93 protein-coding genes (2 of these 93 running past the window's edge) are annotated in these 115,343 nt (G+C 42.7%); 52 read left to right on the top strand and 41 right to left on the bottom strand.

Annotation, left to right across the window (positions count from 1 at the left end; translation table 11 throughout):
* The 6 genes from G457_RS0117790 to G457_RS0117765 all read left to right on the top strand — a co-directional run.
* Positions 1-1,872: the 3' portion of an ABC transporter permease/M1 family aminopeptidase gene (locus G457_RS0117790; protein WP_026947657.1), read on the top strand. It extends 1,773 nt beyond the left edge of the window; 1,872 of the gene's 3,645 nt are visible here — the last part of the coding sequence; the start codon falls outside the window, past its left edge; its stop codon occupies positions 1,870-1,872.
* Between the two features lie 188 nt (positions 1,873-2,060).
* Positions 2,061-3,836, top strand: coding sequence for a glycoside hydrolase family 9 protein (locus G457_RS0117785; RefSeq protein WP_035484249.1), 1,776 nt, complete (start codon positions 2,061-2,063; stop codon positions 3,834-3,836).
* Positions 3,829-4,554 carry a polysaccharide deacetylase family protein gene (locus G457_RS21905; protein WP_051260906.1) on the top strand — a complete coding sequence of 242 codons (726 nt, stop codon included), beginning with the start codon at positions 3,829-3,831 and terminating at the stop codon, positions 4,552-4,554. The genes G457_RS0117785 and G457_RS21905 overlap by 8 nt, the downstream gene beginning before the upstream one ends.
* A gap of 135 nt (positions 4,555-4,689) precedes the next feature.
* Entirely contained in the window at positions 4,690-5,427 is a 738-nt protein-coding gene (locus G457_RS0117775; protein ID WP_051260905.1) for a DUF5715 family protein, read from the top strand.
* 196 nt (positions 5,428-5,623) lie between these two features.
* Entirely contained in the window at positions 5,624-7,051 is a 1,428-nt protein-coding gene (locus G457_RS0117770) for a M20 family peptidase (protein WP_026947654.1), read from the top strand.
* 30 nt (positions 7,052-7,081) lie between these two features.
* Positions 7,082-7,384, top strand: coding sequence for a DUF6922 domain-containing protein (locus G457_RS0117765; protein WP_026947653.1), 303 nt, complete (start codon positions 7,082-7,084; stop codon positions 7,382-7,384).
* Between the two features lie 5 nt (positions 7,385-7,389).
* On the opposite strand, the gene G457_RS0117760 is transcribed toward G457_RS0117765, so the two are convergent.
* Positions 7,390-8,256 (bottom strand): helix-turn-helix domain-containing protein, encoded by an 867-nt coding sequence (locus G457_RS0117760; RefSeq protein ID WP_026947652.1) that lies wholly within the window; start codon positions 8,254-8,256, stop codon positions 7,390-7,392.
* Between the two features lie 160 nt (positions 8,257-8,416).
* On the opposite strand from G457_RS0117760, the gene G457_RS0117755 reads away from it, so the two are divergent.
* The 3 genes from G457_RS0117755 to G457_RS0117745 all read left to right on the top strand — a co-directional run bounded on the left by G457_RS0117755 (position 8,417) and on the right by G457_RS0117745 (position 12,016).
* Complete coding sequence (locus G457_RS0117755) at positions 8,417-9,307, top strand: dihydrodipicolinate synthase family protein (RefSeq protein WP_026947651.1); 891 nt, start codon at positions 8,417-8,419, stop codon at positions 9,305-9,307.
* Between the two features lie 78 nt (positions 9,308-9,385).
* Positions 9,386-10,831, top strand: a complete 1,446-nt coding sequence (locus G457_RS0117750) for an aldehyde dehydrogenase (NADP(+)) (protein WP_026947650.1) — start codon at positions 9,386-9,388, stop codon at positions 10,829-10,831.
* A gap of 180 nt (positions 10,832-11,011) precedes the next feature.
* The gene (locus tag G457_RS0117745) at positions 11,012-12,016 is read left to right on the top strand and encodes a 4-hydroxyproline epimerase (protein ID WP_026947649.1); all 1,005 of its coding nucleotides are present in this window, start codon (positions 11,012-11,014) and stop codon (positions 12,014-12,016) included.
* Between the two features lie 623 nt (positions 12,017-12,639).
* Here the strand turns inward: G457_RS0117745 and G457_RS0117740 are convergent.
* From G457_RS0117740 to G457_RS0117730, 3 genes are all read right to left on the bottom strand, one after another.
* Positions 12,640-13,398 carry an SUMF1/EgtB/PvdO family nonheme iron enzyme gene (locus G457_RS0117740; RefSeq protein WP_051260904.1) on the bottom strand — a complete coding sequence of 253 codons (759 nt, stop codon included), beginning with the start codon at positions 13,396-13,398 and terminating at the stop codon, positions 12,640-12,642.
* Positions 13,388-14,551, bottom strand: a complete 1,164-nt coding sequence (locus G457_RS0117735; protein WP_026947647.1) for a 6-bladed beta-propeller — start codon at positions 14,549-14,551, stop codon at positions 13,388-13,390. Before G457_RS0117735 ends, G457_RS0117740 begins: the two co-directional genes overlap by 11 nt.
* Positions 14,552-14,633: 82 nt before the next feature.
* Entirely contained in the window at positions 14,634-14,930 is a 297-nt protein-coding gene (locus G457_RS0117730) for a hypothetical protein (protein WP_026947646.1), read from the bottom strand.
* 590 nt (positions 14,931-15,520) lie between these two features.
* Between G457_RS0117730 and G457_RS0117725 the strand changes: the two genes are divergently transcribed.
* Both G457_RS0117725 and G457_RS0117720 read left to right on the top strand, forming a co-directional pair.
* Complete coding sequence (locus G457_RS0117725) at positions 15,521-16,768, top strand: NAD(P)/FAD-dependent oxidoreductase (protein ID WP_026947645.1); 1,248 nt, start codon at positions 15,521-15,523, stop codon at positions 16,766-16,768.
* Positions 16,769-17,026: 258 nt separating this feature from the next.
* Positions 17,027-17,443 (top strand): DoxX family protein, encoded by a 417-nt coding sequence (locus G457_RS0117720; protein ID WP_026947644.1) that lies wholly within the window; start codon positions 17,027-17,029, stop codon positions 17,441-17,443.
* Positions 17,444-17,455: 12 nt separating this feature from the next.
* Here G457_RS0117720 and G457_RS0117715 read toward each other — a convergent pair whose 3' ends face one another.
* The 10 genes from G457_RS0117715 to G457_RS0117665 form a co-directional block, all read right to left on the bottom strand.
* Positions 17,456-19,021 carry a sulfatase family protein gene (locus G457_RS0117715; protein WP_026947643.1) on the bottom strand — a complete coding sequence of 522 codons (1,566 nt, stop codon included), beginning with the start codon at positions 19,019-19,021 and terminating at the stop codon, positions 17,456-17,458.
* Between the two features lie 144 nt (positions 19,022-19,165).
* Positions 19,166-20,041: an HIT family protein gene (locus G457_RS0117710; protein WP_248602878.1), complete on the bottom strand. Its 876-nt coding sequence runs from the start codon at positions 20,039-20,041 to the stop codon at positions 19,166-19,168.
* The gene (locus G457_RS0117705) at positions 20,007-21,059 is read right to left on the bottom strand and encodes an HNH endonuclease domain-containing protein (RefSeq protein ID WP_162142720.1); all 1,053 of its coding nucleotides are present in this window, start codon (positions 21,057-21,059) and stop codon (positions 20,007-20,009) included. The genes G457_RS0117710 and G457_RS0117705 overlap by 35 nt, the downstream gene beginning before the upstream one ends.
* Positions 21,060-21,163: 104 nt before the next feature.
* Positions 21,164-22,039 carry an ATP synthase F1 subunit gamma gene (atpG, locus tag G457_RS0117700; protein WP_026947640.1) on the bottom strand — a complete coding sequence of 292 codons (876 nt, stop codon included), beginning with the start codon at positions 22,037-22,039 and terminating at the stop codon, positions 21,164-21,166.
* 59 nt (positions 22,040-22,098) lie between these two features.
* Positions 22,099-23,676 (bottom strand): F0F1 ATP synthase subunit alpha, encoded by a 1,578-nt coding sequence (gene atpA, locus G457_RS0117695; RefSeq protein ID WP_026947639.1) that lies wholly within the window; start codon positions 23,674-23,676, stop codon positions 22,099-22,101.
* Between the two features lie 27 nt (positions 23,677-23,703).
* Positions 23,704-24,264, bottom strand: coding sequence for an ATP synthase F1 subunit delta (gene atpH / locus G457_RS0117690; RefSeq protein WP_026947638.1), 561 nt, complete (start codon positions 24,262-24,264; stop codon positions 23,704-23,706).
* A 10-nt stretch (positions 24,265-24,274) separates the two neighbouring features.
* Complete coding sequence (locus G457_RS0117685; protein ID WP_026947637.1) at positions 24,275-24,769, bottom strand: F0F1 ATP synthase subunit B; 495 nt, start codon at positions 24,767-24,769, stop codon at positions 24,275-24,277.
* A 74-nt stretch (positions 24,770-24,843) separates the two neighbouring features.
* Positions 24,844-25,101: an ATP synthase F0 subunit C gene (gene atpE, locus G457_RS0117680; RefSeq protein ID WP_026947636.1), complete on the bottom strand. Its 258-nt coding sequence runs from the start codon at positions 25,099-25,101 to the stop codon at positions 24,844-24,846.
* Positions 25,102-25,138: 37 nt separating this feature from the next.
* Positions 25,139-26,167, bottom strand: a complete 1,029-nt coding sequence (gene atpB, locus G457_RS0117675) for a F0F1 ATP synthase subunit A (RefSeq protein WP_026947635.1) — start codon at positions 26,165-26,167, stop codon at positions 25,139-25,141.
* Between the two features lie 444 nt (positions 26,168-26,611).
* On the bottom strand, positions 26,612-26,857 hold the full coding sequence (locus G457_RS0117665) for an AtpZ/AtpI family protein (RefSeq protein WP_026947633.1): 246 nt from the start codon (positions 26,855-26,857) through the stop codon (positions 26,612-26,614).
* Positions 26,858-26,987: 130 nt separating this feature from the next.
* Here G457_RS0117665 and porW point away from each other — a divergent pair, with 130 nt between their 5' ends.
* From porW to uvrC, 3 genes are all read left to right on the top strand, one after another.
* The gene (porW, locus tag G457_RS0117660; RefSeq protein ID WP_026947632.1) at positions 26,988-29,609 is read left to right on the top strand and encodes a type IX secretion system periplasmic lipoprotein PorW/SprE; all 2,622 of its coding nucleotides are present in this window, start codon (positions 26,988-26,990) and stop codon (positions 29,607-29,609) included.
* 3 nt (positions 29,610-29,612) lie between these two features.
* Positions 29,613-31,916 carry a penicillin-binding protein 1A gene (locus tag G457_RS0117655; RefSeq protein ID WP_026947631.1) on the top strand — a complete coding sequence of 768 codons (2,304 nt, stop codon included), beginning with the start codon at positions 29,613-29,615 and terminating at the stop codon, positions 31,914-31,916.
* 68 nt (positions 31,917-31,984) lie between these two features.
* Positions 31,985-33,793: an excinuclease ABC subunit UvrC gene (uvrC, locus tag G457_RS0117650; RefSeq protein WP_026947630.1), complete on the top strand. Its 1,809-nt coding sequence runs from the start codon at positions 31,985-31,987 to the stop codon at positions 33,791-33,793.
* A 14-nt stretch (positions 33,794-33,807) separates the two neighbouring features.
* On the opposite strand, the gene porN is transcribed toward uvrC, so the two are convergent.
* The 8 genes from porN to G457_RS0117610 all read right to left on the bottom strand — a co-directional run bounded on the left by porN (position 33,808) and on the right by G457_RS0117610 (position 43,122).
* Positions 33,808-34,584 carry a type IX secretion system ring subunit PorN/GldN gene (porN, locus tag G457_RS0117645; RefSeq protein ID WP_051260916.1) on the bottom strand — a complete coding sequence of 259 codons (777 nt, stop codon included), beginning with the start codon at positions 34,582-34,584 and terminating at the stop codon, positions 33,808-33,810.
* 69 nt (positions 34,585-34,653) lie between these two features.
* Complete coding sequence (gene porM / locus G457_RS0117640; RefSeq protein WP_026947628.1) at positions 34,654-36,264, bottom strand: type IX secretion system motor protein PorM/GldM; 1,611 nt, start codon at positions 36,262-36,264, stop codon at positions 34,654-34,656.
* A gap of 33 nt (positions 36,265-36,297) precedes the next feature.
* A complete protein-coding gene (gene porL / locus G457_RS0117635) occupies positions 36,298-37,095 on the bottom strand; it encodes a type IX secretion system motor protein PorL/GldL (protein WP_026947627.1) in 798 nt (265 codons plus the stop codon).
* A 50-nt stretch (positions 37,096-37,145) separates the two neighbouring features.
* Positions 37,146-38,240 (bottom strand): T9SS ring complex lipoprotein PorK/GldK, encoded by a 1,095-nt coding sequence (porK, locus tag G457_RS0117630; protein ID WP_026947626.1) that lies wholly within the window; start codon positions 38,238-38,240, stop codon positions 37,146-37,148.
* A 156-nt stretch (positions 38,241-38,396) separates the two neighbouring features.
* Entirely contained in the window at positions 38,397-39,374 is a 978-nt protein-coding gene (locus tag G457_RS0117625) for a PorP/SprF family type IX secretion system membrane protein (RefSeq protein WP_051260903.1), read from the bottom strand.
* Positions 39,375-39,450: 76 nt separating this feature from the next.
* The gene (locus G457_RS0117620) at positions 39,451-40,224 is read right to left on the bottom strand and encodes a uroporphyrinogen-III synthase (protein ID WP_024283734.1); all 774 of its coding nucleotides are present in this window, start codon (positions 40,222-40,224) and stop codon (positions 39,451-39,453) included.
* Positions 40,225-40,248: 24 nt separating this feature from the next.
* Positions 40,249-41,367 (bottom strand): DUF4271 domain-containing protein, encoded by a 1,119-nt coding sequence (locus G457_RS0117615; protein ID WP_026947624.1) that lies wholly within the window; start codon positions 41,365-41,367, stop codon positions 40,249-40,251.
* Positions 41,368-41,370: 3 nt separating this feature from the next.
* Positions 41,371-43,122 (bottom strand): POTRA domain-containing protein, encoded by a 1,752-nt coding sequence (locus G457_RS0117610; protein ID WP_162142719.1) that lies wholly within the window; start codon positions 43,120-43,122, stop codon positions 41,371-41,373.
* 1 nt (position 43,123) lies between these two features.
* On the opposite strand from G457_RS0117610, the gene hemW reads away from it, so the two are divergent.
* The 7 genes from hemW (at position 43,124) to G457_RS0117575 (ending at position 50,963) form a co-directional block, all read left to right on the top strand.
* Entirely contained in the window at positions 43,124-44,245 is a 1,122-nt protein-coding gene (hemW, locus tag G457_RS0117605; RefSeq protein ID WP_026947622.1) for a radical SAM family heme chaperone HemW, read from the top strand.
* Positions 44,246-44,248: 3 nt separating this feature from the next.
* The gene (locus G457_RS0117600; RefSeq protein WP_026947621.1) at positions 44,249-44,554 is read left to right on the top strand and encodes a DUF721 domain-containing protein; all 306 of its coding nucleotides are present in this window, start codon (positions 44,249-44,251) and stop codon (positions 44,552-44,554) included.
* A gap of 105 nt (positions 44,555-44,659) precedes the next feature.
* Positions 44,660-46,723, top strand: coding sequence for a GAF domain-containing SpoIIE family protein phosphatase (locus G457_RS0117595; RefSeq protein ID WP_026947620.1), 2,064 nt, complete (start codon positions 44,660-44,662; stop codon positions 46,721-46,723).
* A 10-nt stretch (positions 46,724-46,733) separates the two neighbouring features.
* Positions 46,734-47,066: an STAS domain-containing protein gene (locus G457_RS0117590; RefSeq protein ID WP_026947619.1), complete on the top strand. Its 333-nt coding sequence runs from the start codon at positions 46,734-46,736 to the stop codon at positions 47,064-47,066.
* 7 nt (positions 47,067-47,073) lie between these two features.
* Positions 47,074-47,487 (top strand): ATP-binding protein, encoded by a 414-nt coding sequence (locus G457_RS0117585; RefSeq protein WP_026947618.1) that lies wholly within the window; start codon positions 47,074-47,076, stop codon positions 47,485-47,487.
* An 89-nt stretch (positions 47,488-47,576) separates the two neighbouring features.
* Entirely contained in the window at positions 47,577-49,571 is a 1,995-nt protein-coding gene (locus tag G457_RS0117580) for a peptidylprolyl isomerase (RefSeq protein WP_035484246.1), read from the top strand.
* A 27-nt stretch (positions 49,572-49,598) separates the two neighbouring features.
* Entirely contained in the window at positions 49,599-50,963 is a 1,365-nt protein-coding gene (locus G457_RS0117575) for a peptidylprolyl isomerase (protein WP_035484245.1), read from the top strand.
* 31 nt (positions 50,964-50,994) lie between these two features.
* Here the strand turns inward: G457_RS0117575 and G457_RS0117570 are convergent, their stop codons facing one another.
* Positions 50,995-51,312: a hypothetical protein gene (locus G457_RS0117570; protein ID WP_024283744.1), complete on the bottom strand. Its 318-nt coding sequence runs from the start codon at positions 51,310-51,312 to the stop codon at positions 50,995-50,997.
* A 289-nt stretch (positions 51,313-51,601) separates the two neighbouring features.
* Positions 51,602-53,398, bottom strand: a complete 1,797-nt coding sequence (locus G457_RS0117565; RefSeq protein WP_026947615.1) for an ABC transporter ATP-binding protein — start codon at positions 53,396-53,398, stop codon at positions 51,602-51,604.
* A gap of 153 nt (positions 53,399-53,551) precedes the next feature.
* Between G457_RS0117565 and G457_RS0117560 the strand changes: the two genes are divergently transcribed.
* The 7 genes from G457_RS0117560 to coaE all read left to right on the top strand — a co-directional run bounded on the left by G457_RS0117560 (position 53,552) and on the right by coaE (position 58,675).
* On the top strand, positions 53,552-54,652 hold the full coding sequence (locus G457_RS0117560; protein WP_026947614.1) for a Glu/Leu/Phe/Val dehydrogenase dimerization domain-containing protein: 1,101 nt from the start codon (positions 53,552-53,554) through the stop codon (positions 54,650-54,652).
* Between the two features lie 118 nt (positions 54,653-54,770).
* Positions 54,771-55,946 carry a transcription antitermination factor NusB gene (nusB, locus tag G457_RS0117555; protein WP_026947613.1) on the top strand — a complete coding sequence of 392 codons (1,176 nt, stop codon included), beginning with the start codon at positions 54,771-54,773 and terminating at the stop codon, positions 55,944-55,946.
* An 8-nt stretch (positions 55,947-55,954) separates the two neighbouring features.
* Positions 55,955-56,254: a YtxH domain-containing protein gene (locus G457_RS0117550; protein ID WP_026947612.1), complete on the top strand. Its 300-nt coding sequence runs from the start codon at positions 55,955-55,957 to the stop codon at positions 56,252-56,254.
* Positions 56,255-56,256: 2 nt separating this feature from the next.
* Positions 56,257-56,793 (top strand): DUF1573 domain-containing protein, encoded by a 537-nt coding sequence (locus G457_RS0117545; protein WP_026947611.1) that lies wholly within the window; start codon positions 56,257-56,259, stop codon positions 56,791-56,793.
* A gap of 7 nt (positions 56,794-56,800) precedes the next feature.
* A complete protein-coding gene (yajC, locus tag G457_RS0117540) occupies positions 56,801-57,112 on the top strand; it encodes a preprotein translocase subunit YajC (protein WP_026947610.1) in 312 nt (103 codons plus the stop codon).
* Positions 57,113-57,120: 8 nt separating this feature from the next.
* Positions 57,121-58,089 carry a YbbR-like domain-containing protein gene (locus tag G457_RS0117535; protein WP_026947609.1) on the top strand — a complete coding sequence of 323 codons (969 nt, stop codon included), beginning with the start codon at positions 57,121-57,123 and terminating at the stop codon, positions 58,087-58,089.
* Complete coding sequence (gene coaE / locus G457_RS0117530; RefSeq protein ID WP_026947608.1) at positions 58,079-58,675, top strand: dephospho-CoA kinase; 597 nt, start codon at positions 58,079-58,081, stop codon at positions 58,673-58,675. The genes G457_RS0117535 and coaE overlap by 11 nt, the downstream gene beginning before the upstream one ends.
* Here coaE and G457_RS0117525 read toward each other — a convergent pair.
* The 3 genes from G457_RS0117525 to G457_RS0117515 are packed head-to-tail and all read right to left on the bottom strand — an operon-like array spanning position 58,670 to position 61,233.
* The gene (locus G457_RS0117525) at positions 58,670-59,092 is read right to left on the bottom strand and encodes a nuclear transport factor 2 family protein (protein WP_026947607.1); all 423 of its coding nucleotides are present in this window, start codon (positions 59,090-59,092) and stop codon (positions 58,670-58,672) included. The two genes, coaE and G457_RS0117525, sit on opposite strands and share 6 nt — an antisense overlap.
* A 55-nt stretch (positions 59,093-59,147) precedes the next feature.
* Entirely contained in the window at positions 59,148-60,419 is a 1,272-nt protein-coding gene (serS, locus tag G457_RS0117520; RefSeq protein WP_026947606.1) for a serine--tRNA ligase, read from the bottom strand.
* Positions 60,420-60,459: 40 nt separating this feature from the next.
* Positions 60,460-61,233: a hypothetical protein gene (locus G457_RS0117515; RefSeq protein WP_026947605.1), complete on the bottom strand. Its 774-nt coding sequence runs from the start codon at positions 61,231-61,233 to the stop codon at positions 60,460-60,462.
* 72 nt (positions 61,234-61,305) lie between these two features.
* Between G457_RS0117515 and G457_RS0117510 the strand changes: the two genes are divergently transcribed.
* The 11 genes from G457_RS0117510 to G457_RS0117460 all read left to right on the top strand — a co-directional run bounded on the left by G457_RS0117510 (position 61,306) and on the right by G457_RS0117460 (position 71,498).
* Positions 61,306-62,283 carry an isopenicillin N synthase family dioxygenase gene (locus G457_RS0117510; RefSeq protein ID WP_026947604.1) on the top strand — a complete coding sequence of 326 codons (978 nt, stop codon included), beginning with the start codon at positions 61,306-61,308 and terminating at the stop codon, positions 62,281-62,283.
* Between the two features lie 3 nt (positions 62,284-62,286).
* Complete coding sequence (chrA, locus tag G457_RS0117505; protein WP_026947603.1) at positions 62,287-63,483, top strand: chromate efflux transporter; 1,197 nt, start codon at positions 62,287-62,289, stop codon at positions 63,481-63,483.
* Between the two features lie 76 nt (positions 63,484-63,559).
* A complete protein-coding gene (locus G457_RS0117500; RefSeq protein ID WP_026947602.1) occupies positions 63,560-64,225 on the top strand; it encodes a CBS domain-containing protein in 666 nt (221 codons plus the stop codon).
* Between the two features lie 94 nt (positions 64,226-64,319).
* Positions 64,320-65,195, top strand: a complete 876-nt coding sequence (locus G457_RS0117495) for an NAD kinase (RefSeq protein ID WP_026947601.1) — start codon at positions 64,320-64,322, stop codon at positions 65,193-65,195.
* A gap of 94 nt (positions 65,196-65,289) precedes the next feature.
* Positions 65,290-66,039, top strand: coding sequence for a type IX secretion system protein PorG (gene porG, locus G457_RS0117490; protein ID WP_026947600.1), 750 nt, complete (start codon positions 65,290-65,292; stop codon positions 66,037-66,039).
* An 82-nt stretch (positions 66,040-66,121) separates the two neighbouring features.
* Positions 66,122-66,859, top strand: coding sequence for an isoprenyl transferase (locus tag G457_RS0117485; RefSeq protein WP_026947599.1), 738 nt, complete (start codon positions 66,122-66,124; stop codon positions 66,857-66,859).
* A gap of 7 nt (positions 66,860-66,866) precedes the next feature.
* Positions 66,867-69,563: a BamA/OMP85 family outer membrane protein gene (locus G457_RS0117480; RefSeq protein WP_026947598.1), complete on the top strand. Its 2,697-nt coding sequence runs from the start codon at positions 66,867-66,869 to the stop codon at positions 69,561-69,563.
* Positions 69,564-69,653: 90 nt separating this feature from the next.
* On the top strand, positions 69,654-70,184 hold the full coding sequence (locus tag G457_RS0117475; RefSeq protein ID WP_026947597.1) for an OmpH family outer membrane protein: 531 nt from the start codon (positions 69,654-69,656) through the stop codon (positions 70,182-70,184).
* Between the two features lie 17 nt (positions 70,185-70,201).
* Positions 70,202-70,750, top strand: a complete 549-nt coding sequence (locus G457_RS0117470; RefSeq protein ID WP_026947596.1) for an OmpH family outer membrane protein — start codon at positions 70,202-70,204, stop codon at positions 70,748-70,750.
* A 58-nt stretch (positions 70,751-70,808) separates the two neighbouring features.
* Complete coding sequence (gene trxA / locus G457_RS0117465) at positions 70,809-71,114, top strand: thioredoxin (protein WP_026947595.1); 306 nt, start codon at positions 70,809-70,811, stop codon at positions 71,112-71,114.
* A gap of 114 nt (positions 71,115-71,228) precedes the next feature.
* Positions 71,229-71,498, top strand: a complete 270-nt coding sequence (locus tag G457_RS0117460; RefSeq protein WP_026947594.1) for a hypothetical protein — start codon at positions 71,229-71,231, stop codon at positions 71,496-71,498.
* 102 nt (positions 71,499-71,600) lie between these two features.
* On the opposite strand, the gene G457_RS0117455 is transcribed toward G457_RS0117460, so the two are convergent.
* From G457_RS0117455 to accD, 7 genes are all read right to left on the bottom strand, one after another.
* Positions 71,601-72,779, bottom strand: a complete 1,179-nt coding sequence (locus tag G457_RS0117455) for a pseudouridine synthase (RefSeq protein WP_035484243.1) — start codon at positions 72,777-72,779, stop codon at positions 71,601-71,603.
* A 99-nt stretch (positions 72,780-72,878) separates the two neighbouring features.
* The gene (murQ, locus tag G457_RS0117450) at positions 72,879-73,700 is read right to left on the bottom strand and encodes an N-acetylmuramic acid 6-phosphate etherase (protein WP_026947592.1); all 822 of its coding nucleotides are present in this window, start codon (positions 73,698-73,700) and stop codon (positions 72,879-72,881) included.
* The gene (locus G457_RS0117445) at positions 73,697-74,539 is read right to left on the bottom strand and encodes an N-acetylglucosamine kinase (RefSeq protein WP_026947591.1); all 843 of its coding nucleotides are present in this window, start codon (positions 74,537-74,539) and stop codon (positions 73,697-73,699) included. The genes murQ and G457_RS0117445 overlap by 4 nt, the downstream gene beginning before the upstream one ends.
* Entirely contained in the window at positions 74,536-74,763 is a 228-nt protein-coding gene (locus tag G457_RS0117440; protein ID WP_026947590.1) for a cytochrome b5 domain-containing protein, read from the bottom strand. The genes G457_RS0117445 and G457_RS0117440 overlap by 4 nt, the downstream gene beginning before the upstream one ends.
* Positions 74,763-75,917 carry a formimidoylglutamase gene (locus G457_RS0117435; RefSeq protein WP_026947589.1) on the bottom strand — a complete coding sequence of 385 codons (1,155 nt, stop codon included), beginning with the start codon at positions 75,915-75,917 and terminating at the stop codon, positions 74,763-74,765. The genes G457_RS0117440 and G457_RS0117435 overlap by 1 nt, the downstream gene beginning before the upstream one ends.
* A gap of 76 nt (positions 75,918-75,993) precedes the next feature.
* Entirely contained in the window at positions 75,994-77,295 is a 1,302-nt protein-coding gene (gene nqrF, locus G457_RS0117430) for an NADH:ubiquinone reductase (Na(+)-transporting) subunit F (RefSeq protein WP_026947588.1), read from the bottom strand.
* A 137-nt stretch (positions 77,296-77,432) separates the two neighbouring features.
* Complete coding sequence (gene accD / locus G457_RS0117425; RefSeq protein ID WP_026947587.1) at positions 77,433-78,275, bottom strand: acetyl-CoA carboxylase, carboxyltransferase subunit beta; 843 nt, start codon at positions 78,273-78,275, stop codon at positions 77,433-77,435.
* A gap of 203 nt (positions 78,276-78,478) precedes the next feature.
* Between accD and G457_RS0117420 the strand changes: the two genes are divergently transcribed.
* Complete coding sequence (locus G457_RS0117420; protein ID WP_026947586.1) at positions 78,479-80,113, top strand: carbon starvation CstA family protein; 1,635 nt, start codon at positions 78,479-78,481, stop codon at positions 80,111-80,113.
* A gap of 22 nt (positions 80,114-80,135) precedes the next feature.
* Here G457_RS0117420 and G457_RS0117415 read toward each other — a convergent pair whose 3' ends face one another.
* The 6 genes from G457_RS0117415 to G457_RS0117390 form a co-directional block, all read right to left on the bottom strand.
* Positions 80,136-81,674, bottom strand: a complete 1,539-nt coding sequence (locus tag G457_RS0117415) for a phosphatase PAP2 family protein (RefSeq protein WP_026947585.1) — start codon at positions 81,672-81,674, stop codon at positions 80,136-80,138.
* A gap of 11 nt (positions 81,675-81,685) precedes the next feature.
* Positions 81,686-82,600 (bottom strand): transporter, encoded by a 915-nt coding sequence (locus G457_RS0117410; RefSeq protein WP_211230242.1) that lies wholly within the window; start codon positions 82,598-82,600, stop codon positions 81,686-81,688.
* Between the two features lie 125 nt (positions 82,601-82,725).
* Positions 82,726-83,274: a hypothetical protein gene (locus tag G457_RS0117405; protein ID WP_026947583.1), complete on the bottom strand. Its 549-nt coding sequence runs from the start codon at positions 83,272-83,274 to the stop codon at positions 82,726-82,728.
* A 239-nt stretch (positions 83,275-83,513) separates the two neighbouring features.
* The gene (gene infB / locus G457_RS0117400) at positions 83,514-86,303 is read right to left on the bottom strand and encodes a translation initiation factor IF-2 (RefSeq protein WP_026947582.1); all 2,790 of its coding nucleotides are present in this window, start codon (positions 86,301-86,303) and stop codon (positions 83,514-83,516) included.
* Between the two features lie 65 nt (positions 86,304-86,368).
* Positions 86,369-87,610, bottom strand: a complete 1,242-nt coding sequence (gene nusA, locus G457_RS0117395; RefSeq protein ID WP_026947581.1) for a transcription termination factor NusA — start codon at positions 87,608-87,610, stop codon at positions 86,369-86,371.
* A gap of 5 nt (positions 87,611-87,615) precedes the next feature.
* Positions 87,616-88,089, bottom strand: a complete 474-nt coding sequence (locus G457_RS0117390; protein ID WP_026947580.1) for a ribosome maturation factor RimP — start codon at positions 88,087-88,089, stop codon at positions 87,616-87,618.
* Between the two features lie 328 nt (positions 88,090-88,417).
* On the opposite strand from G457_RS0117390, the gene G457_RS0117385 reads away from it, so the two are divergent.
* Genes G457_RS0117385 through rodA form a run of 5 tightly spaced genes read left to right on the top strand, consistent with a single transcriptional unit; the run spans position 88,418 to position 93,877 of the window.
* A complete protein-coding gene (locus G457_RS0117385) occupies positions 88,418-89,446 on the top strand; it encodes a rod shape-determining protein (protein WP_024283781.1) in 1,029 nt (342 codons plus the stop codon).
* Between the two features lie 7 nt (positions 89,447-89,453).
* Positions 89,454-90,290, top strand: a complete 837-nt coding sequence (gene mreC, locus G457_RS0117380) for a rod shape-determining protein MreC (RefSeq protein ID WP_026947579.1) — start codon at positions 89,454-89,456, stop codon at positions 90,288-90,290.
* Entirely contained in the window at positions 90,280-90,804 is a 525-nt protein-coding gene (locus G457_RS0117375) for a hypothetical protein (RefSeq protein WP_026947578.1), read from the top strand. Before mreC ends, G457_RS0117375 begins: the two co-directional genes overlap by 11 nt.
* Complete coding sequence (gene mrdA, locus G457_RS0117370; RefSeq protein ID WP_026947577.1) at positions 90,801-92,603, top strand: penicillin-binding protein 2; 1,803 nt, start codon at positions 90,801-90,803, stop codon at positions 92,601-92,603. The genes G457_RS0117375 and mrdA overlap by 4 nt, the downstream gene beginning before the upstream one ends.
* The gene (gene rodA / locus G457_RS0117365; protein ID WP_026947576.1) at positions 92,603-93,877 is read left to right on the top strand and encodes a rod shape-determining protein RodA; all 1,275 of its coding nucleotides are present in this window, start codon (positions 92,603-92,605) and stop codon (positions 93,875-93,877) included. The genes mrdA and rodA overlap by 1 nt, the downstream gene beginning before the upstream one ends.
* Here rodA and G457_RS0117360 read toward each other — a convergent pair.
* Entirely contained in the window at positions 93,874-94,971 is a 1,098-nt protein-coding gene (locus G457_RS0117360; protein WP_026947575.1) for a hypothetical protein, read from the bottom strand. The genes rodA and G457_RS0117360 overlap by 4 nt on opposite strands.
* A gap of 32 nt (positions 94,972-95,003) precedes the next feature.
* Here G457_RS0117360 and G457_RS0117355 point away from each other — a divergent pair, with 32 nt between their 5' ends.
* The 7 genes from G457_RS0117355 to G457_RS22400 form a co-directional block, all read left to right on the top strand.
* On the top strand, positions 95,004-95,330 hold the full coding sequence (locus G457_RS0117355; protein WP_026947574.1) for a 2Fe-2S iron-sulfur cluster-binding protein: 327 nt from the start codon (positions 95,004-95,006) through the stop codon (positions 95,328-95,330).
* Between the two features lie 3 nt (positions 95,331-95,333).
* Positions 95,334-95,918: a thymidine kinase gene (locus G457_RS0117350; protein ID WP_026947573.1), complete on the top strand. Its 585-nt coding sequence runs from the start codon at positions 95,334-95,336 to the stop codon at positions 95,916-95,918.
* Positions 95,918-96,610 carry a DNA repair protein RecO gene (gene recO / locus G457_RS0117345; RefSeq protein WP_026947572.1) on the top strand — a complete coding sequence of 231 codons (693 nt, stop codon included), beginning with the start codon at positions 95,918-95,920 and terminating at the stop codon, positions 96,608-96,610. The genes G457_RS0117350 and recO overlap by 1 nt, the downstream gene beginning before the upstream one ends.
* Positions 96,611-96,797: 187 nt before the next feature.
* A complete protein-coding gene (gene rho / locus G457_RS0117340) occupies positions 96,798-98,534 on the top strand; it encodes a transcription termination factor Rho (protein ID WP_026947571.1) in 1,737 nt (578 codons plus the stop codon).
* 705 nt (positions 98,535-99,239) lie between these two features.
* Positions 99,240-112,010 carry a beta strand repeat-containing protein gene (locus tag G457_RS21895; protein WP_211230241.1) on the top strand — a complete coding sequence of 4,257 codons (12,771 nt, stop codon included), beginning with the start codon at positions 99,240-99,242 and terminating at the stop codon, positions 112,008-112,010.
* Positions 112,011-112,512: 502 nt separating this feature from the next.
* Positions 112,513-114,693 (top strand): autotransporter outer membrane beta-barrel domain-containing protein, encoded by a 2,181-nt coding sequence (locus G457_RS22405; protein ID WP_155847189.1) that lies wholly within the window; start codon positions 112,513-112,515, stop codon positions 114,691-114,693.
* A 323-nt stretch (positions 114,694-115,016) separates the two neighbouring features.
* Positions 115,017-115,343, top strand: the start of a protein-coding gene (locus G457_RS22400; protein ID WP_051260900.1) for a glycine-rich domain-containing protein. The gene runs 1,899 nt beyond the window's last position; the window shows 327 of its 2,226 coding nt (coding positions 1-327); it begins with the start codon at positions 115,017-115,019; its stop codon lies beyond the right edge, outside the window.

The raw sequence follows: 115,343 nt of genomic DNA, 5'->3' as shown, positions 1-115,343 counted from the left end.
AACTACCGAACCTCAGACGAGAATACAATACGATCTGTCGCCTATGAGAAGCAATTGAAAAAATATGAAGGAATTCCTCAGCCTAAATACACAAAAATCAATATTCAGGCAGATCTATTTCCGATGGAACGCAGAGCCGATTTCCTAGCCGAAGTAGAGTTAGTCAACAAAACCGACAGCCCGATTGATTCGATTCACTTCAATTCTGCCTCCCTAAGTGATTTCAAGGTGATTTTGGATGGGGATACCCTTAATCATCGATTCCCATTAGAGTATGAGCCTAACAAGTTTCAAATATTTGGGAAAAAGCCAGAGCGGGAATGGTATAAAATCACTGCATTACCCAAACCCATGATGCCGGGTGACACCTTGCAATTCACCATCGTCAGTAAAGCAGGATATAGTGGATTTCCTAATTCGGGGTATCAGCGTGAAATCGTCTACAACGGTACCTTCTTCTCCGGAGGAGTCCCTGAGATTGGATATAATGCTCAAGCAGAAATATCATCAGATGAGGATCGAAAGAAGTATGATTTACCGCCCAAACCAGAAGACCTCCCTCCTCATGATGATCCAATGGGAAGGGCTACGCTGTTATTTGCTGATGATGCGGATTTCATACAATTTGAAGCAGTAGTCAGTACTGTTCCTTCACAAATAGCAGTAGCTCCGGGATATTTGCAGCGGGAATGGGAGGAAAATGGGCGACGTTACTTCCATTATATTCAAGACACCCCTATTCAAGCCTTTTTCACCTTTGTGTCTGCCGAATATGAAGTGCTTCGGGATGAAGCAAAATTACCTGACGGACAAAAAGTTGCTATTGAGATTTTCTACGACAAGCAGCATACTTATAACCTCGATCGCTTTCTAGAATCCTACAAGGATGGATTGACTTACTTCTCAGAGACTTATGGCAACTTTCAGTTCCGCCAAATGCGATTGTTGGAATTTCCACGATATGCAGGATTTGCTCAGTCTTTCCCGAATACAGTCCCTTTCTCGGAAAACTTCGGGTGGGTAGCCAACTTCTCAGATCCTAATGATTTTGATTATGTCTACTATGTTACTGCCCATGAACTGGCACATCAATGGTGGGGACATCAGATCACTCCAAACTATACCCGCGGATCCAATTTGATCTCAGAAGCCTTGGCCGAATTTTCAGCATTGATCTTGACAGAAAGAGAGTATGGAAAGGATAATATGAAGCGATTCTTAAAAAGTGAATTGGATAATTACCTCCGAGGAAGATCCAATGAAAGCAAAAAGGAAAATGTCTTCATCAATTGCAATCGAGCCTATCAGTGGTATTATAAGGGATCATTGATTCTTTACGGCTTACGAGATCTGATAGGTCCTGAAGCTATGGACTCGGCCTTGTATAATTTCAATCAAGATTTTGGATTGAGGCTAGAACCCCCATTCCCCGGAAGCTCAGATCTATATAATTATTTAGCAGATGTAACTCCTGATAGCCTGATGTATTACCTGGATGATACTTGGAATAAAATCACCCTTTATGACAATCGTACCGAGGAGGCAAAAGCCACCAAAGTAGCTGAGGGTGAATATGACATCACTTTGAATATCCGCTCTCAGAAGCTGTATGCCGATGAAACAGGAAGGGAATCAGATGCTGAATACGACGCTGATTACATCGACATCGGGGTTTTTGCCGAAGATGATACCGATGAAAATGGACGAACTCGAGTGAACCCCTTGTACATTCAAAAGCATAAGATCAAACCCGGGCAAAGTACCATCACAGTACGGGTGAAAGGCGAACCTGCCAAAGCAGGTATCGACCCTTACAATAAATTGATCGACCGAATTCCTGATGACAATACGGTCACGGTAGAAACCGAATAATGACGAACAGCTTTTCCATATTTGCCCCCAATAAGTCGGATGCTTCTTGGGGGCATTTTTTTATAATTACTTCAGTACTATTTTGAGGGTGAATAAAACCCGTTTATGGATAGTACTGGCCGACAGCCTCGGAACAAGCATTTATAATTGGGAAAGTTATACATCATTAAGAAGCAAAAACCCTCATTATGAAACGAATCTTCATCCTTTGGATCTTCACTTTTCTATGTTTTTCCCGCAGCATTGCACAGGAAAACCCCACCATTCGAATCAACCTGGGAGGCTATCCCTCAGACATGCCCAAAAAGGCCTTGCTTCTAAGTGACCAAAAATTGCGAAAGCCTATTTTGGTCTTAAAAAACTCATCTGGAGATTCTATCAAGGAATTCCAAGGCGATCTTCATGAACAGGCCTGGCATCCTTTCTCCCATTACTACAGTCTTGACTTTTCAGAGGTAAGCACTGCCGGAAGCTATTATTTCGAGTCCAAAGATGGCAAAATCAAAAGCCAAACTTTTCAAATAGGTCCCTATCCCGCCTGGCAGGAGGATGTGGTCAGTTTTATTCGTACCCAACGCTGTGGATTCAATCCTTTTACCGGAGAATTTTGTCATCAATTGGATGGATTGAGCTTTTTTGGAATCCGACCAGATTCTACTCGAATCGACGCTACAGGTGGCTGGCATGATGCTGGGGATCAATTGAAATACCTAATCACGAGTAGTAATACCACGGCAAGGCTACTGATGGCCTATCAGATGGACCCTGATGGATATATGGATCAGGTCAATGCAAGAGGATTACCGGGACAAAACCAAATCCCTGATATTCTCGATGAAGCAAAATGGGGACTGGAGTGGATTTTGAAACTTCATCCGAGTCCAAATGAACTCTACCATCAGGTGGCCGATGATCGGGATCATCGAGGCTTCAAGCTCCCTCATGAGGAAAATGCAGATTACGGTTGGGGGCCAAATAGCTTTCGGCCTGCCTATTTTGCTACAGGGGAGCCGCAAGGACTTTCCCAATACCAAAGCCAAGCCACAGGAATCGCCAACCTTGCCGGAAGATCGACTGCTACCTTGGCCTTAGGATATGAAGTATTTAGTCAAATCGAAGGATATGAAGTATTTGCTCAGAGCTGTCTGAAATCTGCTCATACACTTTATAGGATGGGTAAAAAGCAGGAAGGATATCAGCAGGGCAATAGTTTTGGTGCGCCCTATCGCTATGAGGAAAATACTTGGGCCGATGATATGGAATGGGCTGCTGCCAAATTGTATAAAGTGACCAAAAAACCTGAATTCCTAGAGGACGCACGTCGATATGGAGATCTGATTGCTGCTTGGTCTTGGATGGAAAGGGACAGTGCCAGTCACTACGAAATGTACCCCTATGTCAATATGGGGCACTATGCACTTTGGCAGGTGGGCAATGAAGAAGACAAGCAGAAAATGGTGAATTATTACGAACAAAATCTGGAGAAAATTCAAGCCCGAGCCAATCAAAACCCCTACGGAGTCGGACATTTGTTCATTTGGTGTTCCAATAATTTGGCTGCAGCTGTGGCGACACAAGCGATGCTTTACGAAGAAATGACCGGATCAAGAAAGTATCGACCGCTTTTGCAAAACCATGTTAATTGGCTCCTAGGACTCAATCCCTGGTCTAGTAGTATGATTACCGAAATACCCGAAAAAGCCGACACTCCCGTGGACGTGCATATGCCCTTTTGGAAGATTCTTAACAAATCAGTTAAGGGCAGTTTGGTCGATGGACCGCTTTGGTCTACCATTCATCAGCAGATGCTTGGAATCACCCCCTCCAAGCCGGATGAGTATGCGCACCTCCAGCCTTTGCACATCAAATATCTGGATGATTGGGCGGACTACAGCACCAATGAGCCCACATTGGATGGTTCGGCCGAATTACTCCTCATTTTAAAATACCTAAGCCTTGAGTAAACTTGGTCTATATTTTTTATTGTTTTTCTTTCAGCAAATTGCGCTTAGCCAAAGCCTTTTTGACAAAGAAGGAGCGCTGATTCGGTCTGACAGTTCCAAAAAAGAAATCTATCTCTGCTTTACCGGACATGATTTCTTCGAAGGATTTGAGGAGGTACTGGATGTACTCGCCCAAAATAAGGTAAAAGGCTCCTTTTTTCTGACAGGTGATTTTATACGAGCTCACCGGGAACTAACTCGGGAAATAGCTCAGCAAGGACACTTTGTAGGAGCTCATTCGGATAAGCATTTACTCTATTGCGACTGGAGTAAAAAGGATAGTTTGCTTCATTCGAATGCGGAAATCAAAAAGGATATCGAGGATAACCTTACCGAACTGAATGCTTTGGATATTTTTCCCGACTATTTTATGCCTCCCTATGAATGGCACAATCAAGAGGTGGTAGAAATAGCCAAGGAATTGGATCAAATCACGGTCAATTTCACACCCGGTACCCGCAGCAATGCGGACTATACCACTCCAGATATGCCAAATTATCTGAGCAGTGAGGCTATTTTAAATAGTATTTATGAAAAAGAGAAAGACTCCGGATTACATGGCTTTCACCTTTTAATTCATCCGGGCACAAGCCCAAAGCGCACCGACAAATTGTATCATCAACTCGGGGATTTGATCCAAGAACTGAAGCGAAGAGGTTATTCATTTCAAAGATTGTAATATTTCCATAAGGGATTGTGGCCTAGCCTTTGCAATAAAAAAAGGATCTGAACCGTTAAAAAATAAAGGTTTGGCACAGTTTCATCCATTTCTTATCTTCCAGCGTCATCCCAAAAAAATACAATTCTCTTCTAGATGAAGAAAACCACCCTATTCTTCGTAATTCCCTTTTTCACACTTTTCTCCCTTGGTACACTTGCCATGGTCAGTTACCGACCGGCAATCAAAAAACAACTTTCTGAAACCTACGCCATTCTCTTGGGTGAACCGGTTCCAAGGCTCGAGGATCAACCCTTGGAGCTTCCCGAACTGATGCCTAAACCGGAGGATATTTTCATTGTCCCGGATTTAAATTCTTTCAAAGCGAGATTACGCAAAGATGCCTACTCCAATCACCTTTCTGCAGCAGAAAAAAACGGTACTGAACTGATACTTGACGAAAAGCGCCTTTTTCAACTAGTCGAGAAAGGGACGCTCGTAGAGGTAAACTCCGGAAAGGGCTATGAAGTAGAAAAGCTCACGCACAGTCACCCTTACCTTACTCCTGAAGCAAAAAAAATACTAGAGCAAATCGGTCTGACCTATCAGGCACTCGCAGGAGAAGAAGATTTTTTTACGGTCACTTCCGGCACCCGCACGATCGATCAGCAAAAGAAATTGGGTCGTAGAAACCGAAATGCCACCAAAGGAAACAGCTCTCATTCCTACGGACTTTCTTTCGATATTTCCTACATCCGATTTAATGGAGAGAAATCCTGGGATTGGAAAAAGCAAAAGCAATTGGAAAAGGTCTTAAGTCACTTCCAAAAGCAAGGCAAAATCTATGTGATCAAGGAAAGAAAGCAAAATTGCTTTCATGTCACCGTTCGGTAAACCCTCTCTTCTCAACTTTACCCCAGCAAACAGAGACAATCTGAACTTTTTCCAAATTTTTTTTGACTATTTTCATGTGTTTATAATTTGATTTTCAAAGGCCACATGGAATCTCACAATCATAATCATCCCTCTGTGTGTCGCTCTCGTCATGCTCGATTTCAACTTCTCGATCTTCCCGGTAAATACTACTTCTATGAAAAAATTCCTTTTTGGCCTATTGGGTGCATTAGTCCTTTTAGTAGTCGTTATTTTATTCAATACCCTAAGAATGCGGTCTAAGCAGGTAGATGTAGACCCACTACCTAAAGTAACAATTTCGGACAAGGTTTATGACAACCTCTCCAAAGCCATCCAATTCAAAACCATCTCCTTCAATGAAAATACGCCTCCGGACTCGGCCGAATTTTTAGGGTTTCATCGTTTTTTGGAAGAAACTTTCCCTTTGACTCATGCCAATTTGAGTTTAGAGAAAATCAGTGATTACACCCTGCTCTACAAATGGGAAGGAAGTGACCCGGACAAAAAGCCGCTGATTCTTATGTCACATCAGGATGTAGTCCCCGTGGATGAGCCCACTCTGATGAATTGGGAAGCACCACCATTTTCCGGTCAAATCACCGATTCACATATTATTGGTCGAGGAACTATGGATGATAAGGGAACCCTAATTGGAGTATTGGAAGCGGTGGAAATGCTACTCGGGGAGTCTTTTCAACCTACCCGAACGCTCTACATTGCATCCGGACATGATGAGGAAATAGGAGGAGTAAACGGAGCCGCGAAAGTGGCTGAATACCTGAAGTCGAAAGGAGTCCAAGCAGCAATGACCATAGACGAAGGAGGATTTATCACAGAAGGCCTAATTCCGGGCATCGAAAAACCAGTAGCTGTCATCAACCTCTCAGAAAAAGGATATGCTACTTTCAAATTAACGGTTGAAACAAAGGGTGGTCATAGCTCAGCGCCTCCACGGGAAAACACCATCGGGATTTTAGCCCAAGCCATCGTGGACTTGGAAAACAATCAATTGCCCTATAAAATGGTAACTCCGCTTGATTATCAGGTTGAATATTTGGGACCCGAGTTACCATTTTCCTTACGAATGGCATTTGCTAATTCCTGGCTACTCAAAGGGCCAATTCTTGAAGGTCTCAATGCTCATACCACCACCGCTCCGACTATCATCTCCGGAGGAGTCAAAGACAATGTCATCCCTACCGTGGCTGAGGCACGGGTAAACTTCCGAATCCTCCCAAGTGAGAATATCGAATCGGTCAAGGCTCATATTGAAAACACCGTATCGGATCTCGTCAAGGTAGAGCTTGAAGGGTTTGCCACCAATCCTTCTCCGGTATCTGGTATCGACTCAGAGGAATACAAAACGCTGGAAAGAACCATCCGAGGAATGTTTCCAGAGACGATTGTGATTCCAAGTATGATAGGAGGAGGTACGGATGCCCGCTATTTCTATGAGATTTCGGATGAGGTCTATCGCTTTTATCCACTTCGAATGGACTCCACGAGTCTTAGCAGGTTTCATGGAATCGATGAAAAAATCGGGAAGGAGAATTACAAGGAGATCATCGCCTTTTCCTATCATTTGATCAAGGAAATGCAATAGGCTTAGCCAATTTTGATTAATTTGAAGGGTATGAACGAAAAAGAAAAACCGGTTTTTGATAAACGTATTTTCTGGGATGTCAACTTTGAAAACCTGGATTATGACAAAAAGTACAAGTTTGTCATCGAACGGGTTTTCGAACGGGGCGACGTACCCGATATCCGCAACTGTCGTAGGTACTATGGAGACGATATGATTCGGGAGGTACTTTTAAATGCTAAGTTTTTGTCAAAAACAACCCTCTATTTAGCAGCTGCAATAGTTGAGAGACCCATTGAAGAATTTAGATGCTACAAACTCAGACAGTTGAATCCCGAACTCTATCCTTTCTAACTTGCTTAGTTAAGCATTTTAAAATCCCTTGGCGTCAAGCCAGTAATTTTCTTAAAGCTCCTATTGAAATAGGACAGGTTCTCAAATCCCACCTGAAATGCAATCTCTGAAATTCCCAAATCGGTCTCCTGAAGAAGTTTCTGTGCTTCATTGATTCGAATCTGCAGCAAATACTGCGTAAAAGTCTTCCGGGTTCGCAGCTTAAAATATCGACAAAATGCCTCCTTCGAGAGGTTGGCAACGGAAGCCGTATCATCCAGGCTAATCTTCTGGTAACGATGATCAAGCAAATACTGCATCACCCGATTCATTCGACTGCCATCTTTCTCCGAAAGCCCCTGAAAAAGACCATCTTGATTTAATTGTAGTAAATCGTCCTTTGCCCCATCTAAAAGACTTAGTAGTTGTATAGCCAGTTGAAAGCGTTTCAATCCAGCTGACTTTCCAAAAACTTGTAGCAATTCAATGATTTTTTCCTGTGTTCCTCCTTTCACCTGAAAACACAAACCAGCGTATTCCCGAAACTTTTGAAGAGACGAAAGCTCTTCCAAGTCTCCAATCGCCCGCCCCAATGCGTCAAAATCAAAAAAAATAGTCCTACTCTCAGATCGTAAATCAATATTTTCCTCAAAATACTCCGGATCACTTCGGAAAACATGGGGAACATTTTCACCTAAAAAAAATAAATCTCCTGATGAAAACCTCCCCACATAGTCACCACTCAAGAATTGTCCCTTTCCTTCCATAATGTAAGTCAATTGAAACAGCGGGTGCTGATGAAGCTTGTCATAGAAAATCTTTCCACTATCCTCCTGATAGCGGACAAACTCTTTTTGGGACTTTGGAACTTGAAAGGAAATTACCTTGGCCATATCTCAAATTAATATTAAATTCACTAAAAAAACTCCATTTACACCAATTATGATCAATATAGTATCAGAGTGAATTAATCCTGTGAAAGATTTTCCTAGACTCATCTTATACTTTTGAATAAAATTCTTCGTGCCCTAATTGGTAAAAAATCAAAATACTATGAACTGGAAAGGCGTTTTCCCCGCAGTCACCACCAAATTTCATTCAGATGGAAGTTTGGATATGGAGCTATTCTTCAAAAACCTGGATTTCCAATTGGAATCGGGAGTACACGGAATCATTCTAGGCGGTACCTTGGGCGAAAGCTCTGTACTATCTCAGGAGGAAAAAATCACCCTAACTCGAGAGACAGTCAAACATATCAATGGAAAGGTCCCTGTCATCCTCAATATCGCGGAGGGAGCGACGCAGGATGCACTCTTTTGGGCTAAAAAAGCTGAAGAGCTCGGAGCTTCCGGCTTGATGATTCTCCCGCCAATGCGATACGCTGCGGATGCAAGGGAAGTCGTCACCTATTTCAAAACGGTCGCCAAGTCCACTGCTCTCCCCATGATGATTTACAACAATCCGGTGGATTACAAGACTTTGGTGACTGTGGATATGTTTGCCGAACTCGCAGAGTGCCCGAACATCCAAGCTATCAAGGAATCTACCCGAGACATCTCCAATGTTACCCGCATGATCAACCGCTTTGGCGATCGCTATCAAATACTCTGTGGGGTGGACACCTTAGCCTTGGAAGAGTTGCTGATGGGAGCCGTGGGCTGGGTAGCAGGCTTGGTTTGCGCCTTCCCAAAAGAAACCGTGACGATATTCAATTTGGTACAGGAAGGGAGAATCGAAGAAGCGAGAGAAATCTATCGCTGGTTTTTGCCCTTGCTCGAACTCGATATTCACCCAAAACTCGTCCAATACATCAAGCTGGCCGAGCAGCATTGTGGCATCGGTTCTGAGCATGTACGCGCTCCAAGGCTTCCATTGATTGGAGAAGAGAGAGAACGAATTGAACGAATCATTACCGCCGGCATAGCCAAAAAGCCTAAATTGTAGGGATTTCATTATAGCTTCCCTTTCTCCACCAAAGGATAGCAATTTTCTAATCTTTCAATCTTGAAATTTTCAAATCAAATGAACCTCGACCAAATATTCAACGCCGCACAAGAAGCATTTCTTTTCTATAAAAACATCTCTTCAAGAGAAAAATCCGAATTTCTAAATACGCTAGCAGAAACACTCGAAGCAAATCGAGCTGAGATCGTATCCCTTGCCGTCGTGGAATCCAATCTTCCGGATGGGAGAATCAATGGTGAATTGGGTAGAACAGTAGGTCAAATCAGACTTTTTGCAAATTTGGTCAAAGAAGGGAGTTGGGTAGAAGCCACCATCGACCCTGCCATGCCAGACCGCACACCTTTGCCCCGAGCAGATATTCGTCGGATGTTGACACCGCTAGGTCCGGTGGTCGTATTTGGAGCGAGTAATTTTCCTTTGGCATTTTCCACGGCTGGTGGAGATACCATTTCTGCCTTGGCCGCCGGCTGCCCGGTGATTTACAAAGCGCATCCTGCTCATCCCGAAACTTCCAAAAAGGTAGCCGACTGCATCCATCAAGCCATCTCAAAGAGCAATCTTCCCCAAGCACTCTTTACGCATGTAGAAGGTGGAATTGCCGAAGGACAAGCTTTGGTCAAGCATCCCTTGGCAAAAGCCGTCGCCTTTACCGGTTCACATACTGGTGGAAAGGCCCTTTTTGACCTAGCCAATCAGCGGGAAGAGCCTATTCCTGTATTCGCAGAGATGGGATCGGTCAATCCGATTTTCTGCTTTCCTCAAAAGCTGAAAAATGAAACAGACTCACTTGCAAAAGCTTTTGTGGGTTCCTTGACCTTGGGTGTAGGGCAATTTTGCACCAATCCAGGCCTGATTTTCGTGCCAAAAGAACAAGCAACGGCATTCGAAAAAGCCATCGCTGAAGAAATGAATGATATCGCCTCCGCTCCCATGCTTCATCCGGGAATTGCAGAGGCTTACTACAATTCCCTACAGTTTCTACAATCACGAGAGGAACTTCGATGGGTCAAAGTAGCCGATGCACAACACTTGATTAACGGGAGTACCGCTTTGGCAGAAATCAAGGCAAGCGACTGGTTGAAAGACTCTGTTTTCCAGCAGGAAGTTTTTGGAGCTTTTGCTATGATGGTGGTCTACGAAACTGAGGCTGAACTACAAGAAATCGCCAAACACCTTCACGGGCAATTGACCATCACCCTTTGGGCAGAATCAGCCGAACTCCAAAATCAACTTTTCCTGATCAACCTACTGGAAGAGAAGTGCGGCCGACTACTATTCAAAGGGGTACCAACCGGAGTGGAAGTGGGTCATGCCATGCAGCATGGAGGACCTTACCCATCGACGACCGATGCCCGGAGTACATCTGTGGGAGCCTATGCCATCAAGCGTTTTGCCCGCCCGATAGCCTTTCAAGACATGCCGCAGGACTTACTTCCGGAAGCCTTGAAAGATGGAAATCCATTGGGGATTTGGAGAATGGAAGATGGAGAATTTAAAAAATAAGATAATTTGAAAGATATGCTTCGCAAGATATGGCCGAAAAATCGGCCAAGACACAGTCGAATCTCTGTTATCTTGTCCGCACTAGCGGACATATCTTACCGTATCTGCGCAGCTATCTTAATAATTAAAAAACTTGATCTCAGCTTTACTTCATAAAAAATAAAATCCACCCTACCTAAAATGCCCTCCCGCCACACCTTCTCTTGCATTGACGCACATACCTGTGGGAATCCCGTACGGGTAGTTTCCGGTGGTGTACCTTTTTTGAAAGGAGAAACCATGCTGGAAAAGCGTCAGTATTTTCTTGAAAATTACGATTGGATCCGAACAGGACTGATGTTTGAGCCACGGGGTCATGATATGATGTCGGGCTCCATGCTATTCCCTCCGCATGATCCGGATAATGATTTTGCTATTCTTTTTATTGAAACCTCCGGTTGCCTTCCCATGTGTGGGCATGGCACGATCGGCACGATTACCATCGCCATCGAAGAGGGTTTGATCTACCCTAAAACCCTAGGCTTCTTGCGAATGGAAGCTCCGGCAGGCTTAGTCTTGGTGGAATATAAGCAGGAAGGCAAAAAGGTCAAATCAGTTAAACTGACCAATGTCAAAAGCTATTTGGCAGCGGAAAATCTGGAAATCGATACTGAGGAACTTGGCAAGCTTCATGTCGATGTCGCCTATGGAGGAAATTTCTACTGCATAGTCGATCCACAGGAAAACTTCCCCGGTTTGGAGCATTTTAAAGCCGAACAACTGATCTCAATGGCCAGAAATCTCCGGGTGAAAATGAACGAACGCTATGATTTTGTTCATCCCGAGCATGAAAGAATCCGTGGGCTTTCCCATGTGATGTGGACGGGTGAAACCTTGGATAAGACTAGCACAGCCCGAAATGCAGTATTCTACGGAGACAAAGCCATTGACCGCTCACCCTGTGGCACCGGTACATCTGCTAGGATGGCTCAATGGTTTGCGAAAGGAAAGCTAAAACCCGGTGATGAATTCATCCATGAAAGCTTTATCGGTTCGAAATTTATCGGTAGAATCGAAGAAGTTAGCGAGATTGCAGGAAAACCCGCTATCATTCCAAGCATAGAAGGTTGGGCGAAAGTTTATGGATACAATACCATCATCTTGGATGAGGACGATCCTTATGTGCATGGATTTCAAGTAATATGAGGAGTAGCAAGATGCTAGACACAAGATACTAGACAGTTAATCCTATCGCTTTATGTTCCAAATCCCTAGTTTTATTTTCTTGATACTAGGATCTTGATACTTTCTACTACAAAATGAATTCAACCATCATCATCGGCGGAGGAATCGTTGGGCTATTTTCAGTTTACTACCTACCACAAAGCCCATGCAGCCTTTAGGAGAAATTGATGAGTCTTAATGTTCTACTTTACAGATACGATTCAAAGGGAAAAAGTACGAAAGAAAACTTCTAGGCTTCTCTGGAATAACCCAAGGCTCGATGCTCCTTCGAACAAAGTTTGTCCATAGTTTCTGATATAAATGTTGTAGCTGCGCATTCCTTTTGTATTTAATAGAATAAGCCAATTGACTTAAAGAGAACAAAGGGTTGATACGAGACTAATACGCGGTGAGAGCCTATGCGATTCCAAATTTTGCATTCGCACGATTCTCAAAGCAATTCTTGCTTTGCAAAACCATCTGGTGGGTCAACATTATCAGATTTGTGAAAATGAAACTCTTAAAATTGTGTTGCATAGATTTTATTTAATTTTTGGGCCCTATGCAAACACTTTGTACAATTGACTGAAGGATGACATAGCTACTTACTGGACATCTTTTACTAGACGAATTCCAATCATATCAAGTGGTCTATTCCAAACCGCACCAATCGGTGCTTTTCTTTCTGGTTCAAGGAACATTTTGGATGAAAAAAAAGTACCTCCCCGAACTTGAAATTCTTGGGAACCTTTTTCTAAAAGAACTACTTCAGCTGCATTTCCTACTAAATCATAAATACCTAATTCATTAGGCATTTTAGTTCCTACATCCATTGGGAACCAACTATCTGTATTCCCCTCATACCAACCTAATTTGCGAAGATCATTTCCTCCAGGATAAGCATATTGATAATCTTTTTGTCCTGCTTTCACCGCATGCATCCATTCTTGGAGAGTAGGAATCCTTTTGTTCACCCAATTTGCATAGGCTTGCACGTCGCTAGGGGCGAGATGCATTACCGGATGATTTCTAAATTCCGGAATCTTATCTAAGGTTTCTTCTATTCCGTTTTCGTCCAATAGAGTATGCCTATTCCAGGCCTTACCTTCAATAATCTCCCAATTTGTACCACCCTTAAGTCGCATTGTACCTCCTAGCTTTTCTGCCTCGGTAACATAACCCGTGGCCTCCACAAATTCAGCAAACTCAGCAATAGTCAGTTCGTACTGATCCATATAAAAGGACTCAATTTCATCATTACCGGGAACCAATACCATTTTTGACGGGCCTTCTATATGGCTCTGATGGTGACCCCACCTGAGTAAAACCAGAAATAAAAACGAAATCACTGAACTAATTTTCATAGATACAGAGCAACAATTTGTTTTCTTGATTCATTAATTGAGGTACGTTAGCCTTCAGTTTTCCGCTCACCTGCCCATCTATATCTTGCTCCAGAATCTCGTAGAAGTATTCACTGTCTAACAACTTAAAAACTTTTTTATCCTGAACATCAAGATATGGGAGTAAGGGTAGGCCTAGGTTGGAATCAAATAAGGATTGAGTGAGATACAATGTGTTTGTACGCTTTTCAAGGACTCCCCATCTTGGATATAACCCATCTTTAATCATCATGAACAATGAAAACTCTTCCGAATCAATATAATTATCTAGAAAGGCTATACCGCGATCATCCTGCAATTTCTCAAAATATTCCCCTAGATCTTGTAACCCGAACAAATTCTGTGTTTGAGGTAAAGAAGAAAATCGCGTAATCACATAATCTGAGTCATCTCCTTTAATTGAAACGGAATACGCTCGTGATCCATGGGCGGGTGTCAGTATGACTCTCCCATGTTGAAGAGTCAACTCTTTTTCACCCGAAACTTCGGCTCTAAGACCTTCAGGAACCTCTAAATACGAGTATACTTTCTCATCATCATCCAAATCATAAAGCGTGAGCATGCGGAATTCGTCCGATGGCAATTGTTCAGAAGGAAAAGGCAAGGTGTACAGCCAAACTTTATTCTCACCGCCATAAGCAATAAAATGAAACAAGTCACCGCTTGGCAATGAAATTACATTCAAAAACTCACCTGTGGTGCTAAACTCAAAAATCTTCCATCCCGTCAAAATCAACAAACTGTTTCGATCAGGATGGAAAACAAAATCTTCCATCCTTGGGACTTCCCCTGGACCATTCCCTCCAGTCTCGATTTGACTGATAAATTGTCCTTGGTCATCCACAATCAGGATAGTATTTTCAAGATCAATATCACCTAAAAAATATTTCCCATCTCCAGACTGGATCTTATCAGCAGTATAAAATGGTTGTTCTTCTGGTATGCTAATAACTACATAGTGGCTGTGGGAATAGTAATCTTGCAGCGCTATACGATCACTATCTTCGACAATAGACCATCCCACATCAATGACGGATTCTTGGGTTTTATCTTGAGACAGACAGGAAAATAAAAGAATACTTAGCCCAATAAAACTTAATACTTTTCTAGCCATATCTTTTATAAGAGAAAAAGAGGCTGAACAGACCATTTCTCTTGCATCAGTCTGAAACCTCTGCACCAGCCTCTAAATTTATCTATGCTTTGCTGCAACTAGTGGCAGTACATTCTTCCATCAATCCCGGTTTACATTTATCCTTACTGCCTAGGCTGAATTCAAAGCCTCCGCTTCCAACGAACTCAAATCCAGACTTAACGTCTATTCCAATTTTAAGCTTGGCTATCAGACAGACGACATTTTTAGATGAATATAATTCAGCACTTGCTAAACTTTGAGCGCTTGCATAACTTACTGTAAAAGGACTATTTCCATTACTGAATAATGCCAAAATAAATACAACTAAACTTACCTTGAGAATTTTTTTTCGCTTCATTTTTTTGGAATTTAAAATTGAGAAAATAAAGAAGACGCCTACCAAATAAACTAATTAGCTTTTTAATATTAAAGAATAGTTGAAAAAAAACAATAGTCTATTAAAGGAAACAGCCGAAAAGGAAACAACTAGTAAAATATCAAAAACTAACAACTGTTTATCATAAATAAAAAACCTTTGAAAGAAAATTACTAACGGTTAGAAGTCTTTAAAATTCCTAATATTGAAAATGCACCTTTTTATGCATATTGGTGCCTAATCCGTAAATTCAAGATATGAAATCGAGCCTGTCTTCAGGCAGACATGACGTACCTGTCACATAAAGGAATGATTGTAATTGCGACCTGCCTATCGCAGGAAGGGATTCCATGTGACCTTTGAAAAACAATTATAAACACATGAAATCGAGCATGTCGGAGTCGATAAACACTGGAATGATTGTAAAACATGCGAGATTCCATCTGACCTCTAAAAAACAAATTATAAACAGATGAAATCGACACGATTAAAATCATCATTAAACACACAGGGAAATGATTATTTTAATCGTCAAAGATTCCATCTGACCATTGAATAGCAAAAATAAACAGATGAAACCAACCATCATCATCGGCGGAGGAATCGTTGGACTCTTCACTGCATATTTCCTACAAAAAGAAGGAATTGAAGTCAGCATCATTGACCGAACTGACCTGAAGGACAATTGCTCCACGGGAAATGCAGGTATGATTGTCCCATCTCACATCATCCCACTTGCTGCTCCCGGAATGATTGCCAAGGGGATATCTTGGATGTTTTCTTCCAAAAGTCCTTTTTACATCCATCCCCGATTCGATTATAAGCTTTTGCAATGGAGCTTGCTATTTTTCAAGTCTGCCAATCAAAAGCAGGTAGAAAAGGCCATCCCCTTTTTGAAAAATATCTCCCTACTATCCAAATCACTCTACCTCCAATTTCGGGAAGAACATCCCGAGGCTACTTTGGCCTTTCAGGAAAAAGGGTTGATGATGGTCTATCAGACTGATGCCGTAGAAAAGGAAGAGGTAGAATTTGCCCATTTGGCTCGAAAGCATGGATTGGAGGCTGAAATTCTCAGTCCAACAGATATCCAAAAGATTGAAACCAATCTGGAGGTGAAAGCCAAAGGTGCCGTACTCTTTCCTGGCGATGCCCACCTAGACCCGGGTGCTTTGTACAGTTTCCTGAGAAAGTATCTGGAAGAAAAAGGAGTTCAATTTCATACAGAAACCGAAGTCTTGGGCTTCGAAAAGTCTGCTGGGAAGGTAGCATCCGTTTTGACAGACAAAGGAAAAATAGAAGCTGAAAAGATCCTGCTTTGCGGAGGTTCCTGGTCTGGAGAGTTAGCCAAAAAATTGGGCTTTTCACTCCCCATGATGGGAGGAAAGGGATATTCCTTTCTCCAAAAAAACCAGCCTGAAATCAGGCAAGCGAGTATCCTCACTGAAATGAAGGTTGCCGTGAGCCCTTATGGTAACAAGATTCGATTTGGAGGCACGATGGAGATCGCGGGAACCAATCAAAAAATCGACATGAAGCGCGTGCAGGGTATTTTTGAGTCGATCAATCGCTACTACCCTGACTTTCAAGCTCAATTCCCAAAAGAAACCGAAATCTGGAAAGGTCTGCGTCCTTGCTCACCGGATGGCTTACCCTACATCGGCCTTGCACCGGGCTACTCGAACGTCCTGGTAGGCAGCGGGCATTCTATGATGGGAATCTCCATGGCACCGGCTACCGGAAAGCTTTTAGCCGAACTCCATCAGCAAAAAGAGCCTACGATGGAAATCAGCGGATTTGAAGTAGGAAGGTTTAATTAAGTGGCTAAATATTTTAAATAATAGACCAAAACTAGTTTCCAATCTATATGGGCAGGAAGTAGGAAGATGGGAGTTGGAAGCATGTTGCCGATTTGATTTGGATGTTTAATCTCCGACAGATGATGCCATTCAATTCCTATCAAAGGATTAAAGATTCAACCAACCATCCCATTTTACCCCTTATCAAAAACATTTAACTTCCATCTTTCCTCACGCGTAAAATTTTCAACTACTCAAACCTAAATCCCCTTTTATCCAATGCGAGAAACCCTAGAAAAGAATTTAGCTCTATTGATCCTTCGATTAGGTGCCGGAGGCCTGATGCTCACCCACGGAATTCCAAAAATCAACCGCTTGATGGCTGATGAAGTCAAATTTGCCGATCCTTTTGGTTTGGGACCAACGGTATCCTTGGCCCTTGCCACTTTTGCCGAGGTGGTTTGTGCGGTATTGGTCATCATTGGATTCAAGGTTCGTTTGGCCACTATCCCTCTAATGATTACCATGTTGACTGCAGCTTTTTATGCACATTGGGACGATCCTTTTGGAAGAAAAGAATTGCCGTTACTTTTCTTTATCTGTTTTTTGTCACTCTTGATTCAGGGAGGTGGAAACTTTTCCATCGATGGATTATTTGGCAGGAAGAAAAACATTTACAAAGGTCCGGCACTCTAAACCTGACATCATTTACTCTTCTATAAAACTAATCTGAGGCCAAGGTTTCGAATACTCGTCATTGGGCTGAGGCAGTCCAGGCGTACTTCTTCCTTCCTGAATGTATTTAATCAAAAGCTTCTTCAAATCGGACACTATTTCAGGATACCGGTCTTGAAGGTTTTGACTTTCGCCAGGGTCTAAAGCGAGGTTGTAAAGTTGTACCTCTGGCAATCCTTCCTCGGCAGGATCTCCTGGCTTGGGAAAGCTCCATCCGCCAGACCCCTTCGCCATGATAAGTTTCCAATCTCCCTGACGAATGGCAAAACTTCCATTTATTGAATGATGGACTGTAGCTTCTCGAACTATACCTTCAGTATCATTTCCTTCCAGCATTTTCAACAAACTGAAGCTATCTTCCCCTTCATTTGGTTTTAAATCATAAGCCACGATTTCGGCTGCAGTCGCCATCAAATCAGTCAAGCAGATGGTCTGACTGCTCAATACTCCAGGCTTGATCTTTGAAGGCCATTTTGCTATAAACGGTACCCTATGTCCACCTTCATATATATCCGCCTTATGTCCTCTATAAATATAGCTCGAATAATGTCCGGCAGCTTGCATGATGTCTAAGCCTGCGGCAGGAGATCCCCCATTATCACTGGTGAAAATCACCAAGGTATTGTCCTCTATCCCTGCCTTTTTAATGGCTTGATTTATTTGACCCACATAGTCATCAATCATTAACATAAAGTCGGCATAAGGGGCAACACCACTTTTACCTTGCCACTCAGGAGTAGGTAAAATTGGAGTATGAGGCGAAGGCAAGGCTAAATAAAGAAAAAAGGGTTGATTCTGTTTTGATTGATCTTTGATGTACTGAATCGAGCGCTCAAAGAAATTCGGAGTCACCTGCTCATGATCAAAATCCGGGGCTGTTGGTCCTTCCCTCCACCAAGAATACTTTCCTGTATTGACAGTCACGGTGTCTGGTATTGCAGTGACTTTACCATTTTCTACATAAACATAAGGTGCCATATCAAGGGAACCTGAATGTCCAAAGGCATAATCAAAGCCTAAATCATTTGGTGTGTGAGAAACAGGCTTGGTAAAATCCAGCTGTTCAAAATCCTTTGCATCCCAGCCTTCGCCACGCAAGGAGTCTCCCTCCTGCAATCCCCAATTCCAGCCCAAGTGCCACTTCCCAATAAAAGCAGTATGGTAGCCGGCATTTTTCATAACGTCCGCAATGGTAGTCCGCTCTTTTTCAATCAATGCTTTTGATTTCCCGGTTAATACTCCACTTTTCAGTTTGCTTCGCCAATTATACCGCCCTGTCAGCAATCCATAGCGAGTCGGAGTACAAACTGCCGAAGGAGTATGAGCATCCGTAAAGCTCATGCCTTCTTGAGCTAATTGATCGATATGGGGTGTGGGAATTTTACTTTCAGGATTGAAAGCTCCAATATCCCCGTAACCCAAATCATCTGCCAAGATGATGATCACATTGGGATGTTTTTTGGTAGCTGTTTTTTCTTGACAGGAATAGAAAAAAGATAAACTGATCAGCAAACTGATCCAATGTAGGGGCTTTTTCATAGTGCTTGGGATTACAATAACAAGCTAGCTTTTTGAGGCAAGAATTTCAAACTACCTGAGAGCAGGATCAAAAAAGGAAGGAGTTTTTTTAACTTACTTTTGGTAAGTTACTAAAGGTAAGTTGACGAGAGTAAAGAGCGATATTCAATATTTCCTTTTATCTGGTATCACCCCTCTCACTCCGCCTATTGGATCATCCACATCACCTGAATATCTTGGTATTAAATGAATATGGACGTGTGAAACAGTCTGTCCGGCAAATTCTCCAATGTTGACTCCCACATTGAATCCATTTGGTTTGAAACGTTTATAAATTTCCTTTTTCACCTCATTGAGCATAAAAATACAAGATGATTGTTCTTTAAAACTCAGCTCAAAATAATCTGAAATATGTCGCTTCGGAATGATTAAAGCATGGCCTGGATTCACAGGATATTTATCAAATATTGAATATGCTTGCGCAGATTCTAATATCAATTCTGTATTGGAACTGGGATTACAAAAAGGGCAATCTGATTTTTTCTTTTTTAGTTGATTGAAATGCTGATACTCGTAGATTTCACAAAAATCATTTCTGAAAATTGACTTGAAAGGCAATATAACGTTCGTTTGGTAAGTAGGTTTTTGATGAATTTTATGGATTCGAAATCCCTCATAAACTAAATCCCTGCGAACAACAAAATAGGCTTTGCCTGTAGCTTTTAGCAAAGCTGATATCTCCATTAAAACCTTTGATTGTTCTTCAGGTAATAAAACATTCAAAACGTAAAAGCAAATGATGGTATCAAATTGCTTTTCTGGATATTCAGGTCGGTAATGTTTATCATATCCTTCTACAGAAAAACCTTGCTTACAAAGCAATTCAACATCTTTTCCAAAGCCACATCCAAAATCTAAAATATCTCCTTGGAGCAAACCCATTTCTTTTACCTTTTTTGCTGGAAAAGAAAGAGAGGAACGATCCTTGGCAGTGAGATGTGAAAAATTATTCTGTTTTAGGCTCATAGAATTCAAACCCATTATTGTGAGCAATAGTAATTAAAGGCTCAATTGTTTCTTTGAACTTCTTCTTTGATAATCCGGAATACTGAATGTTTTCAATAGAAGGAAAAATTGATAAATAGTCTTCAATCAATTTTGTATCTGGGTTATTTCTAATAACTATATCAAGAGCTTTTTCTTGAATCTCAAAAAAAGAATCAAAATACTGGTTTAGCCTTGGCAGCTTATCACTTTTAGACGAATTAATTGATGAATGAGCTGGAACTAGATTCCAATTCAGATCATGAGAAACAAAATTGTAAGGCACAAAATGATCTAAAACATAATTATTTGAGGTTAGAATTTCTCCAGAGTAGATACATTTCTGCTCTTTGACTTCATCAAAATAGAAATTCCAGAAACCCTTCTTCTGCTTATAAAGCGATGCCCTACTTATTGGTTTAATAAGTTTATTAGGAATATCAGGGACATTTGGATTATGCTTTTGCAAAAACAAACTCAAATTCCATAGACAAAAATCTTTTAAAACTGCGGAGTTTTTTAAAAAATAAGGTAGCCACTCTGGATTAACTTCAATATTAACTGATTCTAAAAAATACGGACTCATTCTTTTCGGATCTTTAGAGTTCGCATAAATCTGTCGTTTACTCATCGTTGGAAACCAAGGCGAAAGAAACCAATGAGGAACTTGATTATCAAAATGTGTAAGAATTGAAACAGATCTAGAATCTTTAAAAGACAGAATTTTTTCCCAAACTTTGGTCTGTCCTAAGTCAATTGGAATCTTCCTCTCCACCCTATAAAATGAAACAGCCTCATGCACTTTGTCTTGCTTTCCAAAAGAGATTTTGAAATAATTAACAGTATACCAAGCATTGGCAAGCATCCTTGCAAAGATTTTCCTTTTTTCAAGGATAACACCTTCTTCTTCAATCAACTGAATTAAAGAAAGAAACCAATAAAATTTATAGGTTGCAGCAGTCTTACCTAAAGTAGAGGATAAAAATTGGATTGGCAGATTCTTTTCTTCTGGCAAATTGAACATCGCTTAATTAAAAACTTTAGTTCAATTTATTAAAATCCAACAAAAAAACCACAACCTTTTCAAGTTGTGGTTTGAATCTATTTTTGGGATTGGGATTAGCTGCCTTCGAGGGCGTTGGCACCGGCCACAATCTCCAAGATCTCGTTTGTAATTGCCGCCTGACGCGTACGGTTGTACATCAAGCGAAGTTCCTTCAGTAGCTCTCCTGCATTTTCAGTCGCCTTATCCATGGCAGTCATTCGGGCACCGTGCTCGGAAGCATTGCTTTCCAATACTGCCTTATAAACCTGAATCTTCAAGGAAGTAGGCACCAATTCTTCGATGATGTAGGCTCGGGAAGGCTCCAAGATATAATCCGTCTCCGCTGTCTTCACTTCCTCTTCGGTCTCCTCTTTTGCCATGGGCAAAAACTGCTCGGTTTGGACGATTTGGGTAGCAACGTTTTTGAATTCGTTGTACACCAAGGTCACCTGATCGTAATCACCTGCAGCGAAACCATTCATGGCGAATTCTGCTGCCTCTCGCACTACGTCGAAGGACAAGTCTAAGAATACTCCGTAGAATTGATCTACAAGGGTATAATCAGTCTTTTTGAATGCTTCAAAAGCTTTCTTGCCCAAAGGAAGGATAGTAATCTCTTTCCCTTCAAACTGCTGCCGAATAGCGGCATTGGTAGCCTTGATAATATTAGAATTGAAGGCACCACAAAGTCCCTTATCCGAAGTGATCGGAATAATCAGGACCTTCTTCACTTCCCGCTTTTGTGCATAAACGATATCTGCAGCACCTTCAGAGGAGGCTGAGACATTGTTGAGGATAGCGGTCAGCTTCTGCGAATAAGGACGCATCTGAACGATCCGGTCTTGTGCCCTTCTCAGCTTGGCAGCCGACACCATTTTCATGGCTTTGGTGATCTGCTGTGTGGACACTACCGAGGTAATCCGCTGCTTTACTTCCTTCAGGTTAGCCATTCGTGCGTGTTTCTTCTAGTATAAATACCGGAGGCTTTCACCTCCGGATGGATTCTGATTTATTTTGCGAATTTAGGTGCCAATTCTGCGGCAGCTTTCTTCAATACTTCCCCTGCATCGTCAATCTTACCACCTAGGATCAATTCCAAAGCTTCAGGGTAAGAAGTATCAAGCAAGGTGTAGAAGTCCTTTTCAAAAGCTCTAGCTTTTTCTACAGGAACTGTATCCATTAAGCCTCGGGTAGAAGCATAGATGATAGCTACCTGATGCGCTACAGATACCGGAGAGTACTGAGGCTGCTTCAAGATTTCCTGGTTACGACGACCTCTTTCGATAGTACGCTTGGTAGTGGCATCCAAGTCAGAACCGAACTTTGCAAATGCTTCCAATTCCCGGAACTGTGCCTGATCCAACTTCAAGGTACCAGCTACTTTTTTCATGGACTTGATCTGAGCGTTACCACCTACACGGGATACAGAGATACCCACGTTGATCGCAGGACGAATACCAGAGTTGAAGAGGTTGGTCTCCAAGAAGATCTGTCCATCCGTAATGGAAATCACGTTCGTTGGGATATATGCAGAAACGTCACCTGCCTGTGTTTCGATGATAGGAAGAGCGGTCAAAGAACCTCCACCTTTCACCAAAGGCTTGATAGACTCAGGAAGGTCGTTCATCTGCTGCGCAATCGTGTCAGACTTGTTGATTTTAGCAGCTCTTTCTAGCAATCTGGAGTGCAAGTAGAATACATCACCAGGATACGCTTCACGTCCCGGAGGTCTTCTCAAAAGAAGAGAAACTTCACGGTAGGCTACGGCTTGCTTGGAAAGGTCATCATAAACCACCAAGGCAGGGCGTCCAGTATCACGGAAGAATTCACCGATCGCAGCACCGGTAAATGGTGCAAAGAACTGCATTGGAGCAGGATCAGACGCTGCTGCAGATACAACAACTGTGTATGGAAGAGCTCCACCTTTTTCCAAGGCAGCAACTACTCCTGCTACAGTAGATGCTTTCTGACCTACTGCTACGTAGATACAGAATACAGGTTCACCTCTGTCGTAAAATTCCTTTTGGTTAAGAATGGTATCGATTACTACCGCAGTCTTACCAGTCTGACGGTCACCGATTACCAATTCCCGCTGTCCTCTACCGATTGGAATCATCGCATCGATAGATTTGATACCAGTCTGAAGTGGCTCAGTTACCGGCTGACGGTAGATTACACCAGGGGCTTTACGCTCCAATGGCATTTCGTACAAGTCACCGGCGATAGGACCTTTACCATCGATAGGCTGACCAAGTGTATCTACTACACGGCCAAGCATTCCTTCACCCACTTGGATGGAGGCAATCTTTTTTGTACGCTTTACTGTATCGCCTTCCTTGATGACCTTAGAGTCACCGAAAAGTACGGCACCGACATTGTCCTCTTCCAGGTTAAGTACCATTGCTTTCAGACCATTGTCGAATTCAAGCAATTCACCGGCCTGCGCCTTAGAAAGTCCATAGATACGGGCTACCCCATCCCCTACTTGGAGGACTGTACCCACTTCTTCGAGTTCGGCTTCTGTTCGGGCTCCCGCAAGTTGCTCTCTTAGGATTGCCGAAACTTCATCTGGTCTTACTTCTGCCATGATATCGATTGATTAATGCTTTTTTGATTAGATTTTACTTTCGTAATGGTTTTCTTGGAATTCCATTTTAAGAATTCTCAATTTACTGCTTAGAGACTCATCCAACTGACGGTCATTGACCTTCAGGATAAATCCTCCGATCAGATTAGGATCGACTTTTTCAACCAATTGTACGGTCTTTAAGCCGGAAATTTCCTTCACAATTCTCTCAAATTCCGAACGCATCGCATCGTCAATTGGGAACGTCGTGGTCAAATAGGCTACCTGAATAGACTTATGAAGATTGTACTGAGCTTCAAACTCCTTGGCTACATCCAAAAGAACTGCTTCACGGTTTTTCCGAGAAACGATCTCGAAAAAAGTCAAAGTCATAGGTTGAGCACCTTCCGCAAACAAAGCTTTCAAGACTTTAAGCTTTTTGTCGGAAGTCAAAACCGGATTTTTCAAGGCAAAGCCTAAATCACTATTGCCCTTGGCAATTGCACTTAGCTTTTGAAAGTCTGCGTGTACTTCCTCCAATACTCCTTTTTCAAGGGCCAACTCCAAGATTGACTTGGCATATCGGGAGGCTACTCGATGATTTGACATGGAGATTGGATTAGTTTAGCTTCAGGTCTTTGACATACTCGTCTACCAATGCTTTCTGAGAAGCATCGTCGGCCAAGTTTTTCTTTAATAATTTCTCTGTTACTTCTAGGGTCAAAGAAGCTACTTGATTCTTCACTTCAGTAAGGGCAGCTTTCTTTTCTGTCTCGATGACAGCCTTTGCATTCTCGATCAGCTGTGCACCTTGCTTTTGTGCTTCGGTCTTAGCCTCTTCGATCATTTTATTAGATGCCTCTTGAGCCTTCTTCAAGATATTGTCTCTTTCCAAACGGGCTTCAGCTAGAAGCTTCTCGTTTTCAGCCTTTAGATTGGCCATTTCATTTCGGGCGATCTCAGCCTGCTTAAGGGCATTTTCAATGGTGCTTTCACGCTCTTCCAAAGCTGCCAGCATAGGTTTCCAGGCAAATTTGATCAAGATGAAAAGCAATCCCAGGAAGCCAATTAGCTGCCAGAAAATAAGACCGGAACCGGGAGTAATCAAATCCATGATGTGTGATTTTTCTGTTTGTCCAATAGATATTAAGAATGGGGAAAGGCCTAACGCCATTCCCCAATCAATTTTTAGCTGATGCCTGCGATATTCAAGGCGATCAACAGACAGATTACCGCTGCGAACAGGGAAACCACCTCGATCAAGGCTGCGATGATCAACATAGCACCTTGGATCTTACCAGCAGCTTCAGGCTGACGAGCAATAGATTCCATTGCCTGACCACCGATACGACCGATACCAAGTCCTGCGCCAATCGCAACAATACCCGCACCGATACCAGCTCCCATTAGAGCGTAACCAGCAGTCAACAAGATAGACATTAACATAGTAGTTATATTTATAAATTGAACAAAGAAATTCTAATTAATGATGCTCATCATGAGCATGTTCGGCTACTGCCCCACCGATGTACATCGCTGTGAAAAGCGTAAATACATAGGCCTGAATAGTAGCCACCAATAATTCGATAATATTAATAAAGGTCACCATCAAGGTGGAAACCACCCCAATAGCATACGATTCAAAGATGAAAGCAAGGGCAATGAAACCCAAGATCACAATGTGACCGGCTGTGATTGCGACGAAGAGTCGGACCATCAAGGCAAACGGCTTGGTAAACAAACCGATGATTTCTACCGGCACAATGATCAAAAGCATTGGAATCGGAACTCCCGGTGTAGCAAACACGTGCTTCCAGTAGTCTTTATTTCCATTGACATTTGTGATGATGAAAGTCAAAACCGCCAAGGTCATCGTCACTGCGATATTTCCAGTCAAGTTGGCAGCACCCGGAAGTAGTCCGAGGAGGTTACCAAACCAAATGAACAAGAATAGCGTGATCAAATACGGTACAAACTTCTTGTATTTAGGCCCGATGGACTTCTCGGCGATTTCATCCCGCACGAAGATCACAATCGGCTCAATCAATGCAGCAGCGCCTTTCGGTGCCACTGCTCCATTTTTCTTGTAGTGGTTAGCAGCAGATAGTGCCACGTAGGCCAAAACGAACATGACGATAAACATCATCACGACATTTTTGGTAATGGAAAGCTCGATAAAACTTGCGCCATCTACACGACCCAAATGATCATGCTCATCGATGTAGTAACCTTCATGTGCGTATTCTTTTCCGAAAGCATGTGTATCATGATTTTGGAAATTTGTAGAAGAGAAAAATTCCAAACCTCTGTCAGAAGAATAGACAATAACAGGTAGCGGAAGTGTCACATGAGTGTGTCCAAAAGTCGCAAAGTGCCACTCGTGGGAATCCTTCACGTGGTGCATGATGAAGCTAGTTTTGTCTTCTTCAGAACCTGCGGCGAAAGATGAATTTGTATTAAACAGCAAAAAAGCTGAAAATAAAATACTTAGAACCAGGATTTTGCGCGTCATCAACTCTATTTTTTGAGGGCTACTTCGAAATCGGGCGCAAGTTAGATAGAAAGGCGTAGATATCAAATATTAAGTAGAACAAAAAAATAACAAAGAAATCAGCTATAAACAAAATAATATTCTCCCTCCCGGGCCAAACTTCCACTCCAACAAAAACTAATGAGGCAACTAACCTCAGAATCATTGCCAAAACGGAAATATGAAAGAAATTTTCAGCAAATGCTTTTAATAAGGCTGAATTCAATAAAGCGATCAAAAATGACAGGATTAGCAAAAAAAAATAAATGTGCCAGATCCGTTCGTGAATAATTACGGGAAAAAGCACTTGCAGTCCCAAAATCAAAAGGGCAATGATTGCTGATAATAGAAAGAAGCGGAAATGTAAGTTTTGAAGGAGCTTCACGGAGTATTAAATTTTGGGCAAAGGTACCCCAAATCTCCAAATTAACCATCCCGTTTGATCGAAAGCCACAATTGATAAAAGGCAATAAAAACCGAAAGAAAGCTGAAAAACAGAATCCAAACCGGGAATTTCATATCAGATCGCTGCTGAATCCACCAGCCCAGCCAAGTTCCTCCTCCAATGATAGCAAACAGCTGAAAAGACAAACCGATATATTTGACAAAAGTGGGATAATTCCCCGGGGACTTATCTTTGTTGCCTTTAGAGTCCTTTTGATCTGAATTCATTTTCTTAAAATAGGTAAATATTTTTGGCCATTGGAAGCAGTGGCCTGTCTTTTGAAATAAATAGAAAAGCCAAATCGTTCTTCCTTTGTACAATAAAGACTATTTTGCTAGCTCAATTGCAATTGCCCTCATGCGCTTTTCAAAACGCCTGTTTTCCATATCCCTTTTTCTTTTGGTGGCCTGCTCATCCGAACGGGACACCTTTACCAATCGGGCATTTCATAATCTCACCTCCCACTACAATGCTTACTACCTCGCAGATGTGAAAATTCAGGAGGTGTTGGATGAAAATCAACGGAATTACAAGGAAGACTACACCCAGATATTACCGGTTTTTATCCCTTTGGATTCGGGAGTGATTCAATCCTCCAAAGAAAAACTCGAATCTGCCCGTGAGTTGGCTTCCAAGGCCATAGAATGGCATCGTATTTCCAAGTGGGTGGATGATAGTTATTTTCTTTTGGGAAAAATCGACTACATGCAGGCCAACTTTGACGATGCTAAAAACGCACTCAAGTATGTCAATGTAGAAAGCAAGGATGCCGACCTTCGTCACCAAGTCCTAATTGCCTTATTACGCCTCTATGTCGATTTAGGCGAAATCGAAAATGCGAATTTTACCATAGACTACCTTTCCAAGGAAGAAAAGATCTCCGATGAAAACCGCTACGATCTTTACCGGACGCTAGCTTACTATTACGAAAAGCGAAACGATCAAAATGGTGTCATCGGATCTCTTGATCGGGCTATCGAGTACGCCAAAAACAACAAGGAAGCTTCCAGAATCTACTTCATCTTAGCCCAGCGCTATCAGCAGGAAGGCTTGGATAATTTGGCCTATGACTTTTACAGAAAAGCATTGGAAGGCAATCCACCCTACGAGCGGGCATTTTATTCCCAACTTTTTGCCCAACAAGTAGCTGAATTAAATGCATCGAAAGACCTTCGCAAAGTCAGAAACTACTACGAGTCACTTTACGATGATCCGAAAAACAAGGAACTCAAAGATGTGGTCGTGTATGAGCGAGCACTTTTTGAGGAGAAACAGGGAGATCTTCCACTGACAGTAGATTTACTTCATCAGGCTGCCAAAGAGCCCGGCAGCAATCCTCGACTGAAAGGATACATCTATCAAAAACTAGCGGAAATCCACCTTGAAGAATATGTCGATTACCGTGCTACTAAATATTACCTAGATTCGGCCCTGACCTATATTAAACCTACTGACCCTGCTGCTGCTTCTATTGCCAGCCAAAAGGAGGTACTGGATCAATTCGTATTTCATGTGGAGCGAATTCAGAGTAATGATAGTTTGGTCCGTCTTAGTGGAATGAGTGAAGAAGAGCAGCGCCTCATCGCCGAGCAATACATTCAGCGAGAAGAGGAACGGCTACTTGCAGAAGCAAGGGCAAAAGAAGAACCTAAAAACAGTGGGATTTTTGACAACCTCCTCGCCTTTGCAGATCGAGGAACAGGATCCTCATTTTACTTTGACAATGCAGTGGCGATGCAGCAGGGTGCCATAGAATTCCGAAGAGTATGGGGCACTCGTCCCCTACAGGATAATTGGCGTCGAAGCGCAGCCACTTTTCAAAGCACTCCTGAAACGGAAATAGAGAAAAAAGTAGATTCCACCGCTATCTCTGAAGAAAATAACCCACTAGCCCAATTGCCCGACCTAGAAAGTCTCTTGGCACAGATTCCAAAAACTGAAGAAGATATCGCCCAACTCAACGATGAACTGGAGGAGTCTTATTTCGAACTTGGCAAGCTTCAATATTTCGATTTGGAAGAAATAGAGGCAAGTGTGGACAATCTAGAAACAGTCGTCCGCGAATACCCTTCGAGCAGTCGAAAGCCTGAAGCCTATTACCTACTCTACCTTGCCCAAAAAGACCTCAACGGGAACTTCCAGCAATATGTCAGTCGCCTTAACCGGGAGTATCCCGAGTCGCAATACACTTTCTCTGTCAATAATCCAGATGCAGCTTCAGGGAATTTGGCCTATCTCGCATCTTCTGAAAATTATGAGCAGGCTTACAATTTATATTATGCAGGAAATTGGAGACAGGCACGAACTATCATTCAGCAGACTTTAGAGGAATACCCGCTTACACGAAATACAGAGCGATTGCTGCTTTTGGATATCATGGTGACGGGAAAAATCGAAAGCAAGGATCGATTTAGAGCCCGCTTGGAATCGTACATTGAAAATTCTCAGGATGAGAGCTTGGTGAATTTGGCAAGGAATATGCTAAATCCCTTACTGACAGCTGAGGAATTGGCAGCTCTGAATCCGGTTGACTCGACGGCATTGGATTCTGCGGCACAAGCCTTGGCAATGGAGGATTCGACAGCGGTAAAGCCTGACTTGACAGATTCCCCATTCAAAGTCAATGATTCCCAAACGCATATCATGGTCTTGGTCATGAGTCCGGAGCTTGCAGAGGAGTCTCAAAGTCTAATCGGTGACCTAGAAAACTTCCATGCAAAAACCTTCTCAAATTCCAGACTACGAACGGGAAATATGAATATGAATCGGGAGAATGCCATCTTTATCATTAGTCCGTTCAACAATGCCGACAAAGCAAAAGAGTACTATGATATCTTTATGGAAAAATTTGAATCCGACAATTTGACCGAGCAAATCAAGGAGAACAGTTTCTTTATTTCCATAGAAAATTTCCAGACCCTCAACCGGTCCAAAAACATCGAAGAATACCGGGCTTTTTTCAAGGCCACCTATCAGTAAAACATGAGTAAATCAAAACAAGCATCAACGCCCAATTGGGTTAATAAGACGATCAAATTCCTCTGGCTTGCCTTCGCCGCGGGTGTGGTAGGTTTCATCGTGTTTATTTGGATGGTCAGCGTCAATTTTTTGGGACTATTTGGGCCTTTACCGGATTTCAAAGCTCTCGAAAATCCTGACACAGAAGTAGCCTCTCAGTTATTCTCCTCTGATGGAGTACTATTGGGAACTTACTACCGACAAAATCGGAGCCCCGTGACTTATGATGAGCTTTCTCCCAATTTAGTCAAGGCACTAATTGCCACAGAGGACGAGCGATTTGAGGAGCATTCAGGAATTGATCTGAAAGCTATGATTCGGGTTTTTGTCAAATCAATCATTCTGAGACAAGACGCCGGGGGTGGATCAACATTGAGCCAACAAACCGCTAAGAACCTTTTCAATACCCGTACAGATGCAAATCAGGGTCTTTTGAGTTCGGTACCAGGTCTTCGCATGCTCATCATCAAGACCAAAGAATGGATAGTTGCTACTCAATTGGAGCGAGCCTACACCAAAAAGGAAATTTTGACGCTTTACCTTAACACCTCTGAGTTTGGATCCAATGCTTATGGTATCAAGACAGCTGCAGAAACTTTCTTCAATAAAAAACCTTCAGAGTTGAATATTCAGGAATCGGCTGTACTTGTAGGGCTTTTCAAAGCACCTACCTACTACTCCCCTGTTTTCAACCCTGAAAACTCATTAAGAAGAAGAAACACAGTTCTCGGTCAAATGGTGAAAAACGATGTGTTGAGTGAATCAGAATATGATTCACTTGCTGCACTTCCAATTGAACTTGACTACAATGTGGCTAACCACAACAAAGGTTTGGCGACGTACTTCCGGGAAGTTTTAAAGGCTGATTTGATCCGATGGACCAAAGAAAATCTGAAATCAGATGGAAGCTCCTATGATCTCTTTGGGGATGGGCTCAAAATATACACCACTATCGACAGTCGCATGCAGCGCTATGCTGAGGAGGCCGTAGCTGAGCATATGGAAGCCCTTCAGCAAAAGTTTTATGATGAAATGCGTGGTCGAGAACCTTGGGTGGATAGCGAAAACAGGGTCATCCCGAATTTCATCGAAAATGCGGTAAAACGGACTGAAGCCTATCGACTACTCAAGATTCGCTACAAAAACGATGAAGACTCTATCAACATTAAGCTCAACGAGAAAAAACCAATGAAGGTATTCTCTTGGGAAGGAGAAGTTGATACTTTGATGAGTACGATGGATTCTCTCCGATACTACAAGAAATTCCTTCAAACAGGCTTTATGAGTATGGACCCACATACCGGCCATATCAAAGCTTGGGTCGGTGGTATCGATCATAAATACTTCAAATTTGACCATGTGAAGCAAGGGAAAAGACAGCCTGGATCGACCTTCAAGCCTTTTGTCTATGCGGCTGCTATCGAAAATGGATACTCTCCTTGCTACTCCGTAGTAGATCAACCTGTGGAAGTTTATATCCCTGGTCAGCCGGCATGGAGCCCTGCCAATGCGAATGGTGAATTCACCTATGAAAAAATGACGATTCGCCAGGCAATGGCCCAATCGGTCAATTCTGTGACGGCCTACATGATGAAAAAATTAAGTCCTAAGATCGTGGTAGAAACAGCCAAGCGACTGGGAGTTACGAGTGATTTGGAAGAGGTTCCTGCTTTGGCTTTAGGTGTTAATGATGTATCGGTATTTGAGATGATAGGAGCATTTGGCACCTTCGTCAACAAAGGGGAATACACTACCCCATTCTACATTGATCGAATTGAGGATAAAAATGGAAATGTCATTCAGCAATTCACCCCTAAGAAGCGCCCTGCTATGAGTGAGGAACACGCCTACTTAATGACATACATGCTTCGGGGAGGATTCGATGAAGCTGGCGGAACTAGTCAAGGTGTACCTTACAGCCTACGTGAAGGAAATGAACTAGGAGGAAAGACAGGAACGACTCAAAATGCCTCGGACGGTTGGTACATTGGAATAAGTAAGGATTTGGTATCAGGCGTTTGGGTAGGAGGAGATGATCGTGCGATTCACTTTAGAAGCTGGATATCAGGTCAAGGTGGTAGAACAGCCCGGCCCATTTGGGTCAAATACATGGAAAAAGTCTACGCCGACGAATCCTTAGGATACACCAAAGGTCCTTTCCCAAGACCCGAGCGACCACTCAGCATTGAAATTGACTGTAATGCCTATGAGCAAGAAAGTCAGCGTTTCGTAGATTTTGACTACGATGCCAAGAAAAATGATTTCTAAAATCGATTAAGAAAAACCCAAAACTTAAAAACAGCTTTCATTCAAAGCTGTTTTTTTAATTTAGTCCCATGGAATCCTCATCATTCAAACCCAAAGATCATCTGATGCTTCCTGACCATCCGGGAGTGTACAAATATTTCAATGAGATAGGGGATTTGATTTATGTAGGCAAAGCCAAAAGCCTCAAAAAACGAGTTAGCAGCTATTTTAATAAGAATACCGGGGTCAATCTCAAAACCCGCCGGATGGTGAAAGAGATTGACAAGATTGAGATCACGCTCGTGAATTCAGAGTTTGACGCTTTGCTACTTGAGAATAACCTGATCAAGAAGTCCCAACCCAAGTACAATATCTTATTGCGGGATGATAAGACCTATCCATACTTATTGATCACTGATGAGCCATTCCCCAGGATTTTTCAGACAAGGCGGATGATTCCCAAACGTGGCACCTATTTCGGTCCATTCGCAAGCGTCAAGGCCATGAATAATGTTTTGGACCTTATTCGCTCACTTTTCACCATTCGGACTTGTAAGCTTGACCTATCCCCATATAAAACCCAGGAGGGAAAATATAAAGTTTGCCTAGAATACCACATCGGAAATTGTCAGGGCCCCTGTGTCGGAAAGCAAAGCGAAAAGGACTACCTCAAAGACCTAGAGCAAGCAAGACATATTCTTAAAGGAAATCTTGGGCTACCAAAAGCCCATTTCAAATTGGAAATGCAGGAGTTTGCACAGAATCTGGAATTTGAAAAAGCACAGCGGGCAAAGGAAAAGTTGGATCTGCTTGAAAAGTATCAAGCCAAATCTTTGGTAGCCAATCCAAGCATTCACAATCACGACGTTTGTACGCTTGTAGTTGATGAAAAGTATGCTTATGTCAATTACATGCGCGTGAAAAACGGGTCCTTAATCGTATCCAAAAATGTAGAACTCAAAAAGAAGTTGGATGAATCGGATGAAGAATTGCTCTTGACCGCCCTGATTCGCTTGCAAGATCAATTCAAAAGTGATGCAGAGGAGGTTTTGGTGCCTTTTGAGATACAAAACCCAATCGAAGGTTTAAATCTCGTTATGCCCAAGATTGGTGATAAAAAAAGACTAATAGAGCTATCTCTCAAAAATGCAAAGTTCTACAAACAGGAAAAGGCGCTTCTTCAGGGTCTCAACAAAGACAAAAAGGACCGAGTCATTCGCCAACTTCAGGAAGACCTGAGCTTACCGGATATTCCTGACCATATCGAATGCTTTGACAACTCCAATATCCAAGGCAGCAGTCCCGTGGCTAGCATGGTTTGCTTTCTCAATGGAAAGCCTGCTGTCAAAGAATATAGACACTATCACATCAAAACAGTGGAAGGTCCCAATGACTTTGCGAGTATGAAGGAGGTAGTAGGGAGAAGGTATAAGCGAATGATGGAAGAAGACAAACCGCTCCCAAAATTAATCGTAATTGATGGAGGAAAAGGTCAGCTTTCATCAGCAGTAGAGGCACTGCAGGAATTGGGTATTTATGGGAAAATGCCCATCATTGGAATTGCCAAAAGACTGGAAGAAATTTACTTCCCGGGAGATTCTTTCCCCATTCACATTGATAAAAAGTCAGAAAGTCTTCGATTGCTTCAACGAATCCGCGATGAAGCTCACCGCTTTGCCATCACATTTCACAGAAAAGTCAGAAGTAAAAATGCTTTTGGAACCCAACTCACTGCCATACCAGGTATTGGGCAATCCACAGCGGATAAATTACTGAAGCACTTCAAAAGTGTAAAAAAGCTAAAGGATGCAAAGGAAGAAGAAATTGCCAAGGTGATTGGTGCCAGCAGGGCAAGAGAACTGGTAGAATGGAGAGAAAAAAATATAGGGAGCGATTAAGCTCCCTTTTTATTTTACCATTCCCAAAGGGAATTTTCAAATTCTAGTAATCTGTATTCGAAGGCTAATGCATCGAGATAAGCTTGCATTTCCGGATTCGGATGTTCAGGGTTGACCATATCTGCGACCAAAGCCTCGTCAGGGTTTGTAAATCTCCTTACAACCGAGCGGAACAGACGAGTATCGAAAGCTTGATCGTAAGTTAGACTTTTTGAAAGGTTTTGGAAATTGATCCAACGCGCTTCGGGATGATCCTTAAAATAGTTGTAGAAGTCCTTATAGCGAATGAATCCAATGGTCTTTTGACCTGCATCGGCATTGGTAGCTGACGGCATCACCAAATGGATATACTTTACATCAAAAACCATATCCGAGTGATGCTTATCAAAAACGAAGTCTTCTTTGAAATCTAAGAAATACAATTGCTTGACGAAGATGCTATCCCCAATAGCATTCAACCAGAAATTTTCCTGAAACTCAGCAATAGAAAGAGGTTGGGTAAAATCCTCGTCACCAAAGACTTCTAGCGCATTCTCATCTACTACTGCCTTATAAATCTGATTGATGATACCATTAGATTTAGTATCCCCAGAGCCATACAAGGAAAGATTGTACTTCTCGCGAAGGTCTATTCTTCTCCAAACTCCAATTTGGTACATTTTATCATCCTCCCGAATTCGCTTCGCAGAGAAAATGGTATCCATCTTAAACTGACGGTCGCCATAGCCTGATGGATTGACACTTGTAGCCACTTGAGCATGCACCTCAAAAGACCATAAGGTGGCTGCCATCAAAACGGCAATAAAGGAATATTGAAGAAACTTTTTCATAATCATCTGTTCTATAGTCAGGCGAGAAAATTATTTCACACCTATACGAATCACTTGATTCAAAGAGGAAGGTATTTTATTTCCTCGGAAGTTTGTACGCGTTACTTGATTGACGACGATAACAATATCATCACCAGCTCTTGCACTTTCTAGAAGCTGACGCATTGCCAAACTACTTCCATTTGATATTTGAATCGTTTGTCTTGGCACGTCATTTCTCAACAATCTAACTTCACCGCCCGTAACCTCGAAATTTGCATCTTTTGCCATTGTTCTTCCAAAGGTAGGCTCAGGTTCTGCAATTACTTTCAATCCAGTCAATGAACCGATAGCCTGTGATTGAGTTTGGTCAAGAGGCGAACCGTTAGAAAGTGTAGGAACAATAGTCGGAGCAGGTACTGGTTTAATATCAAACGAAACATCATCGATTTTATTTCCTCCTGAGCTTACACCGATCGTAACTGATCCAGAAGCTCCCGGGATAATTGTTACCTGTCCAGGAGAGCTACCTTTGATCGATTGACCATTGCTAACTGTAAATTCTGGTGCATAAGTATTTCCCAATGCTGGAACCTCGATCAAAAGTTCATTAGCACAGTCTGCATAAAGCTGCTGAACCACTTCAGAAGAAACCTTCACCACCGGCTGAGCTACAAAGTACTCATACTCCACAGGAAGCACTTGATCTTCTCCTCCGATATTTGTTACGATTTCGCCTTTGAGGACTCGTCTTGCGAGACCTCTGTCATCATATTCAGAAGCTGGAGTAGCAGTAAATTCAATACGTCCAAACCCTTTTTCATCTACTTCAACTGATCTACCATCCAGTGACATGGAAGGCGCTGCTGAAGAAGAAGAGGAGGCTATAAACATGGTACCTTCGAATTTAGTACCTGCCGCCACAATATTAGAAACTGCAGAGATTTTAGCCTCTGTGATATCTGCTTTGAAATAGAATGAACCAATGGTGTTGGCAATGCTGGTTAATGCCTCACTTTCAATATTCAAAACCTCATTTTGATACTGAGAAAGCAATGTCATAACAGCTCCCACTGGTGACTTCACAAAGTTCAACGCCTCAAAAGACTTCCCTTTTGCTTCTCTATCGTTCTCAAAAAGAGGAATTTCTGAAGCATCTAAAGCAATCTTGTCAAAATTGATATCAAGACCGACACCTGACAAAATCTCTTCGATTCTTTCAGGATAGGCATTCAATCTATTTTTTAATTCCTCTCCTCGTCCGTTATTAATAAATAGGTTACCTGCGATTTCAGTATTTTTCAAAGCTGAATTCACATAAGTACCTTCTTCCGTTTTAGCATTGGAAACTTCGATTAGTTCCTTTTTCAAAGCTGCTAGGTAATCATAAGCTTCTTTTGAAGCTGCCCTTACTTCCTGAGCAGCCGCTACCTTCGGCAAATCCTTCTCATTATTACCCTGCTGCTCTACGGTGTATTGGATAGATTCAACGGAGGTTTGATTGTCGAGAATGTAATTTTTGGAAGTACGCTCTAGTCCATCATTGATGAGGACAAACTTCTGGAGGATCTGATTGCTGACCTGCAGTGCCAAAAGCGCTGTCAAAACCAGGTACATCATCCCGATCATCCGTTGTCTAGGTGTCTCTTTTACTCCTGCCATTTTTTGGTTTATCAGTTTAGATGGTAGAAATGATTAACCTTTCATGGCTGATAGCATGCCACCGTAGATTTTATTTAGAGAGCTGACGTTAGCGTTTAATTTAGAAAGCTCAGTTTTGAAAGCTTCAGTTTCTTTGCCAGCAGCTGTGATACCTTCCATGGCTGTAGTCATGTTGGAGTAGAACTTATTAAGTGTCTTCACGTGATTGTTGGCATCCTGTAGTTCCATCTCATATACTGCATTCAATGCAGAAAGATTTTTTGTGACGGTTACTACTTGCGTATGATACGCTTTAGCATCTTGAGAGGCTGCTGACATCTCAGTCAAAGCAGCAGCAGTTTTGCCATAAGAAGAATTCATATCTACCAATGTCTTGGCAGCTGCTTTTACGTTAGTAGCATATTCGTTCGTAGCCACTGCTGCATCGGCAAGATTACCCATTTTCTCAGCTGAAGTAGCTAAGTTTTTCATGCCCTTACCTAAGCTATCGATCAATTCTGGGCCAACTTTCGCATTAGCCAGCATTTCATCAAGTTTTTGAGAAACACCATCTCCAGCAACTGCCTTTGATTTTGCTCCCATTTTTGAAGGACTGGCACCCTCTTCTGCTAATTCCGGATAGACTTTAGACCAATCTACTTCTTGAGGTCTCGGTTCAAAAGCAGATAAAAAGAAAATCAATGCTTCTGTAGAAAGACCTACTCCAATCATTAGATTGGCAAATTGCCAATCAAGAATTTTAAACATCGCACCTAGAATTACGACTGCTGCACCAATACCATAGATCTTAGGCATGATGTTAGAATAAAAGAAGTTGCTGTTGCTAGCCATTGTTGTTTGTTAGAATTAAGGTTATGGTTTTTTAAGGTTTTGAATAGGAATTATCTTCTTCTTCTTTGGTTGGTTTTTACGTCCATTGATCCAGATCTTCCGATGAATGTCATCGCCGTACGGAATCCGATGTGCGCCTGAGCCACATCCTGATATTCGTAGGTACGAGTTGAAGTCTCTAGATAGTGATTGATATCTTTCCAGCTACCGCCACGAGTTACTTTTCTTGGCTCTGTTTCAATATCATATACAGGATCCAAATCCCATGTCACTGTGCGAGAAGTAGGTGAATAAGCATCAAGTACCCACTCTGCTACATTTCCTGACATGTTGTGCAATCCAAAACCATTCGGAGCAAAAACATCAACAGGAGCTGTGTAGGCAAATCCATCATCGATATAGTTACCTCTTCCTGGCTTGAAATTAGCCATCAGACATCCACGCTTGTTTTTAAGATAAGGACCACCCCATGGATATTTTGCAACATCTTTTCCTCCTTTAGCTGCATACTCCCATTCTGCCTCAGTAGGCAAGCGGAAGCTAGGCATATCAAAGTCATACTCATCGTTAGCATTCATGTAATAGGTCCTCCACTCGCAGTACTTTTTAGCTTGATCCCAAGTCACACCCACCACAGGATAGTTATCAAAAGCAGGATGATCAAAGTAAAACTCCATTAAAGGATCACCATAATGAAAAGTAAAACTGGTAGACCATACGGTCGTATCAGGTTTCAACTCTTCATAATTAAATTGTGGTTCTTCTTTTAGAGTTGTTGGAGTACCAAAAGTGAGTTCTCCATTTTTTACTGATTCTAAAAACTGCCGATACTTATTATTGGACACTTCGTATTTATCCATAAAAAATTCAGAAATCGTAATCTGCTTGTTCATTGAAGACTGCGAAAAAGCAATATCCTCGTCAGATTGCCCCATCCAAAAAGTACCTGCCTTTACAGGAACCATATCGTAGGGAAGGTTTTGTTGCCAATTGGCTCTTTTAGGCACCCCCGTCACTTCACCTCGCCGGTTGAGTTTTTCACTCGCTGTACCTTTTTTGTTAAAGAGCCCACAACCCGGTAGGATTGTGGCTATAGCAAGTCCTAATGTTACACTTGCTAATCGTAGATTAATTTTTTTATACATAAATGACATTTTTTATATCATCAAATGATTTTCCATTTTAAAAACTACTCAATCGGCGAAATTTAGCTGAATTTTCCACATTTATGCAAATAACCTGCCAATTTTCAGAGCATTATTTTTTGGCCAAATTATCTTTTAATTCGACCCTACTTTGGATCAAAACCGGAATCTCGGTGTCCTCTGAATTACTCGTTCTATCTCTCGTGTCACTGTGGTCAATCTGTACCGTAACATCAACTCATGGCTAGTAGGTGACTTAGCTTCCAATCCACTAATCACCAAATCAAAGGAATATCCCAAGGTCAGGGAATTATCAGGCAGAAGGGAATATCCTAGAATTACAGAAACTGATTCCTCCCCTCTAAACGCTAACCCTCCTGTAATCTTATTTTGATGGGTAGCAATAACGCTCACATCATAAGAAAAATTATTGAAAGATACAGATTTCAACAAGAAACTTGGCTCAATTCTAAATTGCCCAATAGGCCTAAATCGATATCCAGCCAATAAATAGGAATGATTTTCTAATGGATTTGCAAAACCTCCATCTCCGAAATCAAAACTTGGACGATTAATATGTCTACTGCTCAATCCAAGATAATAATTCCCTCTATCCAATAAGAGACCTGCTCCAAAATTTAGATTAATTGAATTTTCCTTACCTGAACTAGGCAAGTTAGGCTCAGGATTGACGACAATTAGCTCGCCATAATCAATCGCGCTGGAAAACATTCCAACATAAGCCCCAAAACTGAGTGTAGTACGATTGATTTGCTTGTGATAGCTACCCTGAAGGTTAATCTCTAAGTTACCGGTAGCACCTATTTGATCATTCACCACGGTAAGTCCGTAGCCGATATTTTTGGAATCAAGACGGCCTTGTGCCGTCAATAGTTGGGTCACTGGAGCACCTCCTGTTCCACTGGAAGTGGTGTAATTAGCCCATTGTGAACGATGCAGGGCAGAGAATCTATATCCTCCTTCTTTACCGGCAAACGCCGGATTATAATACATGCCATTAAACATGTATTGTGTAAACTGCGCATCCTGCTGCGAAAATGCATTTCCCCAAAGGAGAAACGAAAGCAAGAATATGGAAGTAAAAATGGATTTCCGTCTAAACCCTAAAGTCATCAATATGTGGTTTTTACAGATCAAAGGACTATTGTAAGGATTTTAACTGAAAAACCACTGATTTTGATTCCGATTATTACAAATTATTCGCTTTTTTAATATAAAGCTCCAAGGCTCCGGTCATGCTAGGTGCATTTGGGAGTGGTGCTTCAATGTCCAAAATCAAGTCCAATTCTCTTACTGCTTCGGCTGTTGTAGGCCCAAATGCAGCGATTCGAGTAGGACCCTGTTCGAATTCAGGGAAGTTTACCTTAAGAGATTTGATTCCTGAAGGACTGAAAAAAGCCAAAATATCATACTTCACATCAGCCAGGTCCGAAAGGTCAGCAGCTACCGTATGATAAATAATCGCTTCAGTGAAGTCAATATTATTTTTAGCCAAATAATCGGGAATATCATCCTTCCTGATATCAGAACAAGGGAATAAATATTTCTCGTTTTTATGTTTTTTGAAATAATCAAAAAGATCTTGAGCTGTTTTGGTTCCAACAAAAAGCTTTCGCTTCCGGATCACAATGTACTTCTGAAGATAATGGGCAGTTTGATCGGAGATACAAAAATATTTCATATCAGCCGGCATCTCAATTTTGAAATCTTTACAAATCGCAAAGAAATGATCAATAGCATTACGACTGGTGAAAATCACCGCTGTATGCTTCAAAATGTCGATTTTTTGCTTTCTGAAATCCTTGGAGGACACAGGCTGTACCTCAATAAATTGCCTAAAGTCTATCTTGAGATTGTACTTCTCAGCAAGCTGAAAATAGGGAGAATTATCGTTGGTAGGTTTTGGTTGGGAGACAAGAATACTTTTCACGGGTCTTAGCCGGTCCTTCGTAGCTGCACTCATGCTTCTTTTCCTTTATGTTTTGGTTTAATATTGACCGAAATCCATGATCCACTTCACGAGAATCAGGAACGGAACCAGTTCTGCGATGCAAAGGTAAGTAAATAAATGGTATTTCTTAAAGGACAGTTTATTCATCATGGATAGAAACAAAAAAGCAATTCCAACCAAATACATCCAGAAAAACACTTCATAGAACGTCATCAGAAAAGTCTCCACCTGTGAAAATGTATTCATCAAATAAAAGAATATCACTAGTAGAAAAACCAGGTTTACCCATACAATGAGCCTCAGCAAATAGAAAAAATGAGAAAACTCCATTCTTCCCAAATCAAACACAAAAGCCGTGATTCGAATACCCACAAACTTCAAGACCGTCAGACCAAATATTACCATAGCCCCTACCATCCAAATCAACAACAAATCCAAAGCAGTCCCGTCGCTCCAGGCATAGATTAGGTCTTGTCTAAAAAAAATCAATCCAAAAACCCCCGATAGTGCTGCAAGAATATTGACAATCAATACGAATAATAGGACATCAAAGGAAAAGAACTTCTGAAGACTGCTTCCTTCAGAAAAATCCTCAGCGGTAACCAATCCCCTAGGGCTCAAAACTGAGAAAAACACGTAGGGATATGCTTGTCTGTAGCCTGCTAATAGAAATAGACAAATCAACAAAGCGATAATAAAAAAATCCCGGACCGACTGCCTCTCAAAATCTCTCTCAACCAAACTAGGACCAGCGGTCTCCTTCTTTTGCTCTACTGTAAAGGTTGGGTTTAAGCGCTTCTCCAAAAGAGCCTCAGCTTTCACCAGTTGGTCTCCCAAAAGTCTAATTTGTAGGGAATCAACACCGAATTCCAGTTGATAATCCTTGACCTTTCTGCTAAGTAAAGTATCCTTCTCTGCATAAAACCAAAGCCTCTCTCCCGCAAAAACCATGGTCTCCCCCGGAATCTGCATCACTAGGTAGGCCTCCGGAAACTGCCTGATATCGACCCATTGACTTAATTGATCGCTAGAAGAAAACCAGTTTTTTACCAAGTTTTCCTCCCAATCATTGCTGTAGTCTTCTAAAACCTGCCCATGAGAGGTAATCAAAAAACATAAACTGAAGAGAAAAAGTAAAAGACCTTTTTTAACCATGTTTCAAAACTGAACGATATATCCGAAGTGAATTTTTGAAAATTGTAAAGAAAGTGGTTGCTCTTGGGTTTTGCCCACCGCGTAGACAAATCTAAAGACCCCATTTCCCGTCTCAAGATTCAGGCCAGCACCAAGTGAAAACGGCTGAATATTTGGTGCTGCAAAATACGGGTTTTCGATGAAGCCGTAATCGGAAAAGAGAAAAAGGAAGCTATTTGCACCAAAAAAGAGTCGTGGCTCAGCATTCAGGTAAAAATAATCTCTGGCAAAGAAGAAATTTTCATTGAATCCCCGAATACTTTGCAATCCTCCGAGTCGATAAAGATCATTTTGGAAAAGGTTTTCATTGCGAATCAAACCAGCAGCACCCCTGAAATACAAGCCCCAATTTTTCGTGATAAATACATGCTTTTCCCCAAAACCTGATAAAGCATACTGTGGGGTCCTCAGGTCTATCCCCTCGTATGCGACCGGAGGAATTCCCGTGTTTTGTAAAATTTCCTTGTTTCCTGCCGAAAAAGTCAACTGAATCATGCCTCCTTTCCGTGGGGAAATCGCATCATCCAACCAGTCCATTCGTGCATTAACCCCATATTCTGTCCATCGGAAGTCTGCCAATTCAGGCAAAACCTCCGCCTCTGAATAGGCCAACGTACTGATCAAATCACCAGCTTGCCTTCTCACGAAAAAATCAAAATACAACCAATTTGTACTCCGGTAGCCAAAGCGTAATCCCAACTTCCTATTGACAAAGCTTGTATCCTGCTTAAGTAGACTAAACTCTCCTGACACATCAAGGCGGGAGCCAAAAACAAAAGACTCTTTTGCTCTAAGGCTCAAACTTTGGGTCAATTCATTGAATCGCTGCCAGTGTAGTTCCACATCTCGTCCCTTTCCACCTAGATGATACAGCGCCAAATCAAGTTGCCCGGTGACAAGCACTTTACCAGGCTCGTTTTCATTGGGCAAAACGCCCAAAATACCATCCAAGACATTGGCTTTGCGGTCTTCAAGCCGGAAAGCAGGACTGGCTTTTTGAAGTCTAAAATCAAGCCGAGGCTGTCCCTGAAGCCGAAAATAAGGACTGCGACGAATAGTAGTAAGTGAGCGTTCAATATCCTTTTGTGAAAATGGATCGCCGGGATGAATTCCCGTCAAACGCTGTAAATAGGTCTTCTTGGTCACCGAATTGCCTTCAATCTGAACGCTATCCCAAAGAATCAAAGGCCCACTTTGGAAATCTACCTGTCCAAAAACTTGATCTCCATCGCGATTGAGACTGTCCAATTGAAGGGAGGCAAATGGATAACCTGTCTCGTCTGCCCAATCCAGCACTTCCCCAAAAAAACTATTGACCTCCTCAAAGGAAAGAGCCCCCTTTTTCTCCAAATCTTCTCGCCACTGTGTTGGAAGGCTTTTGGATGTAAGTGCTACTCGATCAATCTTTGGACCTTCATAAATCTCTACCCAAAGTGAATCCCCAGATTCTTGAAGCCGATCAACAGAGGCTCCCAAATACCCATTCGACCGAAGGCTACTTAAGACAGAATCAATGGCTACTTTTCTCCCGAGTGAGTCCCCGAATACTTGCCATCTTACGTCAGTTTTTTCATTAGCTCCCTGCCAACCCAACCAAAAATTGGTTTGGGCCTGGATGGTGCCAAGTAGCCAAAAGGAAAGTAGCAGAATCAGAAACTGACGAATAAACACAGCGGGAATTGAAACACTTATATTTGCAGAATTAAACCTAATCAATTTGGCTGGAATTTACATTCATATCCCCTTTTGCAAGCAGGCCTGTCACTATTGTGACTTTCACTTTAGCACCAATACAAGCCGCTTTGAGGAGATGCTCCGGCAAATAGCTCATGAAGCTGAGTTGAGAAAAGAATTTTTGCAAGGCGAAACAATCCAAACTATTTATCTGGGAGGAGGAACTCCTTCCCTCGCAGAGCCTAATTGGTTGAAGGAGATTTTTGATACAATCAAAGAAAATTTTACCCTTGATCTTCAGGAAGTGACACTGGAGGCTAATCCAGACGACCTGACAGAAGCTAAGCTGGATCAGTGGCAAAAGTTGGGAATAGACCGTCTGAGCTTGGGAATTCAGAGCTTCCAGGATGAGGTGCTGACATTTTACAATCGTGCCCATTCTGCAGAAGAATCCATTCAAGCTATTCAGAGAGCTCGAAATGCAGGATTCAAAAAGTTTAGCATGGATTTGATTTATGGTTTTCCACATGCCGATCATTCGATTTGGGAAAAAGACCTAAGCCTTGCTATTGCCCAAAATCCCGGGCATCTCTCCTGCTATGCCTTGACCGTAGAACCCAAGACCGCATTGGGAAATTGGACCGAAAAAGGAAAATTCCAGCCTGCTGAGGAAGACTTTGTCGCAGAGCAATTTGAGATGCTACAAATCAAAACTGAGCGCGCAGGGTACCTTCAGTATGAAATTTCCAATTTCGCTCTTCCCGGTCAGGAATCTTTCCACAATTCCAGTTATTGGAAAGGTGAGCCGTACCTTGGGCTAGGACCTGGAGCACACTCCTTTGATGGAAAAAACCGAGGTTTCAACCCCTCGAATAATGCCCTTTATCTTAAGAGCATCCAAAATGAAAGGATTATCTACACGGAAGATCCTATGGACGAAATCGACCGGCTCAATGAATACTTGCTTACAGCTCTTCGTACTTCTTGGGGAGCTGATTTTGATTTGATCAAATCAACCTATGGAAAAGATCTGAAGATGGAAAAACGCTCCCATCTGGAAAAATTAGAATCGGAAGGCTGGCTGGTTTGGAATGGAAATCGCCTATCTTTGAGCAAATCCGGGAAACTATTAGCCGATAGCATTGCCCAATCATTATTTTATTGATCGATGAATAATTTCACAGGAAGAAAAAAAGATGCCGCTCCATTGGAAGAAGCCTTTCAGGAACTTCTAAAAACCTACAGGCTTGAGGGTAAGTTCCGCGAAAAATCATTGATTCACGATTGGAGTAGCTTGGTAGGGAAAACCATCGGAGATCGTACGCAGTCTGTTTTCATCCGGGATAAAAAACTCTTTGTGAAAATCACCTCAGGCCCGGTAAAAAGGGAAATTCAAATGAACAAGAGTAAAATTCTCCGTCTAATTGAGGAGAGATATGGCGCAGATGTGATTGAAGACCTGGTTTGCCTGTAAAAATTTTAGAAGTCTCTTATAATTTTTTAACAAAACGAGAGTTACCAAAAAGTGCCTTAGCACTATTTTTCCAATCCCTTTGAGTAATATTGGGATAGTAATTCCATGATCAAGCTGCCCTCAGTACATATCGGAAGGCTTAGCCTGCTACTATCCATTTTGATATGGCTGTCTCTGCTATTTGTGGATTTAGTCCGGCTTTTTGGAGAGATCAATAATCTCAACTCCGGGATTGCTCCAGCTGTGACCTGGACCTTAGAGATTCTATTCTTTCTATCGGTTTACAGTTTTTACACTCGGAATTTTCAGCAAAATGCCAACAATGAGTTTTTGAATCTCATTTGGCGATCCGCCTCCACGGGTATTTTTGCTTCAGCAACTTTTCTGATCATTCAGCTCTTTTACCTTTTCTTGGGTGATTCGAATCTTGCCGAGGAGCCTTTTCTCAAAAACTTCTTTTATCACGTCCATTTTGCCCTGATCACGGTCTTTTTGATTTCCACGACTTTACTCTGGAAAAAACTCATCCTGTACCAAAAGACAAAAAAGGTCGTGCAGCAATGGCAAACCTTCGAGATCGGCCTGCTTGTAGCGATGTTTTTTGTTTATTTCACCCAAGACACCTTTGGCTACAGTTTTATTTTTGCCTTTGTCATCCTGATGATTTTAGGTGGGTTTTTATCTGTGAATCTTAAATGGATTCCTTACCTGACATATAAAGAAAAATGGAAGTCTCTTCTTTTCCTTTCGGTAATTCTTTTGACCTCTATTTATCTTTTCCTGCAGGCAAATGCCTTGTCTGGCGAGCGGCAAATCTATCCGATCAATCTATTGGATAATCTTTTCCTTATTGCGCTTTACGTCTTCGTATTTATTTATTCTCTTTTCAGCTTTTTGGTGACACTGTTCAATCTCCCGACTTCTTCGGTATTTGAGCAAAAGCTCACGGAAGCCATCAATTTTCAAAGGCTCAGTCAGTCGATTCAGCCCGAAGAAAACGAAGAAAATGTGCTCGATATCCTTTTGGATTCTTCGATGAGTGCATCATTTGCAGATGGAGCTTGGCTGGAGATGTATCAGTCCGAAAAAAACGAGTCGATTACGCAGGTTCGATGGATTGAAAAAGAAGAACTTCCAGAACTATCCGACACTTTAGAGTCAAGTCAAGCTGCTCAAGAATGGGCTAGCAGTCAAAAAGCGGATACTCTGGAACCATTTTCCCTGAAAGTCAAAAAAGGAAAATACCAATCGCTTCTATTAGTCCCTCTGGTGATCAACAAGTCCGTAATCGGCCGAATGGTGCTCTGCAAAGAGATCAAGGATGGTTTCAACAAAGAAATGATCAATATCATCAGCACATTTGCCCGACAGGCAAGTATTGCTGTAGAAAACCACCGCCTCCTCAACCAGGCCATCGAAAACGAACGCTACCAAGAGGAACTAAAAATTGCACAGCGCGTACAAAAGGCATTGCTTCCTGATCGGCTGGATCATCACAGTTCATTTGAAATCTGTGCTTATTCCAACGCTGCTGATGAAGTGGGAGGTGATTATTATGACACCTTTCAGCAAGCTGAAGACCGATATGTCCTGATTATTGGTGATGTATCAGGAAAAGGAACCTCTGCCGCTTTCCACATGGCTCAGATGAAAGGAGTCTTTCAGAGCTTGATTCAGCTCAATCTCAGCCCGGGCGAGTTTATGATCAGATCCAATGCTGCACTCAGTAAATGTCTGGAGAGAAATCACTTCATCACGGCATCAGTCTTTGAAATCAACACCTCTCAAAAACTCATTCGTTATGCGCGGGCTGGACACGTCCCCACCTTGTACTTCAATGCCAAGAGTCAAAAAGCCACCTATTTGGAATCAGGGGGGCTAGGATTGGGAATTTTAAGAAACATGCAATATGAAAAGCACGTTGATCAAAAAGAATTCACCTATCACGAAGGAGACGTAATGGTGCTTTTCACAGACGGGATCATTGAAGCTAAAAATCAAAAAGCTATGCAATTTGGCTTCGAACGAGCTAGAAGCCTGTTGGAAATCAATCATTCTTTAACTCCAAAAGAAATTCAAGCTATGTTGATCGATACGCTCCACAATTTTGTAGGTGGAAATGGGCTTATCGATGACGATTACTCGATGATGGTAGTGAAATTCACTTAATTATGAAAATATGCTAACCATAGATACACAAATTGAAAATACACATCACATTCTGACTCCTTCTGGGGAAATCGATGCAAGTAATTCAGTCCAACTCGACGAATCGATCCGTCATCTTTCAGAAAGCGGAGCCAGATCCATTCTCGTAGACGGCACTCATATTGATTACATTTCCTCCGCAGGCCTAGGAGTTTTCATGTCCTATTTGGAGGATTTTCAGGAGAAAGGTGTGTCGTTGAAAATCTTTGGACTAAAACCCCGTGTCTATGAAGTCTTCCAGATACTTGGATTAGATCAATTGATATCAATATTCCCGGATAAGGAATCAGCCTTAGCCCAGTAATCACTTTATGAAGCAGAAGATTCAGCTTTCCTGTCAAACTTCGGCCCTCGCTGAATTAAGGCGCTTTCTCGAGCAGCAGCTCGAGTCGACAAGCCTTTCAGAAAGAGACCGGCACCAAGTCACCTTGGCAGTGGAAGAGGTATGCGCTAATTTGATTATTCATTCCCATAAGTGTAATGGCCGGGATCATATATTTTTAAGCATGAATGATTTACCCGATCGGATAGTTTTTGAAATAGAAGACCAAGGGGAGGCTTTTAATTTATTACAATATGAGGCTCCGGATATTCAGCGGGTCATATCCGAGAAGCGAAAAGGCGGTCTTGGCATTATTTTGGTAAAAAAGATCATGGATGAAATCCAATTTGAAAGTCATCAGGGTACCAATACCTGCAGGCTGATCAAATTTTTTCAATCCTAATTCATGTTAAAAGCAAGAGTGAACAGGCAATTCACTCAAAATCATCCTATTTTTGTATCATTGCAGCAAAATTGAAAGCAATCTCATTCATGACTAATCGGTCCCTTTCGGAGTCCATATTTATATTTTTGGCTTTTTGTACGATAACACTGACCGCTACCCATCCTGTAGCCGGACAGGATGCTACCTTGCTAAAAGTCGGAGATCAGGAAGTCCCTTTGAACGAGTTTATCTACTTGGTAGGGAAAGGAGCCACTTCTGAAGGCAATTCCATGGGCCTAACCCGGGAAGAATTCGAAGAAAACCTAGCCTTATTTATCAATTACAAACTGAAAGTAGTCGAAGCGGAAGCGCAGGGACTACATCAGACAGAAGAGTTTGAGCGAGAGTTTGAGTCTTTCAAAGAAAACTTGAAAGCTCCATTCCTGATAAAAAACTCCCTGGAAGAAGGTGAGCTTCGCAAAGCTTACTCCCGAATGCAGGAAGTCATTCGAGCAAGTCATATTTTGCTTCGCTTTCCTCCCAATGCCAATACCGATGATTCCATTGCAGTGCTGAAGATGGCTCTCAAGCTAAAGGAAGAAATTGAGCAAGGCGTTAGCATCAATGAACTTGCTAAAGACTATTCAGAAGATCCTTCTGCACAAAGCAATGAAGGAGATCTCGGATATTTCTCTTCCCTTCAAATGGTACAGCCTTTCGAAGATGCGGCATTTATGCTTCAGCCGGGAGAGGTATCTGATCCGGTTTTGACCAATTTTGGATATCATATCATCCAAGTCACTGACCGCAGACCTAATCCCGGACAGGTCAAAGTTTCTCATATCCTTGTTCGAGTGGATGAAGAAGATCCTACATCGGAAGATCGGGCCCGCAGAAAAATATCTGATGTCTACGCCGAAATCCAAAAGCCAAGTACGCTATGGAGTGATATCGTGAAAAACTATTCCGAAGATCCTGCTACTAGTCAAAAAGGTGGCGAATTACCATGGTTTTCTGTTGGGAATATGATTCCCGAATTTGAATTGGCAGCGTTTTCACTAAGTGAGATAGGTGAAGTATCCCCTCCGATCAAAACCCGGTATGGCTATCATATTTTGAGACTGGAGGACAGAAAGAACTTGGATAGTTTTGAGCAATTGGAACCTATGATTCGCTCTCGGATTCTGCGCGACTCTCGCTCAAGCATGATTCATACGCAGGAGCTTGCTATTCAGAAAGCCCGCTATGGTTTTCAGGAAAATGAGCCTTTGGTTTCACTACTGGAAAGCAATTTAAACTCAGTCAGTCCTTCAGAATTTCAATCCAAAATCGACGAATTAGGAGAACGGAGCAGCATCCTTTTTACGGCTGGTGGACAGGAGTTCATGATTAATGATTTTCTGGCATTTATTGCTGCAGAGGAAAGAAGACTTCCTCCAAATGCCCAAGCATTTGATGTTTGGTTTGACCGCTATTCCTCTAAAATACTATCCCAACTCGAGGAAAAGGATCTCGCTGAAAACAACACAGAATATCAAATGCTCTACAAAGAATATCGGGATGGTATTTTGCTCTTTTCTTTAATGAATGAGGAGGTATGGCAAAAAGGCATTCAGGATTCGGCAGGACAAAGGAAATACTTCCAAGAAAACCGGGAGAACTATCAGTGGAAAGAACGTGCCGAGACTTTGATTGTAAAAGTATTGGACTTGAATCGGGTCAATGAGGCGAGGACCTTTTTAAATGGGAAAACCTACTCAGAAGAATTGGTCAATAACTTCCAAACCCAAATTGCAGATCAGTATCCCCTCGCCTACCAAATAGAATCTGGTCTGATGGAAATTCCTGACCAAGCCGTCCTTTCCCGCATGGATAAAAATCTTTCCTATCAAGAAATCGAGATCGACGGGCATTTGCACCTAGTCCTTACCGGTGAAATATTCCCCGCAGGGTCTAAAGAATTCGAAGAAACCCGTGGAATTGTCATTCGGGACTATCAAGAGTACCTAGATAAGCAACTCATCAAAAAACTCCGCGCTAAATATCCTGTGGAGATCAACGAAACCATCAAAGAAGAAGCTTTCGTAGCACTTAACCAATAATTCAAAAGCATTCGTTTTACATCTACAATGAGTAAACTTAAATACACCCTACTAGCCTTCAGTTTTATTCTTTCCCTCAATGCTTCTTTTGCACAAGACGACCCTACCTCAGGGCAGGTGTTGGATAAGATTGTAGCCAAAGTAGACAACAACATTATCCTAGAGTCTGATGTGCAGCGAACTTTCATCGAAGCCATCGCGCAATCTCAGCAGGGAATCACTCCTCCTACCCGATGTGAGGTATTCGAAACCCTACTGGTAAATAAATTAATGGTGGCGAAAGCCGAAATCGACTCAGTAGTCGTGGCTCCAGCAGAAGTGGAATTGCAGACTGAAAATAGATTCAGCATGGTATTGCAGCAGATTGGAGGAGATGAAAATATGATCCTTCAGATGTACGGCAAAACAGCAGATCAACTGAAATCAGAGATGTACGATCTAATCGAAGAGCAGATGGTCGTACAGCGTATGCGGGATAAAATCACAGAGGGAGTGACGGTTTCTCCAGCAGAGGTTCGTGCCTTCTTCGAAAGTATCCCAACAGATTCGCTTCCTTTCTTTTCTGCCGAAGTGACGGTAGGTCAGATTGTCAAAAAGCCTGAAGTCAATGAGCAGACCAAACAAAAGATCTACGATCAATTGCTAAACTTTAAGGAGGATATTTTGGCTGGAAGAGCAGACTTTGCAGATTTGGCAGGAAGGTATTCGGAGGATCCGGGATCTGCTGCTCAGGGAGGTGATTTGGGATTTTTTGGAAGAGGTCAACTAGCTCCTGAATATGAAGCAACTGCATTGGCCCTCAGACAGGGAGAAATCAGTGATCCAGTAGAAACACAGTTTGGTTTTCACATGATTCAGCTTCTTGAGGTAAGAGGTGCCACTTACAATACCCGACACATTCTGATGGTGCCTAAAGCTACCGAAGAAGACATCCAAAGAACTGAAAGATTTCTGGATAGTCTACGGACGGAGATCATGGAGGGCAATATTGAGTTTGCTAAAGCAGCCAAGGAAAACTCCGATGATAGAGCTACTTCGGACAACGGAGGCTATTTTACCGATCCAGGTACTAGCTCAAACAGATTGACGCTCAGAACGCTTGAAGACCCTGTCTTATACTTCACAATTGATAGCATGGAGGTAGGTACGATTACCAAACCCATCCAATTCGAAGATCCAAGAGAAGGCACCAAGCTTCGAATCTTATATTATCAAAACAGATATCCTGCTCATCGGGCTAATCTGAATGATGACTATGAAAAAATGAAAGCTGCCGCGCTCCGAAAGAAAGAAGATGATCTTTTGAGTGTGTGGTTTGTAACGGCCAAAGAAGATGTCTTCATCGATATTGATCCGGCCTACGACCGCTGCAATGCCCTTGCAGGTAGGTAGAATTTGAAAAGGCCGGACTTCCGGCCTTTTTTTATTTTTTAGAAAAAAGGGATTTGAATGCCAATCCCAGTTGCCGGAAACCTTCGAGGAAAAAGCCTTTGGACTCCTTCAGTCTGGGCTCGTATTCTTCTTTCTTTTCTTTGAATTCTCGCTCGAGCATTTCCTTGCCTTTTTTGAGTTCTTCTTCGAGCGTAGTTTTATTCTCTCGCAACTCAGATATCTTCTTTTCGATTTCTTCCTTGACCTCTCCTCCTGCTTCTGTGCCTTTTGCAATTAGCTCCTCTATTTTCTTTCCTACCTCTTGTAGGGTTTTCTCGATATCACTGATACCGCTTCTTTGATCTTCCACGGTGCTAGGGGTTTAGATGGATAGAGTAAGTTAAAAAATTCTTTGCATCTCTTTGTTTTATCAAACCAAATAATCGCTTGAGTCAATCATAAATCCCATAGAATCAAGCGAGTGTCAATCCATTGGAAAATCAGACAACAAATATGATTATCTATTTTACTGCAAGTTAGAATGGCATCACAGCTAAATTAAACGGAAAGTTTGAGCATTTCAGAAGCTTCTTTCTTCCTACTTCCAGCTAAATAAGATTTAAAGATAAGGCGAGAATTTATTACCTATAATCAAAAAATCAAACATCAGACTCAATGGACTCTCCCGCTTGAGTCTGCTTTTCATAAAGCTCCGCATAGGCACCTCTTTTCTCCATCAGCGTTTCGTGTGTTCCTTGCTCGATAAGTTCTCCGTCATCCAATACGATGATGTGATCGGCTAGCTTTGCGGAGGAAACTCGATGCGAAATAATCACAGAAGTGCGATCCTTCATGATCTTTTTGAGGGCGTTGAGAATGGCGTTTTCCGTTTTAGTATCGACCGCAGAAAGACAATCGTCCAAGATCAGGATTTGAGGTTCTTTTGCGATAGCCCGCGCGATCGAAACTCGTTGCTTTTGCCCACCGGAAAGCGTAATACCTCGCTCGCCTAGCATGGTGTCAAAGCCCTTGGTGAAGTCAACAATATTATTGTACACGTCCGCATATTTGGCAGCTTGCTCGATGATCGCTTTATCCGGATGATCTATCCCAAAGGCAATATTATTCCCGATTGTATCAGAAAATAAGAAGACGTCTTGAGGTACAAAGCCTATGTTTTTCCTTAGATACGAAATATCAAAAGATTGAATCGGCCGATCGTCAATAAGGATTTCTCCTGAAGAAGGATCATACATGCGCATCAGAAGATTTGCAATAGTAGACTTCCCAGACCCTGTAGTTCCGATGATTCCCAGAGTTTTTCCAGCTCCGATCTCGAAACTTACATTCTTCAGTGCTTTGACTCCTGTATCCGGATAGTCGAAGCTCAAGTCTTTCACGGTAATTTTTCCTTTGACAGGTATCTCAAGATTTTCCGTGCTACGGATATCATTTTTCTCATCCAAAAACTCATTGATACGTGTCTGAGAGGCAGCCGCTCGCTGTACGATACTTGTCACCCAACCTAGTGAAGTCACCGGCCAGGTCAGCATATTTACATACAAAATAAACTCAGCAATGACCCCATAACCAATCTCTCCATTGATCACCTGAAGACCTCCGATATAGACCGTGATGATGGTCGAAATCCCCACCAAGGCCATGATCAAAGGGAAAAACAGGGCGTTGACTTTAGTAAGTCGGATGGACTTTTCTTTATAATCCTCACTGGCAGTCGCAAAATCCCGAACGCTGTCATTTTCCCGCACAAAAGCCTTTAGCACTCGGATGCCTGAGAAAGCTTCCTGCACATAAGTGCTCAGTCCGGAAAGGCTACGTTGAATTTTCTCTGATCGCTCATTGATCAAATTATTGACAAAATAGATGGAAACAGAAAGTACCGGAAGCGGAAGAAGGGAATACAAAGTCAATTCAGGATTGACAGAAATCATGTAGCTGATAACCAAAGGAAAAAGAATCAGCAAGTTCATCCCATACATGATGGCAGGCCCTAAATACATCCGAACGCGACTCACGTCTTCAGTGATTCTTGCCATCAAGTCCCCGGTGCTATTTTTTCTGTAAAAACTTAAGGGAAGGCTTTGGTACTTTTCGAAAATCTCATTCTTTAGATCATACTCGACTCTCCTAGACATGATAATGATGGTCTGACGGATAAGAAAGAGAAAAAAACCTCTCAAAAGTGCCATTACCAAAATCAGAAGTCCGAATATGAAGACAAACTTTAGGAAAATTTCCTGTGCTTCTTCCCCCATTCCTCCAAGCTGAATTGGCTTAAAAATGGAAAAACTTTCCACCACATAATCTATGGCCAAACGAACCAACTGCGCGGGAATAATTACGAAGATGTTTGAGATCACCGTAAAAAAAATCCCCAAAAGCAACAGGCCCTTGTATTTGTATAAATACTTATTAAGTCTCCAAAGTGGTCTCACCAAATAAAAGCTTTTGAAATTAGAAATCTATTCATGAAACTTGGGCGAATTATTCCTTTGCTCGCTGATAAAAGTATTTAATTTTGTATCAATCGGGTTTGAGGAATTCAAGCAAGAACCCAAATATAACACAATCTAACCAGCGAAGTTCACATGTTACAAACCAAAGCTTCCGAAACAGTGCAAGAAGGATCCATTTTTGGACAAATCACAAATATGGATCACGAGCAACTCGTGATCTGCCATGACGCAGCCACTGGACTAAAAGCCCTCATCGGCATTCATAATACTACTTTAGGCCCAGCATTGGGAGGCACACGCATGTGGCCCTATGCTTCGGAGGCTGAAGCTATCACAGACGTCTTGAGACTTTCAAGAGGGATGACCTTCAAAAACTCCCTCGCCGGTCTCAATCTTGGAGGAGGAAAGGCAGTCATTATCGGAGATCCAAGCTTGAAAAGCGAGGCCTTTTTGAGAAGATTTGGCCGATTTGTAGAAAGTTTGGGAGGACGCTATGTGACTGCGGAAGATGTCAATATGAACACCGCAGACATGGAACATATTTCCATGGAAACCCGACATGTCACTGGCCTTCCTCAAATCAAAGGTGGCGCAGGCGATCCATCTCCTGTCACAGCTTATGGCGTATATGTTGGGATGAAGGCAGCAGCCAAAAAAGCCTTTGGATCTGATAATTTGGCTAGAAAGCGAATTGTCGTGCAAGGTGTGGGGCAAGTCGGAAAATACCTGATCGAATACTTAGTAAAGGAAAACGCAGAAGTATTGGTAACAGATATTTTTGAAGATAAGCTCAAAAAGGTGGCTCGTGAAACCGGTACACTTGCCGTCGACCCAGAGTTAATTTACGACTTGGACATGGATATCTATGCGCCTTGTGCATTAGGTGCTACAGTCAATGATGACACCATCGACCGATTGAAGTGTGCTGTGATTGCCGGTGGTGCCAACAACCAATTGAAGGATGAAGAAAAGCATGGTCGAATTCTTTTGGAAAAAGGAATCGTCTATGCTCCTGACTTCCTTATCAATGCAGGAGGAGTAATCAACGTCGGAGCTGAATACCTTGGAGATTATCAGCAAGAAACAGTCTTCAAGCAGACTGAAAAAATATATGATACTTGCCTAGGCATTTTGGATAAATCCGAAAAAGAGCAAATCCCTGCCCAGCAGGCAGCTATTCAAGTTGCAAAAGAGCGAATAGCTGCTATCGGTAGAGTTAAGTTACCCTTTTAAAAAGAATAAACTCGCTTAAATCTAAAAGCCACCGTATTGCTTCGGTGGCTTTTTTATGAGCGATCCGGGCGAATAAGCCCAATCAAAATGACTATATTTGCAGCTCGTTTGACTAATTATGCTAAATCGAAGAATCCTCAGGGTCAAAGCTTTTCAGAACCTCTATGCCTACGAACAGTGCAAGGCATCCAATCATAATCTCGCTCGCGATTTCATCAAAGAATCCTTCCTTCCTGATCTAAATAGCATGGAAGTTCAGGACAAAGCCGCCTTGAACAGAGAGGCCCAGTTGGCTTTGGAGATTTTTGAAAAAAACCTAAACAACACAGATGCCATTGAGGGATCTGATGCCAGCCCAAAAGTCAAAAAAGCTGTCAAAGAAGCCATTGTTCAATATCGAAACGCTAACCTGAGAGACCGGGAATTTTTGCTTAAAAACATGGTCACATCAGCCGAGCGAATTCCCCAACTCTATCTCACGGCGATTGAATTGATCCAGGCATTTGCAGACCATGTAGGGAAGGAATACGAAAGAAAGCGCAAACTGTCAGGGAGCCAAGCAGTGGAATTTTCCTCCGAATTGAACTTACACCGGAATCAAATTCTCGAAAAACTTCGAAACTCTCCCGCATATCAAGCCGCTTTAGCTAAAAACAATGTCAACTTGGACGACATTGAGCTTGAGATCAAGGAATGGTTCCGGGACTATGTCAAGCCTTCCGAGGAATATCAAGCTTACTTAGGCATCGACCAACCGACTGCTGAGCAGGATGAAGAGGTAGTAGAGGCCATTTTGAAGAAAATTATTTTCAAAAATGAGGTAATTCTGAACTACTTTTCTGAAAAGGACCTTAATTGGACAGAGAACAAAGCTGTCGTGAGAAGTTTGGCAGCAAAAGTTTTCAAAAATGTCCTGAACAGTGAAGTTTCAGATCTACCTGAAATTGCGATGAACTGGGAGGAAGATAAGGAGTTTTTTCAAAATATCTTTAACTTCACCATCGAGAGAGGTGCAGAAAACAGGGAGCTGATCGCTCAAAAAACCAAAAATTGGGACATTGACCGACTGGCTTTCACCGATAAGGTGATCATCTCTATGGCAATTACAGAAATGCAGCAATTCCCAAGCATTCCTGTAAAAGTCAGCATCAACGAATACATAGATATCTCGAAGACTTACAGCACACCGAAAAGTAAGCAGTTTGTAAACGGCCTTTTGGATGTGATGTCAAAAGAGTTAACTGAAAAGGGAAAAATCCGTAAGAGCGGAAGAGGACTTTTGGACAATAAATAACAGAAACTATGAGCAAGAGCAGCAATTCATTAATAGCATTTGTACTTGGAGCAGGCGTTGGTACTGCATTGGGTATTTTGTTTGCGCCTGATACAGGAAGCAATACCCGCGATAGACTTTCCTACAGACTTAAAAAATATAAAAACGAGTTGGAAGAACTCATCGATGAACTCGTGGAAGGAAAAGAGCTACACCTCAACGAAGCAAAAACAGAGGGTAAGCGAGTGATCAACGACGCTAAAAACAAGGCAGAAAATCTACTTAACGACGTAAATAAATTAATCGACCAAATCAATAAAGACAACTGATTATGAAACTTAGAATTCTAAGCATCGCAGCAGCAGTCGCAGCCCTTTCTTTAGGAGCTTGCAGTCAAAAGGCCCAGCAGGATGAGAAAATCAAAGCGCTAGAGGATAAAATTGCTCAATTGGAAGCGAAAGGATCATCCATCACTCCTGTGAACGCTCAAACTACTCAAGCTGCCGATCCGGCAACATTGGGAGCATTCCAGTTTGAAGAAATGGAATACAACTTCGGTACCATCAACGAAGGACAAGTTGTAGAGCGAGTTTTCAACTTCACTAACAATGGACAAGCTCCACTAGTAATTTCAAACATTACGGCATCTTGTGGCTGTACTAGCCCTGACTGGACCAAAACTCCGGTTAACCCAGGAGAAACTGGTTTTGTGAAGGTGGTTTTCAACTCAACTGCTAAGTCTGGTGCACAAGCTCCGACAGTAACCATCCAAGCTAATACCAACCCAACCGTGACTCGATTGAGACTGCGTGGTAATGTTACACCGAAAGCTGGAGGCCCTGCTCCCGTTGGACCAGTAAAGCGATAAATAACAAATGATAACAAGTATTTTGGCTCAAGCCTCCGCTGGAGGTGCAGGCATCATGGGACAGGTTTTCCTATTTGGATCCATCATTCTGATCATGTATTTCTTCATGATCCGTCCACAGCAGAAAAAACAAAAAGAGACAAAAAAATTCATTGAGGAAATCAAAAAAGGCGATCCAATCGTCACCATTGGTGGACTTCATGGAAAAGTCTCTTCGATCGATGGCGACACAGTGACGATGGAACTCGATCGCGGATTTAAAGTAACCGTTGAAAAGTCAGCGATTAGTCTAGATTTCACCAAAAAAACTTCAAAATAAGTTGAATTTTGCCGGAAACTAAACAGTCCAAAAGGGGAATAAGCCCCAAACAAGTCTCCAATATCAAAGTGGTAGTTCTCTGCGTCGCAGCGGCTACCACTTTTTGGATTTTAAATGCTCTCAATAAAGAGGACTACACCACCATTGTGGATTATCCAATCGAATTCGAATTCGATCAGGAGCAGTTTATGGCTGTGAAACCTTTACCATCCAGTATAGAAATCGAGATCAACGGAAATGGATGGGATCTGCTTCAAAAATATTTTCAAGTCAATGTACAGCCTTTCGTCGTTGAGCTTGATCGACCTGCAGCCAATGACTACCTTCTGACTGCTGTTGTGAGAAGGAGTTTAAGTGAATTTATTTCCCCCACCCAACTTTTAAATCTTGGGACTGATAGTCTAAAGTTCCAAATCGATCCGATTCGTACTATCAAACTCACACCAACCCTAGACTCTACTAGCTACTCTCTAGGGAAAAACATCCGCATGCTTTCTAATCCGACTTTTGAGCCCAATACAATTACCTTGAAAGGCCCCTCAAGCATTCTGGACCTTTACGAAGGGAAATTCCCCATTTCCCTAGACGAAAACAGAATTGATCAGAATATTTCTAAAAATATCCCTTTAAAAATCTCAAAAGAATTGGCTGAGTTTGTGACCTTAGAAACCGAAGAAATAAAGGTAGAACTTGAAGTGGTTGCTTTTTTGGAGGGGAACAAACGCCTAAAATTGAAAAAGGTGAATTTCCCCAGATCGGTAAACTTGGAAGAGGAAGAGCCTATCGTAATGATGTATTACTTGGTGGATGAGCGGAAAACTGATCAGCTAAAAGATTTGGAATTTGAGGCAGTTTTAAATTATTCGAGGAGAAACAAGGAAGATTCCACAATCTCAATTCAAGTCAGTCCATTGCCGGAATTTTTGGATCAGGTAAGAGTAGAACCCAGTAGTTTTAAATTGATCTATGGCAACTAAGCCCAAAATCGTGGGTTTGACAGGAGGAATTGCTTCTGGAAAATCCACCGTTGCAAAAATTTTTGAAATCCTGGGGGTTTCGGTTTATTATGCCGATGACCGAGCCAAGAAGCTCATGAATGAAGACCAGGAGTTAAAAAAGCAAATAAAGATTGCTTTTGGTGAGGAAAGCTATGATAAAAACGATCAACTCAATCGGCCATATTTAGCTGAAAAGGTTTTTAGCGATCCTGAGAAAGTAAAAATCATCAATAGCCTTGTGCACCCGGCAGTAGGAAGGGATTTTGAAGCATGGGCTTCTGCTCAAAATGGCAGCTATGTTCTTAAAGAAGCTGCCTTAATTTTCGAGACGGGCCAAGAAAAGAAGCTTGACGCGGTCATCAATGTAAGCTCACCGCTGAAAATTAGAATCGCGAGAGTTCTGATGCGTGATCCACACCGAACTGCAGATCAGGTCAATCATATTATTGATCAACAGCTACCTGACGAGGAGAAAAATGAAAAGGCTGACTACATCATTAAAAACAAGGAAAATACGCTATTAATACCTCAGGTATTAGCTATTCATCAACAGCTATCCTCATAGTTTTTTCTCTGTCCAACTTTTGTGGACAATTTTCCAGGTCCCATTCACCTTTATCAAGGTCAAAAAATCATAGTAATAGATTCCAGGCCAATAGAGCTCTGTTTCCACTGAAGCGGTATTCCCCTGTACTCGAATGGAAACGATGTTATTTTTATACTCATTGGTATCTCTTGGAGTCCCCTTTGCCGTACCACTAGCCCAAGTTTCAAAATCCGTGATGGTCAGATTTTCTCCTCGGTAGCCAATTAATCTTGCCTCTGGTAAAAACGCCTGATCCAACTTCGAACGGTCCCGTTCCATCATCCCATCAAAGTAAAGTTGAACAGTTTGAATAATCAGCTCTCTATCAGACTCTTCTTGAGCATAGGAGAAATTTACCAAAACCAGAAAAGCGAATAAAACAAAGATCTTTTTCATTGTAGATCGGATTTAAAATGAAAAAACCGTCCGATAGTCGGACGGTTTAGCTTATTTATATTCTATCGAATCCCAGATAACCATGCAATACTTCTGGCATGCGGATACCATCTGCTTCTTGGTTATTCTCAAGAATTGCCGCTACAATTCGAGGAAGTGCTAAAGCTGATCCATTTAAGGAATGTGCCAATTGCGTTTTCCTATCCTCTCCTCTGAAGCGTAGCTTTAATCTATTACTCTGGTAGGTTTCAAAGTTAGAAACTGAGCTCACTTCAAGCCACCTCTCTTGGGCAGCAGAGTAAACCTCCATATCATAAGTCAAGGAAGAAGTAAAGCCCATATCACCTCCACAAAGACGGAGAACTCGATAAGGAAGCTCAAGCTTCTGCAAAAGCCCCTGTACATAGGAACTCATTTGCTCCAAAGCCTCGTAGGATTTATCCGGGTGTGTAATTTGAACTATCTCTACTTTGTCAAATTGATGCAAGCGATTCAATCCCCGGACATGAGCTCCCCAACTTCCAGCTTCTCTTCGAAAACAAGGCGTATAACCAACATTCTTTACCGGCAACTCCTCCTCGGATAAAATCACATCTCGATACAAGTTAGTGATTGGAACTTCAGCCGTTGGGATTAAATACAAATTATCCGCAGTGGCATGATACATCTGTCCCTCTTTATCAGGAAGTTGACCCGTACCATAGCCAGAATCCTCATTGACCAAGATGGGTGGCTGAACCTCCACAAAGCCTGCTTTCAGAGCTTCGTCCAAGAAAAAATTAATCAATGCACGCTGAAGCCTCGCTCCTTTTCCTTTGTAAACAGGAAAACCCGCACCGGTAATTTTTACACCCAGGTCAAAATCGATGATATCGTATTTTTTGATCAGTTCCCAATGCGGCAACTTATCCTCATGCAGGGTAGGAATGACACCATTTTCCAAAACCACCTCATTATCATCAGCCGATTTTCCGGCAGGAACGGAAAGATGAGGGATATTCGGAATAGTATAAAGTAAAGCCTTTAGATCCTCCTCTGCCTGAGTTGTTGAATCCTCCAACGCTTTGATCTCGGTTTTCAACTCAGCAGTCCGAGATTTGACTTTTTCAGCCTCCTCTCGTTGACCGTTCTTCATCAAGACCCCGATTTGCTTGGAAATACTGTTTGATTCGGCTTGAAGTTGATCTCGCTGGGTTTGGGATGATTTACGCTGATCGTCTAAGGCGATCACCTGCTCCAAAACAGCAGTAGCATCAGGGAAATTTCTTTTTTGTAAACCGGCTAAAACAGCATCAAAGTTTTCTCGGATTTGATTGACAAGTAGCATGTATTAAATCAAAATTGTGGTAAATCGCAAAGATAGCTACTTATCGCACAATCACCGTCTTGGTGACGGAAGAGAATGGTCCCTCAAGCTCAGTATTGTTATTTCTGAGGAGAGAAACTTTCACCTGATATTCGCCGGCAGGGAGATTTTCAATCCTGATTGGAGCTATATGGTCTATTTCGTACTCGTAGTCTCCAATTTCGATTTTCACTTTCAGCCCATCCAACTTCATATCACCTCCAAGCACTAAAAAGTCCACAACAAATTCATCTTCAGCGCCATACTCTTGATTTGCCCGGGGAAAATTCAGAGCCAAATACGGCTCTGCCGAATAAGGAAAGGGCCTGGAATCTCCTACTTGGAAGTCCCGGTCAACATAGTTTCCAAAGTTTTTCAAAGCAAAACCTGCTTCATCCACCAAGAAAGCCACTACCCGATAGGTACCTTCCTGAAGCTCCTGTTGAAAAATCGGACTTCGGTGACCAACTGGATCACTTCCATTTAGGATTAGGAAAAGCCTAAACCGATTAGAAGCTTCCTCTTCAAAGGGGTAATTCTTGATATTGAATTCGAAAGGAACTTTACCAGGTCTGAACACCTGATTCCCTAAAGGGGTATAAAGCTCCAAAATGGCATCTGGAAAATCAGGTAATTCTTCATATTGAAAAAAAGCAACCTCGTCTCGCGCATCCTCTACTTGCGTAGAGTCTTCCGAAGGATGCGGCACTACCTGCTCGTTAATTTTTTTTCTTTCCTCAGAGCAAGCCATCAGAAATACCGCAGCAAAGCCAAGAAATATCAGGTTCTTTTTCATCAGCATGGGTTTTGACTCTAAAGGTATTATTTTTAGCCAAATTTTACTTGCCATACATTTAACATACCCACTATGTCAATCCTCTTTGATGAAATCCCCAGCTTGGATCTTGCCGATTTTACTTCCGGGTCGGCCGAACAAAAAGCAGCCTTTGTCAAAAAACTAAGTGAAGCATACGAAAACATAGGTTTTGTAGCAATCAAAAACCACGGTCTCAATCAAGACCTTCAAGATCGTCTTTACAAGTCAATCAAGGACTTTTTCAGCCTGCCAGATGAAGTAAAAACGAAGTATGAACATCCAGAAATAGGATTTCAGCGAGGCTATACCGGCAAAGGAAAAGAACATGCTAAAGGTAGAAATACCGGCGACTTGAAAGAGTTTTTCCATGTGGGACAAGAACTCTCTGAGATTCCCGAGGGGGATTCTGTGAAGGAAGAATATCCATCCAATGTCTGGCCGGAAGAAATCCCTGAATTCAAAGATGCGGCGACTGAAGCTTTCCAAACCCTCGAAAAAGCAGGAAAGGCGATGCTTAGAGCGATTGCAATCAGCTTGGAATTGGAAGAGGATTACTTTGAGGATAAAGTAGCACATGGAAATTCAATCCTGAGACAGATTCACTATTTCCCTATCGAAAATCCCGAGGAAGTACCTGATGATGCCGTTCGTGCTGCAGAGCATGGGGATATCAATCTCATCACTCTTTTGATGGGCGCCAGTGCAGATGGGCTGCAGGTATTGAGAAAGGATGGCAAATGGATTCCTATCACGGCACTTCCTGACCAGTTGGTGGTGAATGTAGGTGATATGCTCGAGCGACTGACCAATAAAAAGTTGAAATCAACCATTCACCGGGTAGTGAATCCACCTCGTGAATTGATGAATACGAGCCGATATTCCATTCCTTTCTTCATGCACCCACGCTCTGAAATGGACTTGACATGTCTGGAAAGTTGCATCAGTGAAGAAAACCCCAAGCAATTTGAAGATGCAACGGCAGGCGAATTTTTGGATGAGCGCCTACGGGAACTAGGCTTGAAAAAATAAACCATGTCGATCAAAAGGGTCAGATACTACTTGTTTCTTAAGGACATTCTGGCCCTTTCGCTGACTGCGTTTGGAGGACCGCAAGCTTTTCTAGCCATGCTCTTGGAGCGAATGGTCAATCAACGCGGCTACATTACCGAAGATGAGCTTTGGGAGCTAAATGCGCTATGCAATATGCTCCCGGGTCCATCCTCTACACAGTTGGTTTCCGCCATCGGTTTTCGGGTTGGAGGCCCCAATCTTGCTTATCTGGCACTCTTGGTTTGGATCATTCCAGCCAGTTTGATCATGACGGGAGCCGCTATTTTAATTTACTTTCTTCAGGAAAAAACACCCGGAGCACTGAATTTTGCCAAATTCATTCAGCCCATGGCCATTGGGTTTATCATTTTTGCGGCTCAGAAAACCATCAGCAAAATGGTGCAGACCACCGAGGCAATGGTTCTGGTTCTTATTTCCACTTTTGTGGCCTTTTTCTACAGTTCGCCCTTCGTATTTCCCATCCTGCTGCTGATCGGAGGATTAAGCACCTCCATCAAATACAAAAAACAACCTAAACTGGAGCAAGACACCCCACTAAAGATCCAATGGGCTAATTTCTACCTCTGGGCGGGAGTGCTGGCAGGTGCCGCAGTATTGGGTGCTTTGACCAAATTCCAATCGGTCTTATTATTCGAAAATTTCTATCGAAACGGAAGTTTGATTTTCGGAGGAGGGCAAGTATTAGTTCCTTATCTCTATACTGAGTTTGTAGATTTCAAGCATTTCCTTTCTTCGGAAGAGTTTCTTACTGGATACGCAATTTCCCAAGGGATTCCCGGACCCACCTTCAGTATATCTTCTTTCGTCGGAGCGCTTTCTATGCGGGAGTATGGCTTACTAGGCTTCCTTACTGGTGGCTTGATAGCTGCTGCAGGAATATTTCTTCCAGGTATTTTTTTAATATTTTTCGTCATACGATTTTGGGATCAACTCAAAAAATACCGCCCAGTTCGTGCTGCACTCGAAGGCATCAATGCAGTTTCCTGCGGTATGCTCATTGCTGCTGCATATCTGCTTTTCGAACCTCTGGAGGCTAATTTGCTGAATATTTTCATGATTTTAACCGCCTACAGCCTCCTCCAATTCACCAAGATTTCATCGCCTTGGATTATCTTAGGTGGAATTGTTTTAGGGATCCTAAACAACCTGATCTTCTAATCAAGGATTCGATTCAAGGAACAAGAAAACCTAGTTAGGCGTTTTGCTTTTATAAATCATTTCCTAACTTTCATTTATGCAGGCGTACGAATTTATCAATAACCTTATTCCACCACTCAAATTGACCGATCAGGCCAAGATGGCTTTGGCGTGGATGGAGGAAATTCGTACCGATCTTTTGCCAGTAGTAGATAAGGGTAAGTTTCTTGGGTTTTTGAGTGATGAGATCATTTTTGATTTAAATGACCCAGAGAAGTTTCTTGAAACAATTCCTTTGAATAACTACAACTGTTGGGTCTACACTGATCAGCACGTATATGATATTTTGAAAATAAGTGCTGAACACCATTCCAATATGGTGGCGGTTCTGGACAGAGAAATGACCTACCTGGGAGTTGTGACCATGGAAGACGCCATATCAGCTTTTGCAGATAGCCTTTCCATTCAGTCTCAAGGTTCTGTCTTGGTCCTTTCCATGAATATGTCGGACTATAGCCTAGCTGAGATTGCCCGACTCACAGAGACAGAAAATACCAAAATCCTTAGCTCATTTATCAGCAATGATCCTCTCGATGATTCTAAAATAAAGCTGACGCTGAAGCTAGATCAGCCCGAACTTCGCTATATCAAAGCTACTTTGGAGCGCTTTGGCTACAAAATCCTCGATCACTATCAGGAAGAAGCAGGTATAAGCAGCGAAGAAGACCGAATCGGCAACTTGCTGAGATTTTTAGATATTTAGCGGATGAAATCGAGCAGGTCGCTAGCGACACACACCGGGATGATTGTAAAGTTTGCGAGATTCCATGTGACCGCTGAAAATCAATTATAACCACATGAAAATTGCGCTTCACGGACTCAGCTTAAAGCAAGAATTTCTTCAAGACATCAAAGCACTCTTTCGTGCTTTGGAGAAAAAAAGCTTTGAAATTCACGTCACACAGCCCTTCGACAGACTCCTTCGAATGCAGGGAAATACTGGTCTTACCTATCAGCTCATCGATTCCAAAAATAAAATGGCTTCGATGGATTTTCTGATTTCCATTGGTGGGGACGGGACCCTTTTGGACTCAGTATGCCAGGTAGGTGCTTTGGAGACCCCGATTTTAGGACTGAATACCGGGAGATTGGGTTTTTTGGCTACAGTTACCACAGACACTATTGAGGAGGCGGTAAATCATCTATCCTCTGGAAATTTTCAAATAGAAGAAAGAAGCCTCGTGTCCTTAGACTGTGATCGAAAACTTTTCAATGGCTTGAACTTCGGGCTGAATGAATTCACCATTCACAAGCGAGACACCTCTTCCATGATCACCGTACACACCTACGTGGATGGAAAATATCTAAACAGCTATTGGGCAGATGGACTCATTGTGGCCACACCTACCGGATCCACAGGTTATTCGCTAAGCTGCGGAGGCCCATTACTTTCTCCCAAAGCAAAAAACCTGGTGATTACTCCGGTCAGCCCTCACAACCTCAATGTGAGGCCGATTGTGGTTTCTGACGACAGTGAAATATGTATAGAAATCGAGGGTAGAGCTGACAAATACTTGGTCTCGCTGGACTCGAGATCCACCTCTGTTTCACCGGAACTAAGATTTAAAATCAAAAAAGAGACATTTTCAGCCAAACTTGTAAAGCTTCCCAATTATGATTTTTTTGATACCTTGAGACAGAAATTACATTGGGGTCTAGATATGAGAAATTAAGGCTCCAAATGATCGTTTTAGCTTAACAAAGATTAACCCAGGAGATACCAAAGAGCGTTTTTTAAACGTTAGGTACTTCATAACTTGCATCGTCTTGAAAAAGGTCAATTTTCAGATACTCAGCTTCTTTTATTGTTTTCTGCTCTTTGCGGGGATTACAGCCCCAGATGCCAAAGCTCAGAAATACGAAATCGGAGGAGGTCTAGGCACCACTGCTTACACCGGAGATATACTCAGAACTATTGACCTGGACCATTTAGGTCTTCACGGCACGTTGTTTGGCAAGAGAAATTTTGACAATGTCTGGACGCTTCGGGTAGGCATTACAGCAGGGACGATTCGGGCGACCGATAGCGTAAGACCCTTAGACCTAGCTGCTCAGCGTAGAGATGCGCGGTTTAGGGGTGGAATGATCGAGGGGTCAGCGGTAATGGAATTCAATTTTTTGGATTTCCTTCGGAATGATTCTGAGTTCTTCTGGTCTCCCTATGCATTCTTTGGAATTGGATACTCGCATTTTTTCCTCAAAGGAAATACCTATGCATTCAACTCCTCCGATCGCTACAATCTAGGCACGGTAGTCATTCCCTTTGGTGGGGGAGTGAAATATCGGCTCAATGATCGCTGGACCCTGGCTATGGAAGCAGGAATCCGGGCTACTTTCACGGATTTTATCGATAGAATTGATAGTAGCTCCCCGCCCATACCAAGATTCCAAGACCCAAATAACCCCGATCAACCATACGGGATTAATTTTGGAAATCCCTACGACAAGGACTGGTACTACTTCCTGAGTCTCACGATCAGCTATACCATACAGAGTACAAAGTGCTACGCCTATTAATTAATTGAGTCTTAGGCTTAATATTTGGAAAAGAAATAGCATTTTTGTACCTCCAAAAATGTAGGTACCCGGATCGGAAGTAATGAAGGAAGTTTTAGACCGAGAGCGAATCCCCAATCACATAGCAATCATCATGGATGGCAATGGCCGCTGGGCCAAAAAGAAAGGCGCCATGCGGATATTTGGTCATCGTCACGCTATTCAGGCCGTGAAGGATGCCATTGAGGGGGCAGAGAATCTTGGTGTAAAGTACCTGACTCTATTTTCGTTTTCGACCGAAAACTGGTCCCGTCCACAGGAAGAAGTCAATGGATTGATGGAACTCCTCGTAAAAACCATCACTGATGAGGTGCCGATGATGATGAAAAACAACATCCGCCTGGAAAGTATCGGTGATCTGGAGAGCCTTCCTCCCAATGCCTTCGACAAGCTAATGGAAGCCAAGAGGACAACGGAAGGAAATGATGGATTGACTGTCATCTTAGCACTTAGCTACAGTGGTCAGTGGGAAATCACCCAAGCAACCAAGCGCATTGCTCAAAAAATCTCTGAAGGAAAATTGAAGGTGGAAGAAATCAACCAACAGTTGATTGAAGACCACCTCGAGACCGCGGGCATCCCCAATCCGGAACTGATGATTCGGACAAGTGGGGAGTATCGTATCAGCAATTTTCTGCTTTGGCAACTAGCCTACACGGAGTTACATTTTACTCCGGTTCTATGGCCTGATTTCAGAAGAGAGCACCTCTTGGCTGCTATCATCGACTATCAGAATAGAGAGCGTAGGTTTGGCAAAACAGGGGAGCAGGTTAAATCTTAAGTAATTGATGAAAAGAAGTTTACTGATTCTATTTTGTCTAGTATGGGCAAACACAGCGATGTCGCAGATACGGCTTGGGCAATCGAGATATTCCTCGAGCAAGCCTATAGACATCATGGAGTTGAACTACTCCAAGCCACAGACTTATCGAATCGCCGAGATAAAAGCCGTAGGGCTTTCGACGCTTGATGAAAACGCGATCATCTCCCTTTCAGGGCTGAAGGTGGATGATCAGATCGAGGTGCCAGGAGATGCTATTTCCAATGCTCTGAAAAAACTCTGGAATCAGGGAATCATCGGAGATGTGAAAATCTTGGTCACAAAGGTAGAGGGTGAAGACATTTCATTGTTGCTTGACCTCACTGAGCGCCCGCGATTCTCCAGAGTTGAATTTACCGGGATCAACAAAACCCAAGAAAGCGAACTACGGGATAAAATAAATATCCGTGGTCGGGTAGTGCGTGAGGATGTACTCAACACTTCCCAAAGAAATATTCAAAAATACTTTGTCGACAAAGGCTTTTTGAACACAGAAGTAAAGGTAGCCCAAGTCAGAGATACGACTTTACCCAATAGCGTGAAACTTAGATTTGATGTAGATACCAAAGGAAAAGTCAAGATCAACGAAATCCGGGTGTTTGGAAATGAGGAAATCACAGACGCCAAAATCAAATCCAAACTCAAGAAAACCAAAGAACATGCTCGGGTAAGTGTCTTTAAGGATGTCTATTCCAGAATGACCGCGGCTGGGCCTTCAGACGTAGCGAATGCAATTTTGTACACTGACTCCGCCTCAAAGGAGGATGTCAAGTCATACATCAATAAAAACTTCAAACTCAACTTTTTCGGAGGATCGAAATACATCCCAAAGGAATATCGAAACGATAAAGACAATGTGGTCAATTTCTACCAAACGAAAGGTTTTAGGGATGCCAAAATCGTTACCGATTCGATTTATTCCTTTGGTCAAGATGAAATCAATATTGACCTAGAAATCGAAGAAGGTCAAAAATATTACTATCGAAATATTGAATTCAACGGAAACTTTATTCACCCAGATCAGGTGCTACGAGCCAAGTTGGGAATTCAAAAAGGCGACGTTTACGATCGGGAGAAACTGGAAAAAAGACTGAATTATGACCCTCAAAAAGGCGATGATGTCAGCTCTCTCTATCAGGACGATGGATACTTGTTTTTCAATATCCAACCTGTAGAGGTCAACGTAATCGGTGATTCCATTGATATGGAAATGCGGATTTTTGAAGGGCCTCAGGTGACTGTGAATTCTGTCAATATCAAAGGAAACGAGCGAACTTCCGACCATGTAGTAATGCGGGAAATCCGAATTCTCCCTGGGCAGAAGTTCAATAGAGCACTTTTGGTACGAACCATTCGAGAACTTTCCCAATTGGGCTATTTTGATCCGGAAAAGATCAATCCTGATCTCCGGCCAAATTTTGATGCTGCTACCGTGGACATCACCTTTGAGCTCGAAGAGCGTCCAAATGATCAAATTGAGCTTTCCGGTGGTTGGGGAGGATTCTTCGGATTTGTTGGTACAGTTGGCTTGACGTTCAACAATTTCTCGATCAAAAACATCGGAAACTTCGACAAGTGGGATCCACTTCCTGTGGGAGATGGGCAGAAGCTTTCACTTCGAGTACAGGCTAATGGTCGATCTTTCCAAAACTATTCGATCTCACTGACCGAGCCTTGGTTTGGAGGTAAGAAGCCGAATGCATTGAGTTTCAGCTTTAATCACTCTGTACAGCGTCAGGTTGACTTCTTTAATCCAGGCAATTTTGGACAAGAGCTTGGCTTCTTTAAAATCACTGGAGCTACACTCGGTTTGGCAAGACGAGTAACCTGGCCTGATGATTATTTCAGCATTTCTAACTCCCTGCAATTCCAAGTTTACGAATTTGATCAGTTTGGTACTTCATTTGGTCTGAGCTATCCAACAGGACGATCCAATAGTCTTACACTCAACACAACGATAGCTAGGAACAACATCGATAATCCTATCTATCCAAGATTTGGATCGAATGTGATGCTAAATGTGGCGATGACTCCACCTTACTCATCCATGAATGACAATCTAAGTCCAGAATCTCCGGATGAGGAAAAGTACAAGTGGCTGGAATATCATAAGTGGATGTTTGATGCGAGTATTTACACTCCACTATTTGGGTCCAACAAACTCGTGGCAAGTGCTCGAGCTCACATGGGATTCTTGGGATCTTATGGTAATCGAATCGGCATCATTCCATTGGAGCGATTCGTAATGGGTGGTGACGGGATGACCTTCAACAACTTTGCCCTAGGTCAAGAAATCATCGGTCTGAGAGGTTATGAAAACCAATCCATCACCCCAGGTCGGGATACCCGTGGTACAGCAGACCCAGATCCATTTGGAGGTATCGTATACAACAAATACGTGATGGAATTACGTTTCTTGGTTTCTCCGAACCCTTCTGCCACCATCTTTGTCTTAGGATTTGCTGAAGCTGGTAACAACTGGGGATCCTATGAGGAATTCAATCCGTATGACTTGAAAAAATCTGCCGGTGTAGGTGCACGGATCTTTATGCCAGCCTTTGGGTTGCTCGGTGTAGACTGGGGCTACGGTTTCGACCCGATCCCTGGACAGACTCGTCGAAGTGGTCCACAGTTCCACTTCACCATTGGTCAGCAGTTTAGATAAGATAAATTGATGCAGAATTGGTTAATTTATGTCAAATTTAATGTTTGGTTCGAGCGTTTTAGCTCCTAGGACAAAATGATATCATTAGACATGAACAAAGCCATCAAAATCATACTTTTGCTATCCATTACTTTGATTAGCAATCAGTTATTGGCTCAAAAGTTTGGATACATCGATTCAGAATATGTGCTCAACAAGCACCCGGATTACAAAGTGGTACAGCAAGAGCTGGAAAAGCTGAGTAATGCCTGGAAGAAAGAGGCACAGGATTTGGATGCTGAGATCAAAGAAATGTATATACAGCTCAAGGCGGAAGAAGTCCTCTTGACCGAAGAAATGTACCAAAAACGAATGCAGGAAATCCAAAAGAAGGAAAAAACTTCTCAGGAGTTCAACAGCCGGATATTTGGAATCAACGGTCAGTACTTCCAAAAGCAAGCCGAACTCCTGCAACCGCTGCAGTCAAAAATATACGATGCCATCGAGCGGGTTTCCCGTAAAAACAACTTGGCGATGTTATTTGACAAAGCTTCCGTACCTTCGGGCATTATTTACACAGACCCAAGACATGATTATTCGGAATTTGTCTTGGAAGAATTAGGAATAGAAGACAACAATTAAAATTAAATTCAAAACGTATGAAAGTAAAAGTTATCCTTTCTGCAGTCGCTCTGATCTGCGCAGGATTTGCAGCACAAGCACAAGAGTTGAAAATTGGCTATACCAATGTGGAGTTTATCATGGACCTGATGCCAGAGATGGAGCAGATTGGCGCTGATTTGCAAGACTATCAAACTCAGCTTCAAACCAACATTCAGACTAAAGCGAACGATTTTCAGCGTCAAGTGCAGACTTATCAGCAGGCTGCTCAGACTATGACTGATGATGCACGCGCGGCAAAAGAAGCAGAATTGACTAAGCTTCAGCAAGATCTTCAAAAATACGAGCAAGATGCTCAAGTGAGCTATCAGCGAAAGCTACAGGAGCTCCTAGAGCCTGTACAGACTAAGGTGATCAACGCGATCAATGCAGTAGCCGCTGAAAATAACTACACGCATATCTTTGCTGAGACCGCCGGTCAGGCTCCTATCCTTCTTTACACCAAAGAGCAAGACAAATTCACTGAATTGGTTTTGGCTAAGCTTGGATTAGAGATGCCTACTCCTCCAGCGGGTGCAAATCAGTAATCTCATCAAATAAAATCAAATGCCGGCTCTTGACTCTCAGGGGTCGGCATTTTTGCTTATGGCAAAAAAGAACCCCAAAGAATTGATTCAGAAAAGCCAAGACGCTGTTTTGGTAGATTTTTATGCTGATTGGTGTGGACCCTGTCAGACCATGGACCCGATTATCGCAAAGGTACTGAACGAGCTTGGCGGGAAGATCAAACTTTTGAAAATAAACGTAGACAAGCATCCTCAACTGGCACAGCAGTTTGCCGTCAGGTCTATTCCCCATTACGTATTATTCAAAAGAGGCAAAATCCTCTGGCGAAAAGGAGGAATCATGACCAAGAAAGACCTTCACCAAAGTCTAAAGGCTTTTTGTTGATCATGAAGAGCCTAGAAACCCAATCATAATATTTTCTGTCAAAAGCTAGATTATCTGCTTTTTTTGATTTGGTTTGTATAGCTTATTCCCCTGATTAAAAAACCCTTACACCCTATGGATTGGTCAAAAGCAATTGACAGTTCCATCGAAATACTTCAAAAATCTGATCGAGGTATTGTCTTGATGGATATGTACAACAATATCCTCACTCCTGAGGAAGCTGCATTCAACAAAACAACCGTAACACCTTACAATGCTTTGAAATTTATTCAACAGCAATTTTCAGGACTTGGATTTGATGTCTCTAAAAAAGAGAATCGAATTAAAATGATCGCCTTACTTGAGGAACTGGATCGACTTAGCAAAGAAAAACTTAGATTCTAAACACCTTGGCTCATTTTAGTCCGGACACTAATCTTACTGAAAGAAAAGCGGATAAATATAAAAAATAAAGCCCAAGAACAGGATGCTCTTGGGCTAAGTGTTTTAAAGGAAAAACTTGAGTTTGACTACCTCTTTTTCAGACAGGAAGCGATAATTACCCCGCTTCAGGTCTTTCTTGTCCAGGCCTGCATACAACACTCGATCAAGCGCTGTGACATCATAACCTAGATGTGCAAAGATTCTCCTCACAATTCGGTTTTTACCAATATGAATTTCCAATCCTAAGATTCTTCGATCCACTGAAAGCACCTGCAAATCATCCACCTCGGCTAAGCCATCTTCCAGCGTCAACCCTTCCCTGATTGCCTCTTCATCATTTTTGGTCAAAGGCTTATCGAGCGTCACCTGATAGATCTTCTTGATCTTGTTGGAAGGATGAGATAGCTTGGCCGCGAGTTCGCCGTCATTGGTAAACAAAAGCAATCCCGTGGTATTTCTATCCAACCTTCCAATCGGGAATATCCGCTCCTCACAAGCATTTTCCACTAGATTCATAACTGTTTTTCGCTCCAAAGGATCCTCTGTGGTAGTGATAAAATCCTTTGGCTTATTCAGTAGAATGTAGACTGGCTTCTCCGGATTAATTCGCTTCCCATTATACACCACGCGATCGTCGCGCTTGACCTTATAGCCCATCTCCTTAATGATTTCACCGTTGACGGTGATTTGACCATTCTGAATGAGTTGGTCAGCTTCCCTCCTGCTACAAATCCCTGAATTTGCGATGTATTTATTTAAGCGAATAAGCTCGGCACCGGACTTTTTATTCTTTGCCTGGGGAATGTCCTGAAAGTCATATTCAGGTCGTGGAACCTCCTGATTCTGGATACGGTTCGGACGATTTTTACCAAAGCCTCTCTTTGCAGAGGATCTATTGCCCTTTTCAGGTGCTTTCTCCCCATACATGGGCTTTTGATCCTTTCCTCTTCCTACATAAGTTCGCTTGGTACCAAGATTGGAATCGCGCTCATATCTTTCGCGCTTTGGTGATTCTTCCTCCTTATTAAAAAATCGCTTGGAAGGAGACTTTCTGTTATCACTTGGCCCTCCTTCATTAAAATCCTTCTTAAAGCGCGGTTTGGATCCTTTTTTATCGAATCGCTTATCCGAAGATTGGAAATCCGATTTTACGGATTTAAACTTTTTTGGACGGTCTTGAGACTCCTCTCTTTTTTCTGATTTATCCTTGCCAAAGAATGGCTTGCGTGGATTGTTTTTCATAAGTATGCAGCATCACTGCTGGATTTTGTTGTTTGATAATTTACTGAATTCCAATTATTTGAATTGGGCTGCAAAGATAGATGATTTCCAATCGATATACTATTCAGCACGACCTTTATCCAAATAAAAAGCTTTAGTAGCATTTCGGACAGAACCTTCCTTGATCAACAAATTTCTGGCATCCGATTCACCCAAACCAGTTGCCTCCATAATCATCCGGGTGCCTCGCTCCACTAGTTTGGCATTGCTGAGCTGCATATCAACCATCTTATTTCCTTTGACCCGACCAAGTTTGATCATGACTGTCGTAGAAATCATATTTAACACCAGTTTCTGCGCAGTTCCAGCTTTCATTCGGGTGCTTCCGGTGACGAATTCCGGTCCGACCACTGCCTCCAGTGGATGTTCCACCTCTTGGCTTAATGGGGAGTTTGGGTTGCAAGTAATACAGGCAGTAAGCAATCCTTTTTGCCTAGCTTCTTTCACACCACCGATCACATAGGGCGTTGTGCCAGAGGCAGCTATTCCAATTACCGTATCATGTTCATTAAACCCATAGGCTTGAATATCTTTCCATGCTTGATTTGCATCATCCTCTGCATTTTCAACGGCTTTTCTGATAGCCAAATCCCCCCCTGCGATCAAACCAATCACCCAATCATCCGGCACACCATAGGTAGGTGGACACTCAGAAGCATCTAAAATCCCAAGTCTTCCTGAAGTCCCCGCTCCAATGTAAAAAAGCCTTCCGCCCTCTTCCATCCGAGGGACAATCTGACTCACCAAAGCTGAGATTTCTGGTATAATCTTTTCTACTGCCAAAGGCACTTTTTGATCTTCACGATTGATATTTTGGAGCAAGTCCAAGACGGACATTTGTTCCAAATTATCATAGAGCGAACTGCTTTCGGTTACCTTCATAGCTTATTTTGATGATAGAGTGTCAACCCTGCAATGGGGTTTTCGATGATTTTCTGAATATTCAATCCTTGATCGTAAGCGGCTTTTCGGAGAATTGTACTGTTGTAAAAGGCGATCGAGCCCACAAAATTCACCGGCTTAGTTCGGAAGTCCTGATAGCGGGAAATATGCTTTTCAAAAAACTCTAGAAACGATTCATAATACAATGAATAGCAATAGGGGTGATTACTGTGTTCGGTGATAAACTTACAGAAACTAGCCATGTATCGATTTGGATAAGGCTTACGATAAACATGATCCTGAATGATCTCCTGGGTCAGACCAAACTCTTTGACAAAAGCCTCTCGAATATCCTTGGGCATATCATCATAGATAAAGTCTCGGAGTAATTTTCTACCAACATACGCTCCTCCCCCTTCATCACCCAAGATATAGCCTGGAGCTGGCCTGGTAGCAACTATTTTCTCCCCATCAAAATCACAGCTATTCGAACCCGTTCCTAGAATACAAGCAATCCCAGGCTCATGGCCACAGGTAGCATGAGCAGCCGCAGCCAAATCATGGTCGATTGTAATAGAAGCATGTGGGAAAATCGTGGCAAGAGCACGTGAAACTTCAGCCTTGCGGTTTTCTGCCGAACAACCAGCTCCGTAAAAATAAATTTCTTTAGTCACGGCAGAAATACTCAAAAGAAACTCCTGCTGCATTTCCTTTTCCATCTCCTCTGAAGTCTGGTAGTAAGGGTTGAACCCAACTCCTCTGAATTGTGAAATACTGCCGTCTTGATGAATGACTCTCCAGTCTGTCTTACTGGAACCGCTATCTGCAATTAATATCATACTAATTTTCCAATGGCTGAAAATCTTCCAAAGACCTTTTCCGAATGTGGAGCATCAACTAGCTCCTCTGTGAGGTCTTGTCCAGCCCAATGTTCGTAATGTTTTCCGTTTTTCCACAATCTAGATGCAGTCACATCATAGATAATGCCCTGATAGGCAATCCAAATCTCCGGCTTATCCTGACCATTTCGAAGCGCTAATTGCTGCCGCGTGTAGGTTTGCATCAGAGTAATTTAATCTGAGCATTGATCCAGCGCTCGGGAATCTCTCCTTTTTGGGCGGTCTGATAATCTCCGTAGCTACAGGGAATGGTCATAGTACCCCGGTCGAATCTATCAGGATCATTTTGGGGAATTTCCATCCACCACTTGCCACTACGCTTACTCTTGTAGAAAACCAAAGAGTTTGGCTCTGCGTCCAAAGATACCGTATATTTAATATAGTCGCTGCTTTTGAAAGAAAGGCTGTCTTTCCTTGAATAAAACCCTTCGATAAAGTACCAAAGCATCACAGCGGCTACCATGGCTGTTTTATTTTGACTATCGTCGAAATAAGGCTCGTATCCATAGACTCCAAAAGAACTCAATTTCTCATTCATCCCTGCAAACCAGCAAATCTGACAAGCCTCCTCTGCAGTAAGCCCAAAAGGATTTGCCTCGGGTACTCCAGGAGCATCTGAAGATTGAATAGCCGCCAAGTCAAAGCTCAGCAGATCAGCATTTCGAATAATGGGTTCAATCTCTTTAAACTCCTTACGAACCAGTCCCAGCCTCAGATGGTCGAAGTACAGCTTCTCGATCACATTTACCAAGGATGGATCGACCAAATAGCTTTGATAGGCAATATGCGCATAGGAAAAAAGGAAGTTTGGCTGATGAAGAATAATCTCTTGGGTGTGCTTTTGGGATAAGGGACCCTCTTCTTCCATGTCAAATTTGGCATCTACGGTCAAAAGCGAAACCAATTTCTTCATCTTTTCATAGGAGAGATACTGACCATAATCCAGGTCATGACTTCCCCCAAAATAGATAGGAAGAATCTGCTTTTTCATCAGAAAATCTCCTACTTTTTGGATACGCTCGTAGGATTCTTCCAGCTTTTCTCCCGGGATCAAATCGCCCAAGTCTGCCACTCGATAGGAACCAATACCCCGCTTAAGTGAATAAAGCTTCTCGCGAATTTCAATTGCAGCCCGATCCATACTTCTACTCTCCTTTTCTCCACGGGTTTCCTTTAGCCCAATGAGTGCTATTTGGATACCTTTGAGATCGGGAAATTCTTCTCCATACCAGTGAATCTGTTTGAAGAAGGAATTTTCAGGATATTTTTTCTGCCAAAGAAAATCGGCTACTGGTTCAAAAAAAGACTGAATACTCATAGTTGGAGGTTAGATTTTAAAAATAATCAAAAAAGTATGAGCAAATAAAAAATCCCGCAAATGCGGGATTTTTTATTTAGCCTCCGAAATCATCGAATCGGATATTTTCTTCTGGAATGCCCATGTCGTCTAGCAACTTGAGTACCGCTGCATTCATCAATGGAGGACCGCAAAGGTAATATTCAACCTCATCTGGCTCCGGATGATTCTTCAGATAATTATCGAACAGAACTTGGTGAATGAAACCAACATAACCGTCTCCTTCATCATCCATTGATTCTTTGATCTTCCAATTGTCCTCAGGAAGTGGTTCGGAAAGACCAATGTAGAACTTGAAGTTCGGGAAGTCTTTTTCGATTTCACGGAAATGAGGAACATAGAACAATTCCTTCTTAGATCTACCTCCATACCAGTATGATACTTTTCGATCCGTCTTCTCAGTATGGAAAAGGTGGAAAATATGAGATCTCAATGGCGCCATTCCTGCTCCACCACCGATGTAGATCATCTCGCGCTGAGTAGGGTTGATGTGGAATTCACCATAAGGACCTGAGATCGTCACTTTGTCACCAGGCTTTCTGGAGAATACATAAGAAGAACAAACACCTGGATTGACATCCATCCACTTATTGTTAGCACGATCCCATGGTGGAGTCGCGATACGAATGGTCAACATGATGATGTTACCCTCCGCAGGGTGGTTGGCCATAGAGTAAGCTCGGAATAGCTCTTCGTCATTTTTCATGACAAGATCCCACAAGCCAAACTTATCCCAATCACTCTGATATACATCTTTAGGGTGACCCAATTCAGGATGAGGAGTGATGTCCATGTCCTTGAAGTTGACTGTAATCGCTGGTACATCAATCTGGATGTAACCACCTGATTCGAAGTCAAGGTTTTCACCCTCAGGAAGTTTTACTTTAAATTCTTTGATGAAAGTAGAAACGTTGTAATTGGATACAACCTCGCATTCCCACTTCTTGATACCGAAGATTTCTTCTGGAACGCGGATTTTCATATCCTGCTTTACTTTCACCTGACAAGCCAAGCGTACATTACCTTGCTGCTCAGCCCGGCTAAGATGTCCGACCTCTGTAGGCAAGACTTCTCCGCCTCCTTCTTCTACTACACACTTGCACATGGCACAAGTACCCCCGCCTCCACATGCTGAAGGAAGGAAAATCTTTTGATTACCAAGGGTAGAAAGCAAAGTCGTACCGGCTGAAGTGACCAGTGGACTGCTGTCATCCCCATTAATGACGATTTTCACATCTCCGGAATTGACCAGTTTCGACTGAGCAAACAGAAGGATGAAAACCAGTAAAAGGATAATCAGGGTAAATGCTACGATTGACGTGATAATTACTGAACCCATGAAATTTTGGTTTTACTTTTCGGATGGATTAAATGCCTCATTTGAGGCGTACAAATATATTTATTAATCATCAAATGCGACTATCCACTCCCACAAAAATGAAAGTTGGATGCACATTTTTATAAGTCTATAACTGATTAATTGTTCAGGAGGTTTAACAAAGTTGAGATCCTTGATTTCAACTGTCTTCTATCGATGATGAAGTCCAAAAATCCGTGTTCGAGTACAAACTCTGAACTTTGGAATCCTTTTGGTAAATCTTTACCGATCGTCTCTCGAATGACCCGTGGTCCTGCAAAACCAATCAAAGCTCCCGGTTCGGCGATGTTAAAATCACCCAACATCGCATAGGATGCGGTGACACCACCTGTAGTCGGATCAGTGAGTAAAGAGATATATGGAATTCCAGCCTGATCGAGTAATGCCAATTTTGCAGAGGTTTTAGCCATTTGCATCAAGGAGAAACCTGCCTCCATCATCCGCGCACCGCCAGATTTGGAAATCATCAAAAATGGAACCTTATGCTTCAAGGAGTAATCAATTGCTCGCGCAATTTTTTCACCTACTACCGAACCCATTGATCCACCTATGAAGCTGAAGTCCATACAGGCAATCACGATATTCAGACCATTGATCTTTCCGTGAGCTGTCTTGACCGCATCCTTCAAATTGGTTTTTTCAATACTGCTTTTGATTCTGACAGGATAAGGTTTGGTATCCGAAAAGGTCAATGGGTCTCCAGAAATCATGTTTTCATCCAGCTCCTTAAACTTATTGTCGTCAAAGAGAATCTCGAAATACTCTGCCGATCCAATTTTGACATGGAAATCATCATCGGGGCAAACATAAGAGTTGTTCTTAAGCTCTCGTGTATGAATGATATTTCCTTTGGGAGTTTTGAACCACAGACCATCCGGCGCGTCTTTCTTTTCCGCGGTGGAAGTCTTGATCCCCTTATCTGTTCTTTTAAACCAAGCCATAATTGGATTATTCGATTTTTTTTGAAAAGTCAAAGAAACAAAGTTAAACCTTAAATCCATGAAATGAAAAATAAGTGGAAGGCAATTCGGGTCCCTTTAGCTGAATCAGCTAGTATATCCAAGGCATTATTGGAGTGCAACTCCCAAATATTTACTATTTTTCGACATTACCCCAAAAACATAAACCCGACCTACCTCTAGCTATGAGCTATACCGTCATTTTAGTCCTTTCTGCTATCATTTTGATACTAGCCTATCGATTTTACGGCAATTTCGTTTACAAAAAATTCGGATTAAATGACAAAAAGCCTTCCCCTGCTCATACTCATCGGGATGGAGTGGATTATGAGCCAAGCAAGCCTATTGTGGTTTTGGGTCACCATTTCGCTTCCATTGCGGGGGCGGGACCAATAGTGGGACCCGTGATAGCCGTTAGTTTTGGATGGGTTCCGGCAATCATTTGGATTTTGGTGGGTGGTATTTTCTTTGGGGCGGTACATGATCTGGGGAGTATGGCGGCTTCCCTCCGAACCGAAGGAAAATCCATTGGAGTCATTATCCGCAACCAGATTGGTCTGCGCGGAAAGCAGCTTTTTGTCATTTTTAGCTTTTCTACCTTGATTTTGGTGATCGGAGTTTTCGCTGATATCATTGCAAAGACCTTCATCTCCAATCCAGCGGTTGCTTCTGCTTCTTTCCTATTTATACTTCTGGCTGTGGGTTTTGGGATCGTCAATCGATTGATTGGTGATCGGAAAAAAGCCTTCCTACTCATCTCTATCGTAGGTGTGGCCCTCATGTATTTCTCCGTCTATCTCGGAATGTTGATTCCTTTTGCACTGGATTACCGTGCATGGATTTTCCTACTTCTCGCTTATGCATTTATCGCATCGGTGACTCCTGTAAGCCTTTTACTTCAGCCAAGAGATTACCTCAATAGCTTCCTTCTTTACGGAATGATGCTAGCAGCAATTTTAGGAGTGATTTTTTCGAATCCTACCATCCAAATGAGTAGCGAGATCACCCTTACTGATCAAAATTTGGGATATATTTTCCCGGTATTATTCGTGACTATCGCCTGTGGAGCGATCAGTGGCTTCCACTCTTTGGTCGCTTCAGGAACGACTTCTAAGCAATTGGATAAAGTAAGCGATGCCAAAGTGGTTGGCTTTGGAGGAATGCTCATCGAATCCTTTTTGGCCATACTATCCGTCGGTGCGGTAGTAGTTTTGAGCAAAGGAGAATATTTATCGAGGCTTGGCACTGAAGGTCCTGTCTCTTTATTTTCCAGTGGACTTGGGGGAATGATCGGTTCTTTGGGAATCCCAGTTGAATTTGCGGTCAGTTTTGTTGCTTTGACAGTATCAGCATTTGCTTTGACCACCTTGGATACCTGTACCAGACTGGCCAGATTTACGCTTCAGGAATATTTCGAGGATGTGAAAACTCCCATGGGCAAAACTTTATCTGAAAATCGCTTCGTTTCTACCGGTTTGGTGGTTTTATTTTCTGCCCTTCTGCTCGCTTCTGGCGAATTTGCCACGCTTTGGCCCATCTTCGGTTCGGCAAATCAACTTCTCGCAGCCTTAGCTCTTTTGACCATAGCGGTCTGGATGATTCGGAAAAAGAAAAATGCCTTGTTCGTGACTTTGCCAATGTTCTTCATGTTCACCGTCACCTTGGCTTCATTGGGCTTATTTGCTTGGAAAAATTTCCAAGACCAGGTCTATGTACTTTCGCTGATCGCGGCCCTACTTTTTGTATTAGCTATTTCTTTGATGGTTTTGGCTACACGAAGCATCAAAAAAGAGATCAAAGAGCCTGCAAAGGCTCTTTGATCTCTATGAAATTTCAGAAAAATCAATCTATCCCATCTGTTTTTGCTCTATCTATAGAATACTGAGCAACATTTATCCCTTGAGTAGTTCCTACTGTAGCATCGAAAGTCCAGTGAATCCCTCCATAGACTCTAGAAATAGCAGCCTCTTCAGCCCAAGCTCTAAATTGGGACGCTTTCTCTGGGAAAAAATGAGCAAGAACTTCCGCGCCTGAAGCAGAAAAAACCGAATGCCCGGAAGTATAGGCTGGAAAATTGGGAGTCCCCGCAATGGTTTCAAAGCCTTCAATTAACTGAATCGGGCGTGGATAGTGATAATAATATTTTGCATCCCAGCAACTGATACCTGCATCCATCATAGCCATATTCAAAAACGCCATGACCCGTGCGGCACGAAGTGGATTTAATTTGTTTTTGACGATATCCCTAATGGCAAAATCATTCCAATGTCCAGGAGGAGTATAAGTACCTAATCCATCTTGCCAAAAATTAGCAATTCTTCTTCTTTCCGGTGTGACATTGGCAGCATAATCCAAGAGAATCCGTACATCCTCTTCATAGGCTGGTGTACCTGGTACTGGCGGTACTGGTGGGCGAGTGGATTCTACGCTTGGCACATTCCACATTTTCACTTTCCCAAAAAGTGGTGTCAATCCTACAGGTCGCTGTGGAGATTCCAAATTAACCCACTTCCAGCCAAAGCGTTCAAAAGCTGCATTGGCAATAGAATCAGAAACCGCCTTAGAGGTTTGTGCATATTTCATTCCATCAGAAGATGCCCTTTCCAAAGCTTTTGAGGCAATTTCGTTTCCAATTTTTAATCCTGCTTCGACATCACTGGGTACATTTTCTCCTGAAAGCAACAAGGCTTCTAGGTGTTTTTCTTCTTGGGCCGCCAGGTAGGCTGCCTCCAAAGGAAACATCGCAGTCAAGACCTCTCGGGAAGCTCTCGCAACCACCGCCCCGCTGGAAGGATAGGCTGGTATGGGCTGCTCCACATAGGCATGAGGGATTTCCTCGTCGATTTGATACGGAGCAGGCCTATTGTATTGAAATTTGTAATACCAGGCTGAAATCAAGCCATCATATTGTGCCACAGAGAGATAAGCCAAAGCCCGACTAGCATAGGGTGGGTGTGCAAATGGAAAAGGTGGAGGACCGTCTGGGCTTGCAGGATTAGGAAGTGTATAGCTACCATCTGGATTTGGTCCAGGTATCAAATTATACTTTGCGATCAGCTCAAGAGCAATCTCATTCCACCTAACTACGGGGTTGTTTGTCCATTGAAGGACATTTCTTTTTTGATCCTCACTCGCAGAGGAGATTTGTCTTTTCACCTGCTCGACCTCTTCGAGAAATTCTGGCGAATTCACTCCATTTGGCTCTTCTACAAAAATATCTAATCCTTTAGACATCAAAATAGGCTGAAGATCCCCACCGTTTTCATCCAAAGAAGCATATTCGTAACTTTCAAATTCGAGTTGTGTCGGTAAATCCATGGAGCATCCAGCTACCAAGAAAAGTGACACAATCATTAATATAGTATATGTAATCTTATTCATTTTTGTGCTGATTAAAGTCCAAACTGGTAAGTAACTCCTAAGCCAAATGCTCCCATTTTAGGAGCATTTTTCCCAGAAATCACTTGTTGATAATACCCCAAAACGCCCAGCCCTTTGACCTTTTGGAAATAATAATGAGCAAATCCTCCTAGTCTCGAAAAGTTGACTTGATTGGTGGGCTGGGGTGCATTGTATGCTCTGATATCATCACCGGAAGTGGAGACCTGAGAAGAAATGCTTACCTCCACCCGAAGGCTCTTCTCCATCCACCACTTACCAAGGGTGAAATCCATGTTCCAAGAGCTTGGGACATCCATCCATGGAGTGAAATAACTCCCCTCATTATAGTAATATTCCCGCTCTGCCTCAGTGTAACCTCTCCATGTGTAGGCAAGTGCCAATCGAGAATAGAGACCCTTTTCAGTTTCAAAATGACCTATACCACGCCAGGCAAGCTGAGGAGTCCCCAAACCCAAACTGTATGGCTGGTAATCCGATAGATAATTTGAGGCTGGTGTAGAAAAAAGCAAGGATCCGAAAGCGGACAATTTCCCGGCACCTAGGCTTTTTTCAAGCGCTTTGTACTTCAGACCAATCGAAATATCCTGAAGCCCTGAAGCACCGGCGAATTTTCCACCGTTGGGAATAGTGGAATTGGTGGACACATAAGGCAATCCCAAATAAACATCAAGCCTATCATTGATTCCATAGGCTGCCATCAGCATGGCTGTTCTCCTTTGGACAGTGGCAATAGTTTGATTTTCACGAAGAAAATCTCCCTCCCAATATTGGTCAAACTGACCGTATTCATAATTGAAAAGGATACAAATATCATTTTTGGGCATCATGAGTTCGTCTAGCGGAGACTGAGCCCAGCAGGTAAGAGATGACAAGGTCAAACCCAAAAATAGGGTTGTCCGAGCCATTAAATTAAATTTCATAGCTGAATAGATAATACGTAATAGATAAATAGGAAAAGCCCAATCCAAGAATGGATGGACATAGAATAGGGAAGCAGTGAGCCCCAAAAGCCCACAAAACCCTAAAAAAATCAGCTAATCTGCGGAGGTGGAGTATCTAATTGAAAAAAAGGACTCGTGTAAGTTGAAAAAATAAACCCTGTGTGTTTAATGAGATTTAATTCTTCAAATGCGACAAACTCGAAAGGATATTCCTGAATGTAATCTTTTACAAACGTTTTTAAATTAATGGACTTGGATGACTCTTGCTGCATTTCTCCCTCACTCAGCCAAGAAACCCACTTCTCAAATGTACTTTCTAGCTTTTGTCGAGAGGTATCTGCCACATAAACAATCTGAAGTGTATCATTTTGATAACGCTGCTTGATAGCTCTGAAAAACTTACCATCCTTCTCAAAACGGGTATTCGTAGCCCGAAACTCCTGCTCATTGGCCATATAAGGTGCTGCCAAAGGCACTTCAAGTAATCGCTCTTCTAACTCGATCTCATTGGACGCAGCATAAATCTTCTCGCTCCAGGTATTTTCCACTTGTACCTGATGGGTAAAATAGAATACATAATGCCCAAAGTGATATAAGGCAAAGCAGAATAAAAGCGATATGGAAAGAAGTTTCTTCAAAAATATATTTTTCCAATAAGTGTTCAAACTCCACATATTTCCCAAAAAAACCTAATATGAGAAGGACTTTATCGAAAAATACTAGCCACACATTTAACCTGAATGGAAACCAACTACGACATCCCAAAATACCGGGGCGGTTGATTGAAATTTAAATTTGGTCGACTGACCCACTGGAAACGGCACAAAAAAAAGGAGCAATTTTAACCGCTCCTTTTTTCTTTATTTCCTCAAGTAAATTAAAGCTTACGCTTGATCTCTCTCATTTCATACCCTTCAATGGTATCATCGATTTGGATGTTATTGAAGTTTTTGATCGAGATACCACACTCATAGCCTGCTTTTACCTCGGCTACATCGTCCTTGAATCGCTTCAACTGATCGATTTCTCCATCGTGAATAACGATTCCATCTCGAATCACTCGAATCTTGTTCTTTCTGGTAATGTATCCGTCAGTTACGTATGAACCTGCAACTGTTCCGACTTTAGAAATCTTGAATACCTCACGAACCTGGATATTACCGGTGATGACTTCTTCAAACTCTGGCTCAAGCATACCCTCGATCGCATCTTTGATTTGATTGATCGCATCGTAGATGATGGAGTAGTGACGAATTTCGATTTCTTCCTGCTCGGCAAGCCGCTTCGCATTGGCAGAAGGACGAACCTGGAACCCAAGAATAATCGCATCGGATGCTGAAGCCAAAAGCACATCGGATTCAGAAATCTGACCCACAGCTTTGTGGATGATACTTACCTTGACCTCATCTGTAGAAAGCTTCAACAAAGAATCAGAGAGTGCTTCCACTGATCCATCCACGTCACCTTTGATGATGATATTAAGTTCTTTGAAGCTACCGATAGCCAATCGACGACCGATTTCATCCAAAGTAATGTGCTTCTTCGTACGGAGACTTTGCTCACGCTGGATTTGCTCTCTGGAGTTGGCAATTTCTCTAGCTTCACGCTCATTGTCGTAAACCTTGATAATATCACCTGCTTGTGGAGCACCACTCAAGCCAAGTACCTGAACTGGTGTAGATGGTCCTGCTTCCTTGAGTTTTTTACCGGTATGATCAAACATGGCCTTCACACGTCCATAGTGCGAACCAGCCACCATTACATCACCTACCCGAAGTGTACCAGCTTGGATCATCAAAGTAGCCACATATCCACGACCCTTATCCAAGGATGCTTCAATGACTGTACCTACCGCATTTTTACCTGGATTGGCTTTCAACTCAAGAATTTCTGATTCTAGGAGTACTTTCTCCAAAAGATCATCAACACCTTGACCTGTTTTTGCGGAGATATCCTGAGACTGGTACTTACCACCCCATTCTTCTACGAGCAAATTCATGTTGGCAAGCTCTTCCTTGATCTTATTTGGATTAGCGTTAGGCTTATCCACCTTATTGATCGCAAAGATCATCGGTACACCAGCTACCTGAGCGTGGTTGATTGCTTCTTTGGTCTGTGGCATGATGCTATCATCCGCAGCGATCACGATAATGGCCACGTCAGTGATTTTAGCACCACGAGCTCGCATCGCCGTAAAGGCTTCGTGACCCGGAGTATCCAAGAATGCGATTTTATGACCGTCTTTGGTTCTTACATCGTAAGCACCGATGTGCTGGGTGATACCCCCTGCCTCATCAGCAGTTACTTTCGACATGCGGATGTAATCCAAAAGAGAGGTTTTACCATGATCGACGTGACCCATGATCGTAACGATCGGCGCACGCTCAATCAAATCCTCTTCCTTATCGACTTCCTCCTCTACGATTTCATCTTCGATATCCTTGGTGAATTCAACCTCATAGCCAAATTCATCAGCAATAATGGTGATTGCTTCCGCATCCAATCGTTGGTTGATGGAAACAAACATTCCCAAAGACATACACGTGGAGATAATCTCATTTACGGATACGTCCAAGAGTGCCGCCAAGTCATTCGCTGAGATAAACTCGGTAACTTTCAGGATTTTTGATCCTTCCTGTACTACATCTGTAGTATCTCTTTCGCGTTCTGCTTTCTTATCACGTCGGCTTTTCTTACTACCTGACTTACCGCCCTGTAGCCTTGCCAAAGTTTGCTTGATCTGATCTTGGATTTCCTTTTGAGTAGGCTCAGCTTTCTGGTTTCTACCCTGCTGGCCTTTTTGTCCAGGAGCACCTTTTTGGTTTCGATCTCCTTGATTTCTGTTTCTGTTTCCGCCTTTATCGATCCGCTTCCTAGGTCGCTTTTTATCTCTAGCTCGCTCATCAGAAGAAGCCACAGGACCACCTTTCTTTTTCTTTTCGGCAGGTAATTCAATCTTTCCTAGGACTGTTAATCCCTTCAGATTATCCGCTTTTGCAGAAATAAGCTCCTCTTTCTTAGGTTGCTCAGGCTGTGGTTGAGGTTTTACTACACCTGGTAGTTTTTTCTCATCTTTAGGTTGCGGTTCAGGTTTAACTACCCCTGGAGCTTTTTTCTCATCCTTCGGTTTTTGAGGAGCTGGAGCAGGCTTAGCTGGAGCAGGTCTTGACTGCTTCTCATGTTTTCCACCTTTTTTATGATCTGTCTTTTGAGGAAGATCAATTTTACCCAATACCTTAATCCCTTCCAACTTAGGGGCTTCGATTTCAGCTTTGTCCGTTTTCTCAGCTTCAGGAGCTTTAGGCTCTGCCGGAGCAGCTTTCGGTTCTTCTTTTTTCGGAGGTGTAGGAGCAGGCACTTCCTCTTTAGGCGCGGGAGCTGGAGTTGGCGCAGGCGCTGGAGCAGGCTCTGGCTCTGGCTTGGGCTCTGGCTCAAGCGTAACTGTCTCATGTCGCTTCCCTATGGAGAGATGCGATGCTTCTTCTTTTTCCTGAGCAGAGGATCTAAATTCCCGATTCAGCAGCTCTACTTGCTCCATGCTGATTTTTGAATTGGGATTGTCCTGAACCTCATGGCCTTTTTTGCCAAGAGTCTCCACGAGGGTTGCTGTCCCTACGTTGAGCTTTCTTGCCAAAGCGCCTAATCTCATCATTTTTTCTTCTGACATACGCTAAAAACCGCTTTCGAAATCTTTTTTACTATTGGATAATTCTACGGGCTAAACACCCTGACTTATTCAAACTCTTGTTTTAATATCTTGAAGATCTCCTCGATAGTCTCTTCTTCCAGTTCGGTTCTTCTTACCAAATCTTCTTTGGTCAAAGCCAATACGGAACGAGCCGTATCCAAACCGGTTTTCTTCAACTCATCGATGATCCAAGCATCAATTTCATCTTCAAATTCGATCAAATCGACGTCTTCTTCCTCATTTTCATTCAGCTCTCTGAACACGTCGATCTCATATCCTACCAATCGGCTTGCCAATTTGATATTGTATCCGCCCTTTCCGATTGCCAAAGATACCTGATCGGGCTTTAGAAATACAGAAATCCGACGAGTTTCCTCATTGACGCTCAATGAAGATACCTTAGCAGGACTTAATGCACGGGCTACATAAAGGTCCAAATTCTCTGTGAAATTAATCACGTCGATGTTCTCGTTTTGCAATTCACGCACAATCGCATGAATTCTTGAGCCTTTCATTCCCACACATGCACCTACTGGATCAATCCGATCATCATAAGATTCTACAGCCACCTTGGCTCGCTCTCCCGGCTCTCGCACGATCTTTACAATGGTAATCAAGCCATCATAAACTTCAGGAACTTCATTTTCGAAGAGTCTCTCTAAGAAAACAGGAGATGTTCTTGACAAAATGATTTTTGGATTGCCATTCATCATGTCAACCTTGTGGACGATGGCCTTCACGGTATCGCCTTTTCTGAATCGATCCTTAGGGATTTGCTCTCCTTTAGGCAAAATCAGCTCGTTCCCCTCTCCATCAATCATAAGAATCTCACGGCCGAGAATCTGGTAAACCTCAGCAGAGACTACCTCTCCGACCAATTCTTCATATTTATTGAAAAGAATGTCCTTCTCCAAGTCCTTGATTCGCTGGATCAAAGTCTGACGAGCCATCTGCACAGCTCTTCGCCCAAACTCTTCCAGTTCGATTTTTTCATAAACCTCCTCACCGATCTCAAAATCCGGTTCGATTTTGCGTGCATCGGTCAGACTGATTTTATCAAAATCCCAAATATCTTCAGAATTGTCGTCCACAATCTCACGGATACGGAAGATCTCTAAGTCTCCTTTATCAGCATTGATTGTCACGTCAAAGTTTTCGTCCGTTTCAAATTTTTTACGGATCATGGCTCTGAATACATCCTCAAGAATACGGATCATGGTAGGTCGATCCACATTTTTAGATCTCGCAAATTCAGCGAAGGAATCTATTAAGACTTTGGCATCCATTTGATTTATTTAAAAGATACTTGTACAACTGATTTTTTGATATCCTCAAAAGCAACATTTACTTCCTGTAATACCGCTTTTTTTCCTTTTTCTTTCATTTTAGCCTCCAAAACTATTCCTGATTCGGAGACCGATATTAGTTTTCCTTTCAATTCCTTCCCGTCCTGAAGAAATACTTTCAACTCCCTCCCGATATTTTTTCTATACTGTCTTTCAGAAGAAAGTGGAAAATCCACTCCTGGAGAAGAAACTTCAATTCGATAAGCCGAATCGATCAATTCTAATGCCTCAATCTCTCCGGACACTGCCCGACTCACTTTTGCACAACTGTCGATCGTCAGTCCTGCATCTGCATCGATCAGAATATTCAATAGCAGCTGATTAGACTTGGAAATCAGCTGTAAATCCACCAGAAAATGACTTTCGTCCGGCAGACAATCAATAACCAAAGCCTCAAGTCTATCTTTCAAATCATTCATACAGTAAGCATAATGAAAGAGGGGACATGTGGTCCCCTCTAGAAACTATCGAATACGGCACAAAGGTAAAATAAATTTAATCGAAAACCAATTCTCCCCCCAAGAGGAAATTTAAAGAAACCACCATCCATTCAAATAAAAATTAAAAAGAAATGAAACATTTTAAGAGCCTGAGATATACGGCTTGAAATTTGATCCAAAAAATATGCCCAGAGATTCCTTTTTGTGGTCAGAACATAATAATTTTGCCGACCTCCGTTTAATATGCGTATCTTGTTGAGAGCTGTTAGACCCTACTTCATTTACCTTCAAAAACACCAAAATAAAAATGGGATTATTTGATTTTTTCTCAAGTGACATTGCCATAGACCTTGGTACTGCCAACACGCTGATTATCCACAAAGATAAAATCGTGGTGGACGAGCCCTCTATTATTGCGATTGACAAGACTAATAACCGTGTACTTGCGGTCGGAAGAGAAGCTATGAACATGCATGAGAAAACGCATGAAAACATCAAAACAATCCGCCCACTGAAAGATGGAGTAATCGCCGACTTCTACGCCGCTGAGCAAATGATCCGAGGTCTCATCAAAATGATCCCCGGACAGAAAAAAGGAATGTTCCCGCAATCGCATCGGATGGTCATCTGTATCCCATCTGGGATCACTGAAGTAGAAAAACGAGCGGTACGTGACTCTGCTGAGCATGCAGGTGCCAAGGAGGTATACATGGTGTTTGAGCCCATCGCTGCGGCAATTGGTATCGGAATTGATATCGAAAAGCCAATGGGATCTATGATCGTAGATATCGGAGGAGGTACTACTGAGATCGCTTTGATCGCGCTTTCAGGTATTGTAGCCGATCAGTCCATCCGAGTGGCAGGTGATACCTTCACCAAAGATATATTGGACTACATGCGGAGACAGCACAACTTACTCATCGGTGAGCGATCTGCCGAGAAGGTAAAAATTGCCATCGGGTCTGCACTTACGGAACTCGATGACGCACCAGAAGATTACGAAATCAGAGGCAGGGATTTGATGACCGGTATCCCGAAAGTAATCAAGGTGTCTTATTCTGAAATTGCCTTTGCTCTGGATAAATCAGTCTCCAAAATAGAAGAGGCTGTTTTGAAAGCATTGGAGATTGCTCCCCCGGAACTTTCAGCGGATATTTATGATAATGGTATCCACCTCACCGGAGGAGGAGCACTTCTTAAAGGCTTGGACAAGCGATTACATCAAAAAACCAAATTGCCCATTCACATCGCTGAAGATCCCCTTCGTGCAGTAGTACGAGGAACAGGCACAGCGCTGAAAAACTTGCATAATTTCCGAACCGTATTGATGACTTAAAGCCCGAATGCTACGCATTTTCGAATTCCTTTATAAACTAAGGGCCTTTTTATTATTTGTCTTATTAGAAATCATCGCCATCTGGATGGTGGTCAGAAATAACTCTCCCCAAGGAGCAGCATTTTTCAATAGCTCGATGGCCATCTCCGGATCATTATTGAAAACTCAATCTGACATTACAGGATTTTTCAGTCTTTCTGAAGAAAATGATGAGCTAAGCGCTCAAAATGCCCGCTTGCTGAAGGAGTTGATTGGTCAAAATTCCATGGATAGTGTTTCCTACGCCCCATTGGATTCCAGTTTTAAGGCTTCCTTTGAAATCATCGGTGGTAAAATAGTAGGCCAAACCCTGCGTCTAGCTCAGAATCACATCACGATCAATCGAGGTGCGGACGATGGAGTCACAGAGGGAATGGGGATTTTCACCCAAAATGGTGCAGTGGGAAGAGTTAAGGAGGTTTCCAAAAACTTCTCCGTAGGTATTTCCCTCCTAAATACCGGGCTCTTGGTCTCTTCCAAAATCAAATCAAGCGATGTCTTCGGATCTATCAACTGGGATGGAAAAGATACTCAGGTGGCCAAAATGCTCTATGTACCTAGACACGTGACGCCTTCGCCTGGAGACACCGTAATCACTTCCGGCTACAACGCGGTCTTCCCGGAAGGGATTTTGATTGGCACAATCAAAAGCGTCAATCCATCTGAAAACCAAAATTACCTGGATATCAGTGTACAACTGAGTGCTGACTTCAGCAAGCTAAATTATGTGTATTTGGTCAGAAATACATCCATTGAGGAGCGGGATTCTCTCTATCAACAAGCCGAGATAAGCGATGAATATTAGAAATCTTTTTTCGACAATCATCTGGGGAATGCTGCTGCTGGTTATTCAGATATTCTTTTTGAAAAACCTGGCACTCTTTGGCGTTGCCCTTTGTTTCATTTATCTATTGCTCATTTTACATCTACCTGTCAACATATCGACCATTTCGCTTTTGGTGATCAGTTTCTTAGTTGGACTGACCGTGGATATGTTTTACGATACGGGAGGAATTCATGCGGTCGGCACTACATTTATAGGATTTTTTCGACCTATCTGGCTACGAATCATCAGTCCAACGGGTGGATACGACGAAGGAACTTCCCCTACCCTTCAGGAAATGGGCACAGGTTGGTATTTGACCTATATTGTTCCTATGACATTCTTGTTTTCTCTTTTGTTTTTCACAGTAGATCAATGGGGAACCATGGGTGTTTTCAATATCCTAAACAAAAGCTTTTTTTCCTCCATTTTAACGGTGCTTTTGGCTATACTTGTACAAGCGTTGTTCTATAAAAGAAGGAGGAGTATTCTATGAACGACAAGAGGCCGTTTGTCATCATTATCATCATTTCCTTAGTTGGCTTAGTTTTGCTGACCAAGCTTTTTATGATACAGGTAATGGACGATAGCTTTACCCGTAGGGCAGAGCGAAATGCCATTCAGCGAGTGGTGGATCATCCTTATCGTGGATTGATTTATGATCGAAACGGCGAACTCCTCGTTTACAATAATCCTATTTTTGACCTGATGGTCGTACCCAAGGAGTTCTCTGTAAAGGACACGGCTAAATTCCTTTCGATTTTTGGGATTGAAAAAGAAGACCTAGTCACAGCTTACAATGCTGCTAAAAAGTATTCATCCGTCAAGCCATCTCCGCTGATCAAGCAAATTTCTTCAACGGATTTTGCCAAGATTCAAGATTTCCTCATCGACTACCCGGGCTTATTTATCACCACGAGATCTGTGCGCTCCTACCCTACCCCTATTGCAGCTCATGCTCTTGGCTATATTGGTGAGATCAATGCCCGCCAACTCGAGAGAGACAGCTCAGACTATTACGAACAGGGTGATTATGTAGGCCTAAGTGGAATGGAGCGATTCTACGAAGATGAACTGAGAGGTCAAAAAGGGGTCAAATACAAAATGGTCAACGTCCGAGGCGTAGATAAGGGACCATTTAAAGATGGGGCTTACGATACCGCGTCCGTTGCAGGAATCAATCTAACGTCAACACTGGATCGAGAACTTCAGCTATACGGTGAGCATCTGATGGAGGGGAAAACAGGATCAGTCGTGGCCATCGAACCAAAGACAGGTGAGATATTGGCGATGATTTCCGCTCCCTTTTATGACCCAAATGAATTGACTGGAGCTGATTTTGGAAAAAATTACTCCATTCTGAACTCCTTGGATAGCAAGCCTTTCCTCAATCGTCCGGTCATGGCCCGCTACCCACCCGGATCCATCTTCAAAATTGTGCAGAGCTTGATTGGTTTACAAGAAGGGATCATATTTCCAGAGACGACCTTTACTTGCAACAGATCTTTGGTAGCCTGCCATAATCATCCTTCTCCGGTCAATCTTTTCGGAGCTATCCGAAATTCCTGTAACCCTTATTATCATCAGGCTTTCAGAAGGATCATCAATCAGGAGATCTCCAGCAATACCTTTAAGGATACCCAGATTGGTCTGGATGCCTGGCGGGAAAAAGTGATGAAATTCGGACTTGGGGGAAAACTCGGGGTAGATATGGTCGGCGAATACGGTGGGGATGTCCCTTCCAGTCAACTTTATGATCGAGTCTATGGTGAAGGACGCTGGAAATACTCGACTATTTACTCGCTTTCAATTGGGCAGGGAGAATTACAGGTGACTCCATTACAAATGGCCAATTTGGCAGCCATATTCGCAAATAAAGGATATTATTACACCCCGCATCTTATCAAAGCAGTGGATGGAGATCCTACTAGAATCCCTGCCAAATTCAGAATCCAAAATGATGTAGGTGTTGACCCCAAGCATTTTGATCTAATTCAAGACGCAATGGCGGAGGCACTTTACGGAACAGCAAATCGGGCTATTATCCAAGATTTGGTGATTGCCGGTAAAACAGGAACAGCCCAAAACCCACATGGAGAGGATCACTCTGTATTTGTGGCTTTCGCACCAAAGGATGATCCGAAGATTGCGATAGCTGTCTATGTAGAAAATGCGGGATGGGGTGGTCGAGCTGCAGCAAGTACGGCGAGTTTGATGATTGAAAAGTACCTTCGAGGACAAATCACCAGACCCCAGTTAGAAGAATATGTATTGGCCAATAATTTCATCTATTAATGCGAAGTAACGATCTCCCCATCAGTCGCGTCGATTGGCCTACCGTACTAGTCTATTTTGCCTTAGTCATCATAGGCTGGTTTAATATCTATGCTGCGGTTTTTGACGGGCAGGCTGCCAAAAGCATTTTCGACTTTTCTATCAACTCGGGTAAGCAGCTTGTTTGGATCGGTGCTTCGGTGGCGATTATCCTTGTTATCATGGCCGCTGATCATCGGCTTTTTGAAAATCTTGCCCTTCCGGTTTACCTCTTTTTCCTTGTTTTACTTCTATTGACTCCCTTTCTGGGAAAAGAAGTTAATGGGCAGGTACTTTCCATAGGAGTTGGCTCCTTCAGGATACAACCTGGCGAATTTGCCAAATTTGCAACAGCACTCGCGCTAGCAAAGGTGATGGAAAGGCCGAATTTCGATCTCTCTCAAACCAAAAACCAACTTATTGCCTTGGGAGTGATGATGGCACCTGTAATCCTGATTTTGCTGCAGCCTGACACGGGTACGGCAATGGTTTACTTTGCGCTTTTCATCATGTTTTATCGAGAAGGTTTTCCTCAGCGCTATTATATCTTGGGTCTTGGTTTTATTGCCCTGTCTCTACTCGCTTTGGGTATTGAAAACAATTTATACCTAGCAATAGGAATAGGGCTAATCTTTTTATTATTAGTATCCATCGGAAAGCGATCTTGGAAAAGGACGCTGGTATTTGGAGCGATTGCCCTGGTGATGATAGGATACAGCTACAGTATCGATTTTGTGGTATCCAAGCTCCCTCCTCATCAGCAAAACAGAATCATGGTTTTGTTCAACCCTGACTTGGATCCGCTTGGAGTTGGTTGGAATGTAACCCAGTCCAAAATTGCCATTGGTTCAGGTGGATTCTTAGGAAAGGGTTATTTGCAAGGCACCCAAACCAAGTTTGATTTTGTACCGGAACAACACACGGATTTTATCTTCTGTACGCTAGGGGAAGAATTTGGCTGGTTGGGCAGCTTGGTAGTAATCGGATTGTTTATGACTTTGCTTTACCGGCTGGTCGTCATGGCAGAGCGACAGAAAACACGATTCGCCAGAGTCTATGGCTACTCCGTGCTTTCTATCATTCTTTTCCACTTTATGATTAATATTTCGATGACGATCGGGCTTTTCCCGGTAGTGGGAATTCCACTTCCATTTTTCAGTTATGGAGGATCCTCCTTGTGGTCATTTACTATTTTGCTATTCATCTTTATCAAAATGGATGCATCCCGTTCTCAGCAATTGGGCCGATTGGGTTAATCCAGGAAGCGTCTATAGACCAATGAAAGAAATTCGTCCACTGGCTCTGAATTGGGTTCCCAACCTAACTCGGGTAGGTATCGATGATTAATTAATTCGATGGCGTCTTCCAATGAATCACAGGCATCAAGCGATTTCAAAGCATGAGTTAATAAGTCATCATTACCTTCGAAAAGCTCCTTTCGAAACATGAAACGCTGATTGATGGCCAGGCTTTCCGACAATTCACCAATAATCCCTTTCATCCCTTTATAACTTTCAGCAGAAAATCTAGCACGAACTTGCGTCACTTGAATCGAACCTGAAGCGCTTGGACTTGGACTCTTTGGAGTAGAAGCAACCGGCTCAGGTGTAGTTTCCACTTTTGCCTGAGGAGCTTCTTTTACTTCCTCTTCTTCGAAATTCTCAAAGAAAGAAGCAGACTCCTCCGTCTTTGGGTTTGGGGCAAGGGCTTCCGCTTCAGTTTGACTGTCATTTTGTAGATAAGCATCGAGGTCAAAAGCTTTGACATCGCCCAAGGTGGCAAGCAGCAAATTGACGGACTCCAATTGATCCTTCACTGCTTGGTAATTGGCCGCGATGGCTTTTTTATAGTCTGACGCCTCCTGACCAAACCCAGCCTTGTCGATCAAAAAATTAATCAATTGAGCATGCCATTTATAGTACTTTTTATTCTCGCGCAGGTATTCATTGATCTGCTTTGCCGGGGCCTGATCGATTTCAGATTGATAATAGCTCACAGGATCAGTGGCCAGTTCTACAGCTCTTTTCACCGCCTCTTCGAGTAAGGGCTGAAAATTTCCTTTCTCCACTCGGATTCTTCGGGATAGCACATTCATAAACTGGGTTAAGGCTTCATGAACTGAAATATCCCGATAGTCGAAATAAGGATTGCTTTTCAGTTTCTGTAATTCCTTCTGCCACAGCTCGAAGAGATGCTTGATCACAAAGAAATTAACTTGGACAGAGCTGGTCAAGCCAACGATATCCTGTCCTGAGATGAATTGCCGATCAGTAAAAAACCGTTCGCAGACGGTCTCGGAGTACGCTTTGGCGTAATTTTCTAAATATTTGCTGTTAATTTGAGTTGTCATTCACTTGGTGATTTACTAAAGTCAACGAAGAAATGTCCCGAATAGTGATAGAGAACCTATATAATCGTACCCTGGACTCGGGCAATCGCTCGGGTAAAGTTATTGAATTAATTCATGAAAACGGCATCGATTGGATGCATGCCTGCGGCAAAAAAGGTCGTTGTACCAGTTGCAAAATGATCGTCGTTTCAGGGATTGAAAATCTCGACGCACCCAATGAACGGGAGCTTTTCTACAAAAAACAAGGAAGATTGAAACAGGATGAAAGACTTTGCTGCCAAACGGATATTCCTGAAGGTGATCTTCGAATCCGAGTGGCAGAAATCAACAAATTCCCCCATCTAGACTACAGCGAGTAAGGCATGTTTATAGAACCATCTGTACGTAGAAGTGGTACTCATGACCGGAAAGGTCAGCTTGAGGTGATTTGTGGATCCATGTTTTCCGGAAAAACCGAAGAACTGATTCGCAGGTTAAACCGTGCCAAAATCGCCCGATTGAAAGTTGAGATTTTCAAACCCAAAATTGACACTCGCTATCACGAAGAGGAGGTAGTATCCCATAATGAAAACTCGATCCGCTCCACTCCAGTGGATTTTGCAGAAGATATCCTGCTACTCAGCGGAAACTGTGATGTGGTAGGGATAGATGAGGTGCAATTTTTTGATGATCGAATCGTATCCGTGGTCACCCAACTCGCCAATCAGGGCAAGCGGGTAATAATGGCGGGGCTTGACATGGACTTTGAAGGGCAGCCTTTCGAGCCTATGCCCAAGTTGATGGCAGTAGCAGAGTATGTGTCCAAAGTCCACGCGATTTGCATGAAATGCGGGGATTTGGCTGCTTTTTCCCTCCGACTTTCCGATTCCAAACAGAAAGTAATGCTGGGTGAGCATAGTATCTATGAGGCGCGTTGCCGCAAATGTTTTTTTGAAGACAAACGCTGATGCTCAAAAAGACTGAGGGAATAGTCATCAACTCAATCCGGTACAGGGATACAAGCCTGATCGTCAAAATATTTACCCGTGAGCTCGGACTAAAATCCTACATCATCAATGGAGTGAGAAAAGCTGGTGCCAAATCAAAAGCAGCACTTTATCAACCGATGACCATTTTGGATTTAGTAGTCTATGAAAAGGAAAATTCGGGACTGCAGCGAATCTCCGAGTCCAAACTAGCCCATCCCTTTGCACTGATTCCTTATGAATTTCCCCGCACAAGCATTGCACTTTTTCTGGCAGAGGCAGTTGCCAAGTCGATTTATGAAAATTATCACAACGAACAATTATTCGACTGGCTCAAAAATTCACTTCTGTGTTTGGACCGAAATACACAGGAAATCAAGCACTTTCCGCTAGTATTTCTTCTGGAGATGGCCAGATTTATCGGGTTTGGGCCTGAAACTCCGCACGAATTATTGGACGAAAGTCGCTCCTTGCCATTTGATGCGCAGGAACTTTCGCAGGCTATCGAATACCTAGAGTGTCTGATGAAGGATTCTTATTCCTGCCAATTGAAAGTTAAAAAGGAGCTTCGAGGCAAATTATTGGACTTTTTGCTGGTTTTTTATGGAGAGCAACTCGATAGCAATCAAGTTTGGAAATCCATCGCGATCATCCGAAATGTGATGGCTCAATAAAAATCAGAGAAAAAAACAAATATTTGTTAAATCTAAGATATAGCTGTAATATTGCAGACATACCGCAGGTGAACAGGCATCCCACTTTGTCCTGAACAATTCAAGCAGTTCTTTTTTGCTACGATCTTCATTTGCGATCAAAACCGCGTTAAGCACACTATTATTATCATTCACTCATACTCTCTTTATGTACAACATAGAAGAACTCAGAATCAGATTACTGTCTGAACTGAAGGAAATCGCCGAGGAACTGGGCGTCAAAAACTTCAAATCCCTCAAAAAAGACGAACTCGTCTACGCCATCCTCGACCAGCAAGCTATCACCCCAGAGCAAGCCCTCCCTAAGAAAAAACCTTCAGCAGCAGAATCAACACAAGAGCCTCCCAAAGCCGAAGAACCTGCAAAGGCAGCAAAGCCAGAAAAGAAAGAAAAACCAGCCGCTAAGGAAGAAGAGCCGGAATTCAAACCAAAATTCCGAAGACAAAATGTGACCGAACTTCCTAAAGAGCAAGGCAAGCCAGAGAAAAAAGCGGCAGAACCTGAAAAGGCTGAAGCTCCCAAAAGACCTGAAAAAAGACAGGAAAGCGGAGATGAAAATCCCAAAACTTTTAGACCTAGACGCAAGGTTTTTGAAGAGGTCAACGTAGCCAACGAGTCCAAAGATGAAAAGGCAAAACCAGAGGCAGCAGCTGAACCTGAAGTAGAGCTTCCAAAGCGCAAAAACTTCAAGTCTCAAGATGAAATTCATACTCCTGCAGCCGAAACAGTCCCGAGCAATAAGAAGAAGACCTATGTCAGTCCTAAGGAATTTGACGGAGTCATCGAAAATGAAGGGGTATTGGAAATGATGCCAGAAGGCTATGGTTTCCTACGCTCACTGGATTATAACTATCTGGCTTCTCCAGATGATATTTATGTATCACCGAGTCAGGTCAAACTATTCGGCCTGAAAACAGGAGACCATATCAAAGGCTCTATCCGACCACCTAAAGAGGGTGAAAAATATTTTGCCCTTTTGAAAATCGGCACTGTCAACGGAAAGACGACAGACGAAATTCGTGATCGCGTTCCTTTCGAGTACCTCACTCCGCTTTTCCCTGAAGAAAGATTAAACCTTTCCGCCAAACCAGACGGCTATTCTACTCGAATCTTGGACCTTTTCGCTCCTATCGGAAAAGGTCAGCGAGGTATGATCGTAGCCCAGCCAAAAACTGGTAAGACGGTCTTATTGCAGCAAATCGCCAACGCAATTGCTAAAAACCATCCGGAAGTACACCTGATGATCTTGCTGATCGATGAGCGTCCGGAAGAAGTGACCGATATGGCCCGATCCGTACGAGGTGAGGTGATTTCCTCCACTTTTGATGAGCAAGCCGAGCGTCATGTGAAAGTTGCCAACATCGTTTTGGAAAAAGCTAAGCGAATGGTAGAAGTAGGCCATGATGTGGTTATCCTTTTGGACTCCATCACCCGACTTGCCCGTGCACACAATACTGTGGTGCCTAGCTCCGGAAAGATCCTTTCCGGCGGTGTGGATGCCAATGCCCTGCATAAGCCCAAGCGATTCTTTGGGGCAGCGAGAAATGTGGAAAATGGCGGTTCATTAACTATCATCGCCACAGCTCTTGTAGAAACTGGATCCAAGATGGATGAGGTGATCTTCGAAGAATTCAAAGGAACCGGTAATATGGAATTGGCTTTGGACAGAAAGCTAGCCAACCGAAGAATTTATCCATCGATCGATGTCTTGAGTTCCGGTACTCGACGCGAGGACTTGCTGATGGACAAGGAAGAAATGCAACGTGTGTGGATTCTTCGCAAGTTGATGAGCGACATGAACTCTCAAGAGTCCATGGAATTCCTACTCAACCGAATGAAAGGAACTCGCGACAATGCAGAGTTTTTGATCAGTATGAATGGGTAAAAAACCCGATGTTTGATGTTGGGTGACCGATGCCTCGGCCTCGTTCAGCACAAGTGTCCTGTTATAAAAAACGAAACCGGCTCGAAAGAGTCGGTTTTTTTTATGCGCAGATTCTTAAAGCGGTTTTTATAGGTTATTATTTTTTACAGATTATCTATAAGAAAATGGATTTTAAACCACCCAATTTGCTTTGTTTATTAAGTATTTGGTTAATAGTGATTTACTGAATAATTTTCACTCCTTTTGTATAATTAATAGCATTTGTATAGCAAAAGGAAGCTAGCTAGATTCTTGTAAATAAACTTTTGGATCCGGAACAAACTCTTGTATTCAAAAATATTTCAAAGGCCCTACCTAGCATAAAAAGAGATCAGGAAAATATTTGCATATTTGAGTTGATAAAAGTGTAGAATTCTGAAAATTTGATCAAAAATTAAAATTATTCTGTAAGGCTACTATTTTTCAACGATTTATGACATTTGTCAGAAAATACAAAAAGTATTTTTTTGTATGTTTGTGACAATAAAGTGTTAACGAAATTTGATTAAAATTTTTAGGAAAATAATTCAGAGCTCCCTATTGGGATGTTTTCTGATCATACTTTTGGACCATTTCCTTTATATAAGAAGGAAAGAGGCACTTTTTTATTCAAATCCAAAGCAATTCAGCCAATTCGTAGGACAATTTCTATTAATTTTTGGATTGTTGTTAAGCCTTGGAAGCGGAGATGTATTGGGGCAGATAGCTCTCAGAGGTTCGGCAACCAATACGAGCAATGGTGGTTCAATAGTTCTAACGGCTCCAGCAGATTTGCAAGTTGGAGACTTGATGATCGTAAATATTGCAGAAAGTGACAATGATCGTGACCAATTAGGCCAAGGAAGTTATTTAGGTGGATGGACAACCATTGTTTCAGGGGTTTTCGCCTCTGAGGGAGATAATAGGTGGGCTGTAGCTTGGCTTTATAAGATCGCTGATGCTGGAGATGTCGCAAACCGAAATTTCGATTTTGATGCAGATAATCAAGCAGAAAGCATTGTAGGTGGAATTGCTGTCTTTTCCGGAGTTGACACCACAGATCCCTTCGATGCAATAGGAACTCCTGTAGTAGGTGATGCTGATGATTTGACGGCAAGTGCAATTTCTCCTCCAACTCCCGGAAATGCAATTGTTATGCTCGGCGTGGTTGCTGACGACAGAACCTATTCCGGCTGGAATACAAATACACCTGGTCCAGGAACCCTTCCGTTAAATGAGATTTTTGAAGAAACATCCAGACGAAGTGCCGATTTATCTGTGGGTGCTGCATGGGCTCCTAATCCAAATACTGGGAATACTGGAGACGGAGATGCTGAGCTGGAAAATAATGAGAATGATCCCTTTTCGTCAATATTACTTGCTTTAAAGCCTGCTTGTTCATCCTCAGCTAATCCTGGCCCAACAATGTCCCCAATTTGTCAAGGAGGAACATCCGCTGGTCTCGGTGGGAGTGTTGGTGGTTCCGCTACAGGTGGTATATGGTCTGATGGAGGAATTGGAGGTACTTTCAGCCCTAGTGCTACAAACTTAAATGCGACCTGGACTCCACCTGCTAATTATATTGGAACTGCTACACTTACCTTAACTACTACAGGCGGGGGATGTGATACTTTCGATTCCAAAACAATCTTAGTAAACCCAAGCCCGACTGTTAATGCAGGCTCCTCACTTCCTGCCATTTGCCAAGGAGATAGTTCTGTTCCATTAGGAGGCAGTGTGGGTGGCGGAGCTACAGGTGGAACTTGGTCTGACGGCGGAATTGGAGGAACTTTCAGCCCAAGTGCAACTGCTCTAAACGCAACTTGGACACCACCCGCATCTTATAGTGGCACTGCCACTTTAACCCTGACCACATCAGGAGGTTCCTGTGGTTCGGTTAGCGATTCAAAAACCATTACAGTAAACCCCGGTGCAACAGCAGATGCCGGAGGTGCATTGGCGGCCATATGTCAGGGAGAAACCTCGGCTCCTATGGGAGGGAGTATTGGGGGAGTGGCTACTTCGGGCACATGGAGTGGAGGGGCCGGTACCTGGACGAATGCTAACAATCCTGCCTCTGCTACCTACACTGCATCAACAGGAGAATCTGGTTTAATCACACTGACCCTCACTACTACGGGTGGAGCATGTGGCACCACTTCAGTTTCAAAAACCATTCTAGTCAATGCACTTCCACAAGCAAACCCAGGTCCCGCTTTAGCAGGTATTTGCCAAGGGGAAACTACTTCGGCAATGGGTGGATCCGTATCGGGATCTGTTGCGGGAGGAGTTTGGAGTGGAGGGTCCGGTACTTGGACTAATCCTACTGATCCAGCTAATGCGACCTATACTGCTGGGGCCTCCGAGTCAGGAACAATTACCCTAACCTTAACGACAGTCGGGGGGGATTGTGGAGTAACTACAGCAACCAAAACGCTAACAATTACCACTAGCCCAACAGCTAATGCAGGAGGAGCCTTGGCAGAAATATGTGATGGCGAGACTTCGGCACCAATGGGAGGAAGCATAGGTGGTGCCGCTACAAGTGGCATTTGGACTAATTTGAATGGAAATGGTACCTGGACCAATGCCAATGATCCTGCCAATGCAACCTATACAGCAGGCCCAAACGATAGCGCATTAGGCCTAATCACTTTGCAGCTTACTGCTAGCGGTGGTTCCTGTAGTCCTGCAGTAGTTACAAAAACTATCCAAGTAAATCCGGGCAAAACAGTCACCCCTGGTTCTTCCGATACATTCTGTTTTTTCACAGGAGACATTAATCTTACCCATAGTACCACTGGGGCTACCGGAATATCTGGAGATGGAATAGATGGCGCTAATGGACTTCCTACGGGCGTAAGTGCCACATTTAATTCTTCTACCGGAGAAATAAGCATAACAGGCAACGCAACAGAGCTGGGAACCTTCAACTACAGCATAGAATTGCTGGGAACCTGCGGAGTAGCCTTTGCAACAGGAACTATCATTGTAGAAGATTGTGGCTGTGTAGAGACTTTGGATTTTGACACTAATCCTTCAGGTACATGGGTTGTTCCGAATGGAGTGACAGAAATTATTGTGGAAGCCTGGGGAGGTGGAGGAAGAGGTGGTAGAAGAACTGTTGATGGATATGGAGCCGGTGGTGGTGGTGGTGGTTATTCACGATCAATTATTACAGTTAATCCTGGTGATTTCTTCAATTATACTGTGGGAGCTGGGGGGAACAATTCAGACATAAATGGAGGCAACTCTGTTTTCGGTTCAAATTTAGTAGTAGCAAATGGAGGTCAGGGGGCATCAACTAACTCATCAATTGGAGGAAATGGAGCATTATTGGGCGTTGGAGAAGTACGAAGAACTGGAGGTGATGGAGCGAATGCAGATAACTCAGGTGGCAGTAGAAGAAGTGGAGGAGGTGGTTCTTCAGGAGGTCCAGGTGGAAATGGAATTGATGCAACAAATCAAAATGGAGCTACAGCTCCTGATGGTGGAGGCATTGGAGGTAGTGGTGTAGCTAACACTTCTACAAACACTCCTGGTGAGCCAGGTGCGGAACCAGGAGGGGGTGGTGGAGGTGCCCGAAGAAATGGAAGTAATCAAGATGGAGGTGAAGGCGGAGCTGGTCGAATCACAATTACTTACACCTTGGATGCGGGCATTGTCAATGGCCCTCAATCTATTTGTGTCGGAGGTACGACTACATTTACTTCTACCATGACTGGAGGAGTCTGGTCATCAGCAGATCCTTCTATTGCCACAGTCAATCCCACAACAGGAGTGATTACTGGGGTAAGCGCGGGTGCAGCAACGATCCGATATACCATAACGGGCTGTTCGGTAGCCACTTCTTCCAGAACAGTTTTTGTAAATCAGCCTATTGATCCAGGAACCCTCAGTGGAAATCAGGATATCTGTATAGGAGGAGATACTCAGCTTTTATCTTCAACGGCCTTCGGAACCTGGTCTTCATCTAATCCAGCTGTTGCCACGGTTTCCAGCACAGGCTTAGTAACTGGAGTTTCCGCAGGTTCAGCGGAAATATTCTATACCCTCCCTGCCAGTGGGGGCTGTCCTGCACCTGAGACTAGTATAATTATCACTGTCACTGCACCACCTGATGCAGGAACCTTGAGCGGAGTACAGGAGGTATGTGAAGGAGGAACAAGAACTTTCTCCTCTACTACTTCAGGAGGTATTTGGTCCTCCGGAAATCCAGCTGTTGCCACAGTAGATCCTTCAACTGGGCTTGTGACCGGAATAGCTGCAGGTTCCGCAATTATTACCTACACGGTTTCAGGCTCAGGAGGCTGTGCAGATGACTTTGAAACCCGGTCCATTACAGTAACCCAAGCGCCTGATGCAGGGACCTTAAGTGGGGCGGATGAACTTTGTGTAGGCGAAACTACCCTATTCAGCTCAACTTCAATAGGAGGCACTTGGTCCTCAAGTAATACAGCAGTAGCCTCAATAAATGCATCGACGGGAGAAGTCACTGCTCTTTCTAGTGGTACAACTACTATTAGCTACACAGTAGCAGGCTCAGGAAGTTGTTCAGATGACACTGCTACCCGAAACCTAACTATTAACCCACTACCAACACCTACATTTATTACCCAACCCACTGGAGTAGTGTGTATTGGGGAAGAGGTAACTTATTCAACTCAAACCGGACAATTCAATTACGACTGGCAGATATCTGGTACGGAGGGAGTTGATTATTCTATATCCTCTGGTGGAACAAGTACAGACAATTCTTTAACTCTGATTTGGTTGACTCAAGGCACCAAACAAGTATTCTTGAGTTATTCGAATTCAAACGGATGTTCTGCTCCTTCCTTTATTAGCAGCTCGGTTTCAGTTAGTCCCCTCCCAAATCCTACTTTCTTAATTGAACCATCGGATGATTTTTGTATTGGTGATATATCTTTATATACTACCCAATCAGGACGTTCGAATTATTCTTGGAATATCTCTGGAGTTCAAGGCACAGATTATAATATTGTAGCAGGCGGATTAACTACTAATACAATTTCAATAGAATGGCTGACAGATGGAACTAAAACTGTCACTGTTAATTATGAAAACTCCAATGGCTGTCAAGGAGCAAGCCCTGTATCTAATACAATCACTGTAAATCCGATCCCGGTTCCTACCTTCACCACTGCTCCTTCCGGAATAGTATGTATAGGTGAGGAAGTCACTTATACAACACAGTCAGGGCCAGAAATTTCAGATTATGATTGGACTATTTCCGGTGATGAAGGAATAGACTTTACCGTAACCGCTGGAACCGACAATACATTAACAATCATTTGGTTGACTGCTGGGCAAAAAACTGTAACAGTCAACTATGAAAACTCCAGTGGTTGTGCTGGCTCCTCACCGGCAACAAGCACTATTGACCTGGATCCTCTGCCTGTTCCGACCTTCACCACTGAGCCTTCCAATCCAACATGTATTGGGGACGAGGTAACTTATACCACCCAGTCGAACCAATCCAACTATATCTGGACAATTACAGGGACTGAGGGAACTGATTATAACATTACCGGTGGTGGTATTGGCACGAGTAGTAATACAGTGACCATCGAATGGTTGACTGATGGAGATAAAACTGTGACGGTTGGTTATACCAATCCCGATGGTTGTATTAGTGCTACCTCAGCTTCCAATACCATTACCCTAGACCCTCTTCCTGTTCCTACCTTCACTACTGAACCTACAGATCCGGTTTGTATTGGAAGCGAAGTCACTTACACTACCGAAACAGGGCAATCCAATTATATATGGACCCTTTCCGGTACGTTAGGGAATGATTATAATATTACCGCGGGAGGAGTTGGTACTGGTAGCAATACAGTGACTATTGAATGGTTAACGGATGGCACCAAAACCGTCACTGTAAATTATACAGATGCAAATGGATGTACAGGCATCTCCCCAGCTTCCAATACCATCAATTTGGATCCCCTCCCCGCCCCTACTTTTACGGTGGAACCATCTAATCCTGTCTGCCTCAATGATGTGGTAACTTATACGACCCAAGGTGGTCAATTCGACTATGACTGGGATATTTCAGGAAACTTAGGTACGGACTACAACATCACTGCGGGAGGAATTGGAACGACTAGTAACTCAGTAACTGTTGAATGGTTGACATCTGGGTCGAAAACAGTCACAGTAAATTATACGGATGGAAATGGATGCTCTGTACCTAGTCCTGCCAGCAATACCATAGAGGTAGGTGTTTACACCTCCATTATTACACAGATTGATAATACCAATGTACTGGAATGCTTTGGAGATGGTTTTGATCCTTTATTTGTTGTGGCACTTGGATCAAATTTATCTTACCAATGGTATAGAAATACCACCGGAGTCATTGATACTTCTGTAGATACGCAGGTTGGAACAAATTCTAACACATATACTCCCCCTTCTACACCTGTAGGAGCTTCGTATTATTATGTAGTTGTTTCTGGAGACTGTGGTACCGAAACTTCTGCCGTTTCAGGTGTCCGTATTGTGAATCCTTCGGGAACACTTATAACAGACAATCCCGATGTTTTGGATGAAACGATATGTTTTGGAGACTCTTTTTCTCAAGAACTGAATGTGGCCGCTTTGGGGGATGGAGGAAGTGCGGTTACTTATCAATGGTATCAAAATACAAGCCCAGATAATACAGGAGGGGTTATGCTTTCAGGAGAAACAAGCCCAACCATGTTTACTCCTCCTTCTGATGCAAGTGTTGCAGATGGATTACCGAGATATTACTATGCTACAGCGTCAAGTACCTGCGGTACCGTTCCCACTACAATATCCGGTGCGTTCATAGTTAACCCGTTGACATCTATTGAAAATGAGGATCTTACAGGAGAAATAATTTGCGAGGGTGAGGGTCCGTTTAGCTCGATTTCGGTGACTGCAATAGGAACTGGAACCTTATCTTATCAGTGGTACAGCAACACTACTGGAGTAATTAATACTGGAGCTGACACTCCGGTTGGAACAGACTCAGATACATTTACTCCACCTTCTGATGTGGCTGATGGCACACCTCGATATTATTACGTGGTAGTTTCCAGTTCAGGCGGTTGTGGACCTGATCAAACTTCTGGTATTTCTGGAGCCTTTGTGGTGAATGAATTGCCAGTTCCTACTTTAAGTCCTGCTCCTTCAGGAGAGGTTTGTGCAGGCACTTCGGTAACCTACACCACTGAGTCAGGACAATCCAATTATAATTGGACAGTACCTGGAGCAGCTGGAATAGATTATACCATTACCGCAGGCGGAATTGGGACAACAGATCAAACAGTGACGTTGACATGGCTAACTTCTGGAACCAAGAATGTCTCCATAAATTACAACAACTCAAACAATTGCGCTGCTGCCACGCCTACTGTCATTTCTACGATTGTCAATGCGCTGCCTGTACCAACCTTCACTACTGCTCCCCCAGATGAAGTTTGTGTAGGTGAATCAGTAACTTATACTACCGAAGTAGGTCAATCCAATTATGTTTGGAACATCCCGGGAACAGCTGGTTCAGATTATAACATTACAGGTGGTGGAATTGGAACCACTGACAATTCCGTAACGCTAACTTGGTTAACGGATGGCACCAAGGATGTTTCTGTTAATTATACAAACTCCAACAATTGTACAGCTGCAACCGCAACAATCAATTCAACAATCGTCAATGCTCTTCCTGTTCCTACATTTATCACCCCTCCTCCTGCTGAAGTTTGTGTTGGAACATCAGTAACCTATTCTACCCAACCGGGTCAGTCTAATTATACTTGGACTATTCCTGGAACAGCAGGAATAGACTACAATATCACAGGAGGTGGAATAGGAGCTTCAAGCCATACAGTCACGCTTACCTGGTTGACGGCTGGTGCAAAAGATGTATCAATTAATTACACCAATGCCAATAATTGTATAGCAGCAACTGCTACAGTCAATACCACAATCGTCAATTCGCTTCCAACACCAACATTCACCGATGCACCTCCTGTTGAGGTTTGTGTAGGAACTTCGGCAACTTATTCTACTGAATCGGGTCAAACCAACTACATCTGGACAGTGCCAGGAATAGCTGGAACAGATTACACGATAACTTCTGGCGGTATTGGGACTGCTAGCAATACAGTTACACTTACTTGGTTGACAGCTGGTGTCAAAAACGTATCGATCAATTATACCAATGCCAATAATTGCTCCGCAGCAACTGCTGTTGTCAATACTACCTTCGTTAATGCCCTACCTGTACCAACATTTACAGCACAACCTTCTACTGATATCTGTGTGGGTAGCTCGGTAACGTATACTACCCAATCAGGTCAGGATAATTATACCTGGTCAATCCCAGGAACTGCGGGAACAGACTATACGATCACATCTGGAGGTATTGGACCTTTTGACAATACAGTCACCTTAACTTGGTTATCTGCTGGATCCAAAATTGTCTCTGTAAATTATAGTAATTCGAATAATTGTGAAGGCGCATCAGCTGTCACCAATACTATTGATGTCAATCCTCTACCTGTTCCAACATTCACAGATGCTCCTACCGCTGATCTTTGTATAGGAGCTCCGGTCACTTACACTACGCAACCTGGACAATCAAACTATATCTGGACAATCCCAGGGACTTCGGGAACCGATTACACCATTACCTCCGGAGGTATAGGGTCTTCCAATCACACCGTCACTCTTACTTGGTTAACTAGCGGTACCAAGAATGTTTCGGTGAATTACAGTAATGCTGGAGGATGTACGGCGGTATCAGCTGTGACCAATTCCACGGAAGTAAATGTGACCCCTGTCATATCAGATATCACAGGAACTGTAATCTGTAGTGGGGAGAATTTCGAAGTAATCCCGCTAGATGGATCTAATGGCTTGGTTCCTGCTGGAACGACTTATACCTGGACGGTATCTTCAAATGGAAATTTAACAGGTCAGTCTGATGTGGCTACTCCTCAAACCACTATTTCACAGACCTTGATAAACACTTCATTGGTGGATCAGACGGTCACCTATACAGTCACTCCTACCACTCCAGACGGATGTGTTGGGAATACCTTCGAAGTCGATGTGCTGGTCCGGCCTATGCCAACTGTAGATCCTATCTCAGATCAAGATATCGGTTGTTCTGGCCAATCTACCACAGCTGTGAATTTTACGGGTAATGGAGTCGCAGGAGTAGTTTATAATTGGACGAATAGTGAACCATCGATTGGTCTAGCTGCGTCCGGCACTGGAAACATTCCTGCATTTATTGCGGAGAACCCTGGTTCAGGTCCGATTACTGCCACCATTACAGTAACACCTACGGTGAATGGTTGCCCAGGTCCTTCAGAATCCTTCACTATTACTGTTGACCCAACCCCAGTAATTACCCTTCAGGCGGATTACTGTGCTGTAGATGGAAGTGTGCTTTTAGTGGCAAGTTCAAATGTGACTGGAACAACTTGGTTATGGAATACCGGAGAGACAACCTCTTCAGTACTTGTAGATATCGCCGGATCTTATTCGGTAACAGCTACCTCGCCTGATGGATGTACCAGTACATCGTCAATCAGTATCGCTGAGGAATTAATCGTGGATGGATCCTTTACCAATTTTGATCCTGCAAATCCAAGCTTCTTCACTGAATACACTCAAAATCAAGCATATTATGTCAATGGTAATCCCGCAACAGGTTTATGGCCTGAAGGTTATTATGCAGTGAATGTAAATGCTCACGGAAGCACCACAACCACTCCTCCAGGATATCATACTAATTTTTATGGTAGAGACCATACCAACAATGCGACTGGACCTAGAAACTTCATGATGGTTAATGGAGGTGCGCTAATAGGTAGTCCTCTTAGACAGCCCGTTATTTGGAGACAAGAGGTCACGGTTGAGCAGTTTACAGAGTACTATTTCTCCGCTTGGGCGATGAATTTGAACCCTGCATCAAATGCTAGACTACAATTCAAAATCAATGGTCAATTAGTAGGTACTGTTCTGGATTTATCCACAGCCCCAGAGCCAACTAGTCAAGCTCAGGTAGGGTTAGATAACTGGAGAGAATTCAGATCCAATCCAAGCTGGAGCTCGGGAACTGCCACAACTGCAATCATTGAAATTGTCAATCTAAATACTGCACTAGGTGGTAATGACTTTGCATTGGATGATATTTCCTTCGGAACACTTTCCCCTTTCATTAGATTAACCTCAGATCCAGGAACTGATGATAGTCAAGTTGTCTGCGAGGATTCTCCAATTATAGATATCGAATATGCAGTTGGTGGGGGATTGGACGGTCCAATAGTTACAGGACTACCTGCAGGTCTTTCAGCTATTTGGAATGGAGTTAATTTGAGAATTAGCGGTTCTCCAACAACTCCTGGTGAATATACCTATGAGGTCTTTACCACAGGATCCTGCCAGCAGGTACGAGTGGAAGGTTTGATTGTAGTAAGAGATGTCCCTGATGTAAGCAACATAGCAAGCGACCAAACCATATGTGAGGGAGATACACCTGATCCTATTATTGGGGATGTTTATGCCCCTCAAGACCCTGGGTCTGTGATTTCCTACAGATGGGAAATGAACACTGATCTTTCTACTCCAAACTGGGTAGACGTTCCAAGTAATCCATCAGGTGCTGATTTCGCTCCTCCTGTCCTTACAGAAACTACTCAATATAGAAGGTATACTATTTCAACTGTGGGTGGCAATTTCTGTGAAGGACCACCTTCTGATCCGGTGACCATTACGCTGCAAAGCGAGCCTCTTCCTGGAGCAATAGCAGCTGATCAAACCATTTGTATTGGAGACGACCCTGTCGCATTTACAAGTACTGATGCAGGGGATGGCGATGGTGATGATATCAGCTATATCTGGCAGTTTAGGAATGCTTCTAACCCAATCTGGACTCCAATTGCGGGAGCTACTGGAGAAACATATGATTCACCGGCATTGACAGAGACCACAGAATTCCAGAGAATCGTTGTTTCGACTCTGAATGGAGTTTCATGTATATCAGCACCATCCAATATAGTCACTGTCACTGTTACTCCAGAAAACACAGTAACCCCAGTCAACCCTGATCCAGTTCTTTGTCTAGATACAGCCGTTCCAATTACACTTATCCATCGTACTACAGGAGCCACAGGAATAGCGAATGAAGGTATAGCAGGAGCAAACGGATTGCCGCTAGGAATAAGTGCCTCTTTTGATCCTGGCTCAGGAGACATTACAATATCAGGTACACCATCTGAGGTAGGAGTATTTAATTATAGTATCCCTTTGACTGGAGGATGTGGGTCAGTAAATGCGACAGGTACCATCACAGTAGATAATCCGACATACCCTATTTCCAATATTGAGGTAAACAACCCACCTGTTGGATCATCTCCTCCTTATGTTTCTACATTTACCGTTTACGGTCCTGATCTAACCCCGGGAGACTACATAATAAATTACAGTACAAGCGGAGCAAATGAGATTGCAGATCAAACGATTACGGTGACCGTCACCAATGCAGGTCAGTTTACTTTCGCATCTCTCCCTTATTCCAATGAGGGAACAACCATCCTGACTATCAACTCCATCGAAGGAGTTGCCGATCAATGCCCATATTCAGTGCCTACAAACAATACAGCTCCATTTGGCATCAACTGTAGTACCGAGTTTTTAGAAGCAGGTGGAAACTCCTCCTACTCCGTTGGTGTAGGAGTTAGCGAAGTGACGATCCAGGTATTTGGGGACGGAGGTAATCCGGCACCGGTCACAATTCCTGTAACTCCTGGTTCTACACTTTATGCGGTATTTGACGGGACAGATGTTTTTGTGACCCCTCTAGGTCCTTCCGAACCAATTGGTGATAGACTGGCTCAGGCCATTGTGAGCACAGCTGGACCAAATGGTAGGATTGTCTTTACTTATGACTGTACTACTCCACCTCCTTGTATAGGTACCGGAGAGGTCTTCCAATACACTGATTCAGAAGGCTTCACTATAATCCGCATCACTGGTGATTGTTCCTCTTGGACTTGGAACGCTCCCGATGGCTTGGATGAATTCGAGGTATTGGTCGTTGGTGGCGGCGGCGGCGGTGGCTTTGGAGATGCTGCTGGTGGTGGCGGTGGTGGTGCTGTAATTTATCAGCAGTATACCGGAATCACCATGAATGGCTTGCCCGGATTGCAAGGTGCTACTTTTGAAGTTACCCCGGGTAGACAAGGCTTTGGGGCGACAAGCTCAGGACAGCAAGGTGGAGATGGATATGGCTCATCGTTTACAGGGACATCATTCGATTATACTGGTGGAAATACATTTGTAGACCTAAACGCTGCTGGTGGTGGCGGTGGTGGATCCTCTAGCACAGATGGTATCATCCGAACTGGTAGAGACGGTGCCTCCGGAGGCGGTGGAGCAGCACATGGTACTGATAGCTCTACAGGAGGATTGGCAACCTATTCCGGAGGAAATGATGGCGGAATAGCCTATGGGCAAAGCTTTGGCCGTTCTGGTGCAGGTGGCGGTGGTGCAGCTGCAGGGGGTGGAAATGGAAATGGAGATGCATCACTTCTAAGCGCCGGATCAGGCGGAAATGGAGTCATGAACGACATCTCAGATGAGGAAGTTTATTATAGTGCTGGAGGAGGAGGAACCTCTTCTGGAGCTGCTGTTAATGAACCTGGAATGGGAGGAAGCCCTTATGGAGCCTCTTATGCAGGAGGTAGAGGAAACAATACCGGAAGAGGCTTACCTGCTACTACCTATGGTTCAGGCGGAGGTGCCGGAAGAACAGGCGGAAGTGATGGCTTCCAAGGCGTAGTTTATATCCGCTACCCTAATTTCCGAATTCTTCCAATTGAATACCTCTACTTTAAGGCTGATTACAATGCAGCTCTTCGCTCTGGGGATTTAAGTTGGGCAACTGCCAAAGAATGGGAAAATGATCGCTTTGAAATAGAGCGCTCTGTCAATAATGTTACCGATTGGGAAAAAATAGGAGAGGTGACAGGAGCAGGTTATTCCGATGGACCGGTAGAATATTTCTATCAAGATCGCAAGCTACCTCTAGCGGGAGGAGATATTTTCTATCGATTGAAGCAATTTGATTTTGATGGAGACTCTACCTATAGTGATATCAGAGCCATCCAAGTCGACCCAATGTCTGGAGTGACTTATTGGAGAGTATTCCCGAATCCGACTTCCGGAGATCCCATCAACTTGGAGATGATCGATACGGGTGTTTACAATGACGAGGAGATCTCTATTCGAGTCATCGCAGCGACAGGTGTATTCGATAGTATTTCAGGTAAATCTGCTAAGCTTCTCAGTCAACAACTATCCTTGATTCTGAGAGATAAGGCTGCCGGAGTCTACACCTTAGAGATTAGCTGGGGCGAAAACCGAGAGTATCACAAGGTAGTCCTAAGACGCTAGCGAAACCCTTTTATTTCAACTTTATAAATTCCTATTGAATGGCTTCTTTTTTCAAGGACAGCCATTCAGAAGATCCTGCATACTATTTCAAATGCAGCTAATTTTTAATTAAGTAGAGAGATTCTAAGCTTCATTACAGAATGAAGCACATTTTAGGCTTCAATATTTTTGGAATTCCCGCTTAAAACAGATTCAATTCTTTCATCATTCCTATCAATTGCGATTACTCTTACCAAGAAATCCTTGAATCGCATGAAGATGAGACCCGTGAAAAAACATCAATATCCCTTACAAAGGGGACCCTACCTAGTAAAATCCCTAAACGGTATTTTATAATTTTTTGACTTCTATTTAAAAATTTTATTCTGAATTTCTCTTTAAATCAGAACATTTCATTATACTTGCTTGTTAAGTGCAATTAAAAGAACGAATATTTAAACTTAAATAAGTTCGTTTTATGAATTTTGATTTTAATACTATAAAAAATGCATTTCGAATAAAAGTGAAAAAAATACTGTACATATTCGTTTTATTCATTGCCATTATAGTGGATCAAAAATCCTATGCACAGTGCGGAACTTGTGATGTTACAATATTCAATAATGGGGCTGGGAATGATACACCCACCTCACTAGCTGATGGTCAAACAATTTGTATTACTGCTGCAAACAGAAATAGATCAATAAATCTGCGAAATCGGAATAACCTTACCATATGTGTAGCTCCAGGAGCAAATTTTTCGGGCGCCCTTCAAAATTATAATAGCAATAATCGGATTACAATCAATGTCTTTGGAACGTATGAAGGAGGCCTTACACTCAACAATTTGAATAGTGAATTCAATGTTTTCGCAGGAGGCTCTTATGATGATGCCGGTACTCTTCGCGTGGATAGAGGTAGCATAAACAATGCAGGAACTATTAGAAGACCAATAGACATAAGGAATGGTAGTACCTACTTTAACTCTGGAACAAGTACAGGCAACATAACTCTTAGAAACAATGCCGTTTTAACAAACGAAGGCACCATTGATATCAATAACCTGACTATTCAAAACAATCCTACAATTTTCAATAGACCAACAGGTATAATAGATGTAAATAGCACAGTTACTTTTCGAGGAACCATCTTAAATGAGGGAAACATTATAATTGACGGTAGTGCCAACATACAAAATGGTGCTAATTTTTCCGTTTTGAACAGTGGTAGATTTGAAGTAGATGACAACATCAATCTCCGCTCTGGAGGAACATTGGTCACAAGCAATCCTTTCAATCAAAGCCCAGTCGCAATAATCATAGCGAGAGATATTAATTTACAAAACAGTGGCTCAGGGCATAGTCTTTCAATTAGTGAAAATACTCTAGTTGATCTTTCCCGTGATTTAATAATCAATGGACCATATCCGGTTTTTGTGAATGGTGAATTAAGCATCGAGAGAAATCTGAATATCAATAATTCTGGAGGTGGGGACCCAACTAGACTTACTATTTCTGGCTCAGGACAGGTATCTGTTTCAAGAGATCTTACCTCCAATAGAAGAATAGAACTCAATGATAATGCCTCACTTTCTGTCGGCAGAGATTTGATCACCACAAATAACAGTAGCACCGCAAACAATAATATTACCTTAAATGATAATTCATCACTGACTGTCAGCAGAAATACAACCATCAATCGACCAATCATAGCAAATGGAACTTCTTCGGTCATACTTAATGGAGATCTTGACATTCGAAATGTTGGAGGCTCAGGATTAAATTTCAATAATAGTTCGTTTTTAAGTGTAGGAGGTGAGACCGATGTAAGGGGACCAATCATATTTTCTGACAATTCAATAGCAGATTTTTTGGATGATGTCAATCTATTCAATGTAGGAAGTTCAAGAATAGAGCTTTACGACAATGCTGATATTTTAATTACAGCCGACCTTACAGCTCAAAGCTTTGGCTCAACAGTTATTGTGAGAGACAACAGCCAATTTGTTATTTGTGATGCTAGAGGTCCAAGTGGATCTATTGAAGGGGCATTTCCTCCATCTTCACGTTGGGGTTCAAGCATAGATCCTTCACCTGCATATTACGGGGGATGCCGAATCCTTCCTGTCGAATTCCTATCATTCCAGTCAACCTATCAAGTAGCCAAAAGAACAGGTCTCCTCGAATGGTCCACCGCCAAAGAATGGGAAAGCTCCCACTTTGAAATCGAGCGTGCAGTTAATTCAGTTGATTCATGGGCTAAAATAGGAGAACTTCAGGGAAAGGGATTTGCTGATACTCCTACTTCCTATACATTCGAAGATATGAATCTTCCTATCCAAGGCGGTAATATCTTCTATCGACTGAAGCAAGTTGACTTTGACGGAACATACACTTACAGCAAAACTACAGCTATACAAGTAGAGGGCCTTAAAGGCAATAAGTCATGGAGAGTCTATCCAAACCCAACATCAGGTTATCCTTTCCAAATTGGACTGCTTGATCCTTCATCCTATCGGGATGAACCTATCTCCCTTCGAATTATTTCACCAACAGGACTTTACCACTTTATTCAAGTGAATGATCTTCGATCTATGGGATCTCAAGTTGGGGATTGGTTATCCAATCAGCCATCAGGCTTGTATACTTTAGAAATAATTTGGGGAGAAAACCGAGAGTATCACAAAGTGATTTTGAGAAGATAGTATTATTACCCCCTCCTTTTTATGCTGATTTTTTAGCATCAATCCCCAATTCCGCTAATTCGTGAATATTTTTTAATGGATTTATCTAGGGATAAAATTGATTTTTTAAAGAAATAAAAAGAGATATTTCCAATTTCCTTGAAAACTACTGCTAGCTTCTGATAATCAAGCAAAGTATTTTTTTGAGTATAATTTAAAATACATATTTTTGTATTTCAAATCGCAATTAGTGCGTTTCAATCGATTGATAAGTTTTGAACTCACCCTTTCGAGACCTATCAAAAAGATTAAAATCACCCTTTCAAAATTTCAATCTCAATGAAATGAAAACATTTCAATTGATCGTTTTTATCTTATTCTACCTGGCAGTTGGTACCCAAGGATCCTTTGCTCAGTGTGGAAGCTGTACGATTACATTTTCTGGGAATGGAAATCCTACACCAAACCGTAATATTCAAGATGGTGATGTAGTATGTATTTTAGGAAATAGATCCAGCAGAATCAATCTTAGAAATAGAGACGATCTGACGATTTGTATTGCAAACGGTGTAATCTATTCAAATGATTTTGCCAATTTAAATGGTGACGATATTACAATAAACAACTATGGGCAGTTTGGAGACCCTGGCACCAATAGAGACCTTCGAATT

The sequence above is a fragment of the Algoriphagus marincola DSM 16067 genome (genome assembly GCF_000429405.1).
GTDB lineage: Bacteria > Bacteroidota > Bacteroidia > Cytophagales > Cyclobacteriaceae > Algoriphagus > Algoriphagus marincola.
This window is presented reverse-complemented; position numbering and strand designations above follow the sequence as displayed.

Bases quoted from the DNA above. Each gene is read 5' to 3' on its own strand.
- G457_RS0117735 (WP_026947647.1), bottom strand. From the start codon at position 14,551: ATGGCTAGAAAAGTATTAAGTTTTATTGGGCTAAGTATTCTTTTATTT.
- G457_RS0117765 (WP_026947653.1), top strand. From the start codon at position 7,082: ATGAACGAAAAAGAAAAACCGGTTTTTGATAAACGTATTTTCTGGGAT.
- porL (WP_026947627.1), bottom strand. From the start codon at position 37,095: ATGGCTAGCAACAGCAACTTCTTTTATTCTAACATCATGCCTAAGATC.
- G457_RS0117685 (WP_026947637.1), bottom strand. From the start codon at position 24,769: ATGGATTTGATTACTCCCGGTTCCGGTCTTATTTTCTGGCAGCTAATT.
- G457_RS0117580 (WP_035484246.1), top strand. From the start codon at position 47,577: ATGACTAATCGGTCCCTTTCGGAGTCCATATTTATATTTTTGGCTTTT.
- G457_RS0117615 (WP_026947624.1), bottom strand. From the start codon at position 41,367: ATGGTTAAAAAAGGTCTTTTACTTTTTCTCTTCAGTTTATGTTTTTTG.
- G457_RS0117720 (WP_026947644.1), top strand. From the start codon at position 17,027: ATGCGAGAAACCCTAGAAAAGAATTTAGCTCTATTGATCCTTCGATTA.
- porW (WP_026947632.1), top strand. From the start codon at position 26,988: ATGCGCTTTTCAAAACGCCTGTTTTCCATATCCCTTTTTCTTTTGGTG.
- G457_RS0117445 (WP_026947591.1), bottom strand. From the start codon at position 74,539: ATGATATTAATTGCAGATAGCGGTTCCAGTAAGACAGACTGGAGAGTC.
- rodA (WP_026947576.1), top strand. From the start codon at position 92,603: ATGCGAAGTAACGATCTCCCCATCAGTCGCGTCGATTGGCCTACCGTA.
- G457_RS0117595 (WP_026947620.1), top strand. From the start codon at position 44,660: ATGATCAAGCTGCCCTCAGTACATATCGGAAGGCTTAGCCTGCTACTA.
- porN (WP_051260916.1), bottom strand. From the start codon at position 34,584: ATGGCAGCCACCTTATGGTCTTTTGAGGTGCATGCTCAAGTGGCTACA.
- atpA (WP_026947639.1), bottom strand. From the start codon at position 23,676: ATGGCAGAAGTAAGACCAGATGAAGTTTCGGCAATCCTAAGAGAGCAA.
- atpH (WP_026947638.1), bottom strand. From the start codon at position 24,264: ATGTCAAATCATCGAGTAGCCTCCCGATATGCCAAGTCAATCTTGGAG.
- G457_RS0117525 (WP_026947607.1), bottom strand. From the start codon at position 59,092: ATGAAAAAGATCTTTGTTTTATTCGCTTTTCTGGTTTTGGTAAATTTC.
- serS (WP_026947606.1), bottom strand. From the start codon at position 60,419: ATGCTACTTGTCAATCAAATCCGAGAAAACTTTGATGCTGTTTTAGCC.
- G457_RS0117620 (WP_024283734.1), bottom strand. From the start codon at position 40,224: ATGAGTGCAGCTACGAAGGACCGGCTAAGACCCGTGAAAAGTATTCTT.
- G457_RS0117550 (WP_026947612.1), top strand. From the start codon at position 55,955: ATGAGCAAGAGCAGCAATTCATTAATAGCATTTGTACTTGGAGCAGGC.
- G457_RS0117495 (WP_026947601.1), top strand. From the start codon at position 64,320: ATGAAAATTGCGCTTCACGGACTCAGCTTAAAGCAAGAATTTCTTCAA.
- G457_RS0117760 (WP_026947652.1), bottom strand. From the start codon at position 8,256: ATGGCCAAGGTAATTTCCTTTCAAGTTCCAAAGTCCCAAAAAGAGTTT.
- G457_RS0117480 (WP_026947598.1), top strand. From the start codon at position 66,867: ATGAAAAGAAGTTTACTGATTCTATTTTGTCTAGTATGGGCAAACACA.
- porM (WP_026947628.1), bottom strand. From the start codon at position 36,264: ATGGCAGGAGTAAAAGAGACACCTAGACAACGGATGATCGGGATGATG.
- G457_RS0117470 (WP_026947596.1), top strand. From the start codon at position 70,202: ATGAAAGTAAAAGTTATCCTTTCTGCAGTCGCTCTGATCTGCGCAGGA.
- G457_RS0117740 (WP_051260904.1), bottom strand. From the start codon at position 13,398: ATGAAAATTAGTTCAGTGATTTCGTTTTTATTTCTGGTTTTACTCAGG.
- G457_RS0117410 (WP_211230242.1), bottom strand. From the start codon at position 82,600: ATGGCTCGGACAACCCTATTTTTGGGTTTGACCTTGTCATCTCTTACC.
- G457_RS0117390 (WP_026947580.1), bottom strand. From the start codon at position 88,089: ATGAATGATTTGAAAGATAGACTTGAGGCTTTGGTTATTGATTGTCTG.
- trxA (WP_026947595.1), top strand. From the start codon at position 70,809: ATGGCAAAAAAGAACCCCAAAGAATTGATTCAGAAAAGCCAAGACGCT.
- G457_RS0117590 (WP_026947619.1), top strand. From the start codon at position 46,734: ATGCTAACCATAGATACACAAATTGAAAATACACATCACATTCTGACT.
- G457_RS0117725 (WP_026947645.1), top strand. From the start codon at position 15,521: ATGAAACCAACCATCATCATCGGCGGAGGAATCGTTGGACTCTTCACT.
- mreC (WP_026947579.1), top strand. From the start codon at position 89,454: ATGCTACGCATTTTCGAATTCCTTTATAAACTAAGGGCCTTTTTATTA.
- G457_RS0117350 (WP_026947573.1), top strand. From the start codon at position 95,334: ATGTTTATAGAACCATCTGTACGTAGAAGTGGTACTCATGACCGGAAA.
- G457_RS0117385 (WP_024283781.1), top strand. From the start codon at position 88,418: ATGGGATTATTTGATTTTTTCTCAAGTGACATTGCCATAGACCTTGGT.
- G457_RS0117500 (WP_026947602.1), top strand. From the start codon at position 63,560: ATGCAGGCGTACGAATTTATCAATAACCTTATTCCACCACTCAAATTG.
- G457_RS0117585 (WP_026947618.1), top strand. From the start codon at position 47,074: ATGAAGCAGAAGATTCAGCTTTCCTGTCAAACTTCGGCCCTCGCTGAA.
- G457_RS0117415 (WP_026947585.1), bottom strand. From the start codon at position 81,674: ATGAATAAGATTACATATACTATATTAATGATTGTGTCACTTTTCTTG.
- G457_RS0117655 (WP_026947631.1), top strand. From the start codon at position 29,613: ATGAGTAAATCAAAACAAGCATCAACGCCCAATTGGGTTAATAAGACG.
- nqrF (WP_026947588.1), bottom strand. From the start codon at position 77,295: ATGGGTTCAGTAATTATCACGTCAATCGTAGCATTTACCCTGATTATC.
- G457_RS0117715 (WP_026947643.1), bottom strand. From the start codon at position 19,021: ATGAAAAAGCCCCTACATTGGATCAGTTTGCTGATCAGTTTATCTTTT.
- G457_RS0117435 (WP_026947589.1), bottom strand. From the start codon at position 75,917: ATGAGTATTCAGTCTTTTTTTGAACCAGTAGCCGATTTTCTTTGGCAG.
- G457_RS0117360 (WP_026947575.1), bottom strand. From the start codon at position 94,971: ATGACAACTCAAATTAACAGCAAATATTTAGAAAATTACGCCAAAGCG.
- G457_RS0117560 (WP_026947614.1), top strand. From the start codon at position 53,552: ATGTTACAAACCAAAGCTTCCGAAACAGTGCAAGAAGGATCCATTTTT.
- atpB (WP_026947635.1), bottom strand. From the start codon at position 26,167: ATGACGCGCAAAATCCTGGTTCTAAGTATTTTATTTTCAGCTTTTTTG.
- G457_RS0117775 (WP_051260905.1), top strand. From the start codon at position 4,690: ATGAAGAAAACCACCCTATTCTTCGTAATTCCCTTTTTCACACTTTTC.
- recO (WP_026947572.1), top strand. From the start codon at position 95,918: ATGCTCAAAAAGACTGAGGGAATAGTCATCAACTCAATCCGGTACAGG.
- G457_RS0117510 (WP_026947604.1), top strand. From the start codon at position 61,306: ATGTCAATCCTCTTTGATGAAATCCCCAGCTTGGATCTTGCCGATTTT.
- chrA (WP_026947603.1), top strand. From the start codon at position 62,287: ATGTCGATCAAAAGGGTCAGATACTACTTGTTTCTTAAGGACATTCTG.
- nusA (WP_026947581.1), bottom strand. From the start codon at position 87,610: ATGGATGCCAAAGTCTTAATAGATTCCTTCGCTGAATTTGCGAGATCT.
- infB (WP_026947582.1), bottom strand. From the start codon at position 86,303: ATGTCAGAAGAAAAAATGATGAGATTAGGCGCTTTGGCAAGAAAGCTC.
- G457_RS0117355 (WP_026947574.1), top strand. From the start codon at position 95,004: ATGTCCCGAATAGTGATAGAGAACCTATATAATCGTACCCTGGACTCG.
- G457_RS0117600 (WP_026947621.1), top strand. From the start codon at position 44,249: ATGAATAATTTCACAGGAAGAAAAAAAGATGCCGCTCCATTGGAAGAA.
- G457_RS0117750 (WP_026947650.1), top strand. From the start codon at position 9,386: ATGAACCTCGACCAAATATTCAACGCCGCACAAGAAGCATTTCTTTTC.
- atpG (WP_026947640.1), bottom strand. From the start codon at position 22,039: ATGGCTAACCTGAAGGAAGTAAAGCAGCGGATTACCTCGGTAGTGTCC.
- G457_RS0117485 (WP_026947599.1), top strand. From the start codon at position 66,122: ATGAAGGAAGTTTTAGACCGAGAGCGAATCCCCAATCACATAGCAATC.
- G457_RS0117440 (WP_026947590.1), bottom strand. From the start codon at position 74,763: ATGCAAACCTACACGCGGCAGCAATTAGCGCTTCGAAATGGTCAGGAT.
- mrdA (WP_026947577.1), top strand. From the start codon at position 90,801: ATGAACGACAAGAGGCCGTTTGTCATCATTATCATCATTTCCTTAGTT.
- yajC (WP_026947610.1), top strand. From the start codon at position 56,801: ATGATAACAAGTATTTTGGCTCAAGCCTCCGCTGGAGGTGCAGGCATC.
- G457_RS0117515 (WP_026947605.1), bottom strand. From the start codon at position 61,233: ATGAAAAAGAACCTGATATTTCTTGGCTTTGCTGCGGTATTTCTGATG.
- G457_RS0117770 (WP_026947654.1), top strand. From the start codon at position 5,624: ATGAAAAAATTCCTTTTTGGCCTATTGGGTGCATTAGTCCTTTTAGTA.
- G457_RS0117755 (WP_026947651.1), top strand. From the start codon at position 8,417: ATGAACTGGAAAGGCGTTTTCCCCGCAGTCACCACCAAATTTCATTCA.
- G457_RS0117575 (WP_035484245.1), top strand. From the start codon at position 49,599: ATGAGTAAACTTAAATACACCCTACTAGCCTTCAGTTTTATTCTTTCC.
- G457_RS0117665 (WP_026947633.1), bottom strand. From the start codon at position 26,857: ATGAATTCAGATCAAAAGGACTCTAAAGGCAACAAAGATAAGTCCCCG.
- coaE (WP_026947608.1), top strand. From the start codon at position 58,079: ATGGCAACTAAGCCCAAAATCGTGGGTTTGACAGGAGGAATTGCTTCT.
- nusB (WP_026947613.1), top strand. From the start codon at position 54,771: ATGCTAAATCGAAGAATCCTCAGGGTCAAAGCTTTTCAGAACCTCTAT.
- G457_RS0117545 (WP_026947611.1), top strand. From the start codon at position 56,257: ATGAAACTTAGAATTCTAAGCATCGCAGCAGCAGTCGCAGCCCTTTCT.
- G457_RS0117730 (WP_026947646.1), bottom strand. From the start codon at position 14,930: ATGAAGCGAAAAAAAATTCTCAAGGTAAGTTTAGTTGTATTTATTTTG.
- atpE (WP_026947636.1), bottom strand. From the start codon at position 25,101: ATGTTAATGTCTATCTTGTTGACTGCTGGTTACGCTCTAATGGGAGCT.
- accD (WP_026947587.1), bottom strand. From the start codon at position 78,275: ATGGCTTGGTTTAAAAGAACAGATAAGGGGATCAAGACTTCCACCGCG.
- uvrC (WP_026947630.1), top strand. From the start codon at position 31,985: ATGGAATCCTCATCATTCAAACCCAAAGATCATCTGATGCTTCCTGAC.
- murQ (WP_026947592.1), bottom strand. From the start codon at position 73,700: ATGAAGGTAACCGAAAGCAGTTCGCTCTATGATAATTTGGAACAAATG.
- porK (WP_026947626.1), bottom strand. From the start codon at position 38,240: ATGTATAAAAAAATTAATCTACGATTAGCAAGTGTAACATTAGGACTT.
- G457_RS0117460 (WP_026947594.1), top strand. From the start codon at position 71,229: ATGGATTGGTCAAAAGCAATTGACAGTTCCATCGAAATACTTCAAAAA.
- G457_RS0117745 (WP_026947649.1), top strand. From the start codon at position 11,012: ATGCCCTCCCGCCACACCTTCTCTTGCATTGACGCACATACCTGTGGG.
- G457_RS0117475 (WP_026947597.1), top strand. From the start codon at position 69,654: ATGAACAAAGCCATCAAAATCATACTTTTGCTATCCATTACTTTGATT.
- G457_RS0117625 (WP_051260903.1), bottom strand. From the start codon at position 39,374: ATGACTTTAGGGTTTAGACGGAAATCCATTTTTACTTCCATATTCTTG.
- rho (WP_026947571.1), top strand. From the start codon at position 96,798: ATGTACAACATAGAAGAACTCAGAATCAGATTACTGTCTGAACTGAAG.
- G457_RS0117785 (WP_035484249.1), top strand. From the start codon at position 2,061: ATGAAACGAATCTTCATCCTTTGGATCTTCACTTTTCTATGTTTTTCC.
- G457_RS0117375 (WP_026947578.1), top strand. From the start codon at position 90,280: ATGAATATTAGAAATCTTTTTTCGACAATCATCTGGGGAATGCTGCTG.
- G457_RS0117710 (WP_248602878.1), bottom strand. From the start codon at position 20,041: ATGGGTTTGAATTCTATGAGCCTAAAACAGAATAATTTTTCACATCTC.
- G457_RS0117420 (WP_026947586.1), top strand. From the start codon at position 78,479: ATGAGCTATACCGTCATTTTAGTCCTTTCTGCTATCATTTTGATACTA.
- G457_RS0117455 (WP_035484243.1), bottom strand. From the start codon at position 72,779: ATGAAAAACAATCCACGCAAGCCATTCTTTGGCAAGGATAAATCAGAA.